Consider the following 115,343-nt stretch of genomic DNA (forward strand, 5'->3'; position numbering starts at 1 on the left):
AAACCTTATCTGTGGTCTCACTGACCTGCTTTGATTTAACATTTAAATCCTTTATTGTTCTTGATGCATTTTCATTGAGGTCGTTTATCTTGTTTGCAATGGAAATTACCTGTGATACGTCATCGCCAACATACATGATACCTTCTGACAGTTTGTCCATATGACTTACGCTGTCATTTATTTCATTAGCCTGATCGGTCGCACCCTTGGCTATCTGCTCGACAGTAACAGAAACCTGTTCAGAAGAAGTATACGCAGCTTCCGAGGCAGCTGCAATCTTGGTTGCCGCACCGACAACATCCATCGAGGTTCTTCTCACCTGTGATACAAGTGCATTGATGTTGGAAAGCATGTCATTATAATTTCTGCAAACTTCTCCTATTTCGTCACCTTCTCCATCGGCAATCTGACTTGTCAAATCTCCGTCTTTGGCCTTCTTCATTGTAAGAACAAGCTTATTTAAAGGAGCTGAAACGCTTCTTGCTATCACAGTGCACATCACCAGGGCAAATAAAAGACACAGAATACCAATAATAATTATACTGTTTTTTAAACTATTTGCCTCGCTGTTCAAATATTTATACGGGACTACCGAAATCAAATACCAGTCTTTTCCTTCTGCAATCTGTGAGTAGGAAACAAGGCTCGGTTCCTTATTAACGTTCATTTCTATATTGCCGGATTTCTTTTCATCAAATTTCAACTTCAGATTGGCTTTCTTTTCCATACTCTTTGAAACTTCAGCTGCAATGGCCTTTGTGGGTTCATTGTTATTACTCAAAGGATAATCTTCCAGATCCCTTGAAGATATTATTGTGCCCTTGGAGTCTATAATAAAAATTGGAAAAGCTTTGCCGGTTTTTTCATCTTTTCCTATGTCCAGATTTGTAAATGAAGTTGACAGGAAATTGGCCTTTGGAATAACAATCATTTTAGCAGCAGTACTTCCGCTGGTCAGAGAATTTATATCCTTTCTGACACCAAGAAGTTTCTGCTCTTTTCCTCCAATTGTGACAGTGAAATCCGCCCATTCAAGCTTTTTTAAATTTGCTTTGGCCACTTCTTCGGTGTTCAGTGTCAGAGAAGCCGCATTATACACTTCGGCCTGGGCAAAATCATCTCCATGGAGAAGTGCCGCATAGTGGATATCTTTTGTTGTTGCAAATTTGTTTGTAAGAAAATCAGATATTTTTCTTGACTGCATAAGCTTTTCATAGTCATCTGCCGCCTGCACCGATGATATGGCTTCCTGTATGGTTGTAGAAAGCCCTACATCATATATGTAATTTTCCACCCGGGTTATTTCATTGCTCAAAACAACGCTTGTCTGGCCTGTAACCTGCAGTGAATAGGTTTTGACTTTTTTATCTATAGTTGTCGTTGAGCTGCTGTAAGAAAATATTCCGGTAATCAGTAACATAACTACCAATAATATTACAAATGATGCAATAAGTCTTGTTTGAATCCTAAATTTTCTTAAGAGAAAAGATTTACCTGAAGACCCTTGAATATTTGATATGTTTGTATTACCAAAACTAGTAATATTTCCAGCACTACCGATTTTGTCTTTAAGTACCTTTTTTACCACAGATGAAGCAGATGTTGCAATTGTTTCTAAGAATGCCTTGATCTTTGTTACGACCGGCTGAATATTCATAAAAACTCTCCTCACAATACCTTTGAATTTAGTTATTCGACACTATTCTCTATATATCTTTATAATACTTCACCATGCTCATTTAAGCAAGCAGTTTTTAACTTGCAACTGCCTAAAAATCGACCCATTTTTTGTTTAAATTTACACTAAAAAACTCCATTTATACAACAATTTTGTTTCCATCAAATGACATAAAATCCACCTATGGAAATTATTAACGCCTGTTTAGAGATTTAACTTTTTCATGCTCATTTGTAAATATTTATTAATATTACCTGGCAGGATTTGTGAGTAAAATAATTGAAGCTGCAGCTAAAAATATTACCGTTACAGCCAGTGCAAATACCGATATTTTTTTGTAATTAAGGATATTGATTACTCTGTCCCTTACATTCGTCTTACCAAAAGCAGCCTGTATAAGGTAGTCCTGACCGGTACCCACACCCAGTAAAGTTCCGGCATACGCTTTTCTCTCCGGCCCCGTCAGCCCTCTGACGGCACTTATATCACAGGAAAGCTCCATGTCGTCAATAAAAAGTCTGAGAAACACCCAGGCCAGAGGATTGAACCAATGCAGACAGGCTGCAGTTACAGCGATTAACCTTACCAGATTGTCGTGCCTCTTTATATGTACGTTTTCATGCAGCAGAATAAACTTCAGGCCTGATTTCTCAAGATATTGCTCCGGAATGAGAATCCTCTGCCTTAAAAAGCCGTGCACCAGAGGAGAGTCCACCATCCTGCCTGTAAATATATTGCCTGATACAGGGATTGCGGTCCTGAATCTTTTATCTGCCATAAAGCATATTACTGCCGCGGCCGAAATGGCAAGAACAGCTCCGGCTATCCATATGAACGCAGCCGTTCCGAATATGCTTTCCAGCAGTTTTGTTTTGTAGGTCACGGGGAAATATGATCCGGCTGCACCGATTGTGTTAGTCATACTCAGGCTTATGGCCTGTTCCTCCGTTCCGGGGACCGTGACCACTCTTTTGACAAAGGAACCCGCAAAATTCAAAAGACTGACCCTGCTCGACACCGAAAAGGGGATAAGGAGTCTCAGCAATACCAGTGACCAGAGGTAATAAATCCCCGCCCCCGGAATCAGTTTAAGCTTCCTGAGCATTATTATCAGCAATCCGATTACCGATGCCGTTATGCTCATATTCAGCACCGAATAAAAAACAGTGTTCAGCATGGCATCACTCACCGCTTTTCTCTATTATACGTTTGAGTTCTTCTATCTCTTCCCTGCTCAGTTCTTCCCCTGCAATAAAGGACGAAAAGAACAATTTTTTTGATCCCTTGTACAATTTGTTGATCAGGTTTGAAGTTTCGTCAAACTGTACCTGTTCCCTGGTTATCAGGGCGGTACATAAAAAATTTGGTTCGTCCCGTTTGACGGCTTTTTTCTCAACAAGTTTTTTTATTATGGTGTAGGTGGTGTTCTTATTCCAGCCGATCTTCCCCCCGGCCAGCAGTGTAAGCTCTTTGGCCGTAGCGGGGCCACTGTCCCATAATAGCTCCATTATCTTTATCTCACTGTCAAAAAGCTTTATTTGTTCCATATGGTAAACCTCCATCCGGTATGCACAACCGCAGACCTGTCCAGGAAACAAGAATGCCGAATAAAATGAATTCTTATTAAAATTAAAAAAAATGCAGACTACTACTATAGTTTATACTATAAAACTACAGTTATAGTCCGCAAATGTCAATAATTTTTTAGGAGAAAAATTTATATCAAGGCACTATTCGAGATAGCCGGCTCTCGGTGTTACACCAAAGGCTCCGGCCAGTACCTTTAAATTATCGTCAGTAATAGTTTGCCTTATGGGCATGTTCATTATTTTTATATATATCTCGGCTGCCTTCTCGACCGTTTCAATAAGCCCGAAGGTTTCATCCAGGTCTCTGCCCGTACCGAATATTCCGTGCATGCCCCATACAACTACTCTGAATTCCTTCATTTTTTGAGCAGTAACCCTGCCTATTTCCTCGTTTCCGCACAGCATCCAGGGCAGTACGCCAACCCCGTCCGGAAATACTACCAAACATTCCGTGCACATCTGCCAGAGGGTTCTGGTAAACGCTCTTTCATCAAGCTCATGTACAAAGGTCATAGCAATTGTGTTGGTTGGATGGCTGTGAATAACAACCCTATGGTTTGGATCGGCCTTCAGACGTTCTATATGTGTCATCAAGTGGGCAGGCAGCTCGCTGGTGGGTCTGCCTCCGTCCTCATAACCCCAGAGCAGGTCCAGGCTTTTGCCGTCCTCTTTGACTTTTATTATTCCGAGGTTTATTCCAGGGGCATCCATGACATTTTTAAAGTATTTTCCCGTCCCGGTAACAACAAAAATTCTGCCTGCCAGAGATGTCCCGTCAAAAGTCATGGGAATATTCCTTATGGCTTTTTTTATGTCCAGATATTCCGCTGCTTCCGCCTCAGGTACTATATAGCTTATGTTGCCTCCATTTCTTTCATCCCAGCCCAGCCTGTAGAGATTTGAGGTCAATTTGCATATTTCTGTTATAAATGGTGCCGTCAATATATCTTTCATTTCAGATCTCTCTTTCCTTTAATTTTATTCCTGTTTCCCAAGTCCCGGTTTTCAATCTCTCTTCTTTAATTTCTGCTTTCCAAGTCCCGGTTTTCAGTCCCTCTTCTTTTATTCCTGTTTTTTAAGTCCTGGTCTTAAGCACTTCATTTTCATATTTTTTTACCTCTGCCAGCCAGCTTTCTCTCACAGGAACGCCCATGGTCTGGCAGTAATAATCCCAAACAGCGCCGAAGGGATAGGTCTTGAGTTCTTCAAGCATTGCCAGTCTGCCGGTATAATCACCGTCAAGCTCCAGCTGCCTGAGTTCTTCGGTAGGCTCCAGCAGTGCCTTCAGCAACGCTTTGATCATATTTCTGCTGCCTATTACCCATGCGGCAATTCTATTGATGCTGCCGTCAAAGAAATCAAGTCCAATGTGAGTGCGCTCATAAAGCTTGCTTCTTACAAGTGACTGGGCAATATGGTTCAGTTCATCGTCCATTATTACAACGTGGTCGCTGTCCCATCTGACCGGACGGCTCACATGCAGGAGCAGCTGATCTGTGAACATTAAAACCGTTGCTATCTTGTCGGATATGACTTCGGTGGGATGGAAATGTCCTGCATCCAGGCAGACAGTCTTGTTATTCCGAACGGCATATCCAAGGCAGAATTCGTTTGAGCCTACCACATAGCTCTCGGTGCCTATGCCGAAAACCTTGCTTTCCACGGCATCAATATTGCAATTGGTATCTATCTCTTCCAGGAACACCTCGTCAAGAGCACTTTTCATGCGCTGCCTCGGTGCTTCCCGGTCAACAGGGATGTCCTTGTAGCCGTCGGGAAACCAGAAATTGGTCACGCAGGTCTGGCCCAGCTCTTTTCCGAAATATTCCCCTATTTTACGGCTTTTTTTGCAATGCCTGATCCAGAAATCCCGTGTCTCCCTATCCGCACTGCTGATGGTAAAACCGCTGTCGGCCCTCGGATGGGAAAAACATGTGGGATTGAAATCGAGACCCAGCCCCTGCTGTTTTGCCCAATTTACCCAGCCTTCAAAATGTCTTGGCTCAAGCTGGTCCAAATCAACTTTTTCGTCTGTGTCGGCATAAATTGCATGAAGGTTAACCTTATGCTTTCCGGGGATAAAGGTCAGAGCCTTTTCAATGTCCTGTCTCAGCTCCTGAACATTTGTGGCTGCACCGGGATAATTTCCCGTTACCTGTATTCCTCCGCTGAGAGCCTGATCCTTGAACAAAAAGCCTGCCACATCATCCCCCTGCCAGCAGTGCAGTGATATTTTAATTTTTTTCAAGACTTCAATAGCCTGGTCGGTGTCCACGCCCAGCCTTGCATAAGCTTTTTTTGCCAGTGCATATGCTTCGTTAATTTCGCTCATGATGATGCCCGTGCCCGGCATTTCGCACAAAACATAATGCTGGAAATGATATGGCACGGTACCTCCTTTACTGATTTTTATAATTTCTTTCAGGATTTCCTCATAAAATTTTTATATAATCCTCGTAAGCCCTTTGCCATTCCTCCTGCTGAACAGGCTTGAATACTTTAATATCGGTTGAATTGCGGATTATTTTTCTGGCCCCGGACAGGTCCTTTATCTCACCCAGAGCAATAAACTGAACTGCAATGTTCCCCATAACAGTAGCCTCCACAGGGCCGGCATGAACATCCCTGCCGCTTGCATTTGCAGTCATTCTGCACAAAAGCGCATCTTTTATCCCTCCGCCTATGATATTTATGGTCTTAAAATGTTTACCGGTAAGCTTTTCAAGATTTTCTACAGTATACCTGTATTTTAGTGCAAGGCTCTGGTAAATGCATCTCATGATTTCCCCGCGGGTTTTGGGCACGTATTGCCCGGTTCTGCCGCAATAATCTTTTATTCTTTCAGGTAAATTGCCCGGGGTCTCAAAATCCGGGGCGTCAGGATCTATATAGCACAGGAAGGGTTCGGCTTCCAGCGCCTCATTTTCCAGTGTATTGAAATCCACATCAAAGCCTTCTCTCTGCCATTGCCTTCTCGACTCCTGAATAAGCCATAAACCCATGATATTTTTGAGAAAACGGATTTTATCATTAAAACCTATTTCATTAGTAAAGTTGGCTTCCATTGATTCCTTGCATATAATTGGTTTGTCACTTTCTATTCCAAGCAGTGACCAGGTTCCGCAGCTGATGTACACAAAATCCCTGCTAACAGCGGGAGCACTCACGACTGCCGATGCGGTATCATGTGTGGGAACTGCAATTACCGGAACTTCCTCACAGGACAGCTCCTGGCACAATTCCTTTGAAAGGATTCCATAAATCTCACCGGGGTATATTGTTTTTGCGAATAAACTCTTTTTTATACCCAGCATTTCGCACACATCAAAACACCAATTTTTAGTCTCGGGGTTGAACAAGCCTGTAGTTGAAGAATTGGTTATTTCGCTCCGCTTTTTCCCGGTCAGGAAGTAAGCCAGCAGATCAGGAATCTGGAGCAGGGTTTCGGCATTTTCCATAATCTCGGGTCGATACTTCGCCAGGTAGGCCAGCTGGAATACAGTATTTATTCTCATATGCTGGATTCCCGTTGCCCCATACAAAATTTCCTTCGGTATGAGTTCAAACACCTGTCCGTCGATTCCCTCAGTCCTTAAATCCCTGTAATGAACCGGATTTCCCAGCATATTGCCCCTTTTGTCCAACAGCGCAAAATCCACGCCCCAGGTGTCAATGCCTATGGCATCAAAGCCCCCTGCACGGACGGCTTTTGCAATGCCCTGCCTGGTTTCATGGTAAAGTCTCAGGATGTCCCAATAAATGGTCTTTCCAACAGTGACGGGCTCATTTGCAAATCTATGAATTTCCTGCATTCTTATGGTTTGTCCGTCGAATTCTCCCAGCATCGCTCTTCCGCTGGAAGCTCCAAAGTCGAATGCCAGAACTCTCCTATTGCTCATCCCGGCCCTCCTTTATAATTATTTATATTGAATAGTGTCAACTAGATAACTATCTTTTATTACGATTCAATTATAGTATACGTGTTTATTTGCGTCTATATTTGCTCATTATGTTGATATTAAATCATTGTTTTGCTAAAATTTAATCATACACAGTCACAAATAAGCATCCATGAATAATAATTTGACAAAATACTTTAGGAGATGATAAATACAAGCCATGTTTGAAGAGGAGCGCCACAATAAAATCTTAAATATGATAAATTCTAAAAAAAGTGTCAAGGTCCACGAATTAAGTGAAGCGCTGTATGTCAGCACCGCAACTGTAAGGCGTGACCTGGCCAAAATGGAAAAAGCAGGTGTGATAAAGCGTTCCCATGGCGGTGCCGTACTTGTTGACAGTTCAAGTGCCGAGTCTGCCATATCGGTGCGGGAACTGGAAAACATAAAGGAGAAAAAGAAAATAGCCGGGCTTGCCATAAGCTTTATCAGCTCCAACTCGGTTATCTTCATGGACTCCAGCAGCACCGCCGGCATGGTCATTCCCTACCTTTCACAGTTCAAATACCTTACGGTCATTACAAACGGACTTAAGAACGCTCTGCTTCTCTCAGAAAAAACAGATGCTAAAATCTATATGCCCGGAGGAATTGTCAGTACCCGTTCAAACTCTCTCCTTGGAAGCGATACACTTGACTATCTGTCAAACCTGAACGCCGGACTTGCCATCTTCTCCTGCAGCGGACTGACTCCCAACAACGGTGTAACCGACGCCTCCTTCGAACAGTCCAAACTCAAAAGGGCACTCATCAGGAACTCCAAAGTCCGCGTGCTCCTGTGCGACAGCAGCAAGTTCGGCGGCATCTACATGTGCCGGACCTGTGGCTTTGAGGAACTGGACTATATTCTCACAGACAAAAAGCCACAGACCGGATTTATGGAAGCAGCGGCAAAACATGGCTGCGAAATACTCTGGCCGCAGTAGAGACAGCAGAGTATTTACGGCCGCTCTCCCGAAATAGTTTCAAAATGCTCAACAGCAGCCGGCGATGCGGCTGTTGAGCATAAAAAGGGGCTGCTGCCCGATGATGAATAAATCCATCCACCGGACAGCAGCCCCTGCGTATCTATATTAAGCCTGCATAAAGCCTGCAGGTCATTCGCTTTTATTTATGGTCAATCGGCATTGTCGTTGAACTGCTCAATGGTTTTATAAATTCTTTGCATCCTGAGATCGGTATCTGCGATGGTATCGGCGCACTCCTGCAATTCCCTCACCACTGAAGGCGGAATGGCATCTATGGTTTTGTACTTCAGCTGATGCTCCAGACTGGCCCAGAAATCCATTGCCATTGTTCGTATCTGAATTTCAACAGGCACCCATTCCTTTCCGTCCGAGAAAAACACAGGTACCTTTACAACCAGGTGCAGACTTCTGTATCCGTTGGGCTTGGGATTCTTTATATAGTCGGTTTCCCTGATCAGCTCTATATCGTCCTGCTGCGTAAGCATCTTTGCTATCATGTATATATCTTCAATGTAGTAGCAGACAACTCTTATACCTGCTATATCATGCAGATTGGCTTTTGCCGATTCCATACTTATCTCAAGTTCTTTTCTGTTCAACTTTTCAAAAATACTTTTAATGGACTTGATTCTGCTTTGCATATGATGTATAGGATTTCTTTTATGAATAAACTGAAACTCATCATCGAGTATTTCAAGCTTTGTGCTTATTTCCCGTGTTGCCGATTGATATAAATGCTGCATCTCAAGGAAACTTGCCTTCAATACTTCTACATCATCACAAAACAGCATTTGTTCCAGACCGTTCAGAGAAGTTATAGCAGTAGTTCTTTTCATCATCATTATTTATAGGACTCCCTTTCGCGATATGGTATCGCTATCCGCTATTTTTGTATCAAGTCAGTCGGATTCACCGGCTTGCATAATATTTACAAACAACTCTTACACTATATTATAACGATGCATTTTTAAATAAGTATGAAATATTTGTGAATTTTAATTAACAAAATTGTGTTGGCCGGTTAGTTGATTGATCAACTTTGCGGATGAAAAATTCCTGCTGATTCGAGTGGTACTTACGCACTAACTTCATGAAATAAGGCTACACCCAAAGCAATTGCGAAAATTGTATCGCCTCATTTAAAGCGGCTTTGCCGTCGCCGGCAATTTTTCACAATTGTTTTTAACCGTGCATCTTATTTCATGAAGTTGTCCTCGCGTACCACTCGAATCAGAATATCTGTTATACTCCAAAGTTGAAAGTCATTTCAGCCTGTACAGCGAGTTAACTTGTTTACAATTCACTGTAATCTTACGACCAGGCAGGCAGCTTGGCCATCATTGCCTTTGCAGCGGCTCTGGCTGCCTGTTTGTCCAGTCCCTGGGTCCTCACAATAAAATCAGTCATGCCCTCAAGTTTCTCATCATAGGACTGCATTGACCCGTCAGGCCTTGCACAGAATTTGCAGTAATCCTTTCCGGTATCTCCCATGGCATAGTCTGACGCATCTTCCATCGGCATTCCGCATGCTATACATATTTTCATATTAGCCTCCATGAGCCACATTTGTGGCCGCAAAATATTATATAAGTAAATTATCCTTTATCGCAATGTGGCGAATAAAGGAGGTTAATGGCCATGTACGCTTTCAAAGTATTTGATAAATACTTTGAATATTTCGCACGGCTATAAATTATTGATAAGATTTTCTTCATTCATAAGCTGAAGCTGTGAGGCAGCTCAGCAGTTGTCATAGGCACTCAAAGCTCCCTGCAGGCAGGTTACGACTCCCTTTATACCCGAAACTGTCAGTGTCAGCAATATGGTATCCTTCAATTCTTCCCTGGTGGCTCCTGCCTGCTTTGCCATAGGCGTATGGGCAATCACCGCCCCGGCGTCACCCTGGGAGGCTTTCATTCCAATATAGATCAGCTGCTGTGTCCTGGCATCCAATCCCCCTGTTGAGGACAATGCTCCAATAAGGTTATTAAACGCGGCAGCCACCTCCGGTGCCTCATTTTGAAAAACTTCCATGGGATTCTTTATTTCCATGTTCTCTCCTTTCCGGCCTGAAACACAGTCGGTTCCAGCCTTAAATAATAATTATCCGCTTGTTCGGGTAATCAAATCCATATAATATTGCACCAGTTCCTGACCGCAGCGCTGCAGCACTGATCCCCCGGGGGAAAACAGGTCATTATTGGTCAAATAGTGGTGGAGCAAACCTATCCATCCGTTAAACACCAGGTGTACCGGAAGGTTTTTGACCCTGCCCTCACTGATATCACGCTCCAGAGCCTGGCTTATATGAAAGGATATGGCCGACTGGATCAGTACAAATGTATTCCTTGCTCCGGGCGGCAGCAGCCTGTACTCGGTTACCAGCCTTGTATAAAAGTTTTCATATTCCTCCAGCCCCTGTATGTGAGCCTCCAGCACCTCTTTCATCCCGTTTTTCCCTCCGGCCAGCTCATGAAGTCTCAGATTGATTCTGTTTCCGAATTCATCTATCACAGCTACCAGCAGTTCCTCCTGGGTTTTAAAATGGGCAAATATGGTCCCGTGGGAAACTCCGGCTTCTTTTGAAATAGAAGCGGTGGTTGTTGTGGTGAAACCCTTCAGAGCAAAAAGCTTTAATGCCGTCTCAACAATAAGCCGTCTTGTGGCATTTTTCTGTTTTTGCCGTTGATTCTCCCTTTGAGGGTTGATATTATCCTTCAAATTTATGGCTGACATCTGTCTCCCCGTTTCAGCAATATTTTTCATTAAGTAATAACTCAATGAGTATATACTCATTATATTTACCACTGCGACAATTGTCAAGACATAAAAAAATTCATGCATTGTCAATTTGATCACGAATGATACAAAATATAATGCATGAATTAATTTATGTCGGTTTTATGTTTAGCCACAGATGTAAAGGCTTTACTTGTGCCTTCCTGGTGATAATGCGGTCTATAATTCCAAAGTCTGACCGGGTTTTAACTCCGATATCTTATTATCCCGGCCCAGCCACACTGTTATTGCAGTAGGATTGTAAACCAGGGTTTCGTCCACATTGACCACCAGACTTCTCAGTGCTGTTATGTAGTCTTTTATCTCAATGTTTGCAGCATACCAGACATTATCATCTCCTGATGCTTCAGAACAGAAATTTTCGATCATATCCCAATTGTTTTGCCTGTCAAATTCATAGCTGTGTCCCCATATGTAAAACAGGGGCATACTGAGCCAGGCAGGCTGATTCTTGAACTTTTCCAGCTTTTCCGGAAGATTGTCGTTGTGGTGGCAGGTAGGATGCCATTGCAGGAAATCAGCCGGCACGTTAAACCCGTTTGTGGCATTAACTGTTCTAGAGTACTCAATCCCTGTCAATTCCAGAGTTTTAAGTGTCCTGTCGTCATATACGCCAAAGGGATACGACATCCCCCTCATGGTATAGCCTGTGAGTCTTTCAAGATTGCGCCTGTCTTCCCATATCTCCTGGGTGAGCTGTCCCTGGGATATCTGGGTGAAATAAGGATGGGTAACGCTGTGGCAGGACACTTCATGCCCCGCATAAAGTTCCTTTACTTCCTCCTGCGTAACATAGCCGTCTTTTCCGAGAGTACCTGAATTCAAATGAAATGTACCCTTCATATTATATTTATTGAATATTTCAACCAATCTGCGGTCAAATATCTGGCCGTCGTCGTAGCTTAAGGTCAGAGCCTTGCTCTTTCCACCGGGGTAATAGGTTTTGAAGCTCATTTTCGGTTCCTTTCTCAATACCATAAAGTATTAGTTAAATGTTGGATTTCTTGATACATTTTTATAATAAGTCGGGTAATACCGGTAGTCAAGCACCAATTAACCCTTTACAGCTCCTGCAACCAGACTTTTTTGCACCTGCTTGTTCAGGAGAAGGTAAATGAGCAGTGTCGGAAGGGTTGCCACCACAAGCGCCGCACCTATTGGCCCCCAGGAGGTCTGATACTGTCCCGACATGGACTGGATACCCACGGTCAGTGTTTTTGCGGAATCTTCGCTTATGAATACAACTGCAAACATCAATTCATTCCAGGCTTGAAGGAAGGTAAATATTGCCACTGTTGCAACAGCAGGGCGCAGCAGCGGAAGAATAACGGTCAAAAAGGTCCTGTAAATGCTGCAGCCGTCTATGCAGGCCGCTTCTTCCAGTTCCCTGGGTATGGTGTCCAGAAAACCGGTTATTATCATTATGGCCATGGGGATTGCAAAAGCCGTATAAGGGATAATAAGTGACCAAACCGTATTTTTAATTGCCCCCACCGTCCTCATCATAAGAAAAATGGGCAGCAGTGCCGAGTGTATGGGAATCATCATTCCCAGCAGCATAATTGACATGGAAACCTTCTGAAATTTCCACTTCATTCTTATCAAAGCATATGCCGACATAGTAGCTACTATTGTTGTAAATATTATAGTCATACCGGTAACAAAAGTGCTGTTTAATAAATATGTACCCACCTTACCGTTCATAAATGCCGTAGCATAATTTTTCCAGAGAAAGTGATTCGGAAGTCCTGCCACATTTCCTCCGAATATTTCGGAATTATCCTTTAAGGAAAAACAGACAAGCCAGTATATGGGGAAAAGTGAAGCTATGGTCCACAGTCCCAGAATCAGATAAATAACAGACTTTGCTATATAATCCAGCGGAGTTTTTTGGCTTTTTAGTGATTTCATCGTATACTCCTCCAATCAGTTTACTTGAATTTTTCCGAACAGTTTGTTAATCAAGGCCGTAAAGAGCAGGCATTCCGCAATGATAAACACCGCCATGGCACTTCCGTAACCGTATTGGTTGCTCATAAATATGGTTTTGACCATCAGTGTGCTGGGCACTTCGGTTGTTCCGGCAGGGCCTCCGTTTGTCAGCACGTAAATAAGGTCAAAAACTTTTAGCGATCCGACGGCCGAAAAGGTTACACTTACTTTCAGCATGGGTGAGATCAGGGGTAAGGTTATTCGAAAGGTTGTTGACAGCTCACCCGACCCGTCGATTTTAGCCGCTTCGTATATATCCGGAGACACTGACTTGATGGCCGCATACATAAGCAGCATGTGATATCCGACATATTGCCACAAAATTGGCACAAATGAAGAGAAAAGTGCTGTTTTTGGATCACCCAGCCACTTCTGGGTTAAACCGCCCAGCCCCATATTATTCAAGACCACATTCAGCAGGCCGTATTCCGGGTGGTATATTTTCATCCACAACTGTCCTATTACAACAGTGGATATGATGACAGGAACAAAGTATGCTCCTCTGAAAAATCCTTCCCCTTTTACTCCCCTTGCAAGCAGTAAGGCAAAGAACAGCGAAATGGGAAGCTGTATAAACACCGACACCGCTAAAAAAATAAAAGAATTGCGGACCGACAGGGGAAATCCGTCGACATTGTGCACAAACAGCTTCTTGAAATTCTCAAGGCCTGTGAATACCGACCTGCCGATCCCGTCCCAATTCTGTGTGCTATAGTATGCAGACATTATTACAGGTGCTGCGATTATTGCAAGAAAAAAAAGTATTCCCGGCAGCATAAATATAAAAATCGCTTTTTTGTCTGAGAAAACTCTATCCATAAACTTATCTCCGTTTCTGAAAAAGGAGTTGGAATAAGTTATCCCAACTCCTTTCAAATTATGATGTCCCGCAGTGCGTATGCATTACTTCTTTGTGTTCATTGTCTGCAAATCCTTGACAAACTGTTCAGGTGTTATTCTCTTTGCAAAAAGTTCTGCGGATTTGTTCATGTACAATTGTGAATCATCACCTTCAAGCAGGGTATTCCACCAGAGGGTATATGTCTTTGAGTCCTGGGTCAGTTTGACAAGTTCCTTGGTCAAAGGATCGATTTTGGATTCGTCAACAGATACCTTCCAGGTTGGAAGTCCGGCACCTGCAAGGTAAACTTCCTTTGCAAAATTCTCAGATATGTATTTTATAGCTTTAACAGACTCGTCCTTGAATTTTGTATTTGCATTTACAACAAATATTTCGGACACACCGCCTGTAAAGTCGTTTATATCGCTCTTGTCGCTCAATTTCGGGAATTTGATGATCTGTATCTTGTCCTTTATCTTGCTGTCAGGCCTCATAATGTTGCCTATAGTCCAGCTTCCGTTAAAGTACATTGGTATTTTTCCTTCATAGAAAGGCACTTCCGATTCGTCTCTGGTAACCCCCTGAGCTCCATCTGTGAATGCACCCATGTCAATAAGCTCCTGTAACTTTCTCGCACCTTCAATAATATCGGGCTCCTCAAAGGAACCGGTCTTTGTCAAAGCTTTATAGCAGGCATCATATCCCGCCTGTCTGGTTTCCAGAATATCCAGGTACATATCGATGCACCACGTATCCTTGGCCCCGACTGCCATGGGGGTAATTCCCTTTCCACGGAAGGCCTTGACGGCTGCGGTAAGGTCCTCATAGGTTTCAGGGATCTTAACATTGTTCTGTGCAAAAAGCTCTTTGTTGATAAAGAAGGTGCCAACCGACATGGAGTGTGCCAACCCATATATTTTTCCGTCAAAAGTCATATTCGACAGAGTGCCGGTAAGCTGTCTGCTTCTGGTTTCATCATCCAGATAATCGTTCAGCGGAAGCAGCTTTCCCGCATCTACAAAGCTTTTCATGTATCCGCCGCTCCAGTAGAAGAATATGTCCGGAGCTTCATTGGCCGCTACGGCTGCTCTTATCTTTGTTTTATAGGTTTCATTTTCGGTAGCGTCAACCTTTAATTTAATATCAGGATTAGCCGTCTGAAAATCCGCCAGAACTTTTTCGAAAGGAGCTTTGCTTGACTCGGAATCTGCCGCCCAGATATGCCATAACGATAAAGTAACAGATTCTTTTTGAACCAATGCTTCACTGCTGCCCGCTTTGGAGTCTGAAACCGTGCTGTTGTCACTGCTCGCAGCTGAACCGCCGCAGGCTGCGATACTGAGGAGCATTGCCGCCGCCAGAATTAAGCCAGGTATTCTTTTTGCAATCTTACTCATCTTTAATTTCCTCCTTTTTGGCCATAGACCTCTTGTTAGCTTAATTATAATTCCCGGCCCGGCTTCTATGAACGTAGGTTTTTGACTTATAATCAGTAATATTTTTACCATGTCAGATCAAGTTGGAAGATAAAATAAATGTTATTTACGTGAAAGATATTGTTCCAGCACTCCCGTATGAGCATCGAGCAATGGGCTGCACACAAAGAGCTTATTTGAAATAGTATGGGCTTGCAGCAATTATTTTTAGGCCGCCGCAGTGACTCGACCATCCAGGTCTCGGTACTGCTCAAAATGACTTCCTGTCATTTTGTCGGCCAAAATATTTGCTGCTCGCCTACATTTTCAATAAGCTCTTTTAACCGTGCTTCCCATTTCTCGATGTCATACTCGCGTACTATAAATAAATTGTATTTCAGATATAGCATTTATTTTATTTCACAACAGCCCATTACTGTTATAAATATTATTTATTTAACTTCTTATAGTCATTTACTGAATAACCGGTATATTTCTTGAAGCATTTCCCGAAGTAATTGGGATCGGGTATACCAACACTTTCAGCCACTTCGTATGCCATTCTGTCGTATTTGCCAAAATACTCTATTGCCTTTTGAATTCTCAGGCGTGTAAGGTATTCGACAAAATTAAAACCGGTGTGCTGTTTAAAGGTCCTGCTCAGGTAGCTGGGATTGATGTAGAAATTGGCTGCCAGTGACGTAAGTGTTAAGTCAGCATTCTGGATATTATCTTCAATATATGTAATGACCTTATCCATCAGATTGTTTTTCTTGTTTTCCCTTAAAAGTTTTATTTTGCAGGTAATCCTTTTGGATATGGCAATAATGTACTCTTTCATTTCAGGTATGTTGCCCAGTCCCAGGATACGGGAATACACCTCCGAGACCGAAGTAAAAAAATCACCCGTATTGAGCTCAAACTCACTTATGGTACTCAGGATCGAAGTTATCAGGCTTATGGCAAATACCCTTACTTCATTGCTGTCTGTTGAAGTTATTCCTGAAATCTCCTCAAATTTCCTGTCGATGAGTTCATGTACCTTTTCATCCAGGCCGGCTCTTATAAAGAACAGGATCTCTTCAGTCTCCACCCTGGTTTCCACCGTCCTGGAGTTACCTTTTTGAATGCAGATATCGCTGTAGCTTATCACAAGGTTATTGCCATAGATAAGCTTGTAGTTCAGTGCCTCAATTGCCTCCTTATAGCCCTGCTGAAGTTTATTTATGTCACTGTGGCAATTACCCACCCCTATGCTCACATTGCACTTAAACTTGTTGAGTATCAAAGTTTTTATATGTTCACAGCACTGGAACAGATTGATTTCCCTTTGAGAATTTATTATCACCGCATTACTATTAAAATCCGGGAAGACCACAACCCCGGAATCCGCTTTAAAATACTGCTTTATTGTATCCAGGTACAAGAGTTCCTGCACCATATCATTTTCCGGGTCCTGTCCTTTTAAACTTTTAGCCGGAGACACAGTAGCAATTTGAAAATATTTGCAAAGGCCGGACAGGCCGTAATATTCCAACCGTTCACCCATATCAGAGGGCTGCGGCCTCGAGAACAACAATTCATTCAGAAACTTTTCCCTTAAAAACGGCAAACTTTCCTTCAGCCGTTTTCTTACTTTTTCATACTCCTCCCTGTTGGTTTGCTCGCTCATGATTTTGTTTCGTATGTTTTCAACAGATTCTTTTATCTCAGCACGTTTCACAGGCTTCAGCAAAAAATCGGAAATACCCATTTTGATACCTTTTTTTGCGTACTCAAATTCTTCATATGCAGTGAGGATAATAACCTTTACGTCAGGATAATTCTCCGCAACCAGCCCGGCAAATTCCAGACCGTCCATGAAAGGCATCCTGATATCACTTATAACCAGGCCGGGCTTGAGCTCTTCCATTAAATTCAGACCCTCCTGGCCGCTTGAAGCCTCGCCGGCTATATCAAAGCCCAGGCTTTCCCAATCCAATATCAATTTAAGAAGATTTCTGGTATTTTCCTCATCGTCCACAAGCATTACCTTTATCCTGTTCGTATTCATACCGATCTCCTGTCCTCCTGACTTACTGGTATTCTCAAAGTTATTTTCGTCCCCTGTTTATAAGTGCTCTCAATTATGTACAGATCTTCCCGCTCGTAATAAATTTTGACCCTCTGTATTGTCCCCCTCAGCCCGAAGCTGTTCAAATTGTTATCCAGAGCGTTGTTATTCAGCTGCTCAAGCTCTTCCTCCGTCATGCCCATTCCATTGTCCTCAACGGTAAATACCGCATATCCGTCCTGCAATTTGGCAGATATTCGGATATCCCCATGCTCGCCCTTGGGTTTTATTCCATGGTAAATGGAATTTTCCACAAGAGGTTGAAGAATGAGTTTAACGGTGCTGTACTTCAATATTTCATCATCAATATCGTAATGCACCGAAAAAATATCCCCATACCGGAGGAGCTGCAGATGTATATAGTCCCTGACTATCTCCAGTTCATCCTCAACCGTTATTATTTCACTGCCCTTGCTGAGGCATTTTCTATAATAACTTCCCAAAGCCTCCAGGGCATCATACAGCTCTCCGTTCTTTCCCGCCAGAGCGAGATATCCCATAGCATCCAGCGTGTTATACAGGAAATGGGGTTTTATCTGCTCCTGCAAAACATTCAATTCGGCCTTCCTTTTGGTCTTCTGTTCGGTCACTATCCTTCCTATGAGGTTTTTTATTTCTATGACCATCAAATTGTATCCGTTTTTCAGTTTGCCTATTTCATCATTTCCGGTTTCCATTTCCACAATGTCAAACTGTCCGCTTTCAACAGCTTTCATTGATTTCAGCAGCCTGTGTATGGGAGAGGTTATAAGTCTTGAAACGAATACAATACCTATGCACAGCAGAATACCGTTAAGTATTATTATTAGCAGGCTTGCCATCCTGTACAGCGAGCCCTCGGCCTGCAGCTGTTCCAGAGGTATTCCGATAATCATTTTCCAGCCGTAGCGTTCCAGAAACATGGTTGAATAAAGATAGGGCTTGTCATTATGGTCGAATATTGAGGAATTTGTCTCCTTATATACCTGCGAATCCAGTAAATTGCGGTATTCCTCCTGTCCAAGGTCATCGTTGGTGGATATTATCCTGTTATTTTCATCCAGAATAACTATCCTGGTGCCGTATTTCTGTACAATTTCGTTGTAACAGCTCTGGAACCCGTCCTCCGATAAATTGACCATCAGAAGGCCTATGGGCTTCATTGTAATGTTATTATTTATTATCCTGAGAAGTGAAACGGTCTTTTCACTGCTGTGAATGTTGAAGACACTGTCGGCATTGAGCCTCACTATATAATAGCCCTGCTCCTTTTCCACATCCTTGTACCAGTATGCATTTTTTATATTCTGAATCTTAAGACTTTTCAGGTATTTTTTATCCGAGCCGTACCGGGTGTCAAAATTATCAAATATGTAGACTGATTTTATGTAAGGAGCCGAATCCATAAGTGTCACCAGATAATTTGTAAGTTTTCTCTGGGATTCCTGGGTATTGGCCAGTTCTTTGTAAGTGAGAATATCCTGTATATCCATGTTTCCCATGATGATGCGTGAATTGAAACTTGTGTTGTCAAGCATGGTATAGATGTTTGACTTCAGCGAATACAGGGTCTGCATGGATAAATCCCTGCTTTTTTGCAGAGTCAGCTGGTAACTCAGCCTGTAATATACTACAGAGGATATTATGAGTGACAAAATAAGAAATGCAAGATATAAAATGGTCATTTTGGCTGAAATGTTAAGATTGGTATAAACCAGCTTGCACAGATTTTTTATTTTTTTCATAAGCTGCAAGCACTCCCCGTTTCCATAATACTCTTCCCCAACCATAATTTTTTATCAAGTATATCATACACAATACAACAAATTCCGCCTGGAGTAAACGTAAAAAAACGACTGCTGTCAGTCGTTTTTTTACTGTATTATATTTCAGCTATTCCATTAAAGTCCCTTTCCGGCCACAAATGCCGCCAGGTCAGCATAACGGTTTGAAAAACCCCACTCGTTGTCATACCAGGAAACTACCTTTACCATGTTTCCCTCCAAAACCATTGTTGAGAGTGCATCTACTATTGAGGAGGCAGGATCTCCCTTATAGTCTATGGATACCAGCTGTTCTTCGGAATAGTCCAGAATTCCCTGCATCTTTCCTGCGGCTGCCTCTTTAAAGGCTGCATTGACTTCCTCTTTTGTAACTGTCTTCCCCACTTCCACAACCAGATCCACTACCGACACATCAGGGGTCGGGACCCTGTAGGCAAAACCGTTCAGCCTTCCGTCCAGCTCCGGAATGACAAGGCCTATTGCTTTTGCAGCACCCGATTTTGTGGGGATAATCGACATTCCTGCGGCTCTGGCCCTTCTCAGATCACTGTGGGGCAGATCGAGTATTTTTTGATCATTTGTATAGGAATGCACTGTTGTCATCAGACCTTTTACTATTCCAAAACTGTCGTTTAAAACCTTGGCCACAGGGGCCAGGCAATTTGTAGTGCAGGAGGCATTTGACACTATATTGTGAGTTCCTGGCCGGTACTTTTCCTCATTGACACCTAAAACTATGGTAATATCCTCATTGGTTGCAGGAGCTGAAATAAGCACTTTTTTGGCCCCTCCCTTTGTAATGTGGACTTCGGCTTTTTCTCTCTTTGTAAACAAGCCTGTGGATTCAAGTACAATTTCGATTCCCCTGGCTTTCCAGTCGATATTTCCGGGATCCCGTTCTGCAAGGATCTCTATTTTCTTACCGTTTACCACCAGATAATTTTCCATCACTTCCACAGTTCCGTTAAACTTGCCGAAAATGGAATCATATCTCAAAAGGTGAGCCAGTGTTTTAGCATCGGTCAAATCATTAATTGCTGCGATTTCAAGTTCACCGGAATATTTCTCCAGCAATACCTTGAAAGTGTTTCTGCCTATTCTTCCAAACCCGTTGATACCAATTTTTATACTCATAATCATTCTCCCTTCTTTGTATAGTTATGAGGAATCCTGCCTTGATTTATTCGGTTCCTTATAACTACCACCTTGTTTTGGTTTTCTTTACAAATTAATTATATTATCTGATATAATATAAATGAAATGCATATTAGACATACTTGATATAAATGGAGGTTATATCTATGAACCTTGAACAATACAGAGCATTTTTTTATACGGTAAAATTCGGAAATATTTCAAAAGCGTCAGAACAGCTGTATATAACCCAACCAGCTGTCAGCAGGTCCATTCAGCAGCTGGAGGACTCCCTGAAATGCACCTTGTTTTTCAGGACCTCAAAAGGTGTGAAGCTCACACCCGAAGGAGAAATCCTGTACAAATATATAGAACAGGCTTTTAACTTTATAGAAGCGGGCGAAAACAGGATAAGAGACATAAATAACCTGTTGACGGGAGAAGTGAGGATAGGAGTAAGCGATACCATCTGCAAGTATTACCTCATACCCTACCTCAAGCTGTTCAAGACACTTCATCCCGGCATCAAAATACATGTTATCTGTCCTACCACGCCAGGGATAATAGCACTTTTGAAGACCGGGAAAATTGATTTCGGCATTATCAACCTGCCCTACCGGGATGACCAGCTGAATTTTCAGAATATAATCAGAGTTCAGGATTGCTTTGTCGCCGGAGAAAAGTATGCATACCTGAGCAAGCAAATGCAGCCCTTACGGGAAATAGTCAGTCATCCACTGCTTTTACTGGAAAAGAACAGCAACTCAAGACTGTTTATTGATGATTATTTTAAATCCAATTCAGTAACTGTGGAGCCCGATTTTGAACTGGACAATATTGATCTGCTCATGCAGTTTGCAAAATATGACTTCGGTATTGCCTGTGTAATAAGAAATTTTATAGAAGATGAACTTGAAAACCGGAGACTATATGAAATCAAACCTGTAGAAAGAATTCCCTCCCGGCATATCGGAGTCACCTGGCTGAAAAACGTCCCTCTGTCGTCTGCCGCAAAGGTGCTCATCAGCAACCTTGACTACCTTGAAACCTCGGAATTCTAGGGATACCGGGTCCCGACAGGAATTAACTGGCAGCCCCTGTTTTATTGATTAAACCTGCCCGGCATAGTATAATTAGATACATTACGGGGTCCTATTCCCCTCTTACAGGGGGTTGTCATGAAAGTGTTCTTAAAAATTTTATGTGTATTGATTTTAATAGTTCTCATTACAGATATCGCAGGGAGCTTCTACTTTTATCATATTTCCGTTGCGCGGACCAGCAAGGATTTCCTTGCCAACGACAGCGCTCTGATAAATGAAATCGCCGCTGAAAATATCAGCGTATCCCCGGCAGATGTGCCTGCAAATGCCAAACTGTACAGCACATTGCAGGAAGAACAGCCGGAAACACAGCCGGGAGAACTGCAAAAAGAGCAACAGGAAGAACAACAAGTGGAGCAGATAGAAACCGGCTGGTTTAGCAATCAGCCCTATGAAGAAGTTTCCATAACCTCGGAGGACGGTTTGAAGCTGGCAGGCTATTACCTGGGGGCAATAGTGCCCACCAATAAAACCGCCATACTGGCACACGGGTATTCTTCACAGGGAATCTATATGGGTTCCTATGCCAAAATATATTACGATATGGGCTACAATGTGCTGCTGCCCGATGACAGAGGGCACGGCAAGAGCGAAGGTAATTTCATAGGTTTCGGCTGGACAGATAGAAAAGATTATTTAAAATGGATAGATTTTATTATAAACAGAGTAGGCCAGGACTCCCAGATCGTGCTTCACGGAGTTTCCATGGGTGGAGCCACCGTTTTAATGACCGGCGGTGAACTCCTGCCGACAGCTGTTAAGGCCATTGTGTCGGACTGTTCCTACACCTCCGTCCAGGCTGAACTCGAGTACCAGCTGAAAAGATTGTACAATCTTCCCGCGTTCCCGATACTGGACAGTACAAGTCTGCTGTCAAAAATAAGGGCGGGCTACTCCTTTAAAGAAGCTTCTGCCTTGGAACAGGTTAAAAAAAGCAAAACACCGACCCTGTTCATACACGGTGATGCCGACAAATTTGTCCCCTTTAGTATGGTATATGAACTTTATGAAGCCTGCACCAGTGAAAAGGACATATATATAGTTCCAGGAGCGGGTCACGGCGCCTCCTTTGATACCGATACAGCCGGGTACAGGAACAAGGTAGGAGAATTTGTCGGCAAGTATGTAAATTAAATACATGATCCAGATTATTTAAGCCGTTTATTTATTCAAAAAGCATTAGGCTTTCAGCGATTTATGTCGAAAATATATAGGTAAACCAAAGAAAAAGGATGGAGCCTTAGCCTTGAAAAAATTTTTTCGTACGGCAGCGCCGTTTATAGTACCTCTGGGATTGCTTATTACGGCATTCTTTTGCCTGAGCAGGCTTGAAGCTCTTTCACCCGGACTAAAATGGCTGGTGGGCCGTTTACCATATATATTATTTACGGCTGCCGCAATTTTGAGCTGGAGGTTCAACAGGAGCAGGGCATTTTTTATTGTACTCGTGCTGGCCGCCGGGGAGCTTTTTATTTCGGCAGCGCCGGTTTTGCTGCATGGAAACAAATCGGCGATACCCCTGATAACTACAGCAGCAGCTATGCTTGTACCAATAAATCTTCTGGTGTTTTCACTCTTGAAAGAACGCGGAGTTTTTACAGTCTGGGGCCTGATGAACGCAGCTTTTATTGTGCTGCAGACCGGTTTGGTTTATTATCTGTTAAAATCCGGGAGCAAGGTTCTCACAACAATCAATCAATGGAATATGATCCCCTGGGACATAAAAATTCCCGGACAGCTGCCGCAGCTTTCGGTTTTAATCTATATTGCAGTCCTTGCGGCAATGCTGATCCGGTTTATTGCAACCCGGTCCTATCCCGACGCAGCAGCTCCGGGTGTGCTTTCTGCGGTTTTCCTGGCTGTGAGCCTTAACAGGGACAGTCTTGCCATCCCTGTCTTCTTTTCTGCTGCCGGCGTCATTATGATAGTCTCTGTAATTCAGGATTCTTACAGTATGGCTTTCCTGGATGAATTGACCGGACTGCCCTCCAGAAGATCACTGAAATATGAGCTTATGAAACTGAGCGGAAAATACACAATAGCAATGCTGGACATAGATTTTTTCAAGAAATTCAATGACACCTACGGCCATGATGTGGGAGACCAGGTTTTAAAAATGGTTGCAGGCTGTATTAAAGATGTTTCGGGCAGCGGCAAACCTTTCCGGTACGGCGGTGAGGAATTTACCGTTGTGTTCCCCAACAGGACATTAAAGGAAGCGATACCCTTCCTGGAAGAATTGAGAGAAACGGTTTCAAAAAAGGGGTTTGTCCAGAGGTCTGCCGACAGGCCCAAAAACAACCCTAAAAACGGCAGGGGAAAGTCCGGAACAGGGAAACAGCTGTTTGTAACAATAAGTATCGGAGCAGCCGAAAAAAATGACAGGAACCGGCTGCTCGACGAAGTCATAATTGCTGCCGATAAAGCCCTTTACAGAGCCAAGAAAAAAGGAAGGAACTGTGTGAGCAGGTAGTTTTATTTAATATGCATTACGTTTTTTGTACTCTCCCGGTGCGGTTCCTATTATTCTTTTAAAAAGTCTGTAAAAGTTTGAATAGTCATTAAAACCGGAGGAATAGCAAGCCTCTGTCACACTCAGCCCCCTGGCCAGTAATTCCTTGGATCGTGCCAGGCGTTTATAGATGACATACTGGTGAAGATTCATACCGGTATTTTTTTTAAACAGCCTGGTCAGGTAGTGTCTGTTTATAAAAAATTGCTGTTCGATACTCTCAAGAGAAAGATCCCCTTGAAGGTTCTCGTTTATGTGGTCAAGTATGGGAAATAATCTTGCGGATATTCCCTTCTGCTCAACAGCATCCACGCTTGAAGACAGAAAGGCTCTGTTGAGCAAAACAAGCAGCTGGACAAAATAAGTATTCCTCAATATTGCGTCTGCAGGATTTTTATTTTTGCCGGTGTGTTCAAGCTTTTCCATAAGTTCGAGAAATTCCTGCCGCCGCACAGCATCAAACTCAATTTTGTTTCTTTCTCCCTTCCGCCTGCCGTTAAAGCACTGCAGCAGATCGAAGGCACCCGAGCCGTACATGACAGGTATTGCATCGTCAAACTGGATAAAGGCCCTTTCATAGGTTTTGTTTGATTTAAAGGAAGGCTTGTGTATTTCATATTTATTGGTTATTATCACATCTCCCTGCTTCAGTTCGTATATCTTATTCTCTACGAAATAATTGACATCTCCCGAAATAAGGTAATAAATCTCATATGCATCATGCAGGTGAAAATCAATGCTGATGATATCACTTCTTGTATGGCTGAATTCCAGACCGGCTTTGTCACCAAGATTCCTGATCACTTCCATAACAGCCCTCCTCCGCATTAATTGAAATAGTCAATTTTAGCAATGTTTTTGTTCAAAACCACAATGTTTATTTCTTAATTTTACAATAAAATTAAACTAAAGAACACATTGTATGCCAGTAATTTTAATAAAATTAACTAGTGGCTTGTAACATCTAAAACTTATATTGTCACAGACCACCAGCATGTTTGGAGAGAGATCATGAATAATAATGTAATTGCCGCACAGCTTTTCACTCTTCGAGACCATCTTCGCACCCCCGGTGAAATTGAAAAAACATTTGAAAAGGTCAAAGACCTGGGATATAAAGCCGTCCAGGTTTCAGGGCTGGGAGTGACTGATCCTGTTTTTATCAGAGATTTAACCTCCCGGCTTGGGTTGAAGGTATGCGCCACCCACTATCCCTTTGAGCGCTTGAAAAATGAGACGGATGCCGTTATCGGCGAACACAGGACAATGGCCTGTGAGTTTGCAGGTATCGGCAGTATGCCGGCCGAGTATCCCAGAACAAAAGACGGTTACCTCAGCTTTGCCCGGGATGCATCAGCTGTCGGCAAAAAGCTCTCGGCCCATGGCCTTAAGCTCATATACCACAACCACAGCTTTGAATTTCAGAAATACGGCGATACCACTGCTCTGGATATTCTCATAAACGAATCCGACCCCGAATACCTGGGTTTTGAAATTGATACATACTGGGTCCAGGCCGGCGGCGGCAGCCCGGTTCAATGGCTGAAAAAAGTGGCCGGCCGAATAGATGTGGTGCATTTCAAGGATATGGCTCTTGTGGAAGAAAAGCAGGAAATGGCTGCAGTAGGTGAGGGCAATCTGGACTGGCCTTCCATAGTAGAGGTGTGCAGGAAAATCAACGTCAAGTGGTATGCCGTGGAACAGGATGTATGCCCCCGGGATCCCTTTGACTGCCTGGCATCAAGTCTGAAATATCTTCAGCAATATATATGAAATATCTGTCAGTGCAATAGCGATAAAGGATATAAGTTTTTATTACATTTTGTGGCCACAAATGTGGCTCAAAGCCATAACATGGCTTAGGAGGTTAATATGGAGAAGCTACGAATAGGAGTAGTCGGAATAGGAAATATGGGATCATACCATGCACTCTGCCTCAATAACGGAGAAATCCCAAACGCAGAACTCACAGCCGTTTGCGATACCTCGCCCCAACGTTTGAAATGGGCCTCTGAAAATTTGGGTGCCGGAGTACAGCGTTTTGACAGGGCAGAGATGTTGTTCCAATCAGGACTTGTTGACGGAGTCATCATTGCAGTTCCCCACTATGATCATCCCACACTGTCAATTGAAGCCTTCAAGCATCACCTTCATGTCCTGTGTGAGAAACCCGCAGGAGTATATACCAAACAGGTGAGAAGGATGAATGAAGCTGCTGCAGAGAGCGGCCGGGTATTCGGCATAATGTACAATCAGAGGACAAATCCGCTGTACCTGAAACTGAGAGAGCTTGTAAAAGCAGGTGAACTGGGTGAAATCAAAAGAACAAACTGGATAATCACCAACTGGTACCGCCCTCAGGCATATTACAATTCCGGAGGCTGGAGAGCCACCTGGGCAGGTGAAGGCGGCGGAGTAATGCTCAATCAATGTCCCCACAACCTTGATCTATGGCAGTGGACCTGCGGTATGCCCATCCGGGTCAGAGCCTTTTGCGGCTGCGGCAAATATCATGATATTGAAGTAGAGGATGATGTAACAGCATACGTGGAATATAAAAACGGAGCTACCGGAGTATTCATCACTTCTACCGGAGATGCCCCGGGAACAAACCGCTTTGAAATAACCGGGGATATGGGGAAAATAGTAATTGAAGACGGAAAGCTGAATTTTTGGAGAAACAGGCTGTCCGAACGTGAATTCAATAAAACCACCACCATTCCTTTTTCCCAGCCGGAGGTATGGAAATGTGAAGTACCCCTTTCAGGGACTGAAACAGCTCACAAGGGCATTATTGCCAATTGGGCGGAAGGAATACTAAAGGGTACGCCTCTTCTAGCACCAGGTGAGGAGGGTATAAACGGACTTCAGATATCAAATGCAATATATTTGTCCTCCTGGCTCAATGACATGGTTGAGATTCCGGTTCCCGAAAACCTGTACTATGAGAAGCTCAAAGAAAAAATCGAAGCCTCTTCTTATAAAAAAACGGTTTCCGAAGTTAAGGTATCCGATGTAAACGGAACCTTTAACAGTAAATGAGAATGAATTCCCGCCGTCCGGTTTACAAACCGGCCCGGTCAAAGGAGAAAGCTTATGAATAATATGACAAACCCCATCAATGATTCCTGTAAATTCAATGCTGCAATAATCGGCTGCGGCGCCATTCATGCCTTACATGCCGATACTGTTATGCATAGCCCCCTTGCAGTACTTTCTTCGGTGGCAGATATAGACCCCGCCAGGGCAAAAGCGTCCTCTGAGAAATACAACTGCAATTATTTCACCGATTACACCAAGGTTTTAGAGGATGAAAATATTGATGTAATCCATATATGCACACCCCATTATCTCCATGCCGATATGGCAATAGCAGCCATGGAACACGGAAAGCATGTCATTCTTGAGAAACCTATGGCCATAAAACTGCCGGATGCCGAAAAGCTGATATACACGTCGGATGCAACCGGAAAGCAGCTTGGCATATGCTTTCAAAACAGGTATAATACCAGCTCGGTAAAGGCCAAAAGCTTCCTCACCTCGGGCAGAGGCGGCAAGCTCCTTGGTGCAAGAGCTTTTGTGACCTGGTACAGAGACGAGGAATATTATACGGGTTCAGGCTGGAGAGGCACCTGGGAACGGGAAGGCGGAGGTGTTCTCATAAACCAATCCATCCACACCCTGGATCTTCTCCAGTGGTTTATGGGTGATATAAACAGGATAAAGGGTTCTGTGGATACAAGGGCGCTGAAGAAGGTCATAGAGGTGGAAGATACCGCCGAAGCGGCAATCCAATTCGAAAGCGGTGCTACAGCGTTGTTCTATGCCACCAACTGCTATTGTGCCAATGCTCCCGTCATGATAGAAATCGTAACCGAAAACGCTGTATTAAAAATTGAAGACGGCCTGACCATAAAATACAATAATGGTGACTGCGAATCCTATTCCGAAGTTGACAGGTCCACCGGAGCCAAAGCTTATTGGGGCAGCAGCCACAAGACTCTAATCGAAGACTTCTACAGCAGGCTCGCGGAAGGTACCAAGTTCCCTTTGGACGGTTCCGAGGGTATCAAAGCCCTGCAGATGCTCCACGCAATATACAGCTCCAGCAAAAGCGGAGAGTACATAGAACTATAGGTAAAGCTAGTTAATGTTACTTACAGCTTGGACACCGTATAATTTAAAACGCCTTCAACAATGGGATATATGTATTTCTATTGATTATAGTGCGCGAGTATAACTTCAAAAAATGGAAAGCTCTGTTAAAAGTACACGCCTGAAATTGTAGGCGAAACACAGGTGTTTTAGCTGGCAAATCGGCAGGAGGCCGATTTGAGCAGCGACCCAAGACAGGAGGTCGAGTGTCCTGCGACAGCAAAAACACTTGTGATGAGCCGTACAAATTTCAGGCATGTACTTTGTGAGCTATCCATTTTTTGAAGTTAGTACGGGAGCACTATAACCATAGTAATATTTCATTTATTTCATTGCAGTTTTTAATTGTTTGAGCCCGCCGGAAACCCAGTTTACCAAATTCAACAAAGAAAATCCCAGCAGGCTTCCAACAAGCCCACCAGTGATATATGGCAATAAAAGCTCAGTATCTATAACCTTCTTACTTTTTGGTTACCTGCAATCTGTAAAGACGGCTGTATACTCCTTCGGCTTCCATCAGCTCGGTATGCCTGCCCATCTCCTTGAGCCTGCCCTTGTGTATTACAATTATCTTGTCGGCATTTCTTATGGTGGAAAGCCTGTGTGCTATTATTATGGAGGTTCTGCCCTTTGTTATTTTAGCCAGCGCATTCTGTATGACCAGTTCCGTTTCGGTATCAATATTTGCCGTCGCTTCGTCCAGGACCAGTATGGAGGGCTTGAAGGCAACTGCCCTGGCAAAGGAAATAAGCTGTCTCTGCCCCGCTGAAAAGGTACAGCCTCTTTCCTTTACCTTTTCGTGATATTTATCAGGCAGCTGTTCAATAAAGCCGCCGGCATTGACGTACTTTGAAGCGGTTTCTATTTCTGCGTCGGTTATTTCACTGTTATTCAATCTGATATTTGACAATATATCCCCAGAAAAGAGGAATACATCCTGTAGAACCACCGAAACCTGCCTTCTCAGATCCAGGAGGTTGAATTCCTTTATATTGACTCCATCCAGTAATATTTCCCCTTTCTGTATATCGTAAAACCTTGTAAGGAGACTTATTATGGTTGACTTTCCGGAGCCGGTGGCACCCACGAAGGCTGCCGTTTCACCTGCTTCAATTTTAAAGCTCAGATCCTTGAGTATCCACTCCTCTTCATTGTAGGCAAACCAGACATTTTTAAATTCAATTTCTCCCCTGACCGGTCCCAACGGCCGGCCGCCGTGGATGTCCTCCTGAACATCAACCGTATCAAGTATTTCAAAAATCCTTCCCGAGGAAACCACTGCCGACTGGATTGTGGTATACTGCTCCGAAATTGTACTTATAGGATCAAAGAATTGCTTTATATATGTTATAAAGGCATACAGCAGGCCTATCTCCAGCGTATTCCCTATAACCCTTTCAGTGCAGAAATAGATAAGTACGGCAATGGTAAGATTATTTATTATATCGACCAGAGGCCTGCTGAAACTGTTTAATATTATTTCCCTGAAGCTGAATTTAAAATATTCCCTGTCCAGCTCTTCAAGTTCCCTGAATTTCTCCTTTTCCCTGTGGAATATCTGAACCAGCTTCATCCCCGAAATGTTTTCTGCAAGAAAGCCGTTTATCCTGGCAATCATGCTCTTCATCCTTATAAAATTCTTTCTGGCTGCAATACGGTATATGACCGTGGCCAGTACAATAAGGGGTATGCAGCTCACACTTACCAGCATTAATCTGAAATCCATAAATGCCATTGTGGCGACTATTCCGATCACCATTACAAAATCTCTGAAAAGATTTACAAGAACACCCGAAAACAGATCATTGAGAGCCTCCACATCATTTGTTACCCTTGTGAGTATCCTTCCGGTGGAATTCCTGTCGAAGAAGGACATGGACATGTTTTGAATATGTGTAAACAAGCTGTTTCTTATATTAAACATTATTTTCTGTCCGACATAGGTAAGGATATAACTTTGTGCATAGGTAAAAATGGCGCCTATCACTACAAGCACAAAATATATAATTCCCATGGTCCATAAAGCCGAACGGTCATTTATCCCCTTTGTGATATAACTGTCTATTACATGTTTTATAATATAAGGCTTAATAAGAACAGCAGCGTTTATCACCAGCACCAGTACCATGCTCAGAAGCAGCAGCGGCAGATACGGCCTGTAATAGCCCATAAGTCTTGCAAACTGAAATTTATCGCTCCCCGCTTGTTTTTCCCTGTCCAGGCTGTTCATTTAACCACCTCCTCAAGGGTCTCCGCCTGATTTGTCTGCGTTTTGTACAGTTTGAAGTAATTTGCCTCAAGCTCCATCAATTGTGCATGTGTTCCCCTTTCAACTATCCTTCCGTTTTCCAGGTAAATGATCTCATCGGCATGCATTACGGTGGATATCCTATGGGAGATAATTATTCCCGTACGGCTTTCGAGCACATCTCTTATATTGCCAAGTATGGTTTCCTCGGTTTTGGAATCCACAGCCGACAGGCTGTCGTCCAGTATCAGAATGGAGGGGTCTTTTATTAAGGCCCTCGCTATGGACACTCTTTGTTTTTGTCCGCCCGACAGCGTGGTACCTCTTTCACCGACCACCGTATCAAAACCTTCCTGCAGCTCCATGATATTGTCATATATGGCTGAAATTTTTGATACCTCTTCTATTTCGTCATCGGAATGGACCGGTTTGAAGAACTCGATATTGTTTTTTATAGTGGTGGAAAACAGGAAATTGTCCTGGGGCACGTAGCCTATGCACTCCCGGAGCACATCCACAGGAATTTTGTTTATATCAATACCGTCTACAAAGATATGCCCGTCTTTGACATCAAACAACCTGAGAAGCAGGTTTATGAGAGTGGTTTTACCGCTTCCCGTCTTTCCCAGTATCCCAAGAGTCTTACCCTGCTCCAATTGAATATTTATATCTTTTAATGCTCTTCTATTGGCCTTGGGATAGGTAAAGCTTAAATTTCTGATTTCAATTTTGCCTTTGATCTCGCATACATCACAAATGCTTACTGTCCCTTCCAGGGCCGGCGGCACGCAGAAAATTTCATTGAGCCTCCTGTAGGAAGCAATTCCTCTCTGCCAGGTTTCAATGATCTTGCTGATATTCATCACAGGGCCCATTACCGTTATCATGTATGTATTGAATGCAATATAGTCTCCCAGTGAAATTGTGCCGTCCATAACAAGACGGCTGCCGTACACTATAAAAAACAGAAAACTGAACCCGAAGCATATCTGCGCACTTGGTCCCATGATTGCTGATGCCTGAGTCAGTTTCATCTGTGTATCAACCCTTGACTGGCTGAATTTTGTGAAATTAAGCACTTCTTCCCGCTCCTGGGCAAAGGCCTTTATTACTCTTATACCCGACAAATTTTCCTGTACTTTGTCGGAAATATCGGCGAAAGCCTCCTGTACCCTTTTAAACCTTTCGCGGATCAGTTTGCCTATCCTGACCATTATTACGGCAGCTACCGGCACAGGTGCCAGAGCCATGACGGTCAATATAGGATTAATGGTATTGGCCATAAATATTATTGAAACAACGCTTATGGTTATACCGTCCAGAGCCTGGACAAAACCTCCTCCGAACATGAATCTCACTGCCTGGATATCATTTATGGCATATGCCACCAGGTCTCCTGTTTTGTGATGACTGTAAAAATCCACCGAAAGAGTCTGGAGATGCTTGAACAGATTATCCCTGAGGTAGCATTCAACTGTCCTGCAATTGCCTATCAACAGGTAACGCCATATGTATTTGAGTATAAACACCAGAATTATGGCACCCAGCATTAACAACACATACTGATATATCTGTTCCCTGGCCATATTCCGTTTATCAAGACCATCAGTTATTATTCCGAGTATTTTGGGAATAAGCATGGCACAAAAAGATGAGAAAAGCAGTATCAATATACCTGCTACATAGCTCCATATATGATCCCTGATAAATGTCAGCAATAACTGTTTTCCCTTGACCGTTTCCTTTTCTTTCATAAGTACCATCAGCCTTTCCGGCTCACAATATCTAATGAAATCATTTCACACCTGCGTGAGCCTGATAAGTTGTAAAAAATCATCCTTGAATTATACCTTTTATTGTTTTTTATTGAAATGGACATTTTTAATTAATTTTAAACATTGTTGTAATTTTTGAAAAATGAGCATATCAAAACTAAAGCAATTGAAATACATGTAAAAATAATAGTGCTCAAGTATAACTTACAAGTTGTACTTGAGCACTATTATCAGCATTCCATTATTTACAATTCTCTCACTTTGCAACATTCCCATTTTACTATATTTAAGGATAAAAAAGGACCTGCCGCCCAGGTGAATAAAATTTATTCATTGCGCAACAGTTCCTATCAGTAATAATTTATGTATTACAAAACCCTGACATTGGGATTTGTATACCTGCCTTTTTTAAGTGTTCCCTTTCCGTATTGTATTGCCTTAGCCGGGCAGTAATTGATACAGGCAAGGCACTGGGTGCACTTGCTTCCCCAGACAGGCTTTTTATCCACCTTGATGGTCCGGGTATTACAGACCTTTTCACACAAACCGCAGCTTGTACAATTATCGTCTGCATAAAACTTTCCGGTACCCAGTGCATTTTTATTAAACAGCGGATTTACAACACCTGTTATGAGACCCGGTAGAAAACCTTTTTCCAGACGGAAAGCTCCTATCTCTCTTTTTTCGATGCTCCTGTTTATATCCAGCAGTGTTTTTTCTGCTGCGGCCAGCTTATCTTTTTCAACTTCTCTGGAATCAACATCTCCAATAATTATATAATTGTTGGGCATCTTTATGGAGAAACCTCCCGACAGTTTCATGCCTTTTTTAGCCAGCCGGTTGTCGAGGATTTTCATGGTATTTCCTATATTTCCGCCGCAGGTTGCGACCGAAAAAACATATTGGTTGTTAAAATTATTGAATTTCAGCCTGTCTATGAATTCCAGAACCATCCCCGGCGGTCCCCATGCATAGACCGGGAACACAAAACCTATTGCCTCGTTGTCACTTAAGCTGTACTCAAACAATTGCTCTCCGCTGTTGATTTTCTCTGAAACGGAGACCAGGTCCTCTCCATTATAGTCCGCTATATTTTTAGCAGCCTGCAGAGAATTCCCCGTACCGGAAAAGTAAAATACCATAACCTTCCCTCCTTAATAATACCGCAATAATCCTGCAAGAGCAGTGTATACAGTAGTTACTGCCCATCTACTAATATACATTTTATTCCGTAATTATACAAGTAGTCTGCAACATCTAAATTAATACATCGCGGTCGGTTAATTTTCAGGCCGGACAATATACGTTTTGGATGTTACAGACCAATAGCATTATTTTGGGTTTTGCTGCAAAAGCTTTTCAATATCCTGCTCCATATCAGCAGGGGAGGTAGTGGGTTCATATCTGCCTGAAACATTCCCCTCTCCGTCAATAAGAAACTTGGTAAAATTCCATTTTATTGAGTCACCGTGAAGCGTTTCCGGAAATTTTTCTTCGAGAAGGCTTTTCAGGATTTTCCCAAGGGCATGATTCATATCAAACCCGTTGAAGGGAGCCTGTTCTGTCAGGTAATTGAACAAAGGATGGGCTCCGGCACCTCTGACATCTGTTTTCGAAAACATCTGAAACCCGACTCCATAGTTTAATGTGCAGAAGCTTTTGATTTCCTCATTGCTGCCAGGTTCCTGCTCTGCAAACTGATTTGACGGGAACCCCAGTATTTCCAGGCCCTGTCCCTTATACTTTTCATAAAGCTTCTGCAAGTCCTCATATTGAGGTGTAAAACCGCATTTGCTGGCCGTGTTTGTTATTATAACTACCTTTCCTTTATATTTTTCCAGTGAAATTTCATTCCCGTCTATTGTCCGGGCCTTAAAATCGTAAATATTCATATATCTCTCCTTTTCTCCTTTATACTTTTTCTCAAATTTAATTTTATAAAATATAATTGTATGCAATTATTATAGCTCTTCCAGGGCGGCTAGTCAACAAATATATCTTCCCGGATTGCTTTTCAGGCAAAAAAGTCCACCGTCGGGGCATAACACACCGGCAGTGGACTTTTTTGTTTGATTGTAAAAATTGTCGCAAATATTATTATAAAGAATTTGTTAAATATTTTATTATGTTTTTTATTATATTATTTATATGCTCATACCGATTTTAATCAGTAAAAACATCCTGTCTGCTCCGTTTTTCAACAGTTCTCTCGAATTGGCAATAGCTTCGTCCAGCGTCATTATTCCGTTGACGGTTGTCATGATGCTTCCCAGATTGTTCTGCCAGAAGAGTTCGGCACCTTTCCCCATGCCTCCGGAAATTACCGCTACAGGTACCTGCTTTGGAGTACAGCGCTTCATTATTCCCGAGGGGACCTTTCCAAACCTGACAGACTGCTCATCTATATTGCCTTCCCCGGTCACAACAAAAGCTGCTCCGTCAATTAGCTCGTCGAAGTTTACTGCATCCAACACAACATCGATTCCCGGTTTCAGCCCGGCGTTCAGAAATGCCATGAGAGCAGCTCCCATTCCTCCGGCAGCACCTGCCCCGGGGACATTGGCAATTGTCTTTCCAAGTGTATTTTCCACCACTTTGATATAATTGGACATGCCTTTTTCCAGCCTGTCCAGCAGCTCGGGGGTCACTCCCTTTTGAGGCCCGTATATATAAGTTGCACCGTCTTTCCCCAGCAGGGGGTTTGAGACATCACATATTACCGTGATATCACATTCTGAAACTGCGGGATTCAAGCCTGAAATATCAATTCTTCTGACCAGTTCCAGGTCCGAACCGCTTCCCTTCAGCTCTTTTCCCGAAGCATCCAGGAACCTTGCACCGAGAGCCCTCATGGCACCCATTCCGCCGTCATTGGTGGCACTGCCTCCAATGCCAATGATAATACTGCGGATTCCTTTATCCAGGGCCTTCCGGATCAGCTCGCCCGTACCGTAGGAGGTTGCCGCAAGAGGCTCCTTCCTTCCGCCCGGGATCAGGGACAGTCCCGACGCCTGTGCCATCTCGATGACAGCAGTCCTGCCTTCATGTATGTATCCGATGACTGCCTCTACAGGATTGTTCATGGGTCCGGTGACCGTAAACGTTTCTTTGGTACCGCCTGCCGGCACCGTCAGGGCATCTATGGTGCCTTCCCCTCCGTCGGCCATGGGAACCGGTACTGTTTCAACCTTGCCAAAAATGCGCTTTGCAGAATCATTGAGTACATCAATTATTTCCAGTGAGCTTAAGCTCCCCTTAAAGGAGTCGGGTGCAAATACTATTTTCATATTACCTCCATGAGCCGTGTTATGGCTTTGAGCCACATAGCGGCTACAAAACAGTTATGAAATTTGTTCACTCCTCCATTCCCCATAAGGCAAATAAAGGAGGTTAAACAGCCATAAAGATTAAAACTCTATTGTACACTTTTGATCATCATAAACCGCTTTGGCAGTGATAATACCTTTTGAATGCCGTCCCAGCACCATGACTTTTTTTGGCTCATCGGGAAGCAGGTCGAAGTAATTGTCTGAAAAGAGCCAGCCAAATTCGTCTCCGTCCTCATTTCCCAGCAATTCAACACACCTTGCGAATTTTTTTGAGGTTATGACAAGACAGTTGCCGCCTTCTTTGGCAATTTCAAGGCCGGTATCCACAGGAAACATCAGATGCCTTTCCAGTTCAAACACATCAATGCATTCCGCAATCAATCCTCCGCCGGGTGCAAATGCTTTTGCACAGACCAGGAAACGCTTGCGGAACTGGCCGAATTCATCCAGGTCAGCCAATACCTTTGACTCATCGGCCATAACCGAAAAAGGTACGCTGAATCCTTTTACATAGCTATTATTATCCATGTCAAACAACTTTATGTCAAGTGTCCCCTCAACCCGGTTCATGGTATCGTTTGTCATCCATACGTAGCCATGCCGTGAGAATTCACATGACAGCAGAATTGGTTCATAGGCCCGTTTCAAGGCATAATAGGGATAATACGGTTCCTGGAAATAATCGATTACTCCATAGGATATGATATTGCTGTTATTGTTGAATTTCCAGAGCATATGTCCCTTTGTTTTACGGACTCCTTTTTGATCTCCGGCTGAGTAGCCCCTGCGGAATCTTTCCACATCTTTTCTGATATATTCGGCATGGGCGGCACCAATGCGGTAAATCAACTCCCCCGGCGAATCAGCATCATAATAATGCTCAACAGGCCCCAATTTGATATGTCCTATATTTGTATTGTGATTGCACCATGACCCGGGCCAGGGCAATGGATTTTTTCTGCTGACCTTTGCAGTATATCCCTCTGGCCACAATTCTTCAGGTGTCATCATTTTTTTCATTGTACGCAGCGGCGGAGTCGATACTCTGCAGTTTTCACTGAGAAAAACAGGATAATCCCTTTCAGGTACAAACCACAAATGGGTATATCCATGGGTATCTCCTGCCGACGGATCGTTTGCCCATTTGCCTCCGTACGGAGAGGATGGATGGTACAAACGGTCGGGATCAAGTCTTTTACATACCTCGGGAAAGACCTCCATAAATATTTTTTCCCCGAAACAGTATTCACCCGGAAAATCATAATCGCGGGATAAAAGCATTTCATTGCCGCCGCACCACAGTAAAATACACGCATGATGGCGAAGTCTTTTTACAAGCTGCTCGGCTTCCATGCGGCAGGCTTCCATGAACCTGGGCTCTTCGCTGTACATGGAATAGCACAGATAAAAATCCTGCCACACCATGATACCCCGACTGTCGCACTGGTCATAAAATGCTTCGTCATAAACTTCACTTTCTCCCCAAACCCTCACTATATTGCAATTTCCCAGCTCTGCCAGATCCAGAATTCTGTTCATCAGCTCTTCATTGTAGCAATTGGTAAGCGTATCGGGGTGGGTAAGATTCACTCCCCACAGCTTGAGCGGATGCCCGTTTATCCTGTAATCAAAGTCTCCGGCAAGTTCAAGTTTCCTGAAGCCGACTTTTTTTATGAGCTGGTCACCTTTCTTACTCCCGCAGCGGATACAAATGGTGTATAAATATGGCTCCCCGTGTGTGCGGGGCCACCACAGCTGCGGTTTTTCTACAGTTATACGCAATTCTGCCGAATCTTCTGAAATTACCGACTTTTCAAGGCCTTTCAGATTATTGTCCCCGTCATACACCGATATGGTACATTCGGTTTCCCCACTGTAGTTCTCCAGTTGAAGACTGCAGGCAATCGTTCCTTCGGTATAATCCTCATTCAGGAACGAATCCAGCTTAAATTCCCTTATCCGGAGTGTCTCTGCCTGTTCCAGTACCACCTCGGAATAAATACCGCATCTGATAAGGCTTGGAATGGGCCCATTGTAATCATGAAACCCGGAGCGGAACACTCTCTCGCAGGAATTTGCAGGCACTCTGCCCGCATACTTCTCCGGTATCTCAATTGAATCGATCACTTTTTTTGAAGAATGAAAATATACCATAAGAGTATTGTTCTTCTTCAAATTTTCCAGCCGTTCTGTCCTGTGCTGGAGGTAAACATTATCGAACCGGGCTATGCATTGTCCATTCAGATATATATCTGCATAAGTATCCAATCCCTTAAAATATAAATAAGAAGGAAGAGCCGGATCATCGGCTTTGAAGTCACAGAAATATACCCAATCGAAGTCATCGATCCATGTATCCTTATTATGCCCCATAATGTTTGGATTTTCTATTACACCGTGGGAATATAAGATATCATGCACCTGAGAAGGCATTTTATTAATAGTATAATTTAAATCCGGGCCATCTCCATTTTCACAAAGCATATCCACAAGCCGTTCCGGCGTCAATTGCCCGTCAGGTTTTATCCGTCTTAGCTTCCAACCCTTTTCCAAAATCATACGTTTCATTTTTCAACCCATCCTTAAATCAGGTCTGTTTAAAAAACAAACCCTTTGGTAGCCGACAGTTTTTTCATAATGCTCTCGCTCAAGCGCTTTTCGCTGGCTGCTGTATTTTTCAAAACCTGATCGGCATTTTTTGCGCCGGGGATAACACTGCATATTCCAGGATAGCTCAAGTTGTATGCCAGTGCCAGTTCATTCATCTTCATACCGGTTTCCTTCACACATTCCTCGATTATTTTCATATCCTCCTGCACTGCTTCAAAACGTTCCTTGCTCCAGAAACCTTTTCTGTTGTCGCCGTCGCCAAACTTTGTATCAACACCATACTTGCCGGTCAGAATCCCGCTTGCCAGAGGCTGGCTTGTAAAAACAGCTATGTTTCTCTCTTTTGCAATCCTTACAACCTCAATGTTGGATTTGTTCAGAATATTAAACGGGCATTCGATTGCCTCTATGGCACCATTTTTATCTTTTTCCAGTGCATGCAGGGTATCTGCCGCTCCCCACATTGCCAGACCGCAGTATCTTGCCTTGCCCGACTTTTTGATCTCTTCCATTGTGCGGAAAACTTCAGCCTCATCCTGCCATTTTGAATCGGGGACATGCAAAAGATAGACATCCACATAGTCTGTTTGGAGGCGCTGTAAGCTTTCATCCAGGCTCATCATGAGATAATCCCTTGTAAAATTCTTGTTTCGCTCGGGTACACGGAAATTGGTTCCCCCTTTTGTTACTATAACTGCCTCCTTGCGCATTCCTTTAAAAAATTCACCTATGAGCTCTTCACTGTGCCCGTCTCCATATGAATCACAGGTATCATAAAAATTAATGCCCGCATCCAGGGAAGCCTTTAACGCCTCCTTGGCATCGTCGTCCCGTCTGCCGCCGCCCCAGGCTGTTCCGCCTATTGCCCATGCTCCGAATCCTACATCCGAAACTTTAAAATCTGCATTTCCAAAATCATTATATATCATTAAAATTCCCAATTCCTTTCATTCTTTATCATTCAGTTAACTTTTATCAGTCAGCCTTTATCATTCGGTTAACCTTTGCTTTAAAATTTCCAGGTAGTCCTTGTTGATTATGCAATTCTTGAAGTTAAACGCCTGCATTATACTATCAATTTCTGTTTCGGTCATATTTGCAAATCTTCTTGCATAGGCAGGCTGCAGCATTGCAGCAGCATAACCGGTGAGTGCCGCATAGTTGAAGGTATATGCATTAGCGGCATTCTGGCATTGATAATTGCCCGACTCGGCCAGTATCAAGTCAGCCAGTTCACGCGACTTGACTCTTCCGGGAGAATCCCAGTACTGTGCTACAAAATTTTCGGCGCCCAGGTTCCGTTTCATCTGCTGTACAGGTTCTACAATCTTCATGTAGTCTGATTCCGGATCAAGAGTCACCCATCCCATTATTCCGGCATCCTTATATGTCCAGGTTGTCCAGTTTATATCACATTCGTTGTACACCGCAAGCTGGTCATCCATTGCTTTAAGCCTGTAATGCAACTGCTCTTTCTCTCCATGATATTGAGAGCCGAATTCACCCACCCATATAGGAACATTATGCTGCCTGCTGAAAATATATCCCTGACAGTTCAAAATATCCATTTTCTGGCGGTTTTTATCCCAGTAAACAAGTCCTGCCTCAGACTGGTAATAGCCCGGATAAGGGCCTGATCCGAAACCCGGTGAAGTATAATTGTGGCTGCTGTAAACCAGGTTGTCAGCAAAAGGTGTATCAAGGCCTTCAAAATAACGGGAATAGTTGTCCCCTTCCAGGAAAATGATATGTTTCGGATCGATGTCCCGGATAGCCTTTACCGTACGGCTGTACAAGCTGTTCATAGCATTCCAGTCGGGCTTGTAATGTTCATAAAAATCAAAAGCATGCTCTCCATTGGGGTTTCCGGTGGAAGGCTCATTGATCAGATTATATCCTGCAACAACATTTCTTCCCTCATATCTGCGTGCAAACTCCTGCCACAACGCGACAAAGCGGTCCTGGAAGAGCTTGTGCGTCCATAACAGCGCCACTCCCCTCTCATTGTCGGAATGCCAGTGACAATTCTGCCAACCCGGTGCCGCATGCATATCCAGAATGACGTAAATGGAGTATTTCTCGCAAAGCTTCAAAATACCATCCAGGCGTTTAAAGCCCTCTTCATTATATGAAAACGGTTTATCATCCGTTTCAAAGCACCTGTAATTCAAGGGAATACGGATGCAGTTGGCACCGCTGGCCGCAATAAAGGCAATGTCGTCCTCGGCAAAGAAATTATCCGCCATACGGTCAAAAAACATTTTTCCTTTTACGCTTCCCAGAGTATCCAGCATGTGTTTTCTCAAAGCACTCTCGGTTCCCGGGTATGCATTTATAAAATCCTCAAGATTGAGAAAACCTCCAATGCAGGTTCCACGTAAATTTACAACTTTTCCGCTTGTATTAATAATTTTTCCATTCTCTATTTGTAGTAAATCCATAATTTTTGTCCTTTACCATGAGTATTATAAATCCATTAATTGCATACTGCTATTCTTTCACAGCCCCCGCCGAAAGTCCTTTAATTACCTGCTCCTGACATAGGAAATAGAAAATCATTACGGGCAGGGAAGCCACCAATACCGCCGTAAGAATAGCAGGGATATTTATCGATTCCGCTCCGTAGAATTCACGGATTCCTATGGGCAGTGTTTTCTGGCTGGGAGAGTTGATCAATGTCAAACCAAATATAAATTCGTTCCAGCACGCCAGAAAATTGAAAATAGCCACAGTTGATACCGCAGGCAGCGAAAGAGGCAGCATGATCTGTCCGTATATCCTGAAAACCGATGCTCCGTCAATGTAAGCGGATTCCTGTATACTCTTTGGTACTTCCTTGAAAAAACCCGTCATAATAAATACCGAAATAGGAATTGCAAAGCTTGTATAAGGTCCTATCAAGCCATAGGTTTTATCCAATAATCCCAGCTGCCTGTTTAACGCAAAAATCGGGATCAGGGTTGTGTGTGCAGGTATCATCATACCTACCAGAAATAACATGAAAACTGCCTTGTTAAGTTTGAATTTCATTGTTGCCAACGCAAAACTTGCCATTGATGCTATAAAAATAGCCAGTGAAACAGAAATACCGGCTACAAACAGCGAATTAAACAGGTATCTCAAAAAATTTGCCTTGAAAACCGCAATAAAATTTCCTATATAAAAAGTTGACGGAATATTCCAGAAGCTCTGCATATATCCATTCTGGTCCTTAATGGAGGTAATAAGGACAAAAACAAATGGAAATCCGAATATTATTAGAAATAATATTGCTACAAAATATAAAAGAGCCTTAAGAGTAATTTGCTTTGTCATTAATTATTCTCCTCCTTTCTGCGGGTTCCAAATTGGAACAGGGCAACCATGGTCAGGGATACTATAAACATAAATGCCGCAACCGAACTGGCATATCCCATATTCGAAGACTCGAAGCCATTTTTGTACATATAGGTGGCCATTACTTCGGTTGCTCCGTTAGGTCCTCCTCCGGTCATAACATACACCAGATCGAAGTACTTCAAAGAACCTACCAGGGATAATATTGCCGATGTCTTCAAGGTCGGCGCCAGCAAGGGCAGGGTAATGCTCTTGAACAGCTGAAGCTTGTTTGCTCCGTCTATGGTGGCTGCCTCGTTGATTTCATCTGCGATATTTGTAAGCCCTGCCCGCAGCAGGATCATATACTGGGGAATATACTGCCAGCATACAACGAATAAAACCGCTGGCATTGCACTCTTAGGATCTCCTATCCAGGCCATGTTCTCAAGAGATTTAAAGCCCATGGCTGTGAACATATGATTGATCAGTCCGTAATAAGGGTCAAACATCAGAAGCCAGATAATACCTGTTGCGACAGTTGACAGCAGCATAGGCATAAAATATACGGTTCTGAAGAATTTTGCTCCGCGGATCTTACTGTTGACAATGAGTGCCAGAATAAGTCCGAATGAGAGCTGGAATACAATTGAAACAACCACCAGAATCAGATTATTTTTTAATGCCAGCCAGATATTTATATCCGTAACCAAATTAATATAATTCTTTAATCCTATAAATGTCATTCTGGGACTCAGTCCCGACCATTTCATAAAGCTATAGTAAAAAGTCCGGAAAATACCATAAACATTATAAGTACCGTATACCAATAATGCCGGCAAAAGGAATAATAAAATCGTTAACCGTTGTTTCATCGCTTGTTTTATTTTACTTTTTTTAACATAATCGTTACCGGGCATAGTTCCCTCAAGCGTTTTCATTAATGTAGCACCTCACATTGCTTATTAAGATTCAGGTCTGTAACCATAAGGGGCTAAGTCAAGCCCAAATTTGACCTAGCCCCTGTGGCTTTGTTCAGTGAGTGAGTTATTTATCTTTTAATACTTTTTGCGCTGTGTCCTCACACTTTTTGTATACATCTTCAGGGCTCATTGCTCCGCCGATCAATGCCTGTGTGGATTCATTGAAAGCAGTTGCAACTTCTGTTGGAAGTCCCTGGTCAAAGAAATTCTGAACCGAAGTGGATTGTGACAGAATTCCCATAATTCCGCTTACAATAGGATCTTTGATGTTAACATCCTTTGTAGCAACCAGGATACCTCCGTCATTTGCATTTCTTTCATTAAGTTCCTTATCGGTTGTGTAATATTTCAAGAATGCTACAGCATCATCAGGATTTTTACAGTCCTTTGATACCGAGAAGGCATTATTTCCAAGCAAGGTTTCCTGTGTAGTTCCTTTTCCGCCGTTAACTGTAGGGAATGGAGCAACTGCGAGATTGTTTTTATAGAAATCAGGGCTTTCGTCCTTAGCAGCAGAACTCATGCTGCCTGTTTGCAGCATCATAGCTGCCTTTTCAGAGTAGAACAGCATACGGTCTCCGCCTGTATCATAATTGATACCGTTAGTACCTGCCGGGAACCAACCTTCGTCAACCATTTGCTTAATATTCTTACCGGCATTTATAAATGCATCTTTATCAAATACGCCATTTCCTTTATCTTCAAGACCGGTTATTATGGCATCCTTTCCGCCGAAACGGATATACTGGTAAATGTAGTACATAGCTCCGGGCCATGCGCCTTTGTTACCCATTGCGAAAGGTATTATGCCGTTGTCTTTGAAAGTCTTTGCAACAGTTTGCATTTCATCCCATGTCTTTGGGAATGTCAAGCCGTATTTATCAAACAAAGCCTTGTTATAGTATATTACAGTACCTGTAAGTATATAGGGAACTCCGTATACCTTTCCGTCAAAAGTATCAAGATCCCATGCAGCTTCTGAGAGCTGTGATTTAAAATCTGATGACTTGTCTGTGATTTCCAGTACCTGATCCTCATCAACAAACTGCTTGAGCCATGCACCGCCCCATGAATGGAAAATATCCGGAGCTTGACCGCTTCCCATAACTGTCTTTAATTTTGTCTTGTAGGGGTCGTTTTCAAAAAACTGTATCTCAACCTCTACATTATTGGTTTTCTTAAAATTTGCTGCCGCATCATTGAAAACTTTGGTAGCCGCATCATTCTTAACGATTGTCCACAAAGTAAGGTGCTTTGCTTCACCGGAACCACTCTGAACATCACTTGCAGCCGATTGAGAAACTGCTCCTGATGTATTTCCTGATGTGTCTGAACTACCACAAGCGGCTAAGGACATCACTGTAGAAATTGCAAGAACGATTGATAATAACCTCTTTTTCATTTTCTTCATAGCCTCCTCAAAATTTTTTATACCTATACTACACAAGGGTTGCTCATATGAAATCGCTCTCAAATCTAAATAAAGATAACTGATACAAAACCGTGGCCATATCATATAAATTGAATAAAAAATGCAGCTAAACTCTACTTTTTTTGGTCACATTTACAATAATACTGTTAAAAAATGTACTTTTGGTAGTATGTATCCAGATGTCATATTTTGAATTGTAAGCGCTCTCATTCCCAACCTTAATTTTAATTATACAATGAAAATGTTTTTTGTCAACACTTTAGCCGGATTATTTTTATCATCTTTTCCCGTCCAAAGAGTAATAATTCAAACTGGGACAATATAAAAAAGTTGCTGCCAAATGCGGCCGTACCACATCCTGCAGCAACTTTTCATCCGAAATATTAATAACTCTCTACTTCAGAGGAATACACGTTTTTCCTTCAAATAATTTGGCTTTCATATTTATTGTGGATTTTTTCGGTTTTTCACCGTCTAGCCAGGCAACCATTAACTCGGCCGCAATCCTGCCCATTTCATGGGTAGGTTGTTCCATGGTAGTCAAAACCGGTAAATACGCCGAATGGTCAAAGGTATCTCTGATCCCGTCAAATCCGATGACCGAGACGTCCTCCGGCACACGTATGTTCATTTCACCGGCAGCATAGATTCCCCCGTAGGCCGATTCGTCACTTCCGAAAAAGACTGCGGTGGGAGGATTCTCATGAGCCATAAGCTGTTTCATACCCCAGTAGCCGTCCTTGAACGAATGTCCTCCGTTTATGACATTGTCGGGAAGTACCTGTAAGCTGGCCTGCTCCATTGCTCTGGTAAAGCCTTGAAGCCTGGATTTTCCGATTCCGCTGGTCATCAGCCCGGTTATATGCCCGATGGACTTATGCCCCAGACCGATCAGATAATTTGTGGCCTGATATGCTCCTTCCACATTATCTACATTGACACTGACTATCCTGGAATCGTCCAAACAATTTTGAATAACAATATATGGAATGTTAACGCTCTCTAAAAAATCAATGTCCTCTTTTTCCAGGTCATTGAGTAAAGTCATGATAACACCGTCTACGCCGTGGCTTACAAGGTTTTTCAGGTTTTCTTTATAAGCCTTCTGGTAATCCCAGAAGGTCTTGTGCTTTTTACTGTTTGCAAAGAATAAACCATAATCTGTAGGAACTACACCATCTTCAATTCCCGATATATAGTTGCCCCAAAAAGGCTGTGTTATATTGTAAATCAGTGCGCCTATTATGTTGCTTCTTTTCCTGACAAGTGAACGCGCAGCGGCACTTGGGATATAATTGAGCTCATTGATAACCTCTTCAACTTTTTTACGGGTTTCTTCCCTGACTCCCGGAAAATTATTTATTACTCTGGATACTGTAGCACGTGAAACTCCAGCCTTTTTAGCAATCAAATCAATATTCATTGCTTCCACCTTTTTGAATTATTTCATATGTAGAGAATAACATATATGATTTTTTTAAACAAGCATCAACTTCACGTAAACAGCAATTTTAGCTAAAATTCACATATATGGGGCCTAAAAATGTGAGCGTTTTCATTTAGTAATTATGTTCGCGGCAGCATTCCTTGCATAAATATATTATTATGTCAACTTCTTACAAGGATTTTATCGATCAGGCCATATGCTTTTGCCTCTTCGGCAGACATATAAAAATCTCTCTCAACGTCCTTTTCAATCTTTTCCAGGGGCTGGCCGGTCCTCTCACTGCATATTTTATTTAACCTGCTCCTGGTTTTGATCAAATGCTCGGCATGTATTTTGATATCAGTGGCCTGCCCTTGAATACCTCCGCTTACCAGAGGCTGATGTATCAATATCTCACTGTTCGGCAGGGCAAAACGCTTTCCCATGGTGCCGGCAGCCAGCAAAAACGAACCCATGCTGGCGGCAAACCCGATACAAATGGTAGAAACATCACATTTTATATACTGCATGGTGTCATATATGGCAAAGCCGGCAGATATGGAGCCCCCCGGACTGTTTATATAGAAATTGATATCTTTGTCAGGGTCTGCCGCTTCAAGGTAGAGCATTTGAGCAACAACCAGGCTTGCCGATTCATCTGTGACCACATCACTTAAAATAATTATCCTGTCATTCAGCAATTTTGAAAAAATGTCAAAAGACCGTTCTCCGTGATTTGTTTGTTCAACTACTACAGGTATCAAACTCATTAAATCAACTCCTTTATTTTATAATAAAATTATGCTGCCATTGAAAGAGTGGTCACACCTGCCGAAGAACCTGTCAGCTTCTTCATACCGGTATAAGTATTCTTTTGAGAATAATTTTTATTGCAGGTATTTCTGTATTCTCTGGGACTGATTCGGTATGCCTTTTTAAAAGCCCTGGAGAATGACTCCTCCGAACCGTATTGAAACCTGTGGGCGATATCGGTTATTTTCTCATCGGTTTCTGAAAGGGCATCTGTCGACGCCGAAAGTCTTCTTTCCCTCACATACTCCATTACGGAACTCCCTGTGGCATTCCGGAATAACCTGTGAAAATAAAATTCTGAAATGTACGCTTTCCTGGCTATGTCATTTAAATTAATTGCTTCACACAGATTTTCTTCTATATATTTGATTGATTCTTGAATAGCAGCCTTATGATCCATTACAACCTCCTTTGTCCTGTATGCCGGTTTAGCCGCCCTCTACCCATGTGCGGGATTTATTGCCGGATGTTCTTATAGATATTATATTACTAAAACTATAAAATTACCTGATTTTCCTTGCCAAACTTTATAAATCCCCGGAACAAAAAAAAGACTCAAAGGTTACCTGAATTAGATCAGATAATGAGTCAGTAAATTTAAAATAAAAGTATTTAGGGAGTTCATATAAAAACATAGACTAAAGTTTTAGACAAAGCCTATGTTAAACTCTATTTTGCCTATTTGTGTTTCAAAATCAACAGCCAGGGTTTCATGCAGGTTTATATCGCAGGATTCAAATATGACCATGGGCGGACTTATTTGCAGTGATACTCCCAGTGAAGCCAACATAGTGGAGGAAGTTCCTGCAATCATACCAGACAGTTCTCCAATAGCGCTCCTGGCTATTTCGTCAATAACTGAAACACTCATGCCCATCATCATGGCCGAAGCCAGACCTTTGGCGGTATCCTGGGACATTGACAACACGATGTTGCCCTGAATTCCACCCTTCAGCAGTATAATTGTCGATACCTCCGAATCCACATACAATTTACTTTTCTTTTTTATGTTTGTCCTCTTGATGCCTCCAACACCAAATTGCTCCAGCGTCTTGCCAAAAGCTTCTAAAAACAGATTAACATATTTAGCATCCATAGATATTACCAACGCTCTTCATATTTTTGCATCGCTTTCCGGATTAATCCCTTGTATCTTTAAAATAATCCTCTTTGTGATGTATGTCATCAATCAACTGCTGAATCTTTATTTTTTGGTATGTCAAATATTCCAATTCTTTTGGATTAATCCTTCCGGCATTGCTTTCAATCCGATTGTCGATATTATTTATTACCTCATTTAAATCCTTGATTGTCTGCAAGCTTAACATTTTATCCCCTCCTCGGTTTATTCTTATTATATTTTTCGTCAGTTTATTAACATAAAATAATGCTTTTAGCCTATTTACCCATTTAAAATAAGAATCTAGAACTAAAAGCATTGTATTTTGTTCCCATAAAATGTGAAAATTAAATTAGATTAATGAGTTAATTTAACGCGTTGTTCTAATTAATCTAATTTATGCTTTACCTGGAATAATATTTTTATATCAACTGGTAACTTCCGCACTAACTTCATAAAATAAAGACGCACCCAAAACAATAGCGGTAAATTGTATCTCCTCATTTAAATCTGTTTTGCCGTCGTCGGCAATTTACCGCTATTGTTTTTAACTGTGCATCTTTTTTTATGAAGTTGTACTCACGTACCAGTTGATTTTGATTAAATTTATCTGTAAAGCAAAAACAAAATTTCAATCAACACAATTCAATCAGCCCAACAAGTTAAATTGACCGGCCCAAAAAATAAATTCAATTGTATCAAAGCAGCTCATACAGCCCGCTGACAACCATATCCGCTTCTTTTAGTATGTCCCTGCTTCCTATGCCCACAGTGCCCATTCCGGCTCTGCGGGCAGCCTCTATGCCGGCTTCAGCGTCCTCGTATACGATGCAGTCGGCTGCCTTAAGGCCCAGTTCCTTTGCCCCCAGCAGGAATACTTCAGGGTCAGGCTTTGCTTTGGACACCTTATTGCCGTCAATTACAGCGTCAAACAGATTGGTTATACCCAGGTTTTCAAGTATCATGGGCGCATTTTTGCTGGCCGAGCCCAACGCTATTTTCACACCCTCGCCCTTCAGCTTGAGTAAATATTCTCTGGCACCCTTAAGTATCTCCGACTCATCCATTTTCTTTATGTACTCCACATACCAGTTGTTTTTCTTTTCGGCCATGGCCAGCTTTTCCTCCGGGGTACAGCTTATCCCGCCGACTTCCAGCAATATCTCAAGTGATCTCATCCTGCTCACTCCCTTAAGCCTTTCATTGTGCTCCTCAGTAAACTCAAAGCCCAACTCCCCGGCCAAACGCTTCCATGCGAGATAGTGATATTTGGCAGTATCAACTATCACTCCGTCAAGATCAAACAGTGCTCCTTTTATATTGTTCATATTAACCTCCCAAGCCATGTTATGTAAATATTTGTTATAAATTATTTTGGTTATAACCGCTGGAAATGCTCCCGCCGGCTTTACAGGAAAGTAATTTTCCGGCAACACTGAAATCAATGCCGGCCGTATTTTCCGGTCGGGATTTAATAGTTACGGAAGTTTTATCTATTACTACGGTATAAAGCTGTCCCTTCAGGTTAAGCTTAAACTCCAGGGAGCTCCATGCAGACGGAAGCTTTGGATTTATGGCAACAGCACTGCCGTCAAAGCCCACTCCTCCAAAGCCAAGAATTGCCGCCATCCAGGCACCTCCGTTTGCAGCCGGATGAGTACCGCCTATATATATGGTCCCGGCGTACTGCTTGGACTCCCCTGTCAGATCGATGGTAGCCGTCTTTAGAAAATATTTGTATGCCCACTCGGGATTACCCGTATCGGCTGCCAGCAGGGCATATACACAGGGACTGAGGCTTGAACCGTGCTCTGTCCTGGGTTCGTAATATTCCCAGTTGGCTTTCTTGACCTCATGGGGATACCTGTCCTTAAACAGGTTGAGCATCAACACCGTATCGGCCTGCTTGAGTATTTTGGTTGTGGCGGCAATTCCGTTTCCGCCTCCAAGGTACTCATTGGGATTTATGATCCTCCCCTTTAGTTCCTGAAGACTTATGTCCTCCAATCTGTGATATCCGTCAAACTGCTCTATTACAAGGGATCTGCCGTCAGGCTGCGGTATGTAGAGCAGATCATTCATTTCCCTCAGGGCATCCAACTCAGGGTTGAAATCCAGCTCTGCCATGAGCTTTTCATAGGCAGCGGCATGTTTGCTTTTCAGCAGCTCCAGAGTTTTCACCGCCACCTCAAGCGTATGCTTTACCATCATATTCGTGAAAGCATTGTTGTTTACTCTTTCGTGATATTCATCCGGACCCGTCACATCCAGAATCTCATACCTGTTTTTATCTTTCTTGAAATATGCATAGGATATCAGGAAACGGGAGCACTCCAGTATCACTTCGGCTCCGCCCTCCAGCAGTATGCTCTCATCGCCTGTAAGCCTGTAATACTGCCATATGCCGTAAACTACATCTGTGCTTATATGAATCTGCTTATCCCTGAAATAAGTTCTCATGGGTCTTCCGGTGAAAACATCTGTCACGTTGAAATGCGTGCAGGCATCATCTCCGGTGTCCTGGCTTTCCCAGGCATAGTACGCTCCCCTGTAGCCGTACTCGGCTGCTTTTCTTCTGGCGCCGTCAAGTGTATGGACCCTGTACCTCATAAGATTTCTTGCAATGCCGGGATTTGTATACAGGAAGAAAGGCAGCATGAACATCTCGGTATCCCAGAATATTGCGCCCTTGTATACCTGCCCCGAAAGCCCTCTGGCAGGTATTGATGCCCTGTCGGAATGAGACGGAGCGATGGAAAGCAGGTGATATATGCTGTACCGCAAGGCCTTCTGTGCGTCCTCATCACCGTGTATCTTCACATCCGACATCTTCCACCGCTCTTCCCACAGTGCCGCATTCTCTGCCGCCAACTGTATATAGCCCCTGCCTTTTGCAGCCAGGCAAGCCTCTTCTGCCGCTCCGGATACCGCTGTGGGGGATTCGGTTCTGTCAATATCATTGCCTGTATAAACCGCCACATATTTATAAAAGGTGTAGGACTCGCCGGGCTGCGCCTCGAAAGAAATACATCTCAGAATGCACCTGTCCTCCATTTTTATATCCATATGCGCGGCAAACGGGATATCCAACCCTTCGGCCACAGATACCGGACAGCCCAGCTCTCCTGTCACCGAATTCAAAACGATGAGTTCCTGCTTCACCGCCGGCCGCATATCTTTTAAATGAGGACCGTTGATATCCCAGACCTCTCCGTCTATGCCCGTCTCTATGACGATCCGGCAGCTCCCGGCTGCCTTTAATGAGTATTTCATGCACATCAGGTGCACATCCGACAGCCCAAGAAACCGCTCGGTTTCTATGCTTACCCCGTTTCCTGCGGATGTGGTGAAAGTGCTCTCCCTTTTGTGCAGGCCGGAATATATATCCAGACTCTGCCTGTGCCCGGTTGTCTGACTGACGGGCAGACCAAGCTGTTCATCATCACAGCTTAATCTTGTATAAAAGCCGTTTGGCGCGTTTACCGGCTCCCTCCATTTATCTCCCACCCTGTCATACAAGCCCAGGAGATTGCAGGCCACCAGCCGGTCCTTTCCGAATTCCTCCAATGTGCCCCTGTAGCCCATGTAACCGTTTCCCAGCATGAATTTGTTGCCGTTCAGCTCTATGTTGTTTTTGTTGAAACCTTTTTCTTCTATTATCCAGGACATATTAACCTCCATGAGCCACATTTGTGGCCATAAAACAGTAATGAAACCTTCTTCACTCCTCATCCGCTATAAGGCGAATAAAGGAGGTTAATTGGCCATGTGCGCTTTCAAAGTATTGATTAATACTTTGAATATTTCGCACGGCCATAAATTCACAGGTTAGTTTGGAAGACGAACACAAGTGAAGTCTTTCAAGCTAACCTCCCAAGCCATGTTATGGCTTTGAGCCGCAATAGCGGCCACAAATGTTATGCGACTCAGCCCCTCCATTCCTCAGGAACGGGTATTTCCAGAGCTTCTCCTCCTATGCTGTAATCTTTCCCGTATATCTTTATCTTTGTCTCCAAAGAATTGATGGTTTTAAATATGATCGTTTCCTTCATAACCTTCACTTCCAGAACTGCATTTCTGTAGAGCACTCTGAAGCTGTAGGATTTCCATGCAGCAGGTATTGACGGATTGAACAGGAGCATTTCGCCGTCGGATCTCATACCTCCGAAACCATATACTATATTGACCCATGCGGCGGCAATGGAAGTGGTATGCAAACCTTCCCTGGTGTTTCTGTTATAGTTGTCCAGGTCCATACGGGTTGCAAAACTGAAGAAGTCAAAGGCTTCCCTGTGACGTCCCAGCTCGGAGGCCAGAACCGAGTGAACCGACGGTGAAAGCGAGGATTCATGTATGCATCTGGGCTCATAGAATTCGTAATTTACTTTTTTGCTCTGACAGGAAAAATCCTGATTGTGCAGGAACATGAACATCAGCACATCGGGCTGCTTAATCATGTCATTTCTGTATATCCTGTCATAGGACCAGTTGTGATAAAGGGGAAAATCCGTAACAGGTATGGCTTTTATATCAATATGCGGCAGATCGAAGTACCCTTCGTGCTGTTCATATATCCCTGTCGCTTCCTCCAGAGGAATCCTCATATTTTCAGCCATACGGCTCCAGTTATCCAATTCGGCCTCATCAAGGCCGAGCTTCTTTTGAATTTGTGCATATGCTTCGGGTTTAACGGCTTTAGTCTCCGATAAAACATCGATAGTATACTCAAAGGTCTTTTTGGCCATAAAATTTGTGTAGCAGTTATTGTTGACCATCATTTGGAATTCATCGGGACCCATTACACCATAATACCCGAATTTGCCCGTTCTGGAGCTCCATTGGCCTCTTGTGGCAAGGAAGTGGCATATCTGCACCAGCATCTCCAAACCCTTTTCATACAGGAAGGCCTTATCCCCCGTAATCTTTACATAATGCCTGATGCCATAGGCCACTGCCGTACTTGGCTGGAATTGGAGACTTGCATGCTGCCATAGTGTGCAGCTCTCTGTTCCGTCCAGTGTCGCTATGGGATAACATGCTCCGTCACAGTCCAGATCTCCCGCCCGTTCAATTGCCTGCGGAAGTGTGTTGTACCTGTACTCGAGCAGGTTCCTTGCCGCTTTGGGATTGTTGAAGAGATAAAAGGGCAGGCAATAGGTTTCTGTATCCCAGAAGGCATTTCCACCGTATGCTTCCCCGGTCAGTCCCTTTGCCCCGATATTCATGTCGGAGTCCTCACCGTGATAAGTCTGGTGCATCTGAAAAATACAGTACCTTATTCCCTGCTGGTTGTCGTCATCACCCTCAATGGAGACATCAAAGGTATTCCAGATATCATTCCAGTAAGCTCTATTTTCGGCCAGGACCTCATCGTATTTTTTTGCACCGTACAGGTTTGCAAGCTCACTTCCCTCAGACCACACTTTTTCAGGATTTTTAACCGTATTCTTTTCGGCATGCACCACAGCCGTCCTGTCAAAGCAAGTCCCTTTGCCCTTGTCCAGGGCTATATCAAAACCCAGATAATTCAATTTATCCTTCTCAACATATGTATAATCCAATGGTTGTTTACTTTGTATTTTAAATCCGGCATATACCATCTGCCCGCTTGATTTGGTCCTTCCCAGGCTTCCTGTGACGCCGTCCGAAATTCCCTGTTTCAGGCAATCCCAAAGACTTCTTTGCATGGTCTCATGTATGGGTGAAAAGTCAAGACCGGCCTTAACTGCAATTTTTCCCGAAAAATTCACAGGTTCAAGTGTAATCCTCTGGCAGCCCAGCCTGGGTGTTATCATGCTCAAAAATCTTGAGAACTCCACCCTGAGTTCCTTCCCGGTTTTTGTATACCATAGGAACTCTCTGGTCAATACACCTGTTTTCATATCCAGCCTTCTCTTGAAGCTGCTGATTTTACTCCTTGCGAGGTCAAGTTCCTCTCCATCCAGTTCCAATCTGGTGTAAAGCCAGTCAACACCGTTAACCATAAAGGTACCGCGGTTTGAAATGCCCTTATAGGCGGATTTTTCCGTTATATTTTCTTCGTATATGCCGTTAAGATAACTTCCCTGCAGCTTATCACCGCTGTAACCCTCTTCAAAATATCCGCGTACTCCCATGTACTCATTGCCAAGGGAAAATATCGATTCGGATACGCGGCCGTATTCAGGATCAAAGCCTTCTTCAACTACCTCCCACGGACAAACCTTAAAATATTTATCTGCAAATTTACCCATATAGCCTCCATTTTTTAACCACAGTGTTTATATCTCATGTATTACAATTACATTTTTTATAAATATTTACTTCATTAAACTAAAGAAGGTTGGCACAGAACCAGCTGTGCCAACCAACCTTTCAGTAAAGAGCATTAATTATTTCTTTTTAGCTGCTACAAATTCATCCAGCTGTTTTTGTTTCTCTGCAATAACTTTTTCCATTCCGGCTGCCTTTAAGGCGTCATTAAACTTCGGAATTGTTGTTGCGGGGTCTACCGACCCTGAATATATGGCACCTGTGTACTGCTTGATTACGTTATTGTAAGCAGCAACTTCGTTCTTTACAGGTGTTGGATCAAAACTGAAACCGAGAGCTGCCGATCTGTCGGCGCTGTCGTTAAACTTCTTGTACTGGTCGTAAATATCCTTCTCATCCGATTCCCACAGATAGTTAAGTGTTACGTCACCCATCAGCCAGCTCATATTCAGGTTATAAGTTGAATTTTCAGCTGTCATTCCATCCGGATACTTGATGGTATTTTCATCGGCTTTCACATAGTCCTTACCTTCAATACCCCAGTTCAGCAGGTTAACAAGGTATTTGTCCTTATGGAGCAGGTTTGCGAACATTACAGAACGCGCAGGATCGTTTGCTGTGCTTGGTACTGCAAGTATGGCACTTGCTGCGTCACTCGTGGTCATATACGGCTTATCCATCGGGATATAGATTACAGGCATACCGCACTGGCGGCCCTCCTGTGATGCTATGCCCGGTTTTCCTGACTGGCCGTAACCTGCTGCTTTTTTAGCTTTAACAGCCAGGTATTCCATCTGTGTTGTTGAAGCAGCATCTTTATTTATATAGCCCTTTGTAAACCATTCGCGGGTTAATTTGGCAGCGTCCATGAAATCCTGCTGTTCAAACATGTTTACAACCTTTGTGTCACCAGCCGTTCTGCTGATGCAGCCCGGTCCGTCACCAAGAGTATCATAGGCATTGATAGCCATCATCTGAACCATTGGTGAGTTTTCAGATCTTGCTGCCAGAGGAGTCATTCCGGGTTCGCCCTTTTTTATTTTTTCGAGGTAGGGAGTCAGGTCGGACCATGTCTTGACTGTATCGGCGCTGATACCGTATTTGTCTGCTATTTCCTTATTGAAAATCAAACCTTTATCGGCAGCCCATTCCTTGTAGCCTGTAAGACCATAAGCCTTGCCTCCTATAAAGCCGGCTTCTCTAACATCCTGAGGAACTGTTGCCAGATAATCGGGAGCATATTGTGCAATCAAATCATCTACTGCAAGAATTTGTTTCTTTGCTGCGAACTGCGCTTCAAACATCCAGGATGCAGTAAACATCAAATCAAATTTCTCACCTGAAGCAAACATAAGATTAACTTTATTAGCGTAATTTCCCCATGAAATCGGACGGTATTCCAAAGTAGCGTTTATTTTCTCTGTCAGATATTTACTCGCTTCTTCATTTACTGCCGCCAAATTTTTAGGAGTTTCACCCATTGTCACAAAAACAAGCTTTACGGGTTTCAATGTCTTGGGATCAATCGCGCCTGCTTCGGTCGATGCAGCAGCGGTTGATTCGGCAGCTCCAGTCGATACAGCAGCTGTTTCAGTTGAAGTGCTCGTAGCTGAAGATGTGGTTGAACTGCCGCATCCCGAGAGAGCCATGGTAACTGAGAATGAAACTGCCAATAACAAAGTTCCAATCCTTTTTTTCATTTTATACCCTCCATATAAAACTGTATTAATAATCAGGCCTTTACCTGTATTATCCTTTCACCGCTCCAATAGTCAATCCCTTTATAAAGTACTTCTGGAAGAAGGGATATGCAAATATTATGGGACCTATTGCCACGATTGCCATGGCCATTCTGGAGGTCTCCTGCGGAAGGGAGGCCAGAGAAGCCGACATGTTATTGCTCTTGGTGTTTTGTGCCAGATACTGGATGTTCAGCAAAATACTCTGTAAAACGTACTGCATACTGTAGTTATCGTGATTGACCTGGAAAATCATACTGTTATACCAGTCATTCCAGTATGCCAGCGTGGCGAACAATCCTATGGTGGCATATACCGGCTTGGACAGGGGTATGACTATCTGGGCAAATATCCTGAACTCGCCTGCGCCATCCATATTGGCCGCCTCCAGAAGTTCTCCCGGTATTGTATTCAGAAAGAACGTTCTCATTATCAACACGTTGAATCCGTTGAGGAGAAGCCCCGGAACAACCAGAGCCCAAATATTGTCGCTAAAGTGCAGATAATTTTTCATTACGATATACCAGGGAACCAGACCGCCATTGAATAGGATGGTCAGCACCACAAACATTGTGAAGAACTTTCTGAATGGCATGCTCTTTCTGGAGAGCGGATAAGCCAGTGCAGAAGTTATTATCATACAGGTCAGAGTCCCTACAACAGTTGCAAAGATAGTATTGCCGTAAGCTCTTAATAAAACATGCGGATCATTGAATATGTACTGATAGGCATAGGTTGAAAATTCATGGGGTAACAGCGAGTACCCGTATTTATTTATTGAATCCTCGCTGGAAAATGATATTGCAACTACCAGCAGTACCGGTAGGATTGCCGCAGCAGAACAAAATATGAATATAACATGTATTAACCAGTGAGTTCTGTTATTTTTCATTTTTTACCGACCTCCATAAGCCGTTGATGGATGTGAGCCTTTTTTAATTTAACCGGAACATTTACTGCACATTTAATTAAGATTTACCCGAATTTGTTTGAATAAATAATTATATATTCGCTAGAATAGAGCATTTTCCGGACTGATTTTACGAACCACCAGATTTGTAGTGAGCACCAGCAGGAAACCCACCACCGACTGGTAAAAGCCCGCTGCCGATGACATACCGATATCTCCCATGTTTACAAGGCTGTTGTACACATATGTATCAATAACATTTGTTACGGGCAGCAGGGTGCCGGAACCCATTGGAAGCTGGTAAAACAGACCGAAATCCGAATAGAATATTCTTCCTATGGAGAGAATTGTCATAATTACCATAACAGGCACCAGCAGGGGGATAGTTATATATTTGACCTGCTGCCATTTCCTGGCACCGTCTATTGTGGCGGCTTCATAATATTCCGTATCTATCCCGGTCATTGCCGAGATGTATATAATGCTGCCATATCCCACGTTTTTCCATGCATTTGTTATAACCAGTATAAAGGGCCAGTATTTTGGCTCCAGATACCATGATATGGGTTCGACGCCAAAAGATTTCAATATGTACCTGTTGACAAGTCCGGAATCAGGATTCAGCAGCGAATATACCAGATATGCAACAATTACTGCCGACAGAAAGAACGGAAGCAGTACCGCGCTCTGGTAAAATCTCTTTGAATAACGGTTGCGTACTTCATTTAATAAAATTGCCATGGTTACCGACATGACTAAATTGACCACTATGAAAACAGCATTGTAGCCCAAAGTATTCCGGGTCATTATAAATGCGTCAGGCGTTTCAAACAGATATCTGAAATTATCAAAACCAACCGTAGGGCTGAACAAAAATCCATCTTCAAAGTTATAATTTTTAAAGGCAATTATAATACCAAACATCGGGATATAATTATTCAGCAGCATATAAATTATACCCGGCAGCATCAAAAGATAAAGCACCTTGTGCCGCAATACGGCATTCCACATGTTCCGTCTTTTGATAGAGCTGATCCTGTTGCTTTCAACTTTAACGATTGTATCCATTTGAAAGGTCTCCTGTAAATTCAATTGTGACTGGTTGCCTGGAATCTATGTTTGTATTATATAACCTCATGTGAAGTTGACTCTACCATATCCGTGACATCATATGTAACAATTGTTACCTCTTTTTCAAGATGAGATTTGTATAATTCGCACAAAAAAAGGAACTGGTGCCCGAGTGAATAAAATTTATTCATTGTGCACCAGCCCCTTCACAGTAAGTAAATTAACTCATAATGCCAGTTTTAAATTAGTCCAGGCTCTGCAGTCATACGGGCTGACTGAAGTATTTTTTCCTGTATTCCTGGGGTGTGAGGTTATAAACCTTCTTGAACATCTTTGCAAAATAGGAAAAATTATCGTAGCAAAGCTGATTTGCTATGCCATATATGGGCATATCCGATTCGGATATAAGTACCTTGGCCAATTTCATACGCTCCTGTAAAATATAGTCCGACAGGGACATGCCTGTTTCCTTATGGAACAGCCTGGAAAGGTATGACTCGTTCAAATGAACGTATTCCGACAATTCCTCACGGGTCAGCTTCCTGTTGAGATTCTGCTGTATATACCTCTGCAGTTCATGGACTATGCTGTTTTTCTGGTACCGGTTCTCGTTGTTTCCGGCGTTTGTACAGACAACCTTTATGATATTTTCCATCCATTGCTTAAACTGCTCATCACTGCAGGTAATTTCATGTCCGTCCATGCTCAGTTCAAGACTGCTTAAATTATCCAGCGGCATACCTTTTTTCTTCTGTACAAAAACTGCTGTCTGCAAAATACTTTGATAGACTTTTATGAGAGTCCCTTTGTTGTCTTTTCTGCAGGAAATCCAGTCCATGGTCTGATCTATCAGGTCACCGGCTTCTTCGGTGCCGGCATTTCCAAGCAGACTTTTCCATTGTTCCTCAATATTATAGAACCTCTTGAAGCTTTCCATGCTCTCCTGGTTGGTCCGTTCCTTTATCAGCCTGTCAAAATTTTTGCGGAGGACCTCCTCCATTTCTTCATAAATGACCGGCTTTAATAAATAATCACAGCTTCCCAGCTGAAGGGCTTTACGGACATAATTGAAATCGGTATGGCAGGTCAGAAACACCGCTTCCAGCTCCGGGAACTGTTCTTTGGCCCACTCCAAAAGCTGGAGTCCGTTCTCCTCAGGCATATTTATATCACATATAATTAAATCAACCGGTTTGCTTTCAAGTATTGCCTTGGCCTCTCTTGCATGATAGGCCTCAAATACCTCTGCAACGCCCAGCTTTTCCCAATCAATACCGTCAACGATACCCTTTACTGCATAAATCTCATCATCAACAACTAAAACACTAAACACACTGATCCCTCCCCAACGCTGTTTCCGATACCGGTAATGCCATCTCAACAACCGCTCCGCCCCCGGTATTGTTAAAAAAGGATATTTTTACCTCCGAGTGGTAATACAATTGACAGCGGCGTTGAACATTCCAGATACCTAAATGCTTGTCAAATCCCTTGTTAAAGTAGTCTTCTGTTTGAAACTCCGATATTATTTCGGGCGGAAAACCCTTTCCGTTATCTTCAATTCTGATGGAAATATATTTCTCGTTGCCCCCGGTATTCAGCCTTGCTTCAACCTTTATATAAAACGGCAGATCTTCCCTGTAGCAGAAACCATGCTCCATTGAGTTTTCCACAAAAGGCTGAAGTATAAACGCCGGAACTGGTACAGTCCCCAGTTCCTCCTCAATTTCTATATTATAGTCAAAGGCCTTTGGAAACCGTATTTTCTGAATACTCAGATAATTACTGATATGTTCCAGTTCCTCTGATAATGTGACAAGTGTACGGTTTGTGCGCATCATAAATCTCAAGTAACGGACCATATGCAGGGTAAGCTGCTTGACCAGCTCGGTTTCCCTGACCTGCGCCAGTGAATACACAAGGTTAAGACAATTGGCGAAGAAATGCGGATAAATCTGCGCCTGCAGTTCCTTCATCTCTGCCTTTTGTACCCTTAACTGTTCTTCATAAATACCGTTTTTGAGGTACTGGACCTCATGGGCCATATTGTTGAAGGCATTGTTTATGGAGTTGAACTCTGATAATTTAGACGGTTCAATACGCGCAGTGAGATCCCCCGCCTGGATTTTCCCCATTCCTCTGAGCAGTTTCTTTACAGGAGAAGCAATCTCTTTTTGCAGATAAAACAAAAATATGGCCAAAAAAACCGCTGCCGCAAACGGGGTCACATAAACTACTCTTTGAAAGGCTGTCAGCTTTTCTACAAGAGCATTTACGGGAAGTACAACAACTAAATAAAGCTCCGACACATCCGAGTGGATGTCTACAATCATTGAATCAGCGCCGTCATTTTCACTTTTTAGTATTGTATAAGGTTTGGAACTATCGGTCAAAGCTTTCTGAAGCAGTTCCCGGCCAAAGGTTTTTGACGGATGCACAGTCGTATTCTTTGTAAGTACTTCACCTTTTGAAGATGCAAACATCACCTGGGAGTTGTCACTGAACTCAAGAAACCGTATGGGCTTAAGCAAATCGTCCAGGTTCACCCATACTCCGATATATGTTTCATAGCCTGTATCTGTCAATTTAAGCAGGAATTTCTGTCCCTTCAGATCAAACTGCTGCCAGCTGTTCACAAGCTGCTTGCAAATATCGGGGTCCCTGAGGATATCGCCCAGTTTTGCGGCGATTTCATCATAATCGCCCTGCTGCTGAGGAGCCATAATAAGTTCCCTGGAATTGGGCTTATACAAAAATATGGCATTGGCATAACTATATTCAAAAACATCCTTCTGAAATTTATTTGATAGATTTACATTGGCTACATAGTCCTCTATAGTGGTGGTTGGATTAGATCCTATATATATGATGTTTGGATCCTGGAAAGCCATGCTGTGAAGATATTTTTCCATATCCTTCAGTATGTTGTCAACCTGGTTGCTGTGTAACTGCACGATACTTTTATTGGAGGCTGCGACCTGATCGCATACCACCTTCATGGCATACCAGTTGTTACATATGAGGATGAGCAATAGAGGTACGGTTATAAGCACAAAACCGAAAATTATTTTAAACCTCAACGTAGAAGTTGAGAATGAGAAACAATGCTTCAAATTAAGTATATGAAACACTCCTTCCGTTACTATAACGCACATGGATATACTCACCGCCTTTAAGGCCAAAGTTACGCAAAGGCTACCTTTGGCAGCCTTTCACCTGTTGAGGTGGTAACATCCGTGTGCCTCGTTATATTCATTTAAGTTAACATTTACACGGCAGGGATTCCAATAACCTAGTCACAAATTCATGTTAACATGAGATATATGTCTGTGTCAATTTATGCATTATTCTCAAAATCAATCACTGCGAACTGATGTTATTACCGGGTGGTATTATGCAATTTTTCGGATATAACGGCCAGAGGGAACCAAAGTAAATTTTTCCATCATAATAAAGACTGCAATAAATAATTCATAAATAACAAGTGTACCGAATAGTCCCCAACCTTCATTGAAAACCAGAATGTTCATTTTTACAAATAAACTTTGAACTGCTATAGAAATTATGAAGGGAACGATTTTCCAATACCACTTTTTTAGAACACATGTGAAAACCACTAATAAAAAAGATTCAAACATATGATAAAAAAATATGATTATGGTACTGGATAAATATAAGTCCTTGAAATAATTGTCTACAAAACCAAGACTGTAATGTAATTTTCCCATAAGCAGAAGGACCGGAGCAGGAGTGTGTACTATAAGCATTGCAACAAAGTAAAAGGTTATTGTCCTTATTGCCCCGTATTGTTTTAAAATCAATTTATCAAACCACAGTTTGGCGATTGCCAGAAATACAACCGTTGTAATTGCAGTCATGTGATATCTCCACCAATGGTGTTCATATAACCCCTGTTTAACAAACAAATATTCTATTGCCAGATAGAAAGCCGTAACTGTCGATATCCAGCCGAAGCGGAGTGAAAAAGCCGCCATTACAACCGCAACAGCAGGGTAAACCGTGGTGTTCAGAAGAAGATGCCCCAGTAAATTTTGTGCCCAGGGGTTGTCAAAAAATCCTGTTTTATAGGCATATGAATCAAACAGGCCAAGTACTATAAACTCGCCTATCCAAGCAGTGCCAGCCGCAAAAAGATAAAAAACAATAAGTGTGGAAACCCTGTAAGTATTTCTTTTCAAATACATACTTATTGCGGTAATTCCCACACCTGTAACAGCAAGACAAATATACCAGAATAAGTTCGGCACACTCCTTCAGTCTCCCTTCCTGGCCTTTTCCAAAGCTTCCAGGTCAAATTTCTTCATTTTGAGGAATGCCTCAGTTACTCTCCGTATTTCAGCCTCCGACCCATTAAATAAGATATTGTCCATGTATTCAGGCACAATCTGCCATGAAACTCCAAACCTGTCCTTTAGCCAGCCGCACTGTTCGGCTTCGGGAACAGCAGACAGCCTATCCCAGAAATAATCAATCTCTTTTTGATCCTTGCAATAAACCATAAGTGAGAATGCCTCGTTAAAGCCGAAGTCGGTATCATATGCATTATCCATTGCCGATAAGCTGAACCCGTCCAATTTGAAGCCGGCATAATTGACTTCGGCCTTTGAGTTCTCTGCCTCACCTTCGCCATATCTGCTGACCGTTCCTGTCTCAGAGTCCTCAAATATACCCGTATAATATTTTACGGCTTCCTCGGCTTTTCCGCAGACTTCATTGGAAAAAAGCATATTTGGTGTTATCTTTTGAACGTTTTGTATATTTTCCGTAAACATTAACTGCCAGGATAAACCATATTTATCCTGTACCCAGCCGTACCACCTGCTGAAAGGGTATTCTCCAAGCGGCATCAATTCTGAACCGCCCTCGGACAATGCCTTCCACTTGATATTTACTTCTTCTACCGATTCACATGCCACCATAAGTGAAATTGACGGATTAAATCTAAAATAAGGTCCTGCACTTATGGCAGAAAACCGCTGTCCGGCCAACTCGAAATCCACGATTTCCGAATCTCCGGAAGGTGTGTCTCCGATTACTGTCACATTTAAAAGCCGGGACTGCTCAAACAAACTGATATAAAACAAGGCCGCTTCCTTAGCCTCTTTGTCGTACCATAAATGAGGAACTATTTTCTGCATAGGCATCTCCTTTATCCTGCCGGAAAGTTTTTAGGCTTTTTAATTTTAATATTATCATTATACCAATCGGACTTCGGGCTTAAACATACATGAAAAAAGTTCTATGTTTTGTATGTTGAATTTAAAATTCCGGTATGTTATATTATTTTTACAAACAAATGATTGGAGTTGAAAAGATGAAGTAATTTTTCTTGTATTTTGATGCCGATAAGACAACGCAGGGTGAAGTGCGCTTGTTTTTATGGTGTTATGCAGGAAAGTTACTGAATTCTTATCACTCAACCGTATATCTCCGTCCTGCCGCAACAGGGCCTGGCTGTGTTATATTTTGAGCTGCAAGAATTTACTTTCTTGCAGCTTTTATATTTCATTTTAAGATTGAGGCATACTTGTATATAGGTGCAGGAGGAGGATTTTTATGTCTTTAATAAATGTTACAAACCTGACTTTTGCCTATGACGGCAGTTATGATAACATATTTGAAAATGTGAGCTTTCAAATAGACACGGATTGGAAATTGGGTTTCACCGGCAGGAACGGCAGGGGGAAAACCACCTTCCTCAATCTGCTGCTCAGCAAATACGAATACAGCGGTAAGATTTCCGCAAAGGTAAATTTTGAGTACTTCCCTTTCGAGGTTAAAAACAGGGAAATAAATACAATTGATGTGATTGAGGAGATATGTCCGGATTATGTTCATTGGGAGGTTATGCGCGAACTCTCCCTGCTGGAGGTTTCCGATGATGTTTTGTACCGCCCGTTCAGCACTCTTTCAAACGGAGAACAGACAAAAGTCCTGCTGGCTGCCCTGTTCCTAAAGGAAAACAGCTTTCTGCTGATTGACGAGCCCACAAACCACCTGGATATGAATGCAAGACAAATCGTCAGCGGCTACCTGAAATCCAAGCATGGATTCATACTTGTTTCACATGACAGGGCGTTTCTGGACAACTGCGTGGATCACATCCTGTCAATCAACAAAACAAATATAGAAATACAGAGGGGCAACTTTTCTTCCTGGTGGGCAAACAAGGAATTACAGGATAACTTTGAGCTTGCCGAAAACGAAAAGCTGAAAAAAGATATCCAAAGGCTGGCTTCTGCGGCAAAACGCACTTCCGACTGGTCTGACAGGGCTGAGGCCAGAAAAATAGGCTTTGACCCCACAAAGACCGAAAAAAGCGCCGGACGCAGGCCATATGAGGCAGCAAAAGCAAAGAAAATGATGAGCCGTTCAAAATCGATACAGGAAAGACAGCAGTCGGCCATTGAAGAAAAGTCCAGGCTCCTGAAAAATATTGAAAACACCGAGAAGTTGAAGATTTCGCAGCTGGACTATCATTCCGACCGGCTTGCAGAACTTGATGACGTATCCATCTTCTATGGTGAAAAAACGGCCTGCCGGGGAGTGAGCTTCAATATAGAAAAAGGCGACAGAATAGCCCTGAGCGGCAGGAACGGCTCGGGAAAATCCAGCCTGATCAAGCTAATATGCGGAGAAGATATTTCATACACAGGCACTTTCAGGCGCGCAAGCCAGCTGAAAATATCCTATGTTTCCCAGGATACCTCTCACCTTAATGGAAATCTGACCGGCTATGCAAGGGAAAATGACATTGACGAAAGTTTATTTAAGGCTATTCTGAGAAAGCTTGACTTCTCAAGGGTTCAGTTTGAAAAGGACATGTCTGATTTCAGCGGAGGACAGAAGAAAAAAGTTCTGATAGCCCGAAGTCTTTGTGAAAAGGTCCATTTGCATATATGGGACGAACCTTTGAATTTTATAGATGTGCTTTCCCGTATGCAAATTGAGGAACTGCTGCTGGAATACACCCCTACAATCCTGTTTGTAGAGCATGATATTGAATTCCGCAGGAATATTGCTACAAAAGTAGTTGAGCTGTAAGTGCAGCTCTATAAAAGTACATGCCTGAAATTTGCGCTGCTTCAGGCTGTACTTTTATACGAGCTTTTTTCACATGTCCAGCTGTCCGTGCTTTTCATAAGCGGTAATCTTCCGTATTTTATTTTTATGGTCTACAAAAACAACTGCAGGCTTGTGATTCTTCGCCTCCTCCGGCTCCATTGTGCAATAGGCCATCAATATTATCAGATCGCCAACCTGAACACATCTCGCTGCCGCACCGTTCAGGCAGATCATTCCCGAACCGCGTTCTCCCGCAATACAGTATGTTTCAAAACGGTTTCCGTTATTTATATCAACAACCTGGACCTTTTCGTACTCGTAAATCCCGGCTGCTTCCAGCAGTTCCTCATCAACCGTAATGCTGCCGACATATGAAAGTTCGGCCTGCACAACAGTTGCACGATGTATCTTGCCTTTAAGCATGGTAATGTTCATACCAACCCCCCTGTGTCAAAATTCCAAAATATTGTTATATATTTTTATATATTGTTAGCTTATTAAACATAAATAAACATTATCAAATACTGTTAAAATACCTTTTTTGAATACTATTTGAATACTATATGTTTTCATTCAGCCCGGGCTGGAACACAAAGTTGTCTATCAGGCGGGTTTTCCCTATAAATACCGCCAGGGCAACCAATACAGGTCTGTCTATCGAATCCGCCTTTTCCATCGAAAGTGCGTCCACCACCTCTATATAATCGATTCTCGCCATATGTTCCGTATTAATATTTTCGGTTATAACAGAAATGATTTTATCCGCACTTCGTTCCCCCTGCTCAAGCAGCTCCCGGCCTTTGACCAGTGATTTGCTGAGTATTAATGCGGCACTCCGCTCCTGAGGGCTTAAATAGGTGTTTCGGGAGCTTTTTGCCAGACCGTCGTCTTCGCGGATTATGGGGCAGCCTATTATTTCAATATCCAGATTGAGGTCACGGGCCATACGCCTGATAACCGCAAGCTGCTGTGCATCCTTCTGCCCGAAATAAGCCCTGTCGGCACCCACAATGTTGAATAATTTGTTCACAACGGTGCATACACCCCTGAAGTGCCCCGGCCTGCTCCTCCCACAAAGTCCCCGGGTCAGGGAATTCATATCCACAAATGTACAGAAGTCGGGCTGGTACATTTCAGAGGCGTCGGGATGGAATATCAGGTGGGCACCCGCTGCTTCGCAAAGGGCCCTGTCATGTTCCAGATCACGGGGATAGCTGTTGAAATCCTCCGCGGGGCCAAACTGCATGGGATTTACAAATATACTGACAACCACACGGCTGTTTTGGCCGGCGGCCCTCCGGATCAGGCTTTGGTGCCCTTCATGCAGGTAACCCATGGTGGGCACAAAACCTATGCTATGTCCCTCCCGTTTCCATGACTTTATGGTTTTACGTACTTCGTCTATTGTTTTTACAATTTCCATCGAACCTTTCCCTTCCGGGACAGCTGCATTCACTCTGCCAGAGCTGTTTTTCCAGCTGTTCCTCAATATAATTTTTCAATGATCGAATCTGCTATATCAAAGCAATGTTCCGGTGCAGGAAAAGCTCCCTTTTCAACCTCGGAAATATATAGTTCAAAAGCTTTTTTCATTTGCGTGCCGATATCGGAAAAGTGCCTTACAAACTTGGGTGTGAAGTCGCTGAACATGCCCAGCATGTCCTGATAAACCAAAACCTGTCCGTCACAGCCGTTCCCTGCCCCGATCCCTATGGTAGGAATGGAAATACTTTTGGAGATAATTTCTGCAAGCCTTGCCGGAATACATTCCAGCACTACGGCAAAAGCCCCTGCTTCTTCCACAGCTTTGGCCTCTTCAATGAGCCTGCGGGCATCCTCCACACCCTTACCCTGAACTTTAAAACCGCCCAATGCATTTATTGACTGCGGTGTCAAACCTATATGCGCCATAACTGGAATTGACGCCTCCACTATGGCCCGGATCTGAGGGCATACCACGCTGCCTCCTTCAAGCTTTACCGCATTGGCATGCCCTTCCTTGACAAGGCGGCCCGCATTGCATACGGCGTCATACACCGAGGTCTGATAAGACATAAATGGCATATCACTGACAACCAGAGCATTTTGTGCACCTCTTGCCACAGCTTTGGTATGGTGAAGTATATCGTCCATTGTAACCTGCAGCGTATCCTTATATCCCAGGACTACCATTCCCAGTGAATCTCCCACCAGTAAGGCATTTATTCCCGCTTCATCCATGAGCCTGGCTGTGGAATAATCATATGCCGTCAGCATGGTCAGTTTTTTATTCTCCTGTTTTGCTTCTCTAAATGAAAGTACCGTATTCTTCATAGGCCTTCTCCATCATCCTTTCCATTTCGTCGTAGCTGAAATATGGTCTTTTTTGTTTCGCAACAGCAAGCAGTTTTTGTGACAGAAGTATATACAACTGCCTGTCGGTTTCATCCAGAGAGGATAAATTTCTTGCCGCAGTTTCCACGTCACCGCGCTCTACAGGTCCCGTCAAAGCCTGTACCGTCCCCTGCCTGACAATATTCTGAATATTGCCCGTCATTAAAGGCAACAGTGCACGACTGGCACTTTCCGCGTCAAAACCGCAGCCCTTGAGCAGATCAATGCCTGTCTGAGCCAATGCGACTACAAAATTGCTGGCAAAAACCGCAGCGCTATGGTACCTTGGCTTATTTTCAGGCGAAATAACCTGTACTGGATTTCCCAGCTGCTTCAAAAGCATCTGCATTTCCTGCAGGCGCCCTTCCGAGCCCTCCAGGGTAAAAAAGGCCTTATTCAGTTCCTTGTGAGAATTAAACCTGTCGCTTATTCCAAAAAGCGGATGGATAGAATAACCATATGCATTATGATTATCAATATTTGAAAAAACTGATGAAGATAATGAACCACTACAGTGACAAATTATTTTATTTTTGATAGACAGCTTCCCAATGCAATCCCATATTTCTTTTATTGTTCCGTCGGGAACAGTGAGAAAAAGAGTATCACTTGCCTCTACAATGCCATCAATGTCGTTAAAGCTCATTGTGCCTGTAAATTCCGCCGCCTGTATTGCAGATTGAGGATCTTTGCTGTAATATCCCGCAACCTCCAGATTGTGTTCACGGAAATATTTACCAAGGCTGAATCCTACTTTTCCTGCTCCAATAAATCCTATTTTCATAAATATCACCTCCCGAAAAAAGAGGGGCGATACTCTTTTAAGTCCCATTCCATGAGGATATGAGCTGGCCTTCAAAAATAAATATAAATAAGTCTGATGTAGTTTCAACAGTCAATTGCATTCAAATATAATACCCTCTGTTGACAATGTATAACACGCCTCACGCCGGCTATTTTGACACTTTTCTTTTGTCGTCGTCCTTGCCTTGCGTCAGCAAGGCTGCATCCATCCTCCTCGAAAATTGTCAAAATATCTCGGTGTGAGGTCGGTGATTTTTGAGTGAGATAATTTGGCTTGCGGCAAGCGGCTTCAACGCAGCCGCAGGGCAAATTAACCACTCAAAAACGTATTGTACATCGTCAATAGAGGGTAACCTCGGGTCATTTGTCATTGACTTTGAGAATACTACCCATTCAACGTAAAATATAACACCTTTTTATTGTCCTTGTAAAGACTCAGTAAAAAAATTCGCTCCGCACAATTTTAGCTTATTTGCATATGGAGAGTTAATTTTCTTTTCGCCAGGGGGGACTACTCCCCCTTCGACGGAGCTAAAGCTCCTGAGCGCCCCCTCTGCTTCGGAAATGGAATTCTCCTTTTGCATCCCGAAAATCTACCTCTTCCAGATAACTGACGAATCTATACTCCCGAGATTTTTAAAACATGTACGAGTCATCACTCCGGCAAGCTCTCTGGTTATACCGTTTATTTTTTGCTCCACACCCTCGGCTCCGCTTTCGGCCAGCAGAGGCATCAGGGCACGACCCACCGACACGGCATCGGCTCCCAGCGCCAGGGCCTTGAATACGTCCATACCGCTTGAAACGCCGCAGTCCGCAAAAACCGGTATACTTTTGTTTATTACTTTTACGATTTTGGGCAGGATCATAAGCGGCGGCACTGCAAAGTCCATTATTCCATGGTGATGGGAGACAACTATTCCCCTTACGCCCGCTTCGGCACATTTATATGCATCCTGCTCGCTTAGTACTCCTTTTATAATAAAAGGCAATTTGGTTGCCTTGACAAAACTTTTGATTTCGTCAAGTGTTTTTCCCGTCATGGGAAGTCCCAGGACATTATCGTACTGACCGCTGTTGTTGAAGGAGTGGTCTATATCCATACCAAGAGCAAAAACTCCGCACTTTTCGGCATGTTCTATTTTCTTAAAAATCACGTTGTTATCAGCATGAGGTTTGATTATTTTAATTGTTTTTGCTCCCGTAGCCGTTATGGCTTCAAGCTCAGCTTCTTCACCCATACCTGTCCACATAACCGCTCCGGCCTTAAAGGCTCCTCTGGCCATTTCGGCCATGCCGTTGGGGCGGGTTCCGTTAAGGTGGGATAATGCGGCTGTCATAACTGGGGTTGAAAAGGTTTCTCCGTAAAGCTCAAGTTTGGTAGACGGTATAACAGAATCAATATGCCTCATTTCAACCAAAAGTGAATCAAAGTATTCACGGGTTATTTGATTTGAATCTCCGGCCCTGTATTTTTGTTCGGTATTTTGTGCCATTAAATTCCCCTCCCGATATGGATTATTCCGGTAGTCTGTACTATCTAAAATGTATATTGTCCGAAAAAAAAACTTAACTACCGGCAATGTATGAATTTAGATATTACAGGCTGCTGTTTGTAGTTTACTCCATTACAGGCCCTTTGTCCATTAATTCAAAAACAGCCCGGGCGGCAGCCTGCAAAACCATGCGTCTTAAACTTGACACCATGCTACTGTTGTCCCATAATGGAATAAGCAGGTAATTTTACAATACTGAGGAGTCTGGCAATATGACACAACCGCTTTGCATTGTATTTGCTCCATGCCTTGTCCGATAAGGGCGGTAATTGCATGGAGCGGTATATATTTTACCGCCCGGTTCGGACTTTGCTTTCTTATTTTTTAATAAAAATAAACCATATTAAGGAGCAGAGTTATGAATAATAGAGTTTTACTAGGATTTGCAGCGGTGGATATAACACCCTCATATAATGTTCAGACCGTAGGCTTTGGCCGTCAGGACAATTTATCCAGAGGAGTGCTGCACAGGCTGTCGGCACAGGTTTCCGTATGGCATTCCGGCAAAGAGGTTTGCTGCCTTGCTGCGATTGATCATATTGGCTTTATGTGCGAGGATGCAAATATATTACGTGATAGGATAGCAAACAGGCTTAATGTAACACGTGAAAAGGTTATGCTCTGTTTCAGCCATACCCACAGCGCGCCTAATATCAGTCTTGAGCAGGAGTACTTTCAATTTTTATGTGAACAGGTACTTTCTGCGGTAAATGAGGCCGAAAAAACACTTGCGCCTGTTAAAGCCGCCTGGGGAGTGACTGAAGCTGATATCGGAATAAACAGGAGAAACGCTGCGGGTGTTTTGGACAGACGTATAAATATCCTCAAAATTGCAGATGCCGATACAGGACATTTACGGCTGCTCATCTTAAGGTTAACAGCTCATGGCAATGTCCTCCGTGAGGATAACTACATGATATCCTCGGATTTTGTGGGGGTAACCAGAAAGCTGCTTGAAGAACGGTACGGCTGTGGAGTTATGATAACCCAAGGCGCCAGCGGTAATGTCAAGCCAAAATACGAAGGTTCTGTGGAAGCGCTGGACAAAATGGCATCTGCCATAATGGATGCGGTTACTCCGTGCGCCCATAAGCTTCAGCCCGATGAAATCCGTAAGCTGACCATGTTTTCGCAGATAGAACTCTTTTATGCCGATGTTCCAGCCCCTGAGCGGGCCGAAGCAATCTCAGCAGAAGCCATGGAGCTGCATTGCATAGACGGCACCCAATGGCTTGAGGAAGTTGCCCGCCTGCATGGAGAGAACATAACGCGCCAGAGTACAGAGATGGAGCTTCAGTATTTCATTCTGAATGATGGATGTCTATGCGGAGTTCCGAGTGAAATCATGTGTGAACTGGCAGTGGATGCAGCCAGGGCCTGCCATAACGAGCTTGTCTGCTTCGGAGGATATACAAACGGCTGCAACGGCTATCTTCCTTCTGCCGGAGAGTATGACAGGGGCGGATATGAAGTTCTGCACTCATACCTGATATATTATATTTATCACGGCAGGGTCATGCCCCTAAACCGGGATACGGCCGACAAATTGGTGAAGCTGGTCACTGAACGGCTGAAGGCAGCCGATTAAAATTCATCTGATATAAATAAACTTTTATATAAACATATAGGTTAAAGGCATGAGGACCGGACCAACCTGTCTTCATGCCTTTATTTATGTTAAGGAAATTATGTGTTAATCAATGAATACAAACCAGTGACATAAGGCGTTGTGAAGCAGCTTTGTTCACACAGAACCCTTTGTTAAACGTTTATAAGCTTTTGTAACCATCATCAAACAGACATAATTCCGATTGCCCATAGTCAACGGTAATTTTTTGTTTTACCTTTTACACCTTTTCCATCAATAGTCTTTCTTTTCATCTTATCTTATCCTTTTTATATCCTTATACCGGGTAATATCGGGTAATATAATGAGTGGTTTTAAAAACCCCAAAATTGGCTTACGACTTTAAATCCCAAAAATAATCAAATCCTACTTGAATAAATAGTATCACTGCCAACATTTACTGTAAATAACATTTTAAATGTGTTTACCGTCTTTCCCATGTTCCTATTCGGAATATAAGGGTCTGAACAACTGCATGTATATGCTGGCATCCAATTTACTTTTATCCGTATCCATACCTTTATCTTTAACAAATCTCTGATCCTCAGGCTCTTGATTTACCGAATATGAGTAAATAGGCACGTATTGCAGCAATTTTGCAGACTCTCCCGGCTGCTGCATTACAGTAAACCACTCCTTGCCTGCTTCCTCCCGGCTTATAAAACAGTCCTTTACCTGAAACCATTCCCCGGCTTTCCATGGCATATCCGGCATATCTGTATTGTTGACTATAAAATCAACTTTCTGCCATCCGGTTTGTTTCCCTGTTTCAAGCATCTCACTTTTCTTCCTGAAATCGGATAAAAGAGCATATTCCACCTGATTTCCATGCAGTGGAGCCGTTTTGAAATAGTAGGTCCGCCCTTTTAGAATTTTCTCTCCCGACTTTGTTACAACTCTATAAAAGTATTTTGTACCCGGTGTAAGGTCATTTAATACAGCTATTTCCTGAAATACATCAAGGGATGGATTTTCCCCCGGTTCCTTATTATATCCTGCCAAAGTTGCCGATTTTCTCAATCCGTTAATCTTGAATTCTCTGGCCGGTACTTTTTTCCCCAGGCTTTCAGCCTGCCCGTATTCAACATAAGACTCCCGGGCAGTCTCCCCTGTCAGCCAACAGATATTCATTTCACTTTTTGGATGCAGACTTAATAAATACGGTTGTGTGTATATCATTTGTCTGGTTTCTTCAGAAAAAACCGCATATGAAAATATACCAAAAATTATGAGGATACCAATCAGTAAAATAAGTTTCTTCATGCGGTAACCCTCCTAAAGCCAAGAATTACTATAACAACCTTATCATATAACTTTATTGTAAATTGCGTTTTAATCGGCAGTAAATTTGTTATTAAATTATAATTTGCAAAATGATAACCGCTGCCGCTCTGGAAAAAGTAAATATAGATCATCCAGGCTTGTACTGATACTGCCGAATATGGTGAATTTAATGTATGTTACATGATTCAGGCATATGGTAAAATATAGCTGACCATTAAATTTTATAAAATATTACGGAGAATATATGGCTGTTGAGTTAACTAGAGAAGAATTTGCAATAGCGGAAGGTTTTTTTAATAAAACTATGTTTCAAATACCTGCATTAGCAGTCATAAATTCAAGATTTCCCGGCAAAGTATTTGTCGACAATAAGGAAAATCCCCGAGCTGCACTTGTTTGGGCCTTATCAAGATGGTCATACCTATCGTGTACGGAATTCCTGCCAAGACATATTAGTTTTATTATGGAAGTTCTAAATACTATGATTTTTCCTATACTTGGAGAAGTCGGTGAAAGTGACTTTGAAGTCTACTGTGATAATAATGCCATTCGGGATAGTATATTGAATGAAGCATTAAAGAACTTCAAGGTGAATAACCATCATGAAAATACATTTATCTTGAATAGAGAACGATTTGAAAAATTGGATTTTGAACAGAAACTCACAAGGGATCTGGAAATTTGCGAATGCATTCTGCCTATAGTTCCTGAAGTGTATCATAAGTATTACCCATACGAAAAGTTTGGCAGAAAGGTCTTTGGTATGGCAGTAACGAAAAACGGAGAACTCATTTCTCAATGTATGAACAATGGATTTGCTCATGGAAACAGGTATTTTATTGACCTGGATACTTTTAGCAACAGTGAGAGAAACAAAGGCTACGGGACCCTTATTTCATATCATCTCATAATCAATCAACTGAAAAAGGGACTTCTGCCTCTATGGGAAACTACTGTTGATAATATGCCCTCCCAAAAAGTCGCTTATAAATTGGGCTTTGAAAAGGCGGAGGAATACACTGTATATACCATCACAAAATTTTAGCGGCTGGTCTTATCCATGGGATTCTTTCTTTTCCTGTGTAATGAGTGCAGATTTAAAGTCTTTATCAGTTCTACTTTCTTTTTATGTATTTGGAAAGTATGTGCCAAGCAATAAATTATAAAAATACCTGCGCAGGTGGCGAGTGATAAAAGATATTCTTCCCAACTCATATTCACTAACATTATATTCATCCCCTCATTCTTTTAAAATCTTCCTTCCTCTCAATTATAGAAAATTTTTATGCATACGTCAACACCTAAAGATCATAATATTTCATGTTACGACTTTTGAGTCATTGAGTTTTTTACCATTAACAATTAACTTTCTAATTAGAGACGAGGTGAAAAAGTGAGTGACATTGCAAAAATTGTAGGTGACAGAATAAGGATTCTAAGAAATGAAAAGGGATTGACTCTGGAAGAATTAGGAGATAGGGCAGGTATTAATGCAACCCATTTGGGAAGGTTGGAGAGAGGCGAAAAAAGTGCCACAGTTGACAGCTTGGAAAAAATTGTGAATGCTTTGGAAATCTCTTTTGAGCATTTATTTAAATATATACAGCCATCTACAGAAAATACTGATAATACTGCTCTTTCCATTCTCATAAATAAACTTTCCACATTGAGTGTACATGACCAAAAGCTGTTATTGCCTCTGATTGATGATTTATTTAAACTGATGAAACATAAGGCCTGATCATACCACAGAGTATAAATGATCCTGGATGAAGATCATTATTGCAGAATAGTTTTAAAGTACGAATTAGAGATTATTCATATAACAGCGAGGTGCGTGAGATGAAAAATAGTTTTTCTGAGGTTAAGTTATTTCAAGTGAACCCTGATAAACTGATTGAATTTGAAACATTGATAACAACGATAGCTGACGAACAAAAACAGCAAATGGGCTGTATTGATATCAAATATGTCAAGCGTTTTTTTACCATTGACGGTGTCCAGAGTGGAGAACCCCCTCGAGAGTTAACCAAAATTGTTAAATGTGTTAAGTATTTTTCTTATTGGGAATTCGACAATAAGGAGAATTACGGCAAAGCGACAGAATGGTTTTTCAAAAATCACCTCAAGGATATTCAAAAGCTGCTGATTATGCCTTTTGACATTAACTGCGGAAATTCGATATACTAAAAACAATATTCAAAAAATTATCACAAAATTTGCGGAGTCGGGTTGGAGTTTGATTGATAAGCCATCTAAAGCGTGGCTTGACGACAAAAAAGGCAATGAAAAATTACTCTCTATAATTGAGCAGGCAGACAAAGAATGTGGAAGTTGTGGTTGTGAATTTGACCCTCTTTATAAAAAAGCGTTAGAATTGTTGCGAACAAAATGAGATTCTTACTATTAAATCATCATTTCTGAATGTCTCCTTGATATAAAACCCCCTGTTTTCTAAGGCCTTTCTCCAGGTTTTATAACTGTGTTCCAACTCTTTTGTTCACCCAAGGAAATATCCAGATATTCTCTTATAGCATTAACTATCGAAATTATGACCCACTGCACCAGGCTTCGTTAATTGTTTTCTTAAAGGATTTACGCCATTACACAGTTCATAAAGATTTTCCTGTTGTACTTTTGCCTTCCCGAGCTGTCTGTTAGAGAAGAGAGTAACTTATTGAATTCTGCTTCCAGAAAAGTTCTTCTTAATTTTTTCCTTTTTTATATTGTTTCAAAAGATATACAATTCCATAAATCATCAAAAAACTGCTTAATATTACCACTATCCCAAGCTGTTCTTCAAAACTCATGCCCGTGAATATCAACATTTCCACCTCTTCCTTCGTGAAAATACACATAAACAGTATAAAAAAATGTACATCAAAAGTCAAGGTTTATAGTCCATATTATATTATTTATGGACTATAGGCATTTGCACGTATGATAATGGACATAATATATTCTTCTAGTGGGTAGTAGGAGGTGACATATTGGAGGGCAGCAACATTGGAAAAATTATAGGTGACAGAATAAGACTTTTAAGAACGGAAAAGGGATTGAGCATTGAAGAACTTGCATTTAAAGCCGGAATAGATAATTCCCACTTAGGAAAATTGGAGAGAGGGAAAAGAAATGCTTCTTTGGTTGTAATTGAAAAAATAGCTGTTGCTCTGGAAGTTAGTTTTGAAGAATTGTTCAGAGGGATATTACCACTAAATACCGATAAGGACACTATCACTTTTTCTCTTATAATAAATAAGGTTGCAACACTGAATATACAGGAGCAAAAAGAGGTATTAGCCATTGTAAATTCACTATTCCACTTGATGAAAAAGCCTGATGCCTTTTCTTAAAAGGTGTCAGGCCTGTTTTATCCGGATTAATCCCAAATTATTATTATAATTTTCATTCAACATTTGTCTTTCTATAATGCTTTTCCGCTTTAATTGCAAAAGCAAGATACAATACCATGAGTACGGGAAGAAAGAGCCAGACCCCCCCTCTCATTACCGCAAAAGGTGTTTCAAATAAGAATGCTTTCCAAAAATATACCCCAGTCCTTTCCCATAGTCCCGGCGTATAATACAATTCCCTGGGATTCAGAAATGCAGTAATATTAATGGCTTTGGTCAATATCAATGCAATAAAAATCGGAAAATAGGATATTGCAGTGGTTAGCCACATGTTTGATAATCTTTTATATCGAGCCGCTTTTGAAGGGGTATCTGAAAAAATATCAGTATCACCATTCTCATTTACTCTTTTAAAGTATTGTGTTCCCGAATATTTACTGCCTGATATATGTTCCCATCCACTGTCCCTGAAAAGTGCAAGATAATCTTCAAAATCCCTATTATTTTTAAAAGTACGATAATCTATTTTAATAATAGTATTATTGGGAGCAATCTTATAAAACTTATATCCATAAGATTTTTTACACAATTCCCATCCCTGTATTAACATCTGATTCAACCATTTTTCTTCCTTTTCAAAGTCTATATAAAATCTGAATTTTTTCATTACACTCCTCCTTACTCCTGTCTCAAAACGTTTTTGGTAACCTCTATCATATATTTCATTCTTTCAAAATCATGGTGTAATACCTTTTTTCCTTCATCCGAAATAACATAAATCTTGCGTCGGCTGTCATCACTCTGTACAGGTTGTATAAACCTTAATTTTAACAGGTTTTCAATCGCTCCATATAAGGTTCCTGCAGCCATCCTTACCTCTCCATTGCTTAATTCTTCAACTTTCTGCATGATCAGATACCCATGCGCAGGTTGAAGCAACGCCAAAAGAATATAATATACTGTTTCTGTAAGAGGCAAATTCTTATCTCTTTTCACCTGTTCACCAATCCCCTTCTATACAGTTGAACTATATACTTATAATATACAGTTTAACTGTATATGTCAATATTAAAGCAGCAAATTTTTAAATGTTTTTATTAACAAAGATTCCCTATGATTTATGACGTATATATGGTTTATCCGCACTTCTGGACAGGTGCGATAATGAGACGGCTGTGATGATTAAGAATGTTGCAGGATATATTCTCATTCCCGGCTATCACAACGTTGTTGTTCACAAGTATGGTGTCTTGGCTTTGCCCGACAGAAAGTACTATTCCATGGGATGGGATAGTAGATTGCTGGGATACGTCGGAATAGAAGGAATATTTACACGAGGCGCTTTGTTGTTACAGCGTATGGAGTTAATGGCTCATTTCCCTGTCGCCGTTGTACATCGGTGGTCTATTGATGCCATCACATTCAGAACAGGCAGTGGTATATATTTCTTCACTGTGTCCTCCATCTTTCTGCATTTGAGCGTCTTTTCTCACAGCCCCAAATTTATAATGTTATGTTTGATTAATATACATCGGATTGAATGTTAAAATCTCCAGTCTTCAACTTCCATGAACCTCTCAAGGTCCATACATTTCAAATTGAAGTGTTCACAGATATTTGGAATTTTAGCTCCGTGTGGCTTGTTAGCTTCATTAGTTACTACGGTTCCGCCAATTATCTTTGCCTTTGCTATAACGAAAGGGTCAGCAACAGGTTTACCACTTAGAAGATTCTTTCAAGATATGATAACCTGGAAGTGTTCAATCCTAAATATTTCTTGAACAAATTGCATTTCCTCCAAGGTCGGTATTGTGAATAATTCGGTATTCTGTTTTGCCCATTGGTTGATTCTTTTCTCTTTGTTATGGTGCCCGTCAATCTCATTCCTTACTTCTCGAACCGATACAACTTGTCCGCTTTCAACGAATTGATAGAACCTCTTCCAAAGAGTAGGAAATCGGTATATATAACTACAAAGATAAGATTATCTTACCATATATTTCAAATTAAGTCTCATATCGAAAATAGTTATATTTTTCTGCAAATAAATAAGCCCAAACATATATGTTCAGGCTTTTTATAATAAATATCAATTAACCGCTTTTACCGCTGACATCACACATACTCTTCCAATTCAATCCTAGACTCTGAAGCTTGCTACCACCTCATTAAGCTGTTTTGAAAGTTCAATCAGCATATTCATGTTTGCCGCCACTTCCTGGAAGGAAGCTGTCTGTTCCTGTACTGCTGCAGCAACATCCTGGGTATTCCCGGAATTTTTTTCGACAACCACTGAAATCCTGTTGGCTGATTCGTTGATTATATTGAAATTGGTATGGATTTTACTGTTAATGCTTTGAATATCTTTTGCACATTCATATGTAACATTTGACTTTTCAGAAATTTCATTAAGTTTGAACTTTACATCATTCATGCTCTTTGCCTGGCTGTCTATGGTTTCCACCATTTCATCCATGTGTTTCTTGACCTCTGATGTCTTCCCTGCAATATTTTGAATAATATCAACAATTCTTACAGTGGACTTTGCAGTCTCCTCTGCAAGCTTCCTGATCTCCTCAGCTACCACCGAAAAGCCCCGCCCCGCCTCCCCCGCTCTTGCTGCTTCTATGGATGCATTCAGAGCAAGCAGATTGGTTTGCTGTGAAATATTATTAATAATATCAAGTATATCCCGTATGTCAAAAGAGTATTTCTCCAGGTGATTTACAGTATCCGAAACTTTTTTTGTGCTGCCTACCACTGCCTCAAGCTCTTTCACATGCCTTTGGATAGCGTCATTCCCCTCACCAGCAGCCTTGCTGGACATACCGGATTCCTCCAGCAGTCTCACCGCGTTGCTTATTACCTGCTGGATATCGCTGCTCATGCCGTTGACAAGACCTGTCATGGTCTTCACCATTTCCGATTGCTCAACACTGCCTGCCGATACATCCGATACTGCACCGGCAATCATCTCGGTAGATTTTGCCAGCTCGTCACTGGTTCCCGATATGGCATCAATTGAGTGTGTCAATGTGACTGAAGATTTTGAGATAAGGACTACAATATCCTTAATGCTTGCAATAAATTTATTGAAATAGTCGGTCAGAATACCGATTTCATCATTATTATTCGATTGTATAACTTTTGTCAGATCTCCATTTCCTGACGCAATGTCTTTCAAATCCTCGGAAATCATTTTGATCGGCCGGACGATCCCCCTTCTGATAACTATAAACGAGAACACCGCTAAAATCAGAGAGATAAGCAAGAATACACCGCTTAACATCTTCGCCATCACGACCTTACCCTGGGCAATTTCAGAATACCTGGTAACCATTACATCTATTTGCTGTACATAATTGGTTACATCTGCATCAACAGTTTTTAACAACTCACTTTCATGATTTTCCGCAATACTTGTATACGCAGGCTTGAAAATGAGATCCCATTTGTTTTGGATATCCTGTAACTGCACAATAATCTCTTCTGCCGTCGGTGCCTTCAGACCTGTTTCCGCATCTCCTTTTTGAAGTGAAACTAATAGATTATCAAAATACTGAACTCTTTCAAGCAGCAGCTTGTTATCCTCTGTACCCGATTTATTATTTAAAACAATATGTGAAGATAAATATGCCATTCTAAAACTATTTGCTCTCAATCTGCCGGCCTGGTTTACAAAGTTGGCGTCACTGTCCATTGATTTGTAAGTGAAGAAGTTAATCCCTACAACTGCAATGATAAGTATTGAAAACGTTGAAAATATTATACTAAGTTTTGTTTTTATGGTCATTTGGCATGTCTCCTTTTCATGTTTTTATAAAAAACATTTGATTGATAATATTTAACCAAATAATGATATCGTAAACAGTTTTTTTACAAATTTCGATCTTTTTTGCTTAAATAAATCACCTTTACCTCCTTCACGTAAAATTTATGATACACTTTCCATAAATATTTAATTTACTCAGAACCGAACTGCTTGTATTTGAATCTAATTGGTGAATGACGTAATTCAGCTGAAAGCAGTCGGAAGGGAGAAAGCATAATTAATGGATAAGAATACATTTACAGAAGAGGTACGGAAGTCGGAAGCAACACTCTACCGTGTATCCAAATCAATTCTGCAAAATGATAAAGACTGTGAGGATGCAGTACAGGAGGCCATTCTGAATGCCTACCGTAAATTGTCCTCTTTAAAAAAAGAAGCATTTTTCAAGACATGGCTGGTGAGAATTTTAATTAATGAATGTTATAAAATCAGCCGTATTCGTAAGAAAAATGTATCTTATGAAGAATACATAAGTCCTGAAGCAATAGCTGCACCTGAAAGCTATTCCGAGTTGTATTTGAGTATTATAAATCTTGACGAGGATTTGAGAACCCTGGTGATTTTGTATTACATTGAAGGCTTCAGTGTCGCGGAAACAGCAAATATTTTAAAAATGCAAGAAGGTACAGTGAAAAGCAGACTTTCAAGAGCAAGAGCTTGTTTAAGAAAATGGTTGGAGGAGGTATATTAACCATGTATAAAAAGGATTGGAAACAGGAATTCCCGGTTGTTCCGCAAGGATTTCATAACAGGGTGGAAAATACATTGGCAGAAATCTCTATTGAGAAGAATGTAAGATTATCAAGAAGAGGCTTTGCTGTAATTGTATTAGCGGCGGTATTAACCTTTGGAAGTATAACAGCTTTGGCAGCAGGGTATTTTCAATGGAATCAGAAATTGGCCGAAATATTTGGTGCTGATAAAATACAGCAGAATAATTTGATCGAAAAGGGAGTGACAGAGCAAGCTAAATCCTCGGTAACCGATAATGGCCTTACTATTAGCCTGGTGCAAACCTTGCAGGATAAGAGCTATTTTTATGCTTTACTGGAGGTCGTAGCACCAAAAGACATAAAGTTAACTGATACAAATTTATTCGAAGAGTGGCAGTTTGATGTCTCGGGCCAAAAAGATTATTCTTACAGCACAGGTCACGGGTTTATGGATGTTATTCAGGAACCTGAAATAACAAATAAAAGATATTATGAAATCTGGATTAAAAAAAGTATAGATTTCAACGAGAAGAACTTCACTCTTCACTTTAAGAATCTACAGGCTGACGCAGGAAAACTTGATATGTACACTATTTTGAAAGGGGATTGGACACTGACCTGGAAAATGTCATATAAGGATTCTGCGGAATCCTTCGACATTAACAAAAAATATAATTTATCGGGTTATGACGTATTGGTGAAAAGGGTTGAGATAACACCCCTGTCAATGACAATTTACTTTGACGGAGAAGATATAAAATCTATGGAAAAAGCAGAAAAGGTTGACTTAGATAAATTGGAATCCCTAAAACCAATATTTTTTAAAGGTGTAAAATATAAAGACGGAACAATTGTATCCATATCAGGCGGTCCCGGAGGAGAAGGGTTCAATAATGCCACGGGAGAATACAAATTAAGTACCTCCTTCAATAAAGTTATTGATACCGAAAAATTGAAAGGAGTCTTGTTTGGGGCAGATAACTCAGAAATAGAATTAACTGATAAAAATTGATTACAAAATAAAAATTATTGTAGATTTTGAGTTGAATACGGGCTGAATACAAGGTATAATAAATTCAGGTGATGGAGTTCACCTTTAAATGCATTGAGCTAATGACTCCTACTTTAATAAAAAGTAGGGGTCTTTTTATTTTTCAGAAAGGGTGATACTTGAAATGCAAAAATTACTTTATGTTGGTATTGGAGGATTCATAGGTTCTTGTTTAAGATACCTTGTATCCTTGTATTCCCCCAAACTATTTGGTACTCAATTACCTTACGGAACTTTAATAGTCAATGTGGTTGGAGGGATTTTAATAGGCTTTATTATAGATTTTAGTATAAAGTCCGGCATAATATCTCCAAATTTAAGATTATTTCTTACAACAGGAATAATGGGAGGATTTACAACATTCTCTACCTTCAGCTATGAAACAATTAATCTTCTTAACGAGGGCAGTTATTTATTAGGTACTTTAAACATAGGCTTAAATTTATTTTTGAGCCTTGGAGGGGTGTTATTAGGTAAGTTTATTGTACAAATGATATGATGCAGGACAAGCCAATATTCCTGAGTATCGCTACAGTACTTGTCACTGGTGGCAAACCGGTTACTATAACCAAATAAAAAAGCAAGGCTTTTTACCTTGCTAATGCTTAACTAGTTGCTCTGTGTCCATTATGCTGTGATCTTATGCTATTCTTAATAATTCTCTAAGGAGCAACAGTAAACATAAAATTGTGCCGAATAAATGATTTATGGTCTTTTGTTGTCATCGCTTACGAACAGGAATCCAAACTTCACTATAGGCGAAATTTATTTTATTTTTATCCATTTTAGTAAAAGAAAAAGAAGGGGCATTGATTACTTCATAATCGGAAGAAGTAAGCCATTCTGAATATATTTTTGCCATTGTATCTTGTAACGTAGAAGGAAATGGCCCTTGGTTTGGAAATACAGCCCAGATATAGGCTTCAACCGGCACCACTTCCAATAGATCACTTACTTGACTTTCAGTCGTTAAAACACCTATCAGATGAGTTAAATCTCCTTCTTCTTTTAAGAAATTAGCGTCGGCCTCATAAGAAGCATTGACAATCTCATAAGGCTCAATATTTTGAAGGGAATGCATTTCTATTTTTTGTTCATCCGTTATGCTTTGTGCAAGCTTCACAATCTCGTTATTCACTCCTTCAAATTGTATAGGGACACGATTGCTTACACCGACTAAATTAAACGCTGGTTTATCTTCAATTCTAAATTCCATATTAATTCCTCCCTTAACGGTTATTATGAATGAAAGTTTGGGAAATGATTTACTTATGCCTTTTTTTATTACATCCGAGGGTAAAAACCCACTCCACTTTTTAAATGCTCGAGTAAAGCCGTCCATTGACTGATAACCATATTTTAAAGCGACATCCGTTACTTTTTCTCCATGTAATAAATCCATACTTGCTTCCGACAATTTTCTATTTTTGACATATTCGCTAAGCGTCAACCCTGAAAGATAAAAAAATATCTGTCTGAAATGATAGTCAGAAACTCCAGCATATTCAGAAATTATTTCAAGAGATAGATCATCCGTTAGATGCTCTTCAATATATTCAATCACATGATTTAATTCATTTAACATAATCCCCATCCTTTCATATACATAATACCAAAGTAAATTTTACGGTGCTCGACTTTTTCAACACAAAAAATATCGAATTTTTATATAAATATATAACTTCTCTTTTGAATCTTCCATGATGTGAGACCATAAAATTAATATACACATTTTATAGTCTATTTCATGCAGCAGTTATAGACCGATATGGGGTTAACCGGAACATTGTTGCTGAGGAATCTCCTAATTAAATATAGGGCATTACGGAAATCAGATTTGGATAGGATAAATACAAAAGATTGTTATTTAGGCTATAGTAATCTCTTTTATTTAGGGAATAATATTTAAAAATACAATATAAAAGAAGGTGATAAAATGACTAACAAAAATGTTGTACCCAATAGATTGATAAACGAAAAATCCCCCTACCTCCTCCAACACGCCCACAACCCCGTGGACTGGTACCCCTGGGGACCGGAAGCCTTTGGACGGGCAGTCAGCGAAGACAAGCCAATATTCCTGAGTATCGGCTACAGCACTTGTCACTGGTGCCATGTTATGGAGCATGAATCTTTCGAAGATGAGGAAGTTGCACATATTCTCAATAAGCACTTCATTTGCATCAAGGTCGACCGTGAGGAACGTCCGGACATAGACAGCATATATATGTCTGTGTGCCAGTCACTCACCGGCCATGGCGGATGGCCCCTGACAGTGTTCCTCACTCCCGACCGGCATCCGTTTTTTGCCGGCACATATTACCCTAAAGGCGACAGTAGCGGTATGATGGGTTTGCTGAGTCTGCTCCGGGCAGTTCAGCAGGCATGGCAGGACAAACGGGAAACTCTGCTGGACTCGGCACGTGAAATCCTTGCCTATCAAAAAACGGAGAAGGATTCAGCTGGCGGTGAGCTCACAGAAGCTGTGATGCATGACGCCTTCTCTCACCTGAAGTACAGCTTTGACAGCATGTACGGAGGTTTCGGCAGGTCGCCGAAGTTTCCGACACCCCACAACCTGCTGTTCCTGCTGAGGTACTGGTATAACAACAAGGAGCCATATGCCCTGGAAATAGTTGAAAAAACACTCCACTCGATGAAAAACGGCGGAATATACGATCATATCGGCTACGGCTTCAGCAGATACTCAACCGACAAGAAGTGGCTGGTGCCCCATTTCGAAAAAATGCTGTATGATAATGCACTTCTTGCCCTGGCATATGGCGAAACATACAGTGCTACAGGCAAAACACAGTATTCCGAAACCGCCGTTCAAATACTGGATTACATTTTAAGGGATATGACCTCTCCCGAAGGTGGCTTCTATTCAGCAGAAGATGCCGATTCGGAAGGAGTGGAAGGAAAATTTTATGTGTGGTCGGCAGAGGAAGTAACAGAAGTTTTGGGTGCTCTGGCTGCTAAAGAATACTGCAAACTATACGATATCAGTCCCCGGGGTAACTTTGAGGGAATGAACATTCCAAACCTGATAGAAACAGAGCAGCTACCCGAGGATAAAAGAGCCTTTGTTGAGGACTGCCGCCAAAAGCTGTTCGCCCATAGAGAGAAACGCATACACCCTTACAAGGATGACAAAATACTTACCTCCTGGAATGGACTGATGATGGCGGCAATGGCCTATTGCGGCAGAATCCTCAATCAGGAGAAATATATTTCTGCGGCCCGGAAATGTGCGGATTTCATCCTTGGGAAGCTTGTAAGATATGACGGCAGGCTCCTTGCCAGGTACCGCGACCGAGAAGCCGCATTTAATGCCTACCTTGAGGATTATGCTTTCCTGGTCTGGGGACTGCTGGAATTATATGAAGCCACCCATGATGTTCAATATCTTAGACAGGCCTTAAAATTAAACGGCAATATGCTGGAGTTATTCAGTGACACTACCGGCGCAGGACTTTTCCTTTATGGACATGACTCGGAGGAACTTATAACCCGCCCGAAGGAAAGCTACGACGGCGCCATACCTTCGGGCAATTCAGCCGCAGCTATGAACCTCCTCCGTCTGGCAAGACTGACAGGGAGGCATGAGCTGGAAGACAGGGCAAAAGAAATCCTGAATTTCTTCGGCAATGATATTGAAGCCTCCCCCACAGGTCACTGTTACATGCTCTGCGCCTATTTGTATTCCATATCCGGGAATGCTTCGGAGGTTGTAATAGTGGGTAATAAGAGCGGTGAAATGGTTAAGACTTATGACAGCCATTACAACCCGTTTTCTGTTTCCATTTCAAATATAACCCCCGAGCTTGTAAGCCTTATTCCGTACGTTTCGGAATATGGAGAACAGGATGGAAAAACTGCCGCATATGTGTGCAGGAACTTCGCCTGCTCCGCACCGGTTACCGATATTGCGGCCCTGTCGGAATTGATGTCATCCCCATAATCCATAAGAAAATTTTAATTTTAAAATTTATAATGCTGCCTGGATAAATAGTTTCATAATATTGGGCAATAAATAGAAAAGCTGGATTATCCCCTGTAATCCGACAGCTTGCACCCACGCCGGGCACACCGTTAAAAGGCAGACAGCGGAAATCGCTGTCTGCCTTTATTAAAACAATATATTATTTCAAATTATGCTTTCAATCTAGCTTCGAGAGCTTTTAACTGATTTGCCAATTCAGCAGGCAACTTGCTGCCGTATTTAGCATAGTGCTCCTTGATTGATTCAACTTCCTGGAGCCATTCGGACTTGTTGACCTTGAGAAGCTCAGCCATATCCGCAGCCGATACGTCAAGACCTGCAGTATCGATAGCATCTTCAGTAGGCATATAACCAATTTCAGTCTTAACAGCTTTTCCTTCTCCGGATACTCTTTCGCAGATCCACTTGAGAACACGGCTGTTTTCACCGTAACCAGGCCATAACCACTTGCCGTTCTGATCCTTACGGAACCAGTTAACATAGAATATCTTCGGAAGTTTGTCTTCGCTTGTAGCAGCTCCAACATCCAACCAGTGCTGCAAGTAATCGCATACATTGTATCCGATGAACGGAAGCATTGCAAATGGATCACGACGAACCTGACCGATCTTGTCGGAGATGGCAGCAGCAGTGATTTCCGAACCCATGATTGAACCGAGGAACACACCGTGCTTCCAGTCAAAGCTTTCATGAACCAATGGAATAGTGCTTGGACGGCGTCCACCGATCAATATGGCTGAAATCGGTACTCCAGCAGGATCTTCCCACTCAGGAGCTATAACAGGGCACTGTGAAGCAGGAGCTGTGAAACGTGCATTTGGATGAGCAGCAGGAGTTTCTGAACCTGGAGCCCAGTCCTTACCCTTCCAGTCAATCAAGTGAGCCGGAGCATCCACTCCCATGCCTTCCCACCATATATCTCCATCATCGGTTACACCAACGTTAGTGAATATGGTGTTCTTTTCGATGCTGTGCATAGCATTCGGATTTGAATCCAGTGAAGTTCCGGGAGCAACTCCGAAGAAACCTGCTTCAGGATTGATAGCATACAATCTGCCATCCTTTCCGAACTTCATCCAGGCTATATCATCACCGATTGTTTCAACTTTCCAGCCTGGAACTGTAGGAACCAGCATAGCCAGGTTGGTTTTTCCGCATGCACTTGGGAAAGCACCGCAAATATATTTAACATTTCCTTTAGGATCTGTAAGCTTTAAGATAAGCATATGTTCTGCAAGCCAGCCTTCTTCACGAGCGATAGCTGATGCTATACGAAGGGCGAAACACTTCTTGCCGAGAAGAGCATTTCCGCCGTAACCTGAACCATAGGACCAGATTGTTCTTTCTTCTGGGAAATGACTGATGTATTTCTTTTCGATTGGAGCACATGGCCATTTAGTATCCTTTTCGCCTTCAGCCAGAGGAGCACCTACTGAATGCAAGCAAGGAACGAATTCTCCGTCACCGAGTACATCCAATACTTTCTTACCTATGCGGGTCATGATACGCATGTTGGTTACAACATAAGCGCTGTCAGTGATCTCGACACCGATTTTTGAAATTGTTGAGCCTATAGGACCCATTGAGAAAGGAATTACATACATTGTTCTTCCCTTCATACAACCCTTGTATAAACCCTTCATGGTTTCCTTCAACTCATTGGGGTCAACCCAGTTGTTAGTTGGACCTGCTTCTTCCTTAGTCTTTGAAGCAATATATGTTCTGTCCTCAACACGAGCAACGTCAGATGGATCACTATTGAAAGAGTAACATCCCGGACGCTTTGCTGGATTTAACGGCTTAGCCAATCCAACATTAACCAATTCCTGAATGAGACGATCATTTTCTTCCTGAGAACCGTCACACCAATAAATCTGATCTGGTTGACACATGTCAGCCATTTCTTTTACCCACGCTTGCAACTTCTTGTTCGTAGTCATCATAATTCTCCCTTCAATTTATAAAATATACTGCTGTAAATGAGTAGTATTCTTGTATGTCTTGTGGAAATTAGATTTTACATGCTCAAAAAAAATTTTCCTTCTTATTCTGCACGATTGTATCTAAAAATATTAACTCCATAATATTTTTCTCAAGCCATGAACAATTTACTATTCAGTATAATTGAACCATAAATCGAAATTTTAAAGAAAATGTTTTTCGGAACTGGTTCAAATTAGTAAGCAATAGATTTAGTTAATTTTTTCACTAACAATCTTAACATAGTAAACCATAAATTTCAACATCTGTTTTGTTAACTAAACGAAAATTTTCGTTTTGATTATGCAATTTGAAATTAATAGAATTTCATGTTTTTATTTTCATACAGTCAACTTCCGTTGGTCCAATATACATTTCCCGCTCTTTGTGTACAGGGTTTATGGTCCATATTTATTTGTTTGCAATTTAGTACAATAAATTAATACATTGAAAAAACCGAATGGTGCAGGCGGATAAAATTGCACATACCATTTCTTAGCATTATTCACACCTGCTGCATACACTATAGTGAAGTGCATTAATGGAAAGGTGGAATAATTTTGGCTGCAAAATTCTTAAATTACTATGCCAGTGCAAATACGGCGCGTGGTTTTGTAACATACTTTGAGGACAATCTCATAGGGATTGACAAGATCTTTATATTAAAGGGCGGCTCTGATGATATTAAATCCTTACTCATGGTAAATATAGCGATCAACTGGTTCATAAAGGGCTATGATGTTGAACTGATTCACAGTGCTTCTGATGAAGAAGAGGTTGAAGCAGTTATTATTCCCGCCTTGGGTATGGCAGTTGTCAATGGAGATGTACAGCACATAGAACAAACCAGATCCTGCAGTTCTGCCGGTGAGATAGTTGAATTAAAACCGGATGAAACCTCCAGAGGTCCGGCAACTCCGGAAGAGTTGATCGCCTCGCTGATTAAAAATGTCCAGGAGCTCTATAAAATGGCCTACAAACAACTTCAAAGCGCTCTCAGGATACATGACGGCTGGGAAAAAATATACCTGGATAACGTAGATTTCGGGAAGCTGGATGAAATTGCAGATGCTGCAATTAAAAACTTTTTAAGTGATATGTCCATGAAAAAGGAAGGCATTGTCAGAAACCGTTTCCTCGGCGGCGCCACCGCAAAAGGCGCTGTTGACTTTGTAATGGATCTGACAAGGGATTTAGGCAAAAGATACTTCTTAAAAGGCCGTCCCGGATCAGGGAAGTCCACATTGCTCAGGAAAATAGCAGATGCTGCACAGAAAAGAGGTTTTGATGTTGAGGTATATCACTGCGCTTTGGATCCCCAAAGCCTGGATATGGTCATCATAAGGGAACTGGATATTGCTGTTTTAGACAGTACTTCTCCTCATGAATATTTCCCTTCCAGGGACGGTGATGAACAGATAGATCTCTACAGACTGGCCATAGCTCCCGGAACAGACGAGAAATACAGGGATGAGCTTGAGTCTATAATAGGCAAGTATAAGGAAGCCATCAGTTCAGGAGTTTCTTTCCTGGCAAAGGCAAAGGAGCTTCAAAATCAAATAAAAACAATCCTGGGGGACAAATTCACCCTGGAGTCAATGGATAAAATGTACCTGGATCTGGTGGATAAATTAAACGCTTATGTCAACGACCTGATCGACAAAACATAGAAGTGCATAAAAAAGAAGTGCATAAAAAAATGGGCGGTCTGAGACAGCCCATTTTGAATGTCAGTATGTTTTTACAGCTTAAAGCTTCATAAGTGCACCGATTATAAAATTAAGTACAAACAGACAGGTTACCACATATAGTATGGGATGAACCTCCCTTGCCTTACCCTTGCAGATTTTCATAATTACATAGAATATGAAGCCTACTGCAATACCGTTTGAAATGCTGTAGGAGAAAGGCATTACCACAGCTGTAAAGAAAGCGGCCAGTGCTTCGTCAAAGTTCTCCCATTTTATTTTGGCAAAGGAACCCATCATCAAAACACCAACAACGATTAATGCGGGTGCAGTTGCCGCACCCGGAATAATCCCGGCTACAGGAGCAAACACCAGACATATTGCAAACAGGATTGCAGTAAACACCGAGGTCAATCCGGTCCTGCCGCCGGCTCCGATTCCTGCGGCACTCTCTACATAGGTTGTCGTATTTGAGGTACCCAGCAGTGCACCTATGGAAGTTGCCGTAGCATCCGCAAAAAGCGCCTTGTCCATCTTGGATCTGAAGCCTTTTCCTGCAAACAGTTCAGCTTCATCCTTATCGTCAAATATACCGCTCTTTCTGCCTGTTCCTATAAATGTTCCGATAGTGTCAAAAGTGTCGGACAAGCTGAAGGCAAGTATGGTTACCAATACGACCGCTATTTTCCCAGGTTCGCTGAACAGACCTGCAAAGTCAAGCGCAAAAGCGGTTTGGGATATGTCTGAAATTTTATATGGAGTAGCGGTAGACAATGTTGTAACGTGCATGGGAATACCAATGATGGTACTGGATAAAATTCCTATGAGTATGGCGCTCTTTACCTTCAAAAGCATGAGCACAACTGTTATTACAAGTCCTATCAATGCCAGCTGGGCAACAGGGCTTGTAAAATTAACGAGCGCAGGAACTACATTTGCGCCGCCGGCTACAACTGTAGCTGAGTCTGCATTTTCGCCAAGTATGGTCAAGGGAGCACCGGGTTTTGCTTCAGAAGTAAACTTCAGGAAACCTGCGTCCTTAAACCCTATGTATGCGATAAAAAGTCCGATACCTCCGCTGATGGCCAATTGAAGAGTTTCTGGAATTGCTTTGATAATTGATTTTCTTACCTGTGTTACAGTAATTAAAATATTAATAATACCGCATATGAATACCATAGCCAGCGCCTGCTGCCAGTTGTATCCAAGTCCGAAACACACCGTAAATGTAAAGAAGGCATTCAAGCCCATACCTGGAGCCTGTGCATAGGGGACGTTGGCAAACAACCCCATAACCAGTGTACCTATGACAGCTGCGAGTATTGTAGCAACATATACTCCGCCCTTCGGAATACCTGTTTGTCCCAGGATCGAAGGATTTACAAAGATAATGTACGCCATTGTAAAGAAAGTAGTTAAACCGGCTACGAACTCAGTCTTTACATTTGTTCCGCTTTCCTTCAGCCGGAACTGTTTTTCAAAAAAACTCATATTAGCTCTCCTCCTGTACTTTCTCCTCACTTTTATATTAACCATTCCATATTTGATTATTCAATCAATGCTGAAAGAAAATAAAGTGGGGATAGACCTTTAGTCTCATAAAACACAGGAAATATTTTATCACATTCTGTTATATTGGCAAGCTTTTAGTCAATATTAAATAAAAAAATCTGTTTAAATTCATGCCTTGATTAAAAACAGTTTATTTTTCTTAAGCAAATCTATTGTAAAAGTAAACATCCTTCCGGCATCAATATACCGGACCTCAGCATTACCGATTTGTTTCATTTTCATAATACCCGTTTCCAGGTATAAGGCATCAAGTTTATTAAAGTCGGTTTCAGGTTTTTCCCAGTTGTGAAGTCTGTTCTCAATCCTTATTTTTTCTCCGGCATAGTCTGCAACATATGCTACCGTCACATCCGTCTGGAGATGGTACGGCACTTGAGCCAGCTCTTCACAGGAATGTATTGAAGTATTGCTTTCCTGATCGACACCGATAAGAAGTATATGGCCGTTATTTATGGCATTGAGAAAATACGGGCTTCTCATGTCACAAGGGGAACCGGAAAATTGATGTCCGCATGTAACATAATCCTTTTCATGTCCTATGGCTGAAACAGAGTGGGTAGGATGAAGCGATCTTTTTGCCTCCTTCAGCTTTCTTACAGTTTCGGGTATTATTCCCGTCCAGCAGGGAGTCTCCAAAACATTGAATACCGGCGGACATTTTGACGAATCTTCTCGTTTGCCGGTTAAGGTAGGTACAATCAGCGTCCCTTCGGCTCCAATAATATCAAGGATGGAATTAATTACACTTAATGCCCCTCCTTCAACATAGCCCAGACTCTTCAGGGAACTATGCACTATCAGCATATCCCCTCTCTTTACTCCCAGATCGGTTAATTCCCTCATTAAAACATTTTGGGTCATACTATTACTGTTATTGTTCATTAATTAATGCACTTCTTTCATATTTTTCAAGAGCTTCCACAAAAGATTTTGTAATCAGCTGGGGCCGCGTGATTGCAGCACCGATAACAGCACTGTAAGCTCCGTTTTTAAAGCAGTTAACCAGCTGCTCATTTGTAAAAATTCTGCCTTCTGCTATTACCGGTATTGATATTTTTGAACTTAATTCATATATCAGTTCATAATCAGGTTCATCAATCTGGCGGCTGTGGGGTGTATATCCCGACATGGTCGTTGAGACGATATCACAGCCTTTTTCGGTAGCGGCAATGCCCTCTTCCAGGGTTGAGATATCGGCCATTGCAATTTTTCCGGCGGCTTTTATTTCCTTTATTATGTTTTCAAGGGTTTCTCCGCCGGGCCTTACCCTGTGTGTTGCATCAAATGCTATGATATCTGCCGCAGAATTAATAAGTTTCCTCACTTCCACCAGTGTTGGAGTTATGTAAATGTCTGAATCCGGATAATCCTGCTTTATAATCCCTATTATGGGCAGATCGACATGCTTCCTTATTTCGTTGATATCTTCTGCGGTGTTGGCCCGGATGCCAACAGCCCCTCCCATGCTTGCGGCCAGTGCCATTCTCCCCATTATCATGGAGCTGTGGAGAGGCTCATCCTCCAAAGCCTGACAGGATACAATCAATCCATTTTTTATTGCGTTAAATATATCTTGTTTATTCATAAATACTCCCTCGTATTCAGGAATGACCATAGACATTCCTTAATTGGTTTATACCCTCCACCTGTCGGGGTGGTGGACATCTGTCGCCTCGTTATGTTAAAACAGCTATGTGCAGAATACATCCTTGTATTGGCTGCTATCCTTGCCTTAATTTATATGCACCCCTGTACGTTCTTAAAGGGTTAAAACCGAACTGGCCGTAAAAATCCTTTAATATTGTCCAATCAATAATTACATTTTTTGCTCCGCGCTTTTGAAGCAATCTTAAAGAGTCGTTAAGTATTCTGTTTCCCAGCCCTTTACCACGGATGTCTTCACTGATTCCGACAGGTCCGAGGCTTCCCCAATTTTCACCCCGGGAAGCAGCCAAATCATCTTTTCCCTCACTGATAAATATTTTGCAGAAACCCACTATTTCCTTCTTCTTCCATAATGTAAGAACATTCCTCACATCTCCGCCCTGCTCCAGATAATCAAACACCTCTGTTTTCCATCTGCCCGGAAAAGTTTTATCAAAAAAACCGCTTAACTTGTCTTTATGCTCTGCCGCCATCTCGCAGGTACGATAGTCCTCAGACTTATTCATATCAATTTTCAAATCATCAAAGTTAATCCTTGAGATATCCGCCGACAAATCATAATGCTCATCATTATTTAATGTGAAGCCTCTTCCGGCAAAAAAGCCCAATGACTGTGAGGAAGGATCGGGAATGCCTGAAAAGAAATTCTCAAACTCTCCTCCGATAATTATTTTTTCTGTTCCATACCGGTAAAGTTCTTTCTCTGCCCGCTGGAACAATTCTTTCCCAAATCCCCGGTTCCGGTATTTTCCGTCAACCACCAGCGAACTGATCCAGGCGCAGTTATCATATTCCGCAAGTGCTCCCCTGTTGACCTTGCTGACTATGAATCCGGCAAGCCTGCCATTGTCCAGCAATAAAAAGGAACCCTCATAAAACGTGTCTCTATCATTAAATATTTTATTCCGTATCATTTTACTTGTAACATGATACGCCTGCTTAAAATTTTCATTCCATAACTTCACTATAGCATCAGCATATTTTTCATCGAGCAACGTTATATTAATAAAAAACACCTCACCTCATAAACTCTTTTCCAGCATTTTTTCCCTGACTATTTTCCCGTCAAGTTCTCCAACGGTTATACCTTCTTTTGAACAGTATGCTGCCGCAATACCCGCGGCCTCGCCTGTTGCCCTGCAGGTGGCCTGTATTCTCACCGAAGACTGGGCCACAAAACTTGAAGAAATACATCTGCCCCCAACCAGTAAATTATCTATCTCCCCGGTTACAAGGCACCGGAAAGGGATTTCAAAATACTCGCCCTTTTGAAATGGCCTGATATCAAGTTTCTTTTCATCTATAAGACCGTGTATATCCACAGGATACGCAGTTCGTGCAATAGCGTCATCAAATTTTGCCCGGTTGTTATAATCCTCTTCCGTCAACACATATTTCCCTTGGATCCTTCTGGATTCCCTTATCCCCGGCACAGATGCCACCGACAGGATATAGCTGTTTTTAAAGCCTTCAATATATTTCTTTAAAAATGTGTAAAGGCGGCTTATCATTTTTTTCCCTGTGACGGCAATACCGGTAATTGAGTCAGGATCAAGCGTATTATATATTCCCGGTATTTCCGGGCAGTTAAAGGATACTACTCCCGGCATTCCAGGAACAGAAAAGGCTTGAAAATACCTGCCGTCGTCATAGGTCAGCACACCGTCCTCAACCGCTTTTTGAAATATTCCTGTCAACGGCCTTGGAGAATCCCATACAGAGGATATTTCCAGAAACGGATACTCCAGCACCATCGGTTCACCTATACGTTTCATATGCTCCTGAACCCCGGGGATATCTACATTTCCAACCATAAAGCGAAGCGAAGAGGCCTGGTTCTGATGCATTATTTCATCCCCGGTCAGGCAGGGTACTCCTGCCGAGTGTGCAACAACGGCATCTCCTGAACAATCAATTATTACTTTTCCTTTTACTGCCTGAAGGCTGCCCTTGTTGTAAATCACCAGACCCTTGATGGTACTGTTTTCTACAATGACATCTATGAACTGTGTGTCGTAAAGCAGCCGGCCGCCCCGTTCCATATAAATATCTTCAGCTGTAAACTTAAGCATTTCTGGATTAAACCAGCCATCATTCCCATAGGGGTCGGCGGCACCATATTGCTGTTCCAGGAGGCGTTTCTTTACCAGTTTATTAATATAAGAAAGCTCAGCCTCCTCCGGTATTCCGGGACTCATCATGGGAGTTACCTGTCCTCCGGTAGCCGTACCCCCAAGGAATATATTCTTCTCAATCAACAGTGTCCGGGCTCCCTCGGTCACCGCTGCAATGGCTGCAATACAGCCGGCGGTACCTCCGCCTACAACTATAACGTCGTACTGGTATTCACTGATCTCACATATATTTGAATAAAGGTATTTTTCCACAACAAATCTCCCTTCAGAGCTTATCTTTTGCACTGTGCCCACCAGTCATAGCCATCCACATAGCACAGATCAAAAAGCATACAGCCCCCGGATTTTTCGAAGCACATATCGATTGCTTTGCCGAATGTTTCAGACTCATTTTCATACTGCTGCAGAAACAGGCTTCCCACGTAGGGCACCGCATCGCCTACCACCTTCCGCACCATATCTCCTGAGCCTTCGACGCTGTACCAGTAATCAGGCCTGCCTTTATCAAGAGCCTCCCTGACAGTCACATCGGTATAGTAAAATCCCGACAGCAAGGTATCGATATATTCGGCATACCCGGTGTCAGCATAGCTCTTATCAACCCAGGGATATTCCTCCGGAACATATTCCTCACTTGCCCAGTTAGCCCCCACAAGATAATAAAGGGGGTACCAGGAACCTGTATAATCTGCGAATTGAACATTTTTCCCCGACTCTTTTATCATTGTCCGGACCTGCTTTATAAAAGTCTTTATGATGCCGGCCCTGAAGGTAACCCACTGACCAAACAAAGGTCCATAAACAACCTTGAGGTTCCTGTCCTTTTGATTTTCCCGAGGAGCCTCAAGCTCATAAATATCTTCAGGCCAGTTCGGTATTTTCTTGCCGATAAATTCTTCAAACCTGCCTTTTGTATAATTGCTGAAATCGGAACCCAGGCCTACGAATCTTACCCTGTCCAGTACTACTCCGTCTATGTCATAGTTTGTGACCAGTTCCTTTAATATGCTGAGCTCATAGTTCCTTACTTCCTCCATGACCGGATTTACAAATACTTCGCTGAAATCGTCAATTGAGCCTGCAGTTCTTATATTGTTCAATTCTGCGATGGGTTGAATCTCAGGTTTTCCGTTTTCATTTATTCCATACATTCCTGTCTGCCACTCGGTATTTATAAAGCCTGGTGACAGCCTGTGCTGCTGTTTGACCCTGCCTTCGGCAAAAACATCAATACCGGCATACAGCTTCAAACCTTCGGCATGTGCCGTATCTATATAGGTCTTCAAATAGTCGGTATATTCAAAATCCTTGTCAAACCGGTTGTAGTGAGGGACAAAAGAGCTTTTATATATGCAGAAGCCAGTGGTGTCTTTTGCACTCAGTATAATGGAACCTATACCGGCTTCCCTGCATTTTTTTATAATACCTTTAAAATATTCTTTATCTATTATCCGCTGCTTATTGGCTTCAATCTCAACCCATATGTAATAATTGTAATTAACCATTCAACTGTCCACCCTTTATCCTTTAATTGCTCCTGAAACAGCATTGATGTAATTCTTTTGGAATAACAAAAATACTATAATTACAGGAATTATTGAAATTACAGTTCCTGCCGCAATGTATCCGAATTTGTAATTGAACTGTCCATTCAGATATTTCAGAGCTGTTGCAAGAGGGTATTTTTGCGGATCCTGCAGTATAACTATCGGCCAAAGAAAAGCGTTCCATTTTGATATGAAGTCAAATATTACAAGTGTTGAAATAGCAGGCATTACTCCGGGCAGCATTATTTTGTACCAGGTCCTTACTTCCGAGGCACCATCTATTTTTGATGCTTCTATGAGTTCTTTCGGAATACCTAAATATGCCTGCCTGAGAAGGATGATACTAAATACCGATACAGCACCCGGTATAATTACTCCCCAATAGCTGTCAATCAAATGTATTCTCTGCACCTGCAGATAGTTAACTACCAGGCCTGCTGCAGCCGGTAAAATCATTGTGCTGGTAAGAACTCCGAAAACAATACCCTTGCCTTTAAAATTCATACAGGCCAACGGATAAGCACAGAGGGCAGCAAGGATAATATCAAGCAGCGTTCCTACTACCGTAATAAAAGTTGTATTATAGAGAATGCGGGGCAGATTCATAAAGTCGATAACCCCTATGTAGTTAGAAAGTGTCGGATGGGTAGTAAACAACGTCATATCATATATGTTTTCCCCCGCTCTGAAGGTTGTACTCAGGAGCCATAAAAAGGGTCCTGCAAAAAGCAAAGCTATGAGAATCAAGGCTACATACAGCAATATAGTAGAGACGGCTTTTTTCATCTGCTTTTTTGCTCTCAGATTATAGGCTGCTTCAAATTCCTTATTCATTGTTATTCATCCCTCCTCTCCTGCCATATATAAATACAAATGTGCTCAATGCCAGTATAACTATTGATACCAATACACCAACCGCTGCAGAATATCCAAAATCAAAATCTATAAAGGCTTTTCGGTAAGAATAGAGATTGGCAACCATTGTTGCATTATCAGGGCCTCCATCATCCTTCATTGCAAAAACCACATCAAATACACTTACAGCGGAAATAACCGACATTAAGCTGCAAAACCATACATATGGCTTTAAAAGAGGTATTTTTATTTTAATAAAGGTCTTAAATCTGCTTGCTCCATCTATAATTGCAGCTTCTTCCATTTCGGGCGACAGCGACTGAAGTCCCGCCAGATATAACATCATATAATATCCAAGTCCCTGCCATATCGTTATAAACATAAGTGTGAACAGTGCCAGATTGGCATCCCCAAGCCACAGAACAGGATCCTTCATTAGCCCGACATTAATCAGGATACTATTGAGTATGCCGCTTTCTTCAAATATCCAATTCCATATAATGGAAACAGCAATCATTGAGGTGACAACAGGAATATAAAAAAGTACCCTGAAGAAACTCATACCGGGCAGCTTTCTATTGACCAGAGATGCAAGCATTATGGATAATACCTGGATTATAGGAACAACTAAGACAAACATTACCGAATGTTTTATGGCTATCCAGAAATCATCACTATGTACGGCTTTTGAGAAATTGTCCCAACCAACATAATTTACTACAGGATTGACACCGGAGTAATCAGTAAATGCTAAAGGTATGCTGTAGATGATAGGATAAACTACAAATAGTGCTATAATTACCAGTGCAGGTGCCATAAATGCATATGCAACAAAGTTCTCCCTAATTTTTCTTTTTAATACACCGTTCATCATCATTCAAATCCCCTTTTAAAATTTTCATGCAGGCAGAGCAAATCTGCCTGCATGAAATCAATTTGCTTTATTTATCTGCAGCAAGTAAATCATTAACCTTCTTTTCTGCTTCATCAAGAGCTTTTTTGGGATCTCCGCCATGCACTGTAACTGACTGCTGTGCCTTCTTAAGTGCATCATATATGTCTAATTGCTTTGTTACTGCAAGAGTCATATCTGCTGTCTTTGGAAGTTCATCAGCAACGATTGAAATAGCTTTCTTTTCAATCGTGCTTGTATCTGATTTAAAGTATGGATCCTGTGAAGCTTTTGTAGTTGATGGGAATATTGATACTGTCTTGCTGAATGCCAGCTGATTGTCATCATTTGTTATAAATGCAGCGAAATCAATGGCTTCGGTATGATGCTTGCTGAGCTGTGTGACAACCAGATTCATAACTGAATTGTTGATTATTCCTGCTTTACCAACCATTGCTTCTGTTACTTCGGTATTTTTATATATATTTGGCGCTTCATCCTTAACTCTGTTAATGGACTGCGCACCGGAATTAATCATAGCAAGCTTGCCTGTATTGTACTGTTGAAGCATTTTTTCCCATTGTCCCCAATTGTCTTTTGGAATGATGCCATCTTTAGCCGCTTTTTGGTATTTAGTAAGTAGCTCAAGGGCTTCAGGAGTGTTGAAAGCAGCTTTGCTCTTATCATCGCTTAAGATATTAATGCCTTCGAGCCAGAGTATTCTTCTGAATTCGTCAGGAATATAAAGGTAAGCACCTGTTTTCTCCTTCATTTGTTTTGCCATTGACAGCATTTCATCCAATGTTTTAGGAGTGCTGGTCAGACCCGCTTTGGCAAATAAATCCTTATTATAGATCATAACCTCCGGAGCACCATACCAGGGAAATGCATATGTAGCATCCGCTAAGCTTGCAGATTTAAATAAAGTCTGGATGTAAACGCTCTTCTGTTCGGCTGTTGCTTCCTTTTCAAGGTCTACGAGAATACCTTTTCCAGCAAGGGTCAATGCCATTTCTGTGTTTAAATTAACAACATCAGGTGCATTTCCGCCTGCTGCGGCTGTTATCAGTTTGTTCTGTATTGCATCATAAGGCAGGTCTGTCCACTTAACAGTAACATTTTTATGATCATTCTGGTATGTTTCAATCAGCTTGTTAAAGAAATCAGTGAATGTAGGCTGAAGTGAAATAGTCCAGAACTGCAGATTAACCGGTTCCTGACTTACCGAAGAATCAGCTGCTGCAGTTGAGGATGCAGCTGCTGTTGATGCGGCCGTATCTGAAGATTTAGTATCTGTTGCTGATGATCCGCACCCTGCAACAATTCCTGCCATCATGCATACTGCCAAAACCAGTACAAGTATGCTTCTTAATCGACTTGCTTTTACCATGACGAATTCCTCCTAATATTTTGTTTTTTTATATCATGCCTTAATTATATATAAAAAGAAAATTTTCTTCAAGTATTTATTTTATGAAAATATTTTTCTTTTTTTATTTTATTTTGAGTCTTATTTTGATATGCTGCTCTTTTTTGTCATATTTATAGATAAAGTTTTTTGATATGGATACTGTAACATCCACACACCCCTGGGCTTTAATCACAATTGAACTGCCGTTTACCTGTGCTATCTCCGGGTTGCTTGAGCTGACCTTGAATTGTGACGGGTCAAGATACATTATAATATCCTTTCCATCCTTGAAGGCCGCTCTGACTTTAATTTCTGCAGATTTTCCAACTTTCATTTCCTCTTCTGGCGGCAGCTCAAGTGTAAAATGGTCTATGGCATGCTTCTCATAGAACTCTTCATGGTTTATATAATTTACAAGTATACTGCTGCAATATGTCATATCCTCCAATATCCTTTTTTAACCTCTTCATTCATACTCTTTGAAAGAGTTACCGTTTCAATTATTTTTTCTATGGATTTTTTAATTGCTTTTGCTTCTGAAGGATTTATGCCGGAGCAATTATTATCAGCAGCCGGAATAGAATTCAACCTGTCAGCCAGTGAAGCCGCCTCTTTTGCAGAAATGCCTTTATTGGGCAAATAGATTTCACCTATTTTTCTTTTAACCCCATTAACAATGGTTTTTACAGAGAGTGCAGGCTTATCGTCCCAAACAACTGCGGCATTTCTGAACAGGCCCTCCTTTAACGCACTGCCGTATCCTGCGTTCATGAGCGATTCATATTCAAAAAGAGCTGTACCGTCTGCTCCATTTTCTGCGGCAGTTGCAATCTGGCCTGCAAGCATTTCGCTGCTGAGCCCTATTCCGGTTCCCAAACCCATTGTAGCGTATGCATGGCCCCTGGAAAATTCAACAGTGTTCAATATATCCTCCCTGGTGGACGTGGTATCCATTGTATATGACATTGGTATGATATTGTCTATATATCCTCCGGACACCCACTTTACCGGCTCCTGCATCAGGCTGGAAGGCCCTGCTTCATAGTTAGGCCATACATCGGCAGAGATCTGTATATCGGGCTTTACAGCTCTGACTTCTGAAACCACCCTGTAAACAAATGTATTAACAATATTGGCCCTGAAAGCACACCAGCTTTCCCAGAGCGGATCTCCGGGCCTGATGTTTATAGGATCGGCTCCATTTGCTTTTTTAAATAATTCCCTTGTATAGGTATCATAGCCAAAATCATTTGACCCGTCGCCTCCGTCGGGATAACGCACATAATCCAGCTGAAGCCCGTCGATATCATACTTTTTGACCAGTTCGGAATATATGCTCATTATGAAGTCACGGGTTTCAGGCAATGCCGGATTTGCAAAATAATATTTGATGTTATACATGTCAACAAACTGGAAATTATCGCCCTTTCTGCTTATCAGCAGCCATTCCGGTTTTTTTGCATACACGGGACCTCCATCAAATGTACCCGAATCACCGATAAAAAAGTTTTCAACCCAGGAATGCACTTCCATTCCTCTCTTATGAGCTTCGGACAAATATGCACCCAGTACATCAAAACCGTTATACATGGGATTCTGTTCTGTTATCTTGTTTTCTGTAGGAAATATGGTATAGCCTCCCCACCAGGTTTCCAGATATACCGTATTTATATTCAGTGCCTTCAGTTTGTCCAGATGTTCGGACACCTGCTCCAGCCGGGTTTCCTTTGGCCTTATCCAGACCGCCCTGGTTTCAACACTTTTTGACTGGTAGTTTGCAAAATGGGCCTTATCGGAATTCTGCTCGATCCGGCCGGTAATTTCAACCAATTGCTTGTAGTCCCTTTCCCTTAACCGGTCGCTTGCACTTTGCACAAGCAGTTCTGCATTGTCTATGTATTCCTGTACCTTTGCATAGGGCACATCAAGGAATTTTGTCCGGGACACCCCAAGTTCCTGTTTTACCGTATCAATTTTAATTACCACCCTGTCAATCATGGATTCAGGGGTAAACAGCACCAATACTGTTTTATTGGTTTTGTCCATTATGACACTCGACCCGATCAGAGCATGGTTCTTCAGCCAATCGGCCTTTATCCCGTGGCCTGACAATACCAATCCGTCTTTTGGGATCTGCGAATTATTTCCACCCGTCTTTACAATCCGGTTGTCTTTATTCACCGTAACCTCATAGCCCCAGGGGTTGGTACCTGTTGTACTGCCGTATGTGCCGTCATAAACAATAAGCTGATCGGCTCCCCTAAAACCGGGATATCCGCTGTTGCCGGCATCATCCCAGCCTGCCGGGTTATCTTCCCTGCTCCTGGGATTCAAGCTGTCATAGGGTGTTTTGCCTGCATTATACAAAAATGTGTTATTTGCAGACAGCTCTATTGAATCTCCCACCTTTACATTTCCGTCTAATTTTGCAAAGTACGGACTGTCAGCCTGAACAGAGATGACATACCCTTTTTGAGGTATGGAAGAATTATTGTCCAGATATACCCCATCCTTTGAGTTAATAGCAGTATACCCTGTTACTTTGCCATTTTCAGCTGTGATTTCCAGCCCCCAGGGATTTGTGCGCGTGGTGGCACCATAGGAGGTTTCATAGAGGATAACCTCGCCTGTGCCCCTTTCGGTATTTTTCTTGTTTATTTCATATATTGAACCATTAATTTTGAAATACATGGGAGGCAAGGTCTGAACTTCAAGATTTATCAGAGTAACCTTTTCTCCGACCTGTAAATTGCCGACAAACTCCTTAGCAGAACCTGACCCCGATATTACATATCCGTTTTCAGGTATGTACGTTCCGGTACCTCCGCCGCTGTTTTTCTCCGCTACAATGTTATTTGCAATTACTGCTTCTTCAGTATCAGTCCCAAATACACCGGTATTTTCCCCATAGTTAATAGTATAAATAGTTAGTTTGTTACTTTCATGCTCCTTATCCACCGAATCTATGGCATGCTGTGTACCATTTTCAGCCGACACCAGCTGTCCGGTTATAGCCTGGGGCAGGGAATAACCGTTGATATTCACTTCCTCACCGGTTTTTAAATTATCCAGAATCCATGTTTCACTGGTGCCATGCCCAAACAGCACGAACCCGTTGTAGGGAATTTTTACAGCACCCGCTCTGTCCCTGATTTCTGTCAGAACATATTTCCCATCCTTATAATCCGCTATGGCCGCAGCACACCATACATTTGAATCAGTCAACTGTGCGGCGTTATCCCTTGTAAAAAGAATCAGCTCATCTGCAACCTGGATAGGCCTGTTGACAGCGCTGACCTTTACAGTGCTGCCATTCTCAGCAGACACACTGATGTCTTGGCTCTCAGCATGGGATAATGGAGTCATGACACCCACTGCCAGCAAAACACACAAAAATAATGCCAGGATTTTCTTACACATGTCTTCTCCTCCTCAGGCATGATTAAACAATAAAACTCCATCTCAAAAATAAATATTTAATATTTAATCATGCATTTTTAATTATTGAATTTTTTAATTCATAATGATAGAATATTCTAAACTAAAAGAAAATTTCCTTCTTTTTATGCAAATATGTTGAAATAATTATTCTTATTTTTTATTCTTTTTCCGACACTTTTTATGTAAAATATAAATAAGGCGATATTAAAAGAAGCAATTACAGATCAAAAAAGGACGGGCCGTTTATGGAAAATTTAGCCATAGGTATTGATATCGGAGGTACAAACATTAAGGGAGGTGTGATCAGCAGCAGAGGTGAAGTTATCATTTCGGACAAGATTTCAACACAGGCCAAAAAAGGTTTTTCCCACACCTTCCTGCTTGTCAGGGAATTAATCGGCAAACTTATAGCCGGTTCTGCAGATATGGGCAGAATTTGCGGCATCGGCTGTGCTACAGCAGGTCAGGTTGATCACAGGCTTGGCAAAGTGGTTTTTGCAACCGACAACCTCCCCGGTCTCAGCGGTTTTCAGCTTAAAAACGAAATTCATGAGGCTTTCAATTTACCCGTTGCCGTTGAAAATGACGTTAATGCTGTGGCGCTGGGAGAACATTGGATGGGTGCGGCTGCGGGACTTGAAGACTTTATCTGCCTTACTCTGGGAACAGGCGTAGGAGGTGCCATCTTTAGAAATGGAAGTATTGACTACGGAGCTGCCGATATCTCAGGTGAATTCGGACACTTCAGTATCAATTTTGACGGTCCCTTATGCAACTGCGGAAATAAAGGCTGCTTTGAGCAATACGGCTCTGTTACCGCACTGATTCAACAAATGCGTCAAAGCCTTGCGGAAGGAGAAAAATCTCTGGTAAGCGACCTTGTGAAAGGCGACCCTCAAAAAATAAACGGAGAAGTTATCTTCGAGGCCAAGGAACTGGGCGATGCCCTGGCTTCGGCTATTGTGGACGATTATATACTGCATCTGTCGCTTGGTATTGTGGGCCTGCTCCATATATTAAACCCGGGCGGAGTAATTATCGGCGGTGGAATAACACGGCTCGGAGAAAAACTGATTGGCCCTTTGACTCAAAACATTATTAAAAGAGCCATGCCGAAATTTACTGAAAATTTGTTGATTAAAAATGCAAGACTTGGTGATAACGCGGGAATCATCGGAGTAGTCAGAAGGCTTTTTATTTAAAGCTGCTTATAAATAAATTTGGAGGCTGATTATGAAAAATATCATATACGTACCGCTGGACGAAAGACCCTGTAATTATAAATTCATGCCCATGCTTGCCAGGGGTACTGACTATAACGTTCTGGTCCCGCCCCCGGAGCTTCTTGGCAGGAAAAAAACACCTGCCAATGTGGATGCTCTCTGGAGCTGGGTTTTTGAAAATGCCGTATCAGCAGAAGGAGCTATTCTTTCAATCGATATGCTTGTCTACGGAGGTATTATTCCCTCAAGACTGCACAAGCTGTCGGCGGCCGAAGGTAAGGCTGTTCTGGGAAAACTGCGCAAGCTCAAAGCATTAAACGTATCTCTGAAAATATATGCTTTCAATCTTATAATGAGATGTCCCTCCTATTCCAGCAGTGACGAAGAACCTGATTACTACCAGGACTTTGGAACCGAAATATTTAAAAGCGGATTTTTGGGGCACAAAAATGAATTAAACGAGACTACAAAAGACGAAGAAACCGAGTATGCTCTCATTGCCAACCGGCTTCCGGCCCAAATACTTCAGGACTATACAAGCCGCAGAAAAATAAATCTTGAAATTAATAAACTTTCCGTAGACCTGTTAACGGAAGGCACAATTGATTTTTTGGTTATCCCCCAGGATGATTCGGCACCTTACGGTTTTACAGCAATAGATCAGTCAAAGCTGAGGAATTATATCGGTGAAAAAAACGCAGGTCTTAAGGCGTACATGTATCCTGGTGCCGACGAGGTAGGAATGACGCTGTTTGCAAGAATGGTGAACGAGGCGGCAGATTGCCGTCCCAGCGTATACCTGAGGTTTTCAAGCATACGTGCCCCCTTTGTCGTCCCTCTATATGAAGACAGACTTCTGTATGAGAGTATAAAATACCATGTGCTCTGCGCCGGGGGCCTGATTTGTGACAGCCTGGCCGACGCCGATATGGTCCTTATGGTAAATGCCCCTGCCGAAAAAATGCTGGAGGCCAATCAACAGCAAACAAAAGGTTCAAACTATACCGTCGGCAGAAATCTTATAGAATTCGTGGAATACATGGATTTTGTCATCAATACAAAAAAACTGACGTGTGCCGTGGCCGACGTTGCCTTTGCCAACGGCAGTGACCTGGAACTGCTGAATTATATAAAGCAGAAAAACCTGCTTTACAAGCTCTCCTCCTATGCCGGTTGGAATACCAGCTCAAACACACTGGGGACCGCAATAACCCAGGCCTTTATCTGCCGCCTGTACGGTGCCACACAGTCCCATTATGATTTTTTAGGCCTTCGGTATGTGGAAGATGCGGCATACTGTGCACAGGTTCGCCAGCTGGTAACAGAGCGTTATCTGCCCGGTATGCAGTTAAATTATTTCAAAACGGATGGCCCCAGAGGAAAGGCAGCCGAAATAGTTAAACAGGAACTTCAGAAATTCAGTGACAGCTATCTCGGTGATGCCCGGCATAATATTGTCATAAACGATGTATATATGCCCTGGTCCAGAATGTTTGAAGTTGGGCTGGACGTGGAAGTAAAAGGTTAGTGGAATGTATATAAATGTGTAAATTAAAAGATCCAGCTGCCGGAACAGCTGGATCTTTTAATACAATTTCGGCAAAACAGCTTCGGCTGTTTTGTTGAGCATATCAAATGCCAGATCGCCCCTTTTTATGGCCACTGCAGTATAGAATATATCCAGCACCTGCAGCTGGGCGATCTTGGACGTCAGTGCACCGCTTCGAAGAGGAGTTTCTTCTGCGGAGGTAAGCAGTATGGCATTGGCATACTTGGTAATGGGAGATTTTTCATAGTTGGTTATGGCAATTGTAAATGCACCTGCTTTTTTAGCCAGAGCAAGAGAATCCACCGTATCCTTTGTGCTGCCGCTGAAGCTTATGCCGATGGCAACACTTTTTGAGTCCAGATTCACCGCCGACATGTTTTGCAGGTGCGGGTCACTGAAGGATTCACACTTAATGCCTATTCTCATAAACTTGTATTTGGCGTCTCCGGCAGTAAAGGCAGAAGCACCGACTCCGTAAATATCAATCCTGTCTGCTGCCAGAATTGCGTTGATGGCCTTTTCCATTGCCGCTGTGGAAAGTATTTTGGAGGTATTTTTTATTGCTTCAATATTTGCAACGGTTATTTTGTTGATAATTTCCTCGATATTGTCATCCCCATGAATTTTTTCATGCAGATTTTCCTGGGGATTTACACATTCCCTTGCCAGAACAAGCTTAAACTCCTGATAACCCTTCAGATTTATCTTCCTGCAAAATCTCACTATTGAGGTTTCACTGACTTCACAGTTTTCGGAGAATTCGGTTATGGACATATAAATAATCTCAATCTCGTGTAAAAAAATATAATCTGCTATTTTCTTTTCGATTTTAGAAAAACTGCTGTAAAGACTTCTTATTTTTAATAGGCACTGTTTGTCCTGCATTTTTCACCTCGTTATTTTTTAATAATGCTTGAGAAATTATAGTTATTTTTTCAATCCTTTTGAGACAATGCATTGAAAAGTCAATTTTCAAAATTATATATTTATTTATATAATCATACAATATATATATAATTTACTATATCTAATTTGCATAATAATTTTTTGAAATTTTTAGTAAATAATTAAATTTGCCTTATAAGTTCCAGCATTTTTTTCCTTAATATTTTTTCAGCATCCCGCCTGAGCCAGCTGCCCCAGTAGGAATATCCGCCCTGGTCATAGGCTTCTGCCGTTGTCATATAACCCATATATCCGTTTACCTGATCCAGCACAATCAGCTTATTTCCCATGCTTTGAGCCTTTAACCACTGGCAGGTCTCTGTCAGGCACTCCCCCGGAAGTCCGGCAAATACCAGTCCGTTAAGGGATACTGCCTCAATTTCCGCAATAACCGTCCGGCTTTTCAGTTCCGAATCGGTAATTCCAACCCAGCTATTAATAATTGTGCTGATACAGCTCTGATGCATCTTCTCATCAATCAGCCTTTTTATTAAGGCAGGCGGTGCTGCATTTTCCAGAGCTTTATCCAAATTCTTTGCTGAGGCTTTAATTTGTTCTTCTCTATTTCGGGAAGCCTCAAGGGAATGGGGCATGGAATCCCGCATGGGCAGCTCCGCTTTTCCTGCTCTTGTGACGGTCAGTTTAATATCCTCCCATACCCCCGGCGTACTATTCCATACCTCAAGAAATGCACGGGCTATTTCATTTCCTATGCGAAAGGCCTCCCGGTCGCATGCGGCATAGGTCGTCATTCCTTCATAACCTTTTCGCACAGAAAGATTGCCGCAAGGGCCATTGACATTTATACTCTTAAAAAACTTGTTTCCAAGTCTGCAGCTAAAACAAATTCATAAATATGAAGATTATATTTTTCTTTAACTATTATATTGAAAATTATTTTCACATTTAATATAATCATTATATAATATAAAATAGATTGAAGCAATAAAATATATCGTGAATGTAAATGTCTTCCTCCTGTTCAGACGGTGGGAAAACATCATGGAGGTAAACATGCTGAAGGAGCAACCCTGGCTGAACTATGGAGATTATCTGGATCTCGAGCTTTTACAGGCTGTGGATGAAGGACGGGACGTTAAGGACATAATTGAAACTGTCGACGAAATAAAGAATATGAATCCCCTTGATGCTAAGAGAGAAGTACTGGCAGCTGCCTTTTTGGACAGGATTCAGCATTTGCAAATCAAAAAGGATTACCGCTTTTTTGAACCTTCGGAGCTCGAAACCATAAAAGCATCCAGACCAGCACTCCGTCCGGATTTAAATGTCAAATTGTTGTCCGAACACATAGAAGCCCTGAGTTATGATAAAATATACGGCGCCTGGCTTGGAAGGTGTGCAGGCTGCCTTTTGGGCCAGCCGGTCGAGGGCTGGTACCGGGAACGTATTAACGGACTTCTGAAGGCTACTGGCAATTATCCCGTAAACTATTACATATCTTCCGACATTTCCGGGGAACTTCGCAAAAAGTATGATGTCAGTGATGAGGGCGGCGTTTATGGCAGCAGCATTAAGAACTGGATAAATAATGTGCAGCATATGCCTGAAGACGACGATACAAACTACACCGTTATGGGACTTAAAATACTTGAGCAATACGGGATGGCTTTCACCCCGGAGGATGTTGCGGAATGCTGGCTTTCAAACCTTCCCATCCTCCACACCTGTACTGCCGAGAGAATTGCATACAAAAATATTATAAATCTGATATATCCCCCTCATTCGGCCAGCTGCAGAAATCCGTACAGGGAATGGATAGGCGCACAGATAAGAGGTGATTTTTTCGGCTATATCACCCCCGGAGACCCTGAGCTCGGGGCCGAGCTGGCCTGGAGAGATGCTTCAATTTCACATGTTAAAAACGGTATATACGGTGAAATGTTCATTGCTGCCATGCTGTCTGCTGCTGCTTTGCTGAATGACCCGTATAAAATCATTGAATGCGGCCTGTCACAAATCCCGGAAAAATCCCGATTATCTGAAGCAGTTAATGATGTTCTCTCCTGGAAAGAGCTTGGTTTGAACTGGGAACAGGCTATTGACAGGGTACATAAGCTCTTTGACGAAAAGACGGGTTACCACTGGTGCCATACCATCCCCAATGCTGTGATTGTCTGCATAGCCCTGATATATGGAGAGGCGGAACTTGAAAAATCCATAGGTATAGCCGTTATGGCCGCTTTTGACACAGATTGCAATGGGGCTACGGCAGGTTCAATAGTAGGAATGATTAACGGAGCCAGCGGACTTTCCGACAAGTGGATCAAACCCCTTAACAACAAATTAAAATCAGGTGTGGACGGCTTCGGCCTGGTGGAGATATCCGATCTTGCAAGACGTACGGTTGATATGGCAAAAAAAGCAAAGGCTTAAAAAGAATTGAAGTCAACTTTTAAAGAAACTTTTAATATTTGAAAAAGAGGTGTTTGGGGATGAAATTTAAATTTACCGGTTATACTGATTTTTTTGATAAGGGTATTGAAATATTTGGCAGGATGCTGGCTTTTGAAATATCTTCGGACGGTATTGCCGTGGCATTGGAGCAAAGGCCGGGAGCCCTCGAGGTCAGCTTTTCAAACAACAGCGGGTGTATCAGGTTTGATAGGAAAATACATCTTTACAGAGGTCTGGGGCTGCTTATTGAAAATCTGAGAAAGGGCAGCAGCTTTCACATTGTTGAGCAGCCTCAATTTGATATGGACGGGGTCATGGTGGACGTTTCCAGAAATGCCGTCTTAAAAACCGAAAACATTAAACAGCTCCTGGAAAAAATGGCTGTTATGGGCCTGGATACCTTAATGCTCTACACCGAAGATACCTATAAGGTTGACGGCCTTCCCTATTTCGGCTATATGCGGGGGAGCTACTCATACGAGGAGTTAAAGGAGTGTGATGACTATGCCGACATATTTGGTATTGAAGTCATACCCTGCATCCAGACACTGGCCCATATAGACCAGGCACTCAAATGGAATTTCGCAAAGGATATCAAAGATACAGAGGATATTCTTCTCGTGGGCAGCCAACAGACTTACGAATTTCTTGAAAAGCTTATTCAAGCAATAACCAAGCCCTTCAGAAGCAAAAAAATACATCTGGGTATGGATGAAGCTCATTTTCTCGGGTTAGGCAAATATCTCGATAAGCATGGTTACAGGAGAAGGTTTGACATCATGTCCGAACATCTTCAAAGGGTTACCGGAATTACAGACAAATACGGCCTGGAACCCATGATCTGGAGCGATATGTATTTCCGGCTGGGTTCCAAAACCGGCGATTATTATGATATGAATGCTGTCATCCCCGAGGATGTGCCCGGCAAAATCCCGGCAAACCTGTCCCTGGTCTATTGGGATTACTACCATAATGATGAAGCCTCCTACCTGCGCCTTATCAAAAGCAACAAACAGTTAAAGCAGGATATTATTTTTGCCGGCGGAATATGGGCCTGGAACGGCATATGCGTAAACTACGGAAAGACATTTGTAACGACCAATGCTGCCATGAGCGCTTGCAAAAAAGAAGGGGTAAGAAAAGTCATTGCTACCATTTGGGGCGACAATGGCGCCGAAACCAATATTTTTTCTGCTCTGCTGGGTCTGCAGCTTTTTGCGGAACATGGATACAATCCTCAAATTGACATGGATAAACTGTATGAAAGATTTGAATTCTGCACCGGCGGAAATGTGCAGGCATTTCTGGATATTTCCTTGATAAATCAGGCACCCGGAGCAGCAGGCATATTCCATGATGTTGCTAATCCTCCCAAGTATATTTTATGGCAGGATATCCTTATGGGTTTGTTTGACAAACATCTGGAAGGGCTGGATTTGCAAACCTATTATTCAAAGCTTGAGTCAAAATTTATAAACTACGCCTCTGCCAGCGGCCAGTGGAGATTTATCTTCCAAATGCTGCATAAGCTGTGTACGGTTCTTAGTCTTAAAAGCAGTATAGGAATTGAACTGAAGGCCGCTTACGACAGTGGGGATAAAAAGCATCTTGGGATAATAGCAGCCGACAGTCTGCCCAAACTATATAATTCAATTGATGAATTGCGGGCAGCTCACAGGGAGCAGTGGTTTCACACCTACAAGCCCTTTGGCTGGGAAATACTTGACATACGTTACGGCGGATTATTGGCCAGGGTGAATACCGCTCAATTCAGAATCAATGAATTTTTAAAAGGCAGCATAGCTTCCATTGAGGAACTGGAGGAGGAGCGGCTCTGGTTCGACAACTCCGAAATGCCTGAAGGCAAAGGTCTGGGGCACTGCAATCTCTATCACAGGATTATTTCAGCAAGTCCCCTCGGTTGATGGAGTGCACCATAAAAGCCATATATCCTTCTATTGGTCATAATATGAAAGGATTCAATAATTGATGCTCCTTGCCAGCTTTGGAATTTTTCGCCCTAAATTAGTGTGATTCAGCCGCAAAAAACCCATCTTTAAAAATTGGTTAAATTAAAGTATTATAGTATTAATGTGGTTCGGAAGACAGGGGACGTAAAATGTACAGAGCACTTATAGTTGATGATGATAGGGCAATCCGGTACGAACTGAAAAAATCGTTTTTATTTGGTCTGCATGGCTTTGTTATTGCCGGTGAAGCAGGAGATGGAAAGGAAGCTCTTGAGAAAATAAGCTCCTCGGAGTATGATATAGCGTTTGTTGATATCAGGATGCCCCGAATTGACGGCATCCAATTTATCAGAGAATTGCGGAACGGCGGGAATGATTTGTGTGTTGTGATTATCAGCGGATCCTGTGATTATTCTTTTACACGTCAAGCCATAAGGCTGGGCGCCTTTGATTATCTGCTAAAGCCTATAGAAGCAGAAGAGCTTGATGAGCTGTTAAGCAATGCAAGACTGTTCCTGGATGAGAAGGGTGAAAACCGCAGACTGGCCGAGCACACCAGACTTCAGCTGGAAGAAAGCCTGAAACTGCCGTACTCGGTTCAGGAAGAGCAGGAATTATTCAGACTTATAAAAGAGAGCAGCCAAAGTGCTGAAGCATATGCAGCCAGCCTTGCCTTAAGGCTGGCTGCTTTCTATGAAGAGGACGGTTTTAAACTGTCAATAGTGCTGGAAAACAGCTTGAAAAATTTATACGGGCTGTTTTTATCCGATATGTCCTGGCTGGACAAGCTCCAGGTCAAGGGTTTCGAAGCTTCCCTAAAGCCGCTGGAAAGTACCTCGGCAATAATTACCGCATTCACTTCCAATATAAAGGGACTGGCAGAATTTATAAATGATTTGCATATCAGCGGAACAAATCCTGTTGTAAAGCTTCTCTGTGAATATTTTATAAATAATGTTGAGGGCCGGACTACTCTTGAGGATGCAGCCAGGACGCTTAATTACAGCAGCAAGTATCTGGGGAAGATCTTCCGCCAGGTGACAGGTGAAAGTGTGGTCAATTACATTACAAGAGTAAAGATGGAAAGGGCAAAAGCCCTGGTTCTGTCAGGAAAGTACAAAACCTATGAAATCAGCGAAATCATGGGGTACAGGAATACCGACTACTTTACGCGTTTATTCAAGCAGTACCACAACATGACACCAATAGATCTGAAACGGCTAACCAAATAAATTCCCGACTTCTACCTCCACCGGTAAGGTGAAACAGACCTCGGCACCCCTGTCAACTACGGCTGTTATCCAAACTCCGCCCCCGTGCAGATTTATAATTTTCTTAACACTGGCAAGTCCTATCCCGGTGCCCTCGAACTCACTTTGAGCATGAAGCCTCACAAACATTTTAAAAATGTTTGTGGCATAATTCATGTCAAAGCCCACACCATTATCTTTTATGGAAAACAAGTACTCATAGTCAATCTTTTTGCAGCTCATCTGAATTATTGACTTATCCCTGCCTCTGGAATACTTTGCCGCATTGGAAAACAGATTGACCAATACCTGGCCCAGAAGAAGGCTATCTCCATGGACCACCGGCAGCTCACCTCTTTCGAATACTATTTTCTGACCCGGGCATATCTTTTTTATTTCTTCAAAAGCCTTTTCCGAAAGACTGCCCATATTGACAGCCTCAATCTTTAAAGCAGTCCGTGAAAGCTTTGCCAGCTGCGCATATTTTTCAATAAGGTCAACAGTTTTTGACGTTTTCTCAGTCAGCATGTCAAGCAGCTCATTGATATCCTCATCATTCCGGTTTTCGACCGCCTCTTTTAAAAAGCCGGCAAGTTTCTTTATTGACCAGACAGGTGTCTTTAAATCATGTGAGATCATATGGTTGAAGCTGTCAATATCGTTATAGGCCTCCACAAGTTTATCGGTCCGCTTCTTCAGGTTTAAATGGGTCTGTATGCGTACAAGCAGCTCATTTGCATTCACGGGTTTTGACACATAATCCTGAGCACCTGCCTCAAAACCCCTTACTATATTTTCACTGTCCTTTACAGCTGTAAGAAAAATTATTGGCACCGAATGGTACCGGGGATCTTTCCTTATTAATGAACACAGCTCGAAGCCATCCATTTCAGGCATTATTACATCAAGCAGGATCAAGTCGGGGATTCCTTTCTTTAATGCATCAAAGGCCTGCAAAGCGCTGGTGGCCACCCTGACCCTGTAGTTTTTGGTCCTGATTATGGAAGCAACGAAATGTACGTGCTCAGGAGTATCATCTATTATCAGGATTTCAGGATTTTTATTTATGTAATTCAAATAATCAGCGCCCCCTTAAACTATTCATACACTGAATATCCTCAACTATTTATAAACTATTTTATGATAGAATTATATATGATACCATTATACATATTTAACCTGTTTAATTCCAATATGGTTCATGAGTAAGGGTACGGCCCGGGCCATGAATCCGCATGCCGACTGGAGGAGCAGATGAATTTAACAATTATTATACTATTGGATGCTGTTATTGTTTTCGTAATAGCAGCAGCCTTTTTCATCCCTTGTTTATTATATTATAAAAGGATTATTGCAGAAAAAAACTCTCTTTTGAGCGCAGTTCTCACTGCTCTTCCCTACGGTCTTTTCGAAATTGATATAAACGGAAACTGTCTTGATTACATGGCGGCTTCCAACGATATTATCTGTCATCAGCACTCTATAGCAGGTAAAAACATACGGGAATTTATATCCGGAGACAATTGGGAATTAATAAAAGCTGCAATGGAAACAGTTCTAAAATCAGGCAAAGAAGTGATTGAGGCTTTTCCCTACCCTGATCCCGCAGGAGAGATACACTGGTATGAAATCTCCCTGGCAGCCAGGACTCCGGCAAATGACAAAACTAAAGCCAAAAGCTTTATTGTGCTTGCCCGGGATATCACTGCCAGAGTGAAATTCCAACTGGCACTGAGGGAAAGCGAGGAAAGGCTGAAATTGGCGGCCCTTGCCGGGAAAATCGGCATCTGGGAATATGATATATCCACAGATAAATCTATAATTATCTGTAATTATATCGGAGTGGAATATCCCGAAGATCTCTTAAAGGTAAATTTTCGGGATCTTGTCCACCCTGAAGATAAGGAAATGATCAGTAAGGCATTTGCCGATTATCTTTCGGGTAAAGCCGAGGCATTTGAAGTAAACTGCCGCATCAATGCTCCGAACCTGGGCTGGCAGTGGATGCTCATATCCTGTCTGGCACTGGACAGGGACAGGAATGGAAAAATTCTCAGAGTCGCAGGCTATATAAAAAACTTTACCAGGCAGAAGAAAACCCTGGAGGGGCTTAAGTATGACAAAGCAGCAGCCGAAGCGGCCAGCCGGGCCAAAAGTGAATTCATTGCAAATATGAGTCATGAATTACGCACCCCTTTAAATGCCGTTCTGGGCCTCAGCCGCATGTTGATGAACTCCGGGCTTGATTCAAGGCAATACGATTACCTGCAAAAAATACAATATTCGGCAGAAGGCCTTTTAACCATTGTAAACGATGTTCTTGACTACTCCTGGTACAATACCCCAGAGCTGAAGCTTCAGGAAATACAATTCGACCTGTTTGAACTCATAAATAAAACTGTCAGCATCCTCTCCAACAGTATCCGGAGTAAAGGGCTCAATCTGATTATTAATATAAGTGAGGACGTGCCGGTCTCATTTATTGGCGATCCTGACAGGCTGAGGCAGATATTGCTCAACCTTGTGGGCAATGCGGTAAAATTTACTGATAAAGGCAGTATTTCAATTAATGTAAATGTATCAGCTGCCGAAACTGCCTCCTCTCAAGTTATTCTTGAATTTTCAATAGAGGATACCGGTATCGGCATCTCACCCCAACAAAAGCTGAAATTATTCAAGCCCTTTTCCCAGGGTGATCCGGGCATATCCAAAACTTACGGAGGAACCGGCCTGGGTCTTGCCATCAGCAAGAATCTTATAGAAAAGATGGATGGAAAGATAAGCCTTGAGAGCCGGCCGGGATACGGCAGCAAATTTGATTTTACCGTGGGGCTGAGACCTGCTCCGGCTGCTTCAATTCTGCCCAAACCGGAGCTCCGCGGTTCAAAAGCTGTTATGCTCATTGAAAATCCTGTTCTGCTTTCTCATACGGCCAGACTTTTAAAACTTCTTGGAATGGGCAGTATAATTGACGGAAACACTGATAATCCCCCGGCGTTTGAAGATACCGCTTTCCTGGTCTGCCAGCCGGACAGTAATGGCGTCTCCGGGCTTTCCGGGCTGGTACTGCCCCAATGTAAAGTAATAGCTGCAGGAACTTTTGAAAGAAATGAATATGATGACCTGCAGTTGATCTATCCCTTCGGTCTAAATCAGCTGCACAACTGCCTCACAGGCTTGAAGCCCGCGGCTGTGCCTGTATCGGCGGCACCCTTAAAAATCCTGGTTGTGGATGATAATGAAGTCAATCTCATGGTAGCCGAGGAATGCCTCAGCAGCGCCGGTCACCATGTCACCAGGGCTTCAAGCGGAAAGGAAGCGCTGGAAAAGCTGCAGCAGGAATATTACAACCTTGTGCTGATGGATCTGCACATGCCTGTAATGGACGGGCTTGAAACCTCCAGAAGGATCAGAAAGCTGCCTCTTGCCGGTAAACCGGTCATAATAGCACTCACTGCCGATATTGATGAAGCAGTCAGGAAAAAGGCGCTGAATACCTGGGTGGATGACTATATAACAAAGCCCTTTGATCCCGGCAAACTGCTTTTTACCATTGAAAAGTGGAGGACTGCTGCAGAAGCTGATGCACTTGACATTTCCTCAGCCCTGAAGCGGCTGGGCGGGGATTATATTGCATATATGAATATCCTTGGATTGTTCGTTAAAAATCATAAGAATTTTGTCCATGAATTGAAAACAGCACTGATAGATAAAGACTATCCCGCAGCCCTCTTATTATGTCACTCTATGAAAGGTGTGGCGGCAAATATAGGGGCGGAGTCCTTATCAATGTCGGCCGCGGCGGCGGTACAAGAGCTCAGGACCGTTGGTACGGAAAATGCTGCCCCTTTGGTTTTCCCGGTTCTGGAGGAACAATTCGGACGGGTTTATTCCTCAGCCGCCGCCCTGGCCGAGAAAAATAAAAATCTTGAAGGGCAGGCACAGGTCACCATAGATCAGATTACCGGCCTGCCGCAGCAGTCAGAAACAGCAGGTACCGACACTGTGCTGGGGGATGAACTTGAAGCTTTGATCTCACTTACGGAACGGGGTGATTTTGAAGCCTTTGAGCGTTTC

At 42.3% G+C, this 115,343-nt stretch carries 96 protein-coding genes, 1 pseudogene and 1 riboswitch (1 of these 98 running past the window's edge); of the genes and pseudogenes, 26 read left to right on the forward strand and 71 right to left on the reverse strand.

Annotated elements, in window-relative coordinates; genetic code table 11:
* The 6 genes from CTER_RS06565 to CTER_RS06590 all read right to left on the reverse strand — a co-directional run.
* Positions 1 to 1,657, reverse strand: a 1,657-nt coding sequence (locus CTER_RS06565; protein ID WP_004624591.1) for a methyl-accepting chemotaxis protein, incomplete at its 3' end; no start/stop codon positions are given.
* Between the two features lie 271 nt (positions 1,658 to 1,928).
* Entirely contained in the window at positions 1,929 to 2,855 is a 927-nt protein-coding gene (locus tag CTER_RS06570) for a M56 family metallopeptidase (RefSeq protein ID WP_004624644.1), read from the reverse strand.
* Positions 2,856 to 2,859: 4 nt separating this feature from the next.
* Entirely contained in the window at positions 2,860 to 3,225 is a 366-nt protein-coding gene (locus CTER_RS06575) for a BlaI/MecI/CopY family transcriptional regulator (RefSeq protein ID WP_004624540.1), read from the reverse strand.
* A 183-nt stretch (positions 3,226 to 3,408) separates the two neighbouring features.
* Entirely contained in the window at positions 3,409 to 4,221 is an 813-nt protein-coding gene (gene rhaD / locus CTER_RS06580) for a rhamnulose-1-phosphate aldolase (RefSeq protein ID WP_004624692.1), read from the reverse strand.
* 121 nt (positions 4,222 to 4,342) lie between these two features.
* On the reverse strand, positions 4,343 to 5,599 hold the full coding sequence (gene rhaA / locus CTER_RS06585; protein WP_040760493.1) for an L-rhamnose isomerase: 1,257 nt from the start codon (positions 5,597 to 5,599) through the stop codon (positions 4,343 to 4,345).
* 100 nt (positions 5,600 to 5,699) lie between these two features.
* The gene (locus CTER_RS06590) at positions 5,700 to 7,166 is read right to left on the reverse strand and encodes a rhamnulokinase (RefSeq protein WP_004624698.1); all 1,467 of its coding nucleotides are present in this window, start codon (positions 7,164 to 7,166) and stop codon (positions 5,700 to 5,702) included.
* 220 nt (positions 7,167 to 7,386) lie between these two features.
* Here CTER_RS06590 and CTER_RS06595 point away from each other — a divergent pair, with 220 nt between their 5' ends.
* Positions 7,387 to 8,151, forward strand: a complete 765-nt coding sequence (locus CTER_RS06595; protein ID WP_004624577.1) for a DeoR/GlpR family DNA-binding transcription regulator — start codon at positions 7,387 to 7,389, stop codon at positions 8,149 to 8,151.
* Positions 8,152 to 8,342: 191 nt separating this feature from the next.
* Here CTER_RS06595 and CTER_RS06600 read toward each other — a convergent pair whose 3' ends face one another.
* The 11 genes from CTER_RS06600 to gap form a co-directional block, all read right to left on the reverse strand.
* Positions 8,343 to 9,035, reverse strand: a complete 693-nt coding sequence (locus CTER_RS06600) for a GTP pyrophosphokinase (protein ID WP_004624606.1) — start codon at positions 9,033 to 9,035, stop codon at positions 8,343 to 8,345.
* A gap of 469 nt (positions 9,036 to 9,504) precedes the next feature.
* Positions 9,505 to 9,738 (reverse strand): zinc ribbon domain-containing protein, encoded by a 234-nt coding sequence (locus tag CTER_RS06605; protein WP_004624677.1) that lies wholly within the window; start codon positions 9,736 to 9,738, stop codon positions 9,505 to 9,507.
* Between the two features lie 195 nt (positions 9,739 to 9,933).
* On the reverse strand, positions 9,934 to 10,245 hold the full coding sequence (locus CTER_RS06610; protein ID WP_004624597.1) for a carboxymuconolactone decarboxylase family protein: 312 nt from the start codon (positions 10,243 to 10,245) through the stop codon (positions 9,934 to 9,936).
* Positions 10,246 to 10,296: 51 nt separating this feature from the next.
* On the reverse strand, positions 10,297 to 10,929 hold the full coding sequence (locus tag CTER_RS06615) for a TetR/AcrR family transcriptional regulator (RefSeq protein ID WP_051066544.1): 633 nt from the start codon (positions 10,927 to 10,929) through the stop codon (positions 10,297 to 10,299).
* A 222-nt stretch (positions 10,930 to 11,151) separates the two neighbouring features.
* Positions 11,152 to 11,946, reverse strand: a complete 795-nt coding sequence (locus CTER_RS06620) for a polysaccharide deacetylase family protein (RefSeq protein ID WP_004624594.1) — start codon at positions 11,944 to 11,946, stop codon at positions 11,152 to 11,154.
* 99 nt (positions 11,947 to 12,045) lie between these two features.
* On the reverse strand, positions 12,046 to 12,903 hold the full coding sequence (locus tag CTER_RS06625) for a carbohydrate ABC transporter permease (RefSeq protein ID WP_004624628.1): 858 nt from the start codon (positions 12,901 to 12,903) through the stop codon (positions 12,046 to 12,048).
* Positions 12,904 to 12,918: 15 nt separating this feature from the next.
* Positions 12,919 to 13,803: a carbohydrate ABC transporter permease gene (locus CTER_RS06630; RefSeq protein WP_004624615.1), complete on the reverse strand. Its 885-nt coding sequence runs from the start codon at positions 13,801 to 13,803 to the stop codon at positions 12,919 to 12,921.
* A gap of 84 nt (positions 13,804 to 13,887) precedes the next feature.
* Entirely contained in the window at positions 13,888 to 15,222 is a 1,335-nt protein-coding gene (locus CTER_RS06635) for an extracellular solute-binding protein (protein WP_004624632.1), read from the reverse strand.
* A 466-nt stretch (positions 15,223 to 15,688) separates the two neighbouring features.
* On the reverse strand, positions 15,689 to 17,293 hold the full coding sequence (locus CTER_RS06640; RefSeq protein WP_004624574.1) for a response regulator: 1,605 nt from the start codon (positions 17,291 to 17,293) through the stop codon (positions 15,689 to 15,691).
* Complete coding sequence (locus CTER_RS06645) at positions 17,290 to 19,077, reverse strand: sensor histidine kinase (protein ID WP_004624636.1); 1,788 nt, start codon at positions 19,075 to 19,077, stop codon at positions 17,290 to 17,292. The genes CTER_RS06640 and CTER_RS06645 overlap by 4 nt, the downstream gene beginning before the upstream one ends.
* A gap of 156 nt (positions 19,078 to 19,233) precedes the next feature.
* Positions 19,234 to 20,250 (reverse strand): type I glyceraldehyde-3-phosphate dehydrogenase, encoded by a 1,017-nt coding sequence (gene gap / locus CTER_RS06650; protein WP_004624585.1) that lies wholly within the window; start codon positions 20,248 to 20,250, stop codon positions 19,234 to 19,236.
* 167 nt (positions 20,251 to 20,417) lie between these two features.
* On the opposite strand from gap, the gene CTER_RS06655 reads away from it, so the two are divergent.
* From CTER_RS06655 to CTER_RS06665, 3 genes are all read left to right on the forward strand, one after another.
* Entirely contained in the window at positions 20,418 to 21,311 is an 894-nt protein-coding gene (locus tag CTER_RS06655) for a LysR family transcriptional regulator (protein ID WP_004624661.1), read from the forward strand.
* Positions 21,312 to 21,428: 117 nt separating this feature from the next.
* Positions 21,429 to 22,487: an alpha/beta hydrolase gene (locus tag CTER_RS06660; protein ID WP_004624688.1), complete on the forward strand. Its 1,059-nt coding sequence runs from the start codon at positions 21,429 to 21,431 to the stop codon at positions 22,485 to 22,487.
* 112 nt (positions 22,488 to 22,599) lie between these two features.
* On the forward strand, positions 22,600 to 23,826 hold the full coding sequence (locus CTER_RS06665; RefSeq protein ID WP_004624642.1) for a GGDEF domain-containing protein: 1,227 nt from the start codon (positions 22,600 to 22,602) through the stop codon (positions 23,824 to 23,826).
* Positions 23,827 to 23,832: 6 nt separating this feature from the next.
* On the opposite strand, the gene CTER_RS06670 is transcribed toward CTER_RS06665, so the two are convergent.
* Positions 23,833 to 24,675, reverse strand: a complete 843-nt coding sequence (locus tag CTER_RS06670; protein WP_004624543.1) for an AraC family transcriptional regulator — start codon at positions 24,673 to 24,675, stop codon at positions 23,833 to 23,835.
* Between the two features lie 201 nt (positions 24,676 to 24,876).
* Between CTER_RS06670 and CTER_RS06675 the strand changes: the two genes are divergently transcribed.
* The 3 genes from CTER_RS06675 (at position 24,877) to CTER_RS06685 (ending at position 28,002) form a co-directional block, all read left to right on the forward strand.
* Positions 24,877 to 25,638, forward strand: coding sequence for a sugar phosphate isomerase/epimerase family protein (locus CTER_RS06675; protein ID WP_004624593.1), 762 nt, complete (start codon positions 24,877 to 24,879; stop codon positions 25,636 to 25,638).
* Positions 25,639 to 25,737: 99 nt separating this feature from the next.
* The gene (locus tag CTER_RS06680) at positions 25,738 to 26,907 is read left to right on the forward strand and encodes a Gfo/Idh/MocA family protein (protein ID WP_004624676.1); all 1,170 of its coding nucleotides are present in this window, start codon (positions 25,738 to 25,740) and stop codon (positions 26,905 to 26,907) included.
* Positions 26,908 to 26,961: 54 nt separating this feature from the next.
* Positions 26,962 to 28,002, forward strand: coding sequence for a Gfo/Idh/MocA family protein (locus CTER_RS06685; protein ID WP_004624711.1), 1,041 nt, complete (start codon positions 26,962 to 26,964; stop codon positions 28,000 to 28,002).
* 478 nt (positions 28,003 to 28,480) lie between these two features.
* On the opposite strand, the gene CTER_RS06690 is transcribed toward CTER_RS06685, so the two are convergent.
* The 26 genes from CTER_RS06690 to CTER_RS06815 form a co-directional block, all read right to left on the reverse strand.
* The gene (locus CTER_RS06690; RefSeq protein WP_004624567.1) at positions 28,481 to 30,250 is read right to left on the reverse strand and encodes an ABC transporter ATP-binding protein; all 1,770 of its coding nucleotides are present in this window, start codon (positions 30,248 to 30,250) and stop codon (positions 28,481 to 28,483) included.
* Entirely contained in the window at positions 30,247 to 32,022 is a 1,776-nt protein-coding gene (locus tag CTER_RS06695; protein ID WP_117387133.1) for an ABC transporter ATP-binding protein, read from the reverse strand. Before CTER_RS06695 ends, CTER_RS06690 begins: the two co-directional genes overlap by 4 nt.
* A 389-nt stretch (positions 32,023 to 32,411) precedes the next feature.
* On the reverse strand, positions 32,412 to 33,185 hold the full coding sequence (locus tag CTER_RS06700) for an EFR1 family ferrodoxin (protein WP_004624598.1): 774 nt from the start codon (positions 33,183 to 33,185) through the stop codon (positions 32,412 to 32,414).
* 189 nt (positions 33,186 to 33,374) lie between these two features.
* Entirely contained in the window at positions 33,375 to 33,935 is a 561-nt protein-coding gene (locus tag CTER_RS06705) for a glutathione peroxidase (protein WP_004624539.1), read from the reverse strand.
* Positions 33,936 to 34,187: 252 nt separating this feature from the next.
* Entirely contained in the window at positions 34,188 to 35,330 is a 1,143-nt protein-coding gene (locus CTER_RS06710; protein ID WP_004624682.1) for a glycerate kinase family protein, read from the reverse strand.
* A 120-nt stretch (positions 35,331 to 35,450) separates the two neighbouring features.
* Positions 35,451 to 37,940, reverse strand: a complete 2,490-nt coding sequence (locus CTER_RS06715; protein ID WP_004624614.1) for a beta-mannosidase — start codon at positions 37,938 to 37,940, stop codon at positions 35,451 to 35,453.
* A 29-nt stretch (positions 37,941 to 37,969) separates the two neighbouring features.
* Positions 37,970 to 38,911, reverse strand: a complete 942-nt coding sequence (locus CTER_RS06720; protein WP_004624691.1) for an aldo/keto reductase — start codon at positions 38,909 to 38,911, stop codon at positions 37,970 to 37,972.
* 60 nt (positions 38,912 to 38,971) lie between these two features.
* A complete protein-coding gene (locus tag CTER_RS06725; protein ID WP_004624646.1) occupies positions 38,972 to 40,423 on the reverse strand; it encodes a glycoside hydrolase family 5 protein in 1,452 nt (483 codons plus the stop codon).
* Positions 40,424 to 40,472: 49 nt separating this feature from the next.
* Entirely contained in the window at positions 40,473 to 41,297 is an 825-nt protein-coding gene (locus CTER_RS06730; RefSeq protein WP_004624714.1) for a carbohydrate ABC transporter permease, read from the reverse strand.
* Positions 41,297 to 42,238, reverse strand: a complete 942-nt coding sequence (locus tag CTER_RS06735; protein ID WP_004624545.1) for a carbohydrate ABC transporter permease — start codon at positions 42,236 to 42,238, stop codon at positions 41,297 to 41,299. Before CTER_RS06735 ends, CTER_RS06730 begins: the two co-directional genes overlap by 1 nt.
* Positions 42,239 to 42,344: 106 nt before the next feature.
* The gene (locus CTER_RS06740) at positions 42,345 to 43,682 is read right to left on the reverse strand and encodes an ABC transporter substrate-binding protein (RefSeq protein ID WP_004624657.1); all 1,338 of its coding nucleotides are present in this window, start codon (positions 43,680 to 43,682) and stop codon (positions 42,345 to 42,347) included.
* 424 nt (positions 43,683 to 44,106) lie between these two features.
* Positions 44,107 to 45,135 (reverse strand): LacI family DNA-binding transcriptional regulator, encoded by a 1,029-nt coding sequence (locus tag CTER_RS06745; RefSeq protein ID WP_004624619.1) that lies wholly within the window; start codon positions 45,133 to 45,135, stop codon positions 44,107 to 44,109.
* Positions 45,136 to 45,320: 185 nt separating this feature from the next.
* Positions 45,321 to 45,908 (reverse strand): ATP-dependent Clp endopeptidase proteolytic subunit ClpP, encoded by a 588-nt coding sequence (gene clpP / locus CTER_RS06750; protein WP_004624535.1) that lies wholly within the window; start codon positions 45,906 to 45,908, stop codon positions 45,321 to 45,323.
* Positions 45,909 to 45,937: 29 nt separating this feature from the next.
* Positions 45,938 to 46,351, reverse strand: a complete 414-nt coding sequence (locus tag CTER_RS06755; RefSeq protein WP_004624648.1) for a helix-turn-helix domain-containing protein — start codon at positions 46,349 to 46,351, stop codon at positions 45,938 to 45,940.
* Positions 46,352 to 46,597: 246 nt separating this feature from the next.
* Positions 46,598 to 47,047 carry a chemotaxis protein CheX gene (locus tag CTER_RS06760; protein ID WP_004624601.1) on the reverse strand — a complete coding sequence of 150 codons (450 nt, stop codon included), beginning with the start codon at positions 47,045 to 47,047 and terminating at the stop codon, positions 46,598 to 46,600.
* 43 nt (positions 47,048 to 47,090) lie between these two features.
* Complete coding sequence (locus tag CTER_RS06765; protein ID WP_004624709.1) at positions 47,091 to 47,279, reverse strand: hypothetical protein; 189 nt, start codon at positions 47,277 to 47,279, stop codon at positions 47,091 to 47,093.
* Between the two features lie 490 nt (positions 47,280 to 47,769).
* Positions 47,770 to 48,399 carry a beta-phosphoglucomutase gene (gene pgmB, locus CTER_RS06770; protein ID WP_004624608.1) on the reverse strand — a complete coding sequence of 210 codons (630 nt, stop codon included), beginning with the start codon at positions 48,397 to 48,399 and terminating at the stop codon, positions 47,770 to 47,772.
* Between the two features lie 34 nt (positions 48,400 to 48,433).
* Positions 48,434 to 50,740 carry a glycoside hydrolase family 65 protein gene (locus tag CTER_RS06775; protein WP_004624550.1) on the reverse strand — a complete coding sequence of 769 codons (2,307 nt, stop codon included), beginning with the start codon at positions 50,738 to 50,740 and terminating at the stop codon, positions 48,434 to 48,436.
* Between the two features lie 257 nt (positions 50,741 to 50,997).
* On the reverse strand, positions 50,998 to 53,304 hold the full coding sequence (locus CTER_RS06780) for a glycoside hydrolase family 65 protein (RefSeq protein WP_004624687.1): 2,307 nt from the start codon (positions 53,302 to 53,304) through the stop codon (positions 50,998 to 51,000).
* 138 nt (positions 53,305 to 53,442) lie between these two features.
* Positions 53,443 to 55,023 carry an ABC transporter substrate-binding protein gene (locus CTER_RS06785; protein WP_004624643.1) on the reverse strand — a complete coding sequence of 527 codons (1,581 nt, stop codon included), beginning with the start codon at positions 55,021 to 55,023 and terminating at the stop codon, positions 53,443 to 53,445.
* 49 nt (positions 55,024 to 55,072) lie between these two features.
* Positions 55,073 to 55,954, reverse strand: coding sequence for a carbohydrate ABC transporter permease (locus CTER_RS06790; RefSeq protein ID WP_004624564.1), 882 nt, complete (start codon positions 55,952 to 55,954; stop codon positions 55,073 to 55,075).
* A gap of 120 nt (positions 55,955 to 56,074) precedes the next feature.
* A complete protein-coding gene (locus CTER_RS06795; protein WP_004624555.1) occupies positions 56,075 to 57,040 on the reverse strand; it encodes an ABC transporter permease in 966 nt (321 codons plus the stop codon).
* A gap of 265 nt (positions 57,041 to 57,305) precedes the next feature.
* Positions 57,306 to 58,376, reverse strand: coding sequence for a response regulator transcription factor (locus CTER_RS06800; protein ID WP_004624693.1), 1,071 nt, complete (start codon positions 58,374 to 58,376; stop codon positions 57,306 to 57,308).
* On the reverse strand, positions 58,369 to 60,198 hold the full coding sequence (locus CTER_RS06805) for a sensor histidine kinase (protein ID WP_004624605.1): 1,830 nt from the start codon (positions 60,196 to 60,198) through the stop codon (positions 58,369 to 58,371). Before CTER_RS06805 ends, CTER_RS06800 begins: the two co-directional genes overlap by 8 nt.
* Before the next feature lie 237 nt (positions 60,199 to 60,435).
* Entirely contained in the window at positions 60,436 to 61,311 is an 876-nt protein-coding gene (locus CTER_RS06810; protein WP_004624696.1) for a hypothetical protein, read from the reverse strand.
* Between the two features lie 6 nt (positions 61,312 to 61,317).
* Complete coding sequence (locus tag CTER_RS06815) at positions 61,318 to 62,202, reverse strand: VOC family protein (RefSeq protein WP_004624715.1); 885 nt, start codon at positions 62,200 to 62,202, stop codon at positions 61,318 to 61,320.
* Positions 62,203 to 62,620: 418 nt separating this feature from the next.
* Here CTER_RS06815 and abc-f point away from each other — a divergent pair, with 418 nt between their 5' ends.
* Positions 62,621 to 64,108 carry a ribosomal protection-like ABC-F family protein gene (abc-f, locus tag CTER_RS06820; protein WP_004624672.1) on the forward strand — a complete coding sequence of 496 codons (1,488 nt, stop codon included), beginning with the start codon at positions 62,621 to 62,623 and terminating at the stop codon, positions 64,106 to 64,108.
* 69 nt (positions 64,109 to 64,177) lie between these two features.
* Here the strand turns inward: abc-f and panD are convergent, their stop codons facing one another.
* The 5 genes from panD to CTER_RS06845 all read right to left on the reverse strand — a co-directional run bounded on the left by panD (position 64,178) and on the right by CTER_RS06845 (position 68,802).
* A complete protein-coding gene (gene panD, locus CTER_RS06825; RefSeq protein ID WP_004624566.1) occupies positions 64,178 to 64,564 on the reverse strand; it encodes an aspartate 1-decarboxylase in 387 nt (128 codons plus the stop codon).
* 124 nt (positions 64,565 to 64,688) lie between these two features.
* Positions 64,689 to 65,552 (reverse strand): pantoate--beta-alanine ligase, encoded by an 864-nt coding sequence (panC, locus tag CTER_RS06830; protein WP_004624654.1) that lies wholly within the window; start codon positions 65,550 to 65,552, stop codon positions 64,689 to 64,691.
* 62 nt (positions 65,553 to 65,614) lie between these two features.
* The gene (panB, locus tag CTER_RS06835; RefSeq protein ID WP_004624562.1) at positions 65,615 to 66,442 is read right to left on the reverse strand and encodes a 3-methyl-2-oxobutanoate hydroxymethyltransferase; all 828 of its coding nucleotides are present in this window, start codon (positions 66,440 to 66,442) and stop codon (positions 65,615 to 65,617) included.
* Complete coding sequence (locus CTER_RS06840) at positions 66,417 to 67,286, reverse strand: Rossmann-like and DUF2520 domain-containing protein (protein WP_004624701.1); 870 nt, start codon at positions 67,284 to 67,286, stop codon at positions 66,417 to 66,419. The genes panB and CTER_RS06840 overlap by 26 nt, the downstream gene beginning before the upstream one ends.
* A 613-nt stretch (positions 67,287 to 67,899) precedes the next feature.
* Positions 67,900 to 68,802: an alpha-hydroxy acid oxidase gene (locus tag CTER_RS06845; protein ID WP_004624613.1), complete on the reverse strand. Its 903-nt coding sequence runs from the start codon at positions 68,800 to 68,802 to the stop codon at positions 67,900 to 67,902.
* A gap of 418 nt (positions 68,803 to 69,220) precedes the next feature.
* Between CTER_RS06845 and CTER_RS06850 the strand changes: the two genes are divergently transcribed.
* Positions 69,221 to 70,450 (forward strand): hypothetical protein, encoded by a 1,230-nt coding sequence (locus CTER_RS06850; protein ID WP_004624630.1) that lies wholly within the window; start codon positions 69,221 to 69,223, stop codon positions 70,448 to 70,450.
* A gap of 483 nt (positions 70,451 to 70,933) precedes the next feature.
* Here the strand turns inward: CTER_RS06850 and CTER_RS06855 are convergent, their stop codons facing one another.
* A complete protein-coding gene (locus CTER_RS06855; RefSeq protein ID WP_004624538.1) occupies positions 70,934 to 71,752 on the reverse strand; it encodes a fibronectin type III domain-containing protein in 819 nt (272 codons plus the stop codon).
* Between the two features lie 265 nt (positions 71,753 to 72,017).
* Between CTER_RS06855 and CTER_RS06860 the strand changes: the two genes are divergently transcribed.
* The 4 genes from CTER_RS06860 to CTER_RS06880 all read left to right on the forward strand — a co-directional run bounded on the left by CTER_RS06860 (position 72,018) and on the right by CTER_RS06880 (position 74,168).
* Complete coding sequence (locus tag CTER_RS06860) at positions 72,018 to 72,818, forward strand: GNAT family N-acetyltransferase (RefSeq protein WP_004624708.1); 801 nt, start codon at positions 72,018 to 72,020, stop codon at positions 72,816 to 72,818.
* A 348-nt stretch (positions 72,819 to 73,166) separates the two neighbouring features.
* Complete coding sequence (locus CTER_RS06870; RefSeq protein WP_004624622.1) at positions 73,167 to 73,514, forward strand: helix-turn-helix domain-containing protein; 348 nt, start codon at positions 73,167 to 73,169, stop codon at positions 73,512 to 73,514.
* 101 nt (positions 73,515 to 73,615) lie between these two features.
* On the forward strand, positions 73,616 to 73,963 hold the full coding sequence (locus CTER_RS06875; RefSeq protein WP_004624718.1) for a hypothetical protein: 348 nt from the start codon (positions 73,616 to 73,618) through the stop codon (positions 73,961 to 73,963).
* A 49-nt stretch (positions 73,964 to 74,012) separates the two neighbouring features.
* On the forward strand, positions 74,013 to 74,168 hold the full coding sequence (locus tag CTER_RS06880) for a hypothetical protein (protein WP_242834940.1): 156 nt from the start codon (positions 74,013 to 74,015) through the stop codon (positions 74,166 to 74,168).
* A gap of 310 nt (positions 74,169 to 74,478) precedes the next feature.
* Here the strand turns inward: CTER_RS06880 and CTER_RS29040 are convergent, their stop codons facing one another.
* Positions 74,479 to 74,601, reverse strand: a complete 123-nt coding sequence (locus CTER_RS29040) for a hypothetical protein (RefSeq protein ID WP_278245902.1) — start codon at positions 74,599 to 74,601, stop codon at positions 74,479 to 74,481.
* Positions 74,602 to 74,763: 162 nt separating this feature from the next.
* On the opposite strand from CTER_RS29040, the gene CTER_RS06885 reads away from it, so the two are divergent.
* The gene (locus CTER_RS06885; protein WP_004624576.1) at positions 74,764 to 75,126 is read left to right on the forward strand and encodes a helix-turn-helix domain-containing protein; all 363 of its coding nucleotides are present in this window, start codon (positions 74,764 to 74,766) and stop codon (positions 75,124 to 75,126) included.
* A gap of 52 nt (positions 75,127 to 75,178) precedes the next feature.
* Here the strand turns inward: CTER_RS06885 and CTER_RS06890 are convergent, their stop codons facing one another.
* The gene (locus CTER_RS06890; RefSeq protein ID WP_004624625.1) at positions 75,179 to 75,793 is read right to left on the reverse strand and encodes a DUF2812 domain-containing protein; all 615 of its coding nucleotides are present in this window, start codon (positions 75,791 to 75,793) and stop codon (positions 75,179 to 75,181) included.
* Positions 75,794 to 75,804: 11 nt separating this feature from the next.
* The gene (locus CTER_RS06895) at positions 75,805 to 76,122 is read right to left on the reverse strand and encodes a PadR family transcriptional regulator (protein ID WP_004624679.1); all 318 of its coding nucleotides are present in this window, start codon (positions 76,120 to 76,122) and stop codon (positions 75,805 to 75,807) included.
* A gap of 182 nt (positions 76,123 to 76,304) precedes the next feature.
* On the opposite strand from CTER_RS06895, the gene CTER_RS06900 reads away from it, so the two are divergent.
* Entirely contained in the window at positions 76,305 to 76,673 is a 369-nt protein-coding gene (locus tag CTER_RS06900) for a hypothetical protein (protein ID WP_040760484.1), read from the forward strand.
* On the opposite strand, the pseudogene CTER_RS29240 reads toward CTER_RS06900, so the two are convergent.
* Positions 76,670 to 77,092, reverse strand: a pseudogene (locus CTER_RS29240) (PIN domain-containing protein). The gene CTER_RS06900 and the pseudogene CTER_RS29240 overlap by 4 nt on opposite strands.
* Before the next feature lie 174 nt (positions 77,093 to 77,266).
* The gene (locus tag CTER_RS06905) at positions 77,267 to 78,919 is read right to left on the reverse strand and encodes a methyl-accepting chemotaxis protein (RefSeq protein WP_004624583.1); all 1,653 of its coding nucleotides are present in this window, start codon (positions 78,917 to 78,919) and stop codon (positions 77,267 to 77,269) included.
* 259 nt (positions 78,920 to 79,178) lie between these two features.
* Here CTER_RS06905 and CTER_RS06910 point away from each other — a divergent pair, with 259 nt between their 5' ends.
* The 3 genes from CTER_RS06910 (at position 79,179) to crcB (ending at position 81,221) form a co-directional block, all read left to right on the forward strand.
* Positions 79,179 to 79,649: an RNA polymerase sigma factor gene (locus CTER_RS06910; RefSeq protein WP_004624689.1), complete on the forward strand. Its 471-nt coding sequence runs from the start codon at positions 79,179 to 79,181 to the stop codon at positions 79,647 to 79,649.
* A 2-nt stretch (positions 79,650 to 79,651) separates the two neighbouring features.
* A complete protein-coding gene (locus CTER_RS06915; protein ID WP_004624694.1) occupies positions 79,652 to 80,683 on the forward strand; it encodes a DUF4179 domain-containing protein in 1,032 nt (343 codons plus the stop codon).
* A gap of 58 nt (positions 80,684 to 80,741) precedes the next feature.
* A riboswitch (Fluoride riboswitch) is annotated at positions 80,742 to 80,801 on the forward strand.
* A 45-nt stretch (positions 80,802 to 80,846) separates the two neighbouring features.
* Positions 80,847 to 81,221 (forward strand): fluoride efflux transporter CrcB, encoded by a 375-nt coding sequence (crcB, locus tag CTER_RS06920; RefSeq protein WP_004624640.1) that lies wholly within the window; start codon positions 80,847 to 80,849, stop codon positions 81,219 to 81,221.
* A 222-nt stretch (positions 81,222 to 81,443) separates the two neighbouring features.
* On the opposite strand, the gene CTER_RS06925 is transcribed toward crcB, so the two are convergent.
* Positions 81,444 to 82,307, reverse strand: coding sequence for an AraC family transcriptional regulator (locus tag CTER_RS06925; RefSeq protein WP_004624552.1), 864 nt, complete (start codon positions 82,305 to 82,307; stop codon positions 81,444 to 81,446).
* 351 nt (positions 82,308 to 82,658) lie between these two features.
* Here CTER_RS06925 and CTER_RS06930 point away from each other — a divergent pair, with 351 nt between their 5' ends.
* Positions 82,659 to 84,686: a thioredoxin domain-containing protein gene (locus CTER_RS06930; protein ID WP_004624595.1), complete on the forward strand. Its 2,028-nt coding sequence runs from the start codon at positions 82,659 to 82,661 to the stop codon at positions 84,684 to 84,686.
* Positions 84,687 to 84,877: 191 nt separating this feature from the next.
* Here the strand turns inward: CTER_RS06930 and CTER_RS06935 are convergent, their stop codons facing one another.
* Positions 84,878 to 86,668 carry a phosphoenolpyruvate carboxykinase (GTP) gene (locus CTER_RS06935; protein WP_004624631.1) on the reverse strand — a complete coding sequence of 597 codons (1,791 nt, stop codon included), beginning with the start codon at positions 86,666 to 86,668 and terminating at the stop codon, positions 84,878 to 84,880.
* A 600-nt stretch (positions 86,669 to 87,268) separates the two neighbouring features.
* On the opposite strand from CTER_RS06935, the gene CTER_RS06940 reads away from it, so the two are divergent.
* Entirely contained in the window at positions 87,269 to 88,378 is a 1,110-nt protein-coding gene (locus CTER_RS06940; RefSeq protein WP_004624549.1) for a hypothetical protein, read from the forward strand.
* A 78-nt stretch (positions 88,379 to 88,456) separates the two neighbouring features.
* Here the strand turns inward: CTER_RS06940 and CTER_RS06945 are convergent, their stop codons facing one another.
* The 11 genes from CTER_RS06945 to CTER_RS06990 form a co-directional block, all read right to left on the reverse strand.
* Positions 88,457 to 89,887 (reverse strand): NCS2 family permease, encoded by a 1,431-nt coding sequence (locus CTER_RS06945; protein WP_004624650.1) that lies wholly within the window; start codon positions 89,885 to 89,887, stop codon positions 88,457 to 88,459.
* Between the two features lie 189 nt (positions 89,888 to 90,076).
* On the reverse strand, positions 90,077 to 90,850 hold the full coding sequence (locus CTER_RS06950; protein WP_004624596.1) for an AAC(3) family N-acetyltransferase: 774 nt from the start codon (positions 90,848 to 90,850) through the stop codon (positions 90,077 to 90,079).
* The gene (locus CTER_RS06955; RefSeq protein WP_040760507.1) at positions 90,840 to 91,553 is read right to left on the reverse strand and encodes an N-acetylmannosamine-6-phosphate 2-epimerase; all 714 of its coding nucleotides are present in this window, start codon (positions 91,551 to 91,553) and stop codon (positions 90,840 to 90,842) included. The genes CTER_RS06950 and CTER_RS06955 overlap by 11 nt, the downstream gene beginning before the upstream one ends.
* A gap of 136 nt (positions 91,554 to 91,689) precedes the next feature.
* Positions 91,690 to 92,649 (reverse strand): GNAT family N-acetyltransferase, encoded by a 960-nt coding sequence (locus CTER_RS06960; RefSeq protein WP_004624645.1) that lies wholly within the window; start codon positions 92,647 to 92,649, stop codon positions 91,690 to 91,692.
* A gap of 6 nt (positions 92,650 to 92,655) precedes the next feature.
* Positions 92,656 to 94,053, reverse strand: coding sequence for an FAD-dependent oxidoreductase (locus tag CTER_RS06965; RefSeq protein ID WP_200859446.1), 1,398 nt, complete (start codon positions 94,051 to 94,053; stop codon positions 92,656 to 92,658).
* Positions 94,041 to 95,273 carry an alpha amylase family protein gene (locus tag CTER_RS06970; RefSeq protein WP_004624627.1) on the reverse strand — a complete coding sequence of 411 codons (1,233 nt, stop codon included), beginning with the start codon at positions 95,271 to 95,273 and terminating at the stop codon, positions 94,041 to 94,043. The genes CTER_RS06965 and CTER_RS06970 overlap by 13 nt, the downstream gene beginning before the upstream one ends.
* A 15-nt stretch (positions 95,274 to 95,288) precedes the next feature.
* The gene (locus CTER_RS06975) at positions 95,289 to 96,149 is read right to left on the reverse strand and encodes a carbohydrate ABC transporter permease (RefSeq protein ID WP_004624703.1); all 861 of its coding nucleotides are present in this window, start codon (positions 96,147 to 96,149) and stop codon (positions 95,289 to 95,291) included.
* Positions 96,142 to 97,047 (reverse strand): carbohydrate ABC transporter permease, encoded by a 906-nt coding sequence (locus tag CTER_RS06980; RefSeq protein WP_242834941.1) that lies wholly within the window; start codon positions 97,045 to 97,047, stop codon positions 96,142 to 96,144. The genes CTER_RS06975 and CTER_RS06980 overlap by 8 nt, the downstream gene beginning before the upstream one ends.
* A gap of 64 nt (positions 97,048 to 97,111) precedes the next feature.
* Positions 97,112 to 98,452 carry an ABC transporter substrate-binding protein gene (locus CTER_RS06985; protein ID WP_004624634.1) on the reverse strand — a complete coding sequence of 447 codons (1,341 nt, stop codon included), beginning with the start codon at positions 98,450 to 98,452 and terminating at the stop codon, positions 97,112 to 97,114.
* Between the two features lie 103 nt (positions 98,453 to 98,555).
* The gene (locus CTER_RS26805) at positions 98,556 to 98,912 is read right to left on the reverse strand and encodes a hypothetical protein (RefSeq protein WP_004624590.1); all 357 of its coding nucleotides are present in this window, start codon (positions 98,910 to 98,912) and stop codon (positions 98,556 to 98,558) included.
* On the reverse strand, positions 98,909 to 101,893 hold the full coding sequence (locus tag CTER_RS06990; protein WP_004624641.1) for a glycoside hydrolase family 10-like protein: 2,985 nt from the start codon (positions 101,891 to 101,893) through the stop codon (positions 98,909 to 98,911). The genes CTER_RS26805 and CTER_RS06990 overlap by 4 nt, the downstream gene beginning before the upstream one ends.
* A gap of 266 nt (positions 101,894 to 102,159) precedes the next feature.
* Here CTER_RS06990 and CTER_RS06995 point away from each other — a divergent pair, with 266 nt between their 5' ends.
* Both CTER_RS06995 and CTER_RS07000 read left to right on the forward strand, forming a co-directional pair.
* Positions 102,160 to 103,116 (forward strand): ROK family protein, encoded by a 957-nt coding sequence (locus tag CTER_RS06995; protein ID WP_004624560.1) that lies wholly within the window; start codon positions 102,160 to 102,162, stop codon positions 103,114 to 103,116.
* Positions 103,117 to 103,147: 31 nt separating this feature from the next.
* Complete coding sequence (locus tag CTER_RS07000; RefSeq protein ID WP_004624704.1) at positions 103,148 to 104,665, forward strand: DUF4127 family protein; 1,518 nt, start codon at positions 103,148 to 103,150, stop codon at positions 104,663 to 104,665.
* Between the two features lie 57 nt (positions 104,666 to 104,722).
* Here CTER_RS07000 and CTER_RS07005 read toward each other — a convergent pair whose 3' ends face one another.
* On the reverse strand, positions 104,723 to 105,571 hold the full coding sequence (locus CTER_RS07005; RefSeq protein WP_004624547.1) for a MurR/RpiR family transcriptional regulator: 849 nt from the start codon (positions 105,569 to 105,571) through the stop codon (positions 104,723 to 104,725).
* A 182-nt stretch (positions 105,572 to 105,753) separates the two neighbouring features.
* A complete protein-coding gene (locus CTER_RS07010) occupies positions 105,754 to 106,404 on the reverse strand; it encodes a hypothetical protein (RefSeq protein WP_131469381.1) in 651 nt (216 codons plus the stop codon).
* A gap of 241 nt (positions 106,405 to 106,645) precedes the next feature.
* Between CTER_RS07010 and CTER_RS07015 the strand changes: the two genes are divergently transcribed.
* The 3 genes from CTER_RS07015 to CTER_RS07025 all read left to right on the forward strand — a co-directional run bounded on the left by CTER_RS07015 (position 106,646) and on the right by CTER_RS07025 (position 111,248).
* Positions 106,646 to 108,025, forward strand: a complete 1,380-nt coding sequence (locus CTER_RS07015; protein WP_004624618.1) for an ADP-ribosylglycohydrolase family protein — start codon at positions 106,646 to 106,648, stop codon at positions 108,023 to 108,025.
* 59 nt (positions 108,026 to 108,084) lie between these two features.
* On the forward strand, positions 108,085 to 109,971 hold the full coding sequence (locus CTER_RS07020; RefSeq protein WP_004624695.1) for a beta-N-acetylhexosaminidase: 1,887 nt from the start codon (positions 108,085 to 108,087) through the stop codon (positions 109,969 to 109,971).
* A gap of 194 nt (positions 109,972 to 110,165) precedes the next feature.
* Positions 110,166 to 111,248, forward strand: a complete 1,083-nt coding sequence (locus tag CTER_RS07025) for a response regulator transcription factor (RefSeq protein ID WP_004624558.1) — start codon at positions 110,166 to 110,168, stop codon at positions 111,246 to 111,248.
* On the opposite strand, the gene CTER_RS07030 is transcribed toward CTER_RS07025, so the two are convergent.
* Positions 111,237 to 112,343, reverse strand: a complete 1,107-nt coding sequence (locus CTER_RS07030) for a sensor histidine kinase (RefSeq protein ID WP_004624666.1) — start codon at positions 112,341 to 112,343, stop codon at positions 111,237 to 111,239. The genes CTER_RS07025 and CTER_RS07030 overlap by 12 nt on opposite strands.
* A gap of 177 nt (positions 112,344 to 112,520) precedes the next feature.
* Here CTER_RS07030 and CTER_RS07035 point away from each other — a divergent pair, with 177 nt between their 5' ends.
* Positions 112,521 to 115,343: the 5' portion of a hybrid sensor histidine kinase/response regulator gene (locus CTER_RS07035; RefSeq protein WP_004624537.1), read on the forward strand. The gene runs 138 nt beyond the window's last position; the window shows 2,823 of its 2,961 coding nt (coding positions 1-2,823); its start codon is at positions 112,521 to 112,523; the stop codon falls past the right edge of the window.

This window comes from Ruminiclostridium cellobioparum subsp. termitidis CT1112 (assembly GCF_000350485.1).
GTDB classification, from domain to species: Bacteria; Bacillota; Clostridia; order Acetivibrionales; family DSM-1351; genus Ruminiclostridium; species Ruminiclostridium termitidis.

What these genes read in the sequence shown, in the direction of transcription:
- CTER_RS06780 (WP_004624687.1), bottom strand. Translation starts at nt 53,304, where the DNA reads ATGGGTAAATTTGCAGATAAATATTTTAAGGTTTGTCCGTGGGAGGTA.
- CTER_RS06930 (WP_004624595.1), top strand. Translation starts at nt 82,659, where the DNA reads ATGACTAACAAAAATGTTGTACCCAATAGATTGATAAACGAAAAATCC.
- CTER_RS07000 (WP_004624704.1), top strand. Translation starts at nt 103,148, where the DNA reads ATGAAAAATATCATATACGTACCGCTGGACGAAAGACCCTGTAATTAT.
- clpP (WP_004624535.1), bottom strand. Translation starts at nt 45,908, where the DNA reads ATGAGTTTGATACCTGTAGTAGTTGAACAAACAAATCACGGAGAACGG.
- CTER_RS06855 (WP_004624538.1), bottom strand. Translation starts at nt 71,752, where the DNA reads ATGAAGAAACTTATTTTACTGATTGGTATCCTCATAATTTTTGGTATA.
- CTER_RS06910 (WP_004624689.1), top strand. Translation starts at nt 79,179, where the DNA reads ATGGATAAGAATACATTTACAGAAGAGGTACGGAAGTCGGAAGCAACA.
- CTER_RS26805 (WP_004624590.1), bottom strand. Translation starts at nt 98,912, where the DNA reads ATGACATATTGCAGCAGTATACTTGTAAATTATATAAACCATGAAGAG.
- CTER_RS06590 (WP_004624698.1), bottom strand. Translation starts at nt 7,166, where the DNA reads ATGAGCAATAGGAGAGTTCTGGCATTCGACTTTGGAGCTTCCAGCGGA.
- pgmB (WP_004624608.1), bottom strand. Translation starts at nt 48,399, where the DNA reads ATGAACAATATAAAAGGAGCACTGTTTGATCTTGACGGAGTGATAGTT.
- CTER_RS06570 (WP_004624644.1), bottom strand. Translation starts at nt 2,855, where the DNA reads ATGCTGAACACTGTTTTTTATTCGGTGCTGAATATGAGCATAACGGCA.
- CTER_RS06655 (WP_004624661.1), top strand. Translation starts at nt 20,418, where the DNA reads ATGAACCTTGAACAATACAGAGCATTTTTTTATACGGTAAAATTCGGA.
- CTER_RS06850 (WP_004624630.1), top strand. Translation starts at nt 69,221, where the DNA reads ATGAATAATAGAGTTTTACTAGGATTTGCAGCGGTGGATATAACACCC.
- rhaD (WP_004624692.1), bottom strand. Translation starts at nt 4,221, where the DNA reads ATGAAAGATATATTGACGGCACCATTTATAACAGAAATATGCAAATTG.
- panB (WP_004624562.1), bottom strand. Translation starts at nt 66,442, where the DNA reads ATGAAGAATACGGTACTTTCATTTAGAGAAGCAAAACAGGAGAATAAA.
- CTER_RS06720 (WP_004624691.1), bottom strand. Translation starts at nt 38,911, where the DNA reads ATGATATATAATGATTTTGGAAATGCAGATTTTAAAGTTTCGGATGTA.
- CTER_RS06975 (WP_004624703.1), bottom strand. Translation starts at nt 96,149, where the DNA reads ATGAATAAGGAATTTGAAGCAGCCTATAATCTGAGAGCAAAAAAGCAG.
- CTER_RS06905 (WP_004624583.1), bottom strand. Translation starts at nt 78,919, where the DNA reads ATGACCATAAAAACAAAACTTAGTATAATATTTTCAACGTTTTCAATA.
- CTER_RS07015 (WP_004624618.1), top strand. Translation starts at nt 106,646, where the DNA reads ATGCTGAAGGAGCAACCCTGGCTGAACTATGGAGATTATCTGGATCTC.
- CTER_RS06670 (WP_004624543.1), bottom strand. Translation starts at nt 24,675, where the DNA reads ATGGAAGTGATCAGGAATCTTGGTGACAAAGCCGGTCTGGAATTCAGC.
- CTER_RS06955 (WP_040760507.1), bottom strand. Translation starts at nt 91,553, where the DNA reads ATGAATAAACAAGATATATTTAACGCAATAAAAAATGGATTGATTGTA.
- CTER_RS06645 (WP_004624636.1), bottom strand. Translation starts at nt 19,077, where the DNA reads ATGAAAAAAATAAAAAATCTGTGCAAGCTGGTTTATACCAATCTTAAC.
- CTER_RS06615 (WP_051066544.1), bottom strand. Translation starts at nt 10,929, where the DNA reads ATGTCAGCCATAAATTTGAAGGATAATATCAACCCTCAAAGGGAGAAT.
- CTER_RS06620 (WP_004624594.1), bottom strand. Translation starts at nt 11,946, where the DNA reads ATGAGCTTCAAAACCTATTACCCCGGTGGAAAGAGCAAGGCTCTGACC.
- CTER_RS06685 (WP_004624711.1), top strand. Translation starts at nt 26,962, where the DNA reads ATGAATAATATGACAAACCCCATCAATGATTCCTGTAAATTCAATGCT.
- CTER_RS06735 (WP_004624545.1), bottom strand. Translation starts at nt 42,238, where the DNA reads ATGAAAACGCTTGAGGGAACTATGCCCGGTAACGATTATGTTAAAAAA.
- panC (WP_004624654.1), bottom strand. Translation starts at nt 65,552, where the DNA reads ATGGAAATTGTAAAAACAATAGACGAAGTACGTAAAACCATAAAGTCA.
- CTER_RS06840 (WP_004624701.1), bottom strand. Translation starts at nt 67,286, where the DNA reads ATGAAAATAGGATTTATTGGAGCAGGAAAAGTAGGATTCAGCCTTGGT.
- CTER_RS29040 (WP_278245902.1), bottom strand. Translation starts at nt 74,601, where the DNA reads ATGTTGATATTCACGGGCATGAGTTTTGAAGAACAGCTTGGGATAGTG.
- CTER_RS06740 (WP_004624657.1), bottom strand. Translation starts at nt 43,682, where the DNA reads ATGAAAAAGAGGTTATTATCAATCGTTCTTGCAATTTCTACAGTGATG.
- CTER_RS07020 (WP_004624695.1), top strand. Translation starts at nt 108,085, where the DNA reads ATGAAATTTAAATTTACCGGTTATACTGATTTTTTTGATAAGGGTATT.
- CTER_RS06705 (WP_004624539.1), bottom strand. Translation starts at nt 33,935, where the DNA reads ATGAATATTTACGATTTTAAGGCCCGGACAATAGACGGGAATGAAATT.
- rhaA (WP_040760493.1), bottom strand. Translation starts at nt 5,599, where the DNA reads ATGAGCGAAATTAACGAAGCATATGCACTGGCAAAAAAAGCTTATGCA.
- abc-f (WP_004624672.1), top strand. Translation starts at nt 62,621, where the DNA reads ATGTCTTTAATAAATGTTACAAACCTGACTTTTGCCTATGACGGCAGT.
- CTER_RS06815 (WP_004624715.1), bottom strand. Translation starts at nt 62,202, where the DNA reads ATGCAGAAAATAGTTCCTCATTTATGGTACGACAAAGAGGCTAAGGAA.
- CTER_RS07005 (WP_004624547.1), bottom strand. Translation starts at nt 105,571, where the DNA reads ATGCAGGACAAACAGTGCCTATTAAAAATAAGAAGTCTTTACAGCAGT.
- CTER_RS06925 (WP_004624552.1), bottom strand. Translation starts at nt 82,307, where the DNA reads ATGTTAAATGAATTAAATCATGTGATTGAATATATTGAAGAGCATCTA.
- CTER_RS06980 (WP_242834941.1), bottom strand. Translation starts at nt 97,047, where the DNA reads ATGATGATGAACGGTGTATTAAAAAGAAAAATTAGGGAGAACTTTGTT.
- gap (WP_004624585.1), bottom strand. Translation starts at nt 20,250, where the DNA reads ATGAGTATAAAAATTGGTATCAACGGGTTTGGAAGAATAGGCAGAAAC.
- CTER_RS06785 (WP_004624643.1), bottom strand. Translation starts at nt 55,023, where the DNA reads ATGAAAAAAAGGATTGGAACTTTGTTATTGGCAGTTTCATTCTCAGTT.
- CTER_RS06875 (WP_004624718.1), top strand. Translation starts at nt 73,616, where the DNA reads ATGAAAAATAGTTTTTCTGAGGTTAAGTTATTTCAAGTGAACCCTGAT.
- panD (WP_004624566.1), bottom strand. Translation starts at nt 64,564, where the DNA reads ATGAACATTACCATGCTTAAAGGCAAGATACATCGTGCAACTGTTGTG.
- CTER_RS06605 (WP_004624677.1), bottom strand. Translation starts at nt 9,738, where the DNA reads ATGAAAATATGTATAGCATGCGGAATGCCGATGGAAGATGCGTCAGAC.
- CTER_RS06635 (WP_004624632.1), bottom strand. Translation starts at nt 15,222, where the DNA reads ATGAGTAAGATTGCAAAAAGAATACCTGGCTTAATTCTGGCGGCGGCA.
- CTER_RS06805 (WP_004624605.1), bottom strand. Translation starts at nt 60,198, where the DNA reads ATGTGCGTTATAGTAACGGAAGGAGTGTTTCATATACTTAATTTGAAG.
- CTER_RS06945 (WP_004624650.1), bottom strand. Translation starts at nt 89,887, where the DNA reads ATGAGTTTTTTTGAAAAACAGTTCCGGCTGAAGGAAAGCGGAACAAAT.
- CTER_RS06640 (WP_004624574.1), bottom strand. Translation starts at nt 17,293, where the DNA reads ATGAATACGAACAGGATAAAGGTAATGCTTGTGGACGATGAGGAAAAT.
- CTER_RS06675 (WP_004624593.1), top strand. Translation starts at nt 24,877, where the DNA reads ATGAATAATAATGTAATTGCCGCACAGCTTTTCACTCTTCGAGACCAT.
- CTER_RS06630 (WP_004624615.1), bottom strand. Translation starts at nt 13,803, where the DNA reads ATGGATAGAGTTTTCTCAGACAAAAAAGCGATTTTTATATTTATGCTG.
- CTER_RS06890 (WP_004624625.1), bottom strand. Translation starts at nt 75,793, where the DNA reads ATGAAAAAATTCAGATTTTATATAGACTTTGAAAAGGAAGAAAAATGG.
- CTER_RS06765 (WP_004624709.1), bottom strand. Translation starts at nt 47,279, where the DNA reads ATGTTAAGCTTGCAGACAATCAAGGATTTAAATGAGGTAATAAATAAT.
- CTER_RS06755 (WP_004624648.1), bottom strand. Translation starts at nt 46,351, where the DNA reads ATGGATCATAAGGCTGCTATTCAAGAATCAATCAAATATATAGAAGAA.
- CTER_RS06795 (WP_004624555.1), bottom strand. Translation starts at nt 57,040, where the DNA reads ATGGATACAATCGTTAAAGTTGAAAGCAACAGGATCAGCTCTATCAAA.
- CTER_RS06690 (WP_004624567.1), bottom strand. Translation starts at nt 30,250, where the DNA reads ATGAACAGCCTGGACAGGGAAAAACAAGCGGGGAGCGATAAATTTCAG.
- CTER_RS06950 (WP_004624596.1), bottom strand. Translation starts at nt 90,850, where the DNA reads ATGAACAATAACAGTAATAGTATGACCCAAAATGTTTTAATGAGGGAA.
- CTER_RS07025 (WP_004624558.1), top strand. Translation starts at nt 110,166, where the DNA reads ATGTACAGAGCACTTATAGTTGATGATGATAGGGCAATCCGGTACGAA.
- CTER_RS06575 (WP_004624540.1), bottom strand. Translation starts at nt 3,225, where the DNA reads ATGGAACAAATAAAGCTTTTTGACAGTGAGATAAAGATAATGGAGCTA.
- CTER_RS06990 (WP_004624641.1), bottom strand. Translation starts at nt 101,893, where the DNA reads ATGTGTAAGAAAATCCTGGCATTATTTTTGTGTGTTTTGCTGGCAGTG.
- CTER_RS06700 (WP_004624598.1), bottom strand. Translation starts at nt 33,185, where the DNA reads ATGGTATTTTACTTTTCCGGTACGGGGAATTCTCTGCAGGCTGCTAAA.
- CTER_RS06595 (WP_004624577.1), top strand. Translation starts at nt 7,387, where the DNA reads ATGTTTGAAGAGGAGCGCCACAATAAAATCTTAAATATGATAAATTCT.
- CTER_RS06730 (WP_004624714.1), bottom strand. Translation starts at nt 41,297, where the DNA reads ATGACAAAGCAAATTACTCTTAAGGCTCTTTTATATTTTGTAGCAATA.
- CTER_RS06680 (WP_004624676.1), top strand. Translation starts at nt 25,738, where the DNA reads ATGGAGAAGCTACGAATAGGAGTAGTCGGAATAGGAAATATGGGATCA.
- CTER_RS06915 (WP_004624694.1), top strand. Translation starts at nt 79,652, where the DNA reads ATGTATAAAAAGGATTGGAAACAGGAATTCCCGGTTGTTCCGCAAGGA.
- CTER_RS06985 (WP_004624634.1), bottom strand. Translation starts at nt 98,452, where the DNA reads ATGGTAAAAGCAAGTCGATTAAGAAGCATACTTGTACTGGTTTTGGCA.
- CTER_RS06900 (WP_040760484.1), top strand. Translation starts at nt 76,305, where the DNA reads ATGATTAAGAATGTTGCAGGATATATTCTCATTCCCGGCTATCACAAC.
- CTER_RS06860 (WP_004624708.1), top strand. Translation starts at nt 72,018, where the DNA reads ATGGCTGTTGAGTTAACTAGAGAAGAATTTGCAATAGCGGAAGGTTTT.
- CTER_RS06760 (WP_004624601.1), bottom strand. Translation starts at nt 47,047, where the DNA reads ATGGATGCTAAATATGTTAATCTGTTTTTAGAAGCTTTTGGCAAGACG.
- CTER_RS06625 (WP_004624628.1), bottom strand. Translation starts at nt 12,903, where the DNA reads ATGAAATCACTAAAAAGCCAAAAAACTCCGCTGGATTATATAGCAAAG.
- CTER_RS06935 (WP_004624631.1), bottom strand. Translation starts at nt 86,668, where the DNA reads ATGACTACGAACAAGAAGTTGCAAGCGTGGGTAAAAGAAATGGCTGAC.
- CTER_RS06970 (WP_004624627.1), bottom strand. Translation starts at nt 95,273, where the DNA reads ATGGTTAATTACAATTATTACATATGGGTTGAGATTGAAGCCAATAAG.
- crcB (WP_004624640.1), top strand. Translation starts at nt 80,847, where the DNA reads ATGCAAAAATTACTTTATGTTGGTATTGGAGGATTCATAGGTTCTTGT.
- CTER_RS06695 (WP_117387133.1), bottom strand. Translation starts at nt 32,022, where the DNA reads ATGAAAGAAAAGGAAACGGTCAAGGGAAAACAGTTATTGCTGACATTT.
- CTER_RS06775 (WP_004624550.1), bottom strand. Translation starts at nt 50,740, where the DNA reads ATGTCCTGGATAATAGAAGAAAAAGGTTTCAACAAAAACAACATAGAG.
- CTER_RS06600 (WP_004624606.1), bottom strand. Translation starts at nt 9,035, where the DNA reads ATGATGATGAAAAGAACTACTGCTATAACTTCTCTGAACGGTCTGGAA.
- CTER_RS06725 (WP_004624646.1), bottom strand. Translation starts at nt 40,423, where the DNA reads ATGGATTTACTACAAATAGAGAATGGAAAAATTATTAATACAAGCGGA.
- CTER_RS06790 (WP_004624564.1), bottom strand. Translation starts at nt 55,954, where the DNA reads ATGAAAAATAACAGAACTCACTGGTTAATACATGTTATATTCATATTT.
- CTER_RS06745 (WP_004624619.1), bottom strand. Translation starts at nt 45,135, where the DNA reads ATGAATATTGATTTGATTGCTAAAAAGGCTGGAGTTTCACGTGCTACA.
- CTER_RS06995 (WP_004624560.1), top strand. Translation starts at nt 102,160, where the DNA reads ATGGAAAATTTAGCCATAGGTATTGATATCGGAGGTACAAACATTAAG.
- CTER_RS06660 (WP_004624688.1), top strand. Translation starts at nt 21,429, where the DNA reads ATGAAAGTGTTCTTAAAAATTTTATGTGTATTGATTTTAATAGTTCTC.
- CTER_RS06610 (WP_004624597.1), bottom strand. Translation starts at nt 10,245, where the DNA reads ATGGAAATAAAGAATCCCATGGAAGTTTTTCAAAATGAGGCACCGGAG.
- CTER_RS06845 (WP_004624613.1), bottom strand. Translation starts at nt 68,802, where the DNA reads ATGGCACAAAATACCGAACAAAAATACAGGGCCGGAGATTCAAATCAA.
- CTER_RS06710 (WP_004624682.1), bottom strand. Translation starts at nt 35,330, where the DNA reads ATGAAAATAGTATTTGCACCCGACTCCTTTAAGGGGAGCTTAAGCTCA.
- CTER_RS06715 (WP_004624614.1), bottom strand. Translation starts at nt 37,940, where the DNA reads ATGAAACGTATGATTTTGGAAAAGGGTTGGAAGCTAAGACGGATAAAA.